The organism is Cryobacterium sp. Hz9 (genome assembly GCF_004402825.1).
Taxonomy (GTDB): Bacteria; Actinomycetota; Actinomycetes; order Actinomycetales; family Microbacteriaceae; genus Cryobacterium; species Cryobacterium gelidum.
Map to the genome: position 1 here is coordinate 1 of NZ_SOFC01000014.1, position 115343 is coordinate 115343.

Sequence of the window (115343 nt, forward strand, 5' to 3'; positions counted from 1 at the left end):
GCCGAGTGCGAGCAGCGCACGAATGAGCACGATCGGCACGCCGACCAGGCCGAATCCACCGACGGCGAGCGAGGCGCCATCGGGAATGTCGGCGACGGCAGCCGCGGCGGATGGGTAGGTCTTGTCCATGGTGCGGAGTCCTTTGGCTGGGCCGAACGGTGGTGTCGTCGGGTCCTGAGCGGCTGCATCGAGCCCGGCGCCAGTCGCGCGGCTGCGGAGAGCGCGGAGTTGACCGGACAACGCGAATGCCGACCGTGCAACCCTCCCACAGGTTCCCGGCACAGTCGTCCCCAGAGGGCGAGAACAACGCCCCATCGCGGGCCGGTTGTCGGCACGTGCGGCGGGTATAGCGCCGGCAAGTCCGTCGCGCCTTGGCGGGAACGGTCGACGCGTCTGCGTGCGACCGTCGTGACGACAATCGGCCCGCCGCCCGGCGCTTCTTGTGCCCTGCCTCCGTCGCAGCGGAGACTGCGCGTCCCGGCATCCGCCTGGCGGACGCCTAGGTACGGTCTGCGGCGGTCTCCACGCGCGGCGTCATTGCAGAAATGAGCTCGTAGGCAACGTGGGAGGCAGCGATTGCGGTAATCTGCGCGTGATCGTAAGCGGGCGACACCTCGACGACATCCGCTCCAACGAGGTTCATCCCGCTCAAGGCACGAATGATCGCGAGCAGTTCACGGCTGGTCAGGCCGCCGGCCTCGGGCGTGCCTGTTCCGGGGGCGTGCGCCGGGTCGAGCACGTCTATATCGACCGACACGTACACCGGACGGTCGCCGATGCGGTCGAGCATGCGTGCGATCACCGCGGCCACACCTTCGGTCTCCACCTCGTGCCCGGCGATAATCGCAAACCCGAGCCGAGCATCATCTTTCAGGTCTTGTCTGCTGTAGAGCGGGCCACGGATGCCGATGTGCAGGCTCGACTCGAGGTCGATCAGGCCTTCCTCGGAGGCGCGTCGAAACGGGGTCCCATGGGTGACCGGCGCCCCGAAGTAGGTGTCCCAGGTGTCGAGGTGCGCGTCGAAGTGCAGCACGGCAACCGGGCCGTGCTTGGCGGCGACCGCCCGCAGTAGCGGAAGCGCGATGGTGTGATCGCCGCCGATCGTTACCAGCCGTGTGCCGTTCTGCCCCAGATGCCGCGCCGCGGCCTCGATCTGCGTTACCGCTTCATCGATACTGAACGGGTTCGCCACGATGTCACCGGCGTCGACGACCTGCTGCGCATTGAACGGCTCCACGTCCTGTACCGGGTTGTAGGGACGCAGCAGACGACTTGCCTCGCGCACGTGGGCCGGGCCGAAACGGGCGCCCGGGCGGTAGCTCACGCCGCTGTCGAAGGGAACACCGACCACGACGATGTCGGCATGGTCGACCTCGTCCAGACGGGGCAGACGGGCGAAGGTGGCGATGCCGGCGAAGCGCGGCGATTGGCTCGCGTCAGAGGGACCAATTGGTGCGGCGGGGGTAGTGGGCGACATGATGATCCTTCTCAATGAGCGAGCGACAGGTGGGCTTGTGGCGTTTGGGCGAACCGAGGGACGTGCGGATGCTCGGGGCGGCGACTACGTGCGACGGATCGCTACGGGGCGGGAGTCATCACCCAGAGTGCCACGCACTCCGTGGTGAGCGAGGCGTTGCGCCAGGTGTGCGGGTCCCGACCGCGAAAGGTCATCGCGTCGCCGTTGTCGAGGGAGAACTCCTCGTTGCCAATGGTCAAGGTCAGGGAGCCACTCACCACGAAGACGAACTCCACGTCACAATCCAGCGAGTACAGGTCAGCCCCAGCCGATCCGGCCGGCTCGATCACCGACTGGATGACCTGGAGCTGGTTTTGCGTGCCCGGCGTCACTAGGTATTCGGCCGCACCGCGACCGCCGAAGTTGATCGGAGAGCCCGCACCCGCGCGCACGATCTGTGCGGCTGGCGGCTCGAATAGATCGCCGACTCGTAAACCCACGGCGTCACAGATCGACACGAGCGTGGCAACGGATGGCGAGACCTGGTCACGCTCCAGCTTGCTGACGAACCCCTGGCTGATTCCTGCCGCGGTCGCTACTGCGTCGAGGGTGAGGCCTCGGTTCAATCGGGCCGCGCGGAGGCTGGATCCGATCGGAACTTGTCGCGCCATCCCTGACCCTACGCCTCGAGCTGCAGGGCGACGGCTCGCACTGGCGCCCCGTCGGCTGCCTCAAAGGCTATCGGCAGAAGTGAGATGAGCGGGTCGGCGAAGTCGATGGCCGCCAGATTAGTCAGATTCTCCGCTATCACACCGGCCTGCGCGGCGATGAGGTGGTGCACCGGAAACCCCTCCCCCGGGTGCTCATCATCGGGTGTCTCGTCAATGTTGATGGCATCAATGCCAAAGGTGCGCACCCCGAGCGCAATCATGCGGCGACAGGCTTCCGCATCGAGGAACGGGTTCTCGAAGTAGACGTCGGTGCCGTAATGCGCGCTCCAGCCGGTGTGCAGTAGCACGATGACGCCCGGTTCGAGCTGCTCCAGCACCGGGGCCACATGCTCCCAGGTGATCCGGCCGCGCGGGCCGAGGTTGCGCGCGTCCACGATCACACCGCGACCGGCGAACCGATCCAGCGGCAGTTCGTCGAGTTTCGGGGCGGATTCATCGAAGTGGTAGGGGGCGTCGACGTGGGTTCCGGTCTGCGATCCCATACTCACGCTCAGCAGGTTGAATCCGTCGCGTTCAATCGTGCTGTGCACAGCAAAGCGCGGCTCGGGGTCTCCGGGATACGTCTGGGTGGCGGCGTTCACGACGAGTGACAGATCGACCACCTTGTTTATCCTCATAGTAAAAAACTATTGCACATTAGTCAAGTGCACCGCTAGTGTCGACTCCAGCTTGTTTCTATCCCCATCCATGAGTCATTCCGAAGGCAGTCCACATGATCGACAACAATGACGTTGCCCCCGGCACGGGAGCAGTCGGTCTGAACGCCCGTCCGAAGGTCACCGAGGTCGAACAGTATGGGATCGACACCATCCCCGACGCCGACCGCACTTCGACCTGGGTCGACCTGCTGCGCATCCAGTTTGGCGGGGCCAACACCTTCGCCACGGTTCTGCTCGGCACCTTTCCGATCGTTCTCGGCCTCTCGTTCTGGCACGCCGTGCTGGCCACCGTCGCCGGGGTGCTGGTTGGCGCTCTCTTCCTCATGCCCATGGGACTTTTCGGGCCGAAAACCGGCACCAACAATGCCGTCTCGTCGGGGGCTTTCTTCGGCGTACGCGGCCGAGTGGTCGGATCCTTCCTGTCGCTGCTGACAGCAATCGCGTTCTACTCGATCTCGGTCTGGGTCAGCGGGGACGCCCTCGTGGGTGCTCTCACCCGGCTGGCCGGCGTGAACGACTCGATCGGCCTGCGCACGATCGTGTACGGCGTGATCGGCATCATCGTAATCATCGTGGTCGTGTACGGATTTCAGTTCATGCTCCTGGTCAACAAGACCGCCGTCATCGCGAACACGACGCTCATTCTGTTGGCCATTGTCGCCTTCTCCGGAACGTTCGATGCCGGCTACAACCCCGGTCCCTCGGCTTTCGCGCTCGGCGGATTCTGGCCGACATTCGTCGCCTCCGCGCTCATCGTCATGAGCAACCCCATTTCGTTCGGAGCTTTCCTCGGGGACTGGGCGCGGTACATTCCAAAAAGCACCCCGCCGCGCAAGCTGTTTCTCGCCACATTCCTCGGGCAGTTACTGACCCTGATTCCGTTCCTGTTCGGCGTTGCAACGGCCACGATCGTTGCCGGTCAAGGCGACTACGTGTTCGCCTTGATCCAAGCCAGTCCGATCTGGTACGCGGTGCTGCTCATGGTCGTCGCTTTCATCGGCGGCCTGTCGACCGGCAGCACCTCGCTCTACGGCACCGGCCTCGACTTCTCGTCGGTGTTTCCCCGATTCAGTCGGGTGCAGGCAACCATCGCCATCGGCGCTGTCGCGTTCCTCTTCATTCTCACCGGGAGGCTGTTCTTCGACCTGCTCGGAGCCGTCAACGCTTTCGTCGGTGCCATCATCGTGACAACCACGCCGTGGATCGTCATCATGGCGATCGGCTATTTCGTGCGCCGCGGCCACTTCGATCCCCGAAACCTGCAGGTTTTCAATAAGGGCGAGACCGGCGGCGTGTATTGGTTTCACTCCGGGGTCAACTGGCGCGGAATGGTCGCCTGGATCGGCGCTGCTACGATCGGGCTTCTCTTTGCCAACTATCCGCCGGTAATTGTCGGCCCGTTCATCAACGTCGGTGGCGGTATCGACCTCAGCCTGCTCATTGCGGTAGTCGCTGCAGCAGCGCTCTATCTCGGAGCGTTATGGCTCTTTCCTGAACCCCGCTTCGTGTTCGGCGCCGACGGCTCACGTATCGTACCCAGCAAGCCCGGCGACCCCGAACCCATCGTGACCGACCACGCATCGACCGCTGCCAGGGTCGCGGTCGCACGGGCGCGCGCGTGAGCAAGGACGAGATCGACGCGCTGGCCGCCATTGACGCCATCATCGATGATTTCTCCCGACACCGGCGTGAGGCGTATTTTTCCGGCTTCGCGTCTGATGCGACTTTCCTCTTCCCTACTGCGCCACACCGCCTCGACAGCCGGGCAGCCTACGAATCGCTCTGGGCCGACTGGGAAAGGGATTTCGGCTTCCAGGTCCTGGGCTGCTCCTCCAGCAATCGACGGATACAGATCTTCGGCGGTACCGCGGTTTTCAGCCATGATGTCGAAACGACGCTCCGCGAGGGCGATACCGAGCGCACAGTACTCGAGCGTGAATCGATCATCATGGAGCGCCGGGATGGCACCTGGTTGTGTGTTCACGAACATTTGTCAGCGCGGCCCCTCGAAGGCGCGTCCTAGGTGGGCGGGGTAGCCATCGTGACCGGCGCGGCCAGCGGGCTCGGGGCATCCGTCTGTCAGGCATTGCATCGTGACGGCTGGACCGTCGCCGGCCTCGACCTGCGACCGTCGAACACCGACCTGAGCCTGCAAGCCGATGTGACGGACGCTGCAGCTGTGGCCGCCGCCGTGCAGCGAGCGACAGCCGATCTCGGCCCGATCGATGCCCTCGTGACCGTCGCGGGCATCTACGAAGAGCTACCGGTCGAGTCGATCACTGACGAACGTTGGAATCGCATGCTCGCCGTCAACATCGGCGGCACCGTCAACGCCTGCGCCGCCGTCGTGCCCATCATGCTCGCACAGAATGCCGGCACGATCGTCACCATTTCATCGGATCTTGGCGTGGGTGGCAGCCAGGGCGACGCTCATTACGCTGCGACGAAAGGGGCGATCGTCGGCTTCAGCCGCAGTCTCGGTGTCGAACTCCAAGGCAGCGGGGTGACCGTGAATTCTGTGGCGCCCGGTGCGGCCGATACGCCCATGCTCGCCGCCGACTCTCCCTGGCGCGCAGAGAGCTTTCTCGGCACGTTGCCGGTCGGTCGCCTCGTTCGTCCCGAGGAGATCGCCGCCGCCGTGTTGTTTTTACTGGAGGTCGGGCCAGCGCTCGTCGGCCAGATCATCTCACCGAATGCAGGCGCGACAATCTGATGACAAGAACGAGTAATCCAGTGAGGATCGCCCTGGTCGCACTCCAGGATCCGGCGCAACGGAGGGTCGTCGTCGCGCGGCTCACCGCCGACGGTGTGCGGGTCGCAGTACTGGGCGAGCCGGTCGACGGCGCCGTCTTGGCGGTCGATCCCGGTGAGGCTGTTGCGTCGGTGCAGCGGGTTGAAGCCGAACTGGGGGCGCTCAGTGTGCTGGTCTGCGATGCTGCGCCGCCGGCATCCGCTCGATTCGTTGACACCGACCCGGCCGAATGGTTTGCCGGTGTGCAGAGGTCGATGTTTGTTCCGTTCGCGCTGATCCGGGCGGCCGTTCCGGCGTTGCGACGCGCCGGTGACAGTCGAATACTGCTTATCGGTAACGGCTGGGGCGCCGCGCAGCTAGAGGATTCCACCGCCCGCGCCGCCGTGCAGGGAGGCCTGGTCGCCCTGATGAAGACACTGGCCCGCGACCTCGGCCCCGATGGGATCATCGTCAACGAGATCGCCCTCCCAGCCCGGTCACTGGATCAGCCCGCACTCGCATCCGCTCTCGCTGCGGCCATAAGCTACCTCGCCGGGCCCAATGGAGCCGCCATGGCGGGTCAGATACTCACCCTCGGGCGCGGCGGTGAACTGCGCCCGTAGCGTCGAACCGATCCAATACGTGTGGCCCAAACATCGCCGCGTTCCTGCGGACTGGATCACGATCGGTGCGCCCCAGCGCCGCATGTCGCGGCAGTGACGCGTTGAGCCAATTTGCCCGGAACAGTTGCGAGGATTGTTGAACAATCATAAGCTTTCTGACATTCAGTGACCGCCGGTGCTGACTCGTATCCCAGAGAAGTGAGCAGCACCATGGCCACGATCGTTTCACGCAGCATGGGCAAGCCCAAGAAGCTCAAGAACAAACACCGCAGCGCACTGCTCGGAGCCATGTTCCTCATGGCGACCAGCGCGGTCGGCCCCGGTTTCATCGTGCAGACGACCACCTTCACCGTGCAGCTTGGCGCAGCCTTCGCCTTCGCCATTCTCGTGTCCATCCTCGTGGACATCGCCGTGCAGCTGAACGTGTGGCGCGTGATCGGGGTAAGCGGCAAGCGCGCCCAGGAACTCGCCAACACCGTTCTGCCGGGCGCTGGCTGGTTTCTGGCCGCGCTCATCGGCATCGGCGGGCTGGTCTTCAACGTCGGCAACATCGCCGGCACCGGCCTCGGCATCAACGTTCTGTTCGGCATCGACCCGAAGATCGGCGGTCTCATCTCCGCCGCGGTGGCCATCGGCATCTTCCTGAGCAAGCGCGCCGGGGTGGCCCTCGACAAGATCGTGGTCGTGCTCGGCGCCGTCATGATCCTGCTCATCGGCTACGTGGCGGTCGTGTCGCAGCCGCCCCTCGGCGAAGCGCTCACGAACGCCGTCATTCCCGACAACATCGACTTTCTGATCATCACGACCCTCATCGGCGGCACCATCGGCGGATACATCACCTACGCCGGGGCGCACCGCATGATCGACGCGGGCGTCTCCGGGCGTGAAAACGTGGGCGAGATCACCAAGAGCTCCATTCTCGGCATCATCATCACCGGCATCATTCGGGTACTGCTGTTTCTCGCGGTTCTCGGCGTCGTCGCCGGCGGCGTCGCCCTCACGAGCGACAACCTCGCGGCCGAAGCGTTCCAATCCGCGGCCGGCACCATCGGTCTCAAGTTGTTCGGCGTGATCCTCTGGGCGGCCTCGATCACCTCGGTGATCGGCGCCGCCTACACCTCCATCTCGTTCGTCACCACAGCCAAGACCTCGCCGCGCAAACGCAGCATCGCGACCTGCGTGTTCATCGCGGTGTCGGCCACCGTCTTCACCCTGCTCGGCCAGGCGCCCGCCACCCTGCTGATCATGGCCGGTGCCGTGAACGGGCTGATCCTGCCGGTCGGCTTCGCGGTGATTCTCTGGGTGGCCTGGCGTCGCCGCGACTTGCTCGGCGGCTATATGTACCCCAAATGGCTGCTCGTGATCGGCGTCGTCGCCTGGCTGCTGACCCTGTATCTCGGCTACCGCTCGCTCGGCGGTCTCGCGCAGCTGTGGACGTAGCAACTATCCGCAGCGTTGACGGATGCTGCGCCCCGGCCACTACGAGCGGGCGTAGGCCTCGAGCAACTGCTCTTCGGCACGGCGCAGGTAGTCGACCATGAGCTCGGCCGCCGCAGATCGCTCCCCTGCCTCGAATCGTTCGAGAATACCGGCGTTGTCGTCGATGTAGGGCGAGTGGAAGAGCGGATTGGCGACCATGGAGTGGAACACCAGACGCATCTCCGCAAGCACCTGCGTCATCTGCAGGTCGAGGCGGTCGCTTCCGGTGAGGGCCACGACGCCCGCGTGAAAGTCCTGGTTGGCGCTGGCCATGCCCGGCACAGAACCGGCGCTGCGAGCGTCGCGGCCGCGAGCGATGGCGGCGTGGAGGGCATCCGTTTTCGCGCTGGTCGACCAGGTGAGCGCTGCCGGTTCGAGAAAGCGCCGCACCCGGTAGATCTCGCGAATGTCATCGGCGGTCGGCCGGGTCACGAAGACTCCGCGGTTGGGGATGCGCGTCACAACGTGCTCACCGGCCAACGTCGCGAAGGCCTCGCGCAGGGTGTTGCGTGAGACGCCGAGCACCTCGCAGAGCGGTTCCTCCGACAGTTTCGCGCCGGGCGCGAGCTGGCCGGCCGAAATACGCTCGCGCAACATCGATGCGGCCCACAGGCCGGTTTCGGCGTGGCGCACGTCGACGCTCTGGCGACGCAGGTCGGGGAGGATCTCGTACAGGGTCATAGCCCCAGCGTATCCATTCCGGCGGGGTCGATTCCCGGTGCCGGTCAGTCCTCGATATTGGCGACGACCGAGTGCACGGTCACGGTGTCGCCGGGAGTCACGAGCAGTCCGCCCACCGTCCCGGAGCGGTGCGCGACGACGGTCGACTCCATTTTCATGGCCTCGAGCACCAGCAACGCCTCGCCTTCAGCCACCGTGGCACCGATTTCGACCAGCCATTTCACGACGGTGCCGCCCATGGTGGAGCGCAGCTCGGTCGGATCCGGCTCGTCGGCGGGAGCCGGGGTGACCGGGGCAGAACCGCCGCCCTGAGCGAGGCCGGCCAGGAGGTTCTCTGGCAGGCCCAGCGCCATTCGTCGCCCGTCCAGTTCGATCGTGATGGTTCGCCGACCGCGCAAAGGGGCGACCGGGGTGAACGCGGGGTCAGCGGCAAGCTGCTCAGCGAACTCGGTTTCGATCCAGCCGGTGTGCACGCCGAGTCGGTCGGGCCCGGTGAACGCGGGCAGGTCCACGATCGCGCGATGGAACGACAGCACCGTCGGCAGGCCCTCGATCTCAAACTCGGCGAGCGCCCGGCGGGCGCGCCGCAACGCCTGTGGCCGGTCGGCGCCGGTGACGATGAGCTTGGCGAGCAGGGAATCAAATTGCGGGGCAACCTCATCGCCAGAGCGGATGCCCGCATCCACCCGAATCCCCGGTCCGGTCGGCACGGTGAACGTCGTCACGGTGCCGGGCGACGGCAGGAAGCCTCGGCCCGGGTCTTCCGCGTTGATACGGAATTCGAAGGAGTGGCCGCGCGACACCGGGTCTTCCGACACCGGCAGCGGCCCACCGGCGGCAATGGTGAGCTGGGCGAGCACGAGGTCGACTCCCGAGGTCTCCTCGGTAATGGGATGCTCCACCTGCAGGCGTGTGTTGACCTCGAGAAAGGAGATGCTGCCGTCGTCGGCGAGCAGGTATTCCACGGTGCCGGCGCCGGCATAGCCGGCCTCCCGGCAGATGGCTTTCGCCGAGGTGTAGATGAGCTCGCGCTGTTCGTCGGTGAGAAACGGGGCGGGTGCCTCCTCGACGAGCTTCTGGTTGCGGCGCTGCAGCGAGCAGTCACGGGTACCGACGACGATCACGGCGCCGTGTCCGTCGGCGAGGATCTGCGCCTCGACGTGCCGGGGCTTGTTCAGAAACCGTTCCACGTAGCATTCGCCGCGACCGAAGGCGGCTATGCTCTCCCGCACCGCCGAGTCGAACGATTCCTCGATCGCGTCGAGTTCCCAGACCACCTTCATGCCGCGGCCGCCGCCGCCGAACGCCGCCTTGATCGCGACCGGCAGTCCATGCTCAGCGGCGAACGAGCGCACCTCGGCGGCGGTCTCGACGGTGCCGCTCGAGCCGGCCACCAGCGGTGCGCCCACGCGCACGGCAATCTCGCGCGCTGACACCTTGTTACCGAGCACGCGAATGCTCTCCGGGCTCGGCCCGATCCAGATCAGGCCGGCGTCGCGCACGGCTTGGGCGAAGTCGGCGTTCTCGGAGAGAAACCCGTAGCCGGGGTGCACGGCGTCGGCGCCGGCCCGGCGGGCGATAGCCAACAGTTTCGGCACATTGAGGTAGGTGTCGGCGGGACTGTTGCCGTCCAGCGCGTAGGCCTCGGTGGCCAGGCCCACGTGCAGCGCGTCAGCATCGACGTCGGCGTAGACGGCGACCGAGTCGAGCCCGGCGTCGGAACAGCCACGAATGATGCGCACGGCAATTTCGCCGCGGTTGGCAATGAGTACTTTCTGCACGGGTCAGCTCTCGTTCGGGGTGTCGGAGGCGCTTACACGCCCGGTATCACGGGTCAGAGTATTTTCACGCGGCACAGCGTTCTCGAGTGGCACAGCGTGCTCAAGCGGCATAGCGTTCTCAAGCGGCACAGCGTGCTCAAGCGGCATAGCGTTCTCAAGCGGCACAGCGTGCTCGAACGGCACAGCGTTCTCGAAATGCACAGCGTTCTCAAGCGGCACAGCGGCAAAGCGGATGCGTGCCCCCGTGCCGAGCTGCGCGGCCCGGTCAAGGTCGGCGTGCAGCACCACGCCGAGCACCGGATAGCCGCCGGTGACCGGGTGGTCGGCGAGAAACAACACCGGAAGGCCCGAGGCGGGCATCTGAATGGCCCCGGAGACGGTGCCCTCGCTCGGCAGTTCGCCGTTTCGTGAGCGGACCAGGGCTGGTCCGTCGAGGCGCAGGCCAATGCGGTTCGACTGGGCACTGACGCGCCAGTCGGTGTGGTCGAAGTCGGCGAGCGTGTCGGCGCTGAACCAGTCGGCGCGGGGGCCGGGCAGGTAGCGCAAGACCGTCACGTCGTCGGGCGCCGCCGCGGGGATTTCAGCCGCCCCCACAACGCTCGACGGCGAGGCTGGCAGCACCTGCAGCGCGGTGCCGACGACGAGAGGAGCCGGACCGAGTCCCGACATCGAGTCGGTGGAGCGGCTGCCGAGCACGAGCGGCACGTCCAAGCCGCCGCGCACGGCGACATAGCTGCGCACGCCCCACAGCGGGGCATCGAGGCTCAGCTGTTCGCCGGCGTGCAGGGCGAACGGCGCATCGGTGGTTACGACGCGGGTGGCGGCATCCGTTCTGCTGATCGTGATGACAACGGATGCCCCGGTCACCGCGAGCACCTGCTCGGTGCGTGCCTTCAGCACGAGGCCGCCGAGGGCGTTTTCGAGGACGGCGGCCGAGGCTGGGTTACCGACCAGCCGGTTGGCGCGGCGTAGGGAACCACGGTCGAGGGCGCCGGCGCCGGCCACCCCGAGGTGGGCGAGGCCGGTGCGGCCGAGGTCCTGCACGGTGGTCTGCAGCCCGGGCTGCACGACGAGGAGGTCCGCGGCTGCCGCTTTGGTCGCGACGGTGTCAGCATCCGCTGCCTCGACCGGCGGCGCGGCCCGGACGAACTCGCGCACGGCACGGAACTGCACCCGATTTCCGGGTTGCACGAGGGCGGGCTGGTCGCGGTCGAGGCTCCACAGGGTGGCCTCGGTGCGACCGATCAGTTGCCAGCCGCCGGGCGTGACCCGTGGGTACACGGCCGAATAGCTGTCGGCGAGCGCCACAGAGCCGGCCGGAACGGCCCGGCGCGGGCTGTTGCGCCGGGCAACCGTGAGGCGGCCGTCGCCGACGAGGTATGCGAAGCCGGGGGCGAAGCCACCGAACGCTGCGGTCCACGGCTGCCCGGTATGTGCGGCGATGACGCCGTCGCGCCCGAGGCCGGTGAGGTCACCAACCTCGTCGAGGTCGTCTCCGTCGTAGATCACGTCGATCTCGACCAGGGTGTCGGCGCCGGTGGCGTCGGCATCACCGGGATCGAGGGCGTGCAGCCGGGCAGCGAAGCCGCGGGCGGCTCCGGCGGAGTCGGCCGTCACGAGTATGGTTTCGGCGGCGGCGACCAGGTCTACCTGACCGGGCAGCGGATGCTCGCGGAGCGCCTCATACAGGCCGAGCACCTCGTTGAGACCGCCGAGCTGCACGAGCACGGCCCGGTCGCCGACGGGACGAATAGACGTGATGGGGGTGGTCATCGGCTAGACGAAACTCGCCACGGAGACGCCGGCGGCGTGCAGGGCCGCGCGCACCGCAGCGGCGAGCCGCACCGCATCGGGAGTGTCGCCGTGCAGGCAGATGCTCACCGCCGGCACCGCGATGACCGATCCGTCGATCGCGACCACGGTGCCGTCGACGGCGAGGCGAACAACCTGCGCGGTCACCGCCTCGACCGAGTGCAATACTGCGCCCGGCAACGACCGCGACACGAGGCTGCCGTCGGGGTTGTAGGCACGGTCGGCGAAAGCTTCGGCCACGGTACGCAGCCCGGCGGCCTGGGCGAGGCGTTCGATGTCACTGTTCGGCAGCACCATCAGCGGCAGGCGATAGTCGACGGCGAGTACGGCATCGACCACGGCCTGCGCCTGCACCGGGTGGTGAGCGATGGTGTTGTAGAGGGCACCGTGCGGCTTCACGTAGCGCACTGCGGTTCCGGCTGCGCGGGCGAGGGCCTGCACGGCGCCGATCTGGTAGATCACATCGTTGCTGAGTTCGGCCGGATCCATCTCGATGAACCGACGTCCGAAGCCGGCCAGGTCCCGATAACCGGGGTGCGCGCCCACTGTCACGCCCGCAGCAGCCGCAGCCGCGCAGGTGGCGCGGATAGTCGTGGGGTCGCCGGCGTGAAACCCGCCGGCGACGTTGACGCTGGTCACCGAGGTGATGATGGCGGCGTCGTCGCCGAAGGTCCAGTTGCCGAAGGACTCTCCGACGTCGCTGTTTAAATCGATGGTTGGCATGGTTCCCGCCTGTCGTTCACCCTAGACTGCCGCATTTCAACAAGTTGTTCAACAATCGAGCCGAAATTAAATGCCTGGGGAAACGGATCCCGCCAGAAACGCTCGGACCTCTGCCCCATTATGGGTGCCGCCCATAATGGGTAGACAGCGAGTGCACTGCCGCATACTGTATTAGTACTTGCGGCAATACAGTCCGCTCGATGCGATCGATAACTGGAGTGAAGCAATGATGCGAAGCAAAGTTAGATCTGGCGCCCTCTCGGCGCTTCTGATTGGCACCTTAGTCGGGACCGGCGGTTTCCTGTCCGCCGGCGCAGCCTCCGCCGCCATCGCGCCGGAGTCGCGAGTTTCTTCTGCGTCCTCGGATGTCGAACGCTGGGTCGTTCCGCAGACCCAACAGGGCGGTGACTATTGGACGTCCGAGCGCATGCAGTCCGCCATCCCCGGCGAGGTCCTGGTGCAAGACAATGTGGCAGCCGGAGTAGTTGGCGCGGTCACGGCCGGAACCACGTCTCTCGTGTCCCCACAGGCACCCAGCCCCGACAAGTCGACTGCGGCCACCCGCGTCTCCCCCATCTCCCACATCGGTAAGATCTTCTTCACCCTCGGTGGCACTGACTACGTCTGTTCAGGCAACGCTATCTCCGCGGCCAACAAGAACACGGTCGTCACCGCCGGACACTGCGTCAACGAAGGCCCGGGCGCTTTCGCGTCACGCCTCATCTTCGTGCCGGCCTATGAGAACGGCTCGGCACCGTTCGGCCAGTGGAATGCCACCGAGCTGTACGCTCCCACCCAGTGGAGCAACAGTGGTGACATCAGCTATGACACCGGCTTCGCCATCGTGTCCTCACCCACCGGCACGTCACTGAGCGACAGCGTCGGCGCGTCGGGCGTCACGTTCAACCAGAGCCGCGGCCTCACGTACACCGCCTACGGCTATCCGGCAGCCGCACCGTTCAACGGTGAGACCCTGCAGTCCTGCTACGGCACCGCCACCCCTGACCCCTACGGCCAGAGCCAGTCGCAGGGCATCCCCTGCAACATGACCGGCGGATCGTCGGGCGGCCCGTGGATGATCGGCAGCGGTTCCAACGGCCTGCAGAACTCGGTCAACAGTTTCGGCTACAACAACATCGCGAACACCATGTTCGGACCCTACTGGGGGTCGGTCATCAAGAACACCTATGTCGCCGCATCCGCGTAACCCGAGCGACGCACACCCGGTTGCCCGGCAGCGCCTCGATTCCGATGCCGCTGACTGGACTGACGAACGGATGCGCGCGGCCCGGCCGCGCATAATCCGCCTGAACCCCGACGGGTCGCGCGAGCTCGACGACGCAACCGCCGTGCCGGAGGCCAAACGGACGGCCGACGCGGATACCCCGCCGACGGAATCCTGAATCAGTGAAAGCCCCGCCCGAGACTTGGACGGGGCTTTCCCTGATTGATCCGACGATTAGACCGGAGCAGTTTTCCCGACCGTGAACGCTGCCGCTGAGGCGCTGTCCAGAACCTGCCAAATTGTCGAACAATCCCACACGTGTTTAGACGCGACGTCTGTCACGGCGCAGGCGCGGCCGTCCCAAATCTAAGAGAATTCTCACTCAGATCTTGCTCCGCACTCACCCGCGGAGCCCACACTGAAAGGATGGACCGCAAGGCATCATGAACGTGCGCAGCAACTGGGGACGACCGCTGCTCGGGGTCGTCGGCGTCGGAGTCGCGGTAGTTCTGCTCGTCACCCTTTCGGCGGCGCTGGCCGATTCGCTCGCCATTGCCGAACAGCCGGGGACATCCATTGGCGTTCCGGCCGTGGCGGTGCAGCCGACCGGGACATCCACTGGCGCTCCAGCCGTGGCGGTGCAGCCGACCGGGACATCCACTGGCGCTCCAGCCGTGGCGGTGCAGCCGACCAGGACGTCCACTGGGGCGGCGACACCGGCACCAACGCCGAGCGCTGACCCGACAGGCACCGACCCGACCAGCCCCAGCGCGACCCCCGAAGTCGTTCCCCCTCAAGATCCCGTCGTCGTCGACGATCATGGCGGTGACAACCCCGGTCACGACGACGATATCGGCACGGACGATTCCGGCGAAAGCTCCGGTTCTGGCAGCGGGTCGGGCAGCGGGTCGGGCAGCAGCAGCGGCTAATTCCTCTGCATGAGAGCGCTCTCATGCACTTCTCGTGCCGGTCTTATCGGCGTGCGGTTGATTGGGGTTGTGGAGATCGACACCACGAAATCCATCCGCCGCTTACTCGGCGCAGACGAAAGGCCCTCCCATGTTTCAGATGACGAAGAAGCGCACCCTCACCCTCGCAACCTTGGGCCTCGCCGGGTTGATGTCGGTCGGCGTGATCGCCGCCCAGGCGAACACCGTGCCGAACGTCGTGGCTCCGACCAGCACGTCGAGCAGCAGCCCCGCCTCTACCGATACGCCCGACGCCCCCGACGACAGTGACGGACGCGTCGGCTCGGGCAACGGCATCGACGATGGAGCCGACGCCCCCGACGACAGCGACGCACGTATCGGCTCGGGCAACGGCATCGACGATGGAGCCGACGCCCCCGACGCCCCCGACGACAGCGACGGACGCATGGGCAGTGGCATCGACGATCACGTCGATGACTCGATCAGTAACGATGTGAACGACGCCCCGGACGACAGCGACGGACGCATCGGCTCCGGTCATGGTGCCGACTACGTGAACGAAGCCCCCGACGACAGTGACGGCCGAGTCGACGGCAACTCCGGCTCCGGCAACGCGGTCACGGTCACGGTCGACGACTCGGGACACGATGAAAGCAGCGATGACTCCGGCAGTGATGACTCCGGCAGTGATGATTCCGGTAGCGATGATTCCGGCAGTGATGACAGCGCCGACGACTCGGGCCACGGCAGCGATCACGAGTAACCCGCTCAGCCGATGAATGGGCTGTCGACTCAGGTGAGTCGGTAGCCCATTCCGCGTACCGTCTCAATGCGTTCCGCACCGAACTTCGCGCGCAGGTACCCCACATAGACGTCGACGATGTTCGACCCGGGGTCCCAGGAGTAGCCCCAGACCCGGCTGAGCAGCTGTTCCCGGCTCAATACCTGGTCGGGGTGACGCAGAAATTCTTCGGCGAGCGCGAATTCTCGGGCAGAGAGGTCGACCTGTCGGTTCCCCAGTGTCGCCCGCCGGGTACGCAGGTCGAGTTGCAGCCCGTCGACGCTGAGCACGGAACTCGTCGCCCGCGGGGCTTCCGCCATGCGTAGTCGCGCCCGCGCCAGCAGCTCGTCGAACCGAAACGGTTTCGACATGTAGTCGTTGGCGCCGCCCTCGAGGCTCGCCAGGGTGTCTTCAGCCGAGTCGCGGGCGGTCAGCACGATTACCGGCAGCTTGGACCCGTCGGCCCGCAGCTGCCGTAGCACCTCGTAGCCGTCGAGCCCGGGCAACCCGATGTCCAGAATGAGCAGGTCGAAGCCGCCGGTGATGGCGTAGTCGAGGGCATCCGTTCCGGTGCGCACCACGACGGTGGCGAACCCGGCGGCGACGAGTCCCTTCTCGACGAAACTGGCGATGCGGTCTTCGTCTTCGTCTTCGGCGATCAGAATGCGACTCACGAGCGGATGTCCTTCAGGTCGGGTGACGCAGGCGCCTGGTCGGTGGGGAGGTCGATGGTGAACGTAGCGCCGCCGCCGGGGGTCGGGGCGACCAGGGCCGTGCCGCCGTGGGCCTGCGCGATGGCCGCCACGATGGCCAGGCCGAGGCCGGAGCCGGCCGGCCCACGTCCGGGAGTTCCTCACTGAAACCGGTCGAAGACACGTGGCAGCAGCTCGTCGCTGATGCCGGGCCCGTGATCGCTCACCCAGAGGTGCAGGTGGGGCCGGCCGGCGGCATCCAGTGTGAGGGCGCTGCCGAGCTCGATCACTCCGGTCGGCGCTCCGTGCGTGACCGCGTTGGCGGCCAGCTGCAGCAGCGCCTGGGTCAGTTTGTCGGCGTCTACTCGCACGACAACATCGGCCGTCGCCGTCACGACCCAGCTGTGTGCCGACAGTGCCGCCGCTTTGAGGCGCACCCGCTCCACGAGCGCAGTGATATCGGTGGGGTGGACGTTTGCAAGTGCGGAGCGTTCGACCTGGGCGAGGGCCGAGATGTCACGTACGAGGCCGCCCATGCGGTCGAGTTCGTCGATCGCGAGATCGCGGGTGGCTACGACGTCTGACGCATTGTCGGTGTTCATCAACTCGAGGTGCCCTCGCACGATGGTGATCGGCGTCTTCAGCTCGTGTCCGACATCGTCGAGCAGCTGGCGCTGCCCGGTGAGCGCGCCCTGCAGGCGGTCGAGCATATCGTTCACGGTGGAGGTCAGAGCCGACACGTCGTCATGACCGACCACCGGGATGCGTTCGCTCACATCCGACGCGGTAATACGCGCGGCAGCCTCACGCAGGCCGCGAATCGGTCGCAGCAGGCGACCCGCCACGACCCAGCCGACCAGCCCGACGACGATCAGGGTCACCAGGCCCACGATCAGATAGGTGCGGGAGGCATCGGAAACCGGCTTCAGTTCGGCGTTGAGATCGAAAGCGGCAATGAACGTGCCCCGCGCCGGGTCGCCGTCGACGGAGACCGGTACGAAGACATAGCGCAGCAGGCGGCCCGACGCCGTGACGGTGCCGAGAACGACCTCGCCCGAGCCCGTTTCGGCCTCGCTGCGCTGAACGAGCGCGTCGTCGGCGAGTCGAAAGTCGACGGCACGGGGTTCGAGCGCCGCGACCCCATCGATGACGGCAAGGGTGCTCTCATTGGTCGCCGGGCGAACCCCGGCGATAACCGCCCGCAAGGTGCCGCGCAGGTCGCGAGCTGCGGAGTCGGCCGCGACGATACGCACGTCGTCGACGGTGTCGGTGAGCACCGCGTCAATCTCGCCCAGGGTGCGTTCACTCTGCACCACGTACGCGGTCGTTCCGGCGATCGCCAGGCCGGCCGCGGTCACGAGCAGGATTGCGGCCAGAATGCGCACGCGCACCGACAGCGTCGGGCTCCGCCGCGCACGCACACCGATCGGGTCCGTCATGCACTCAGTATGGCGGGTGCCAACGAGAGGCCCGAACGCGCACCAGAGCGGATGCTGCCGCCCACAGCACGGGCCGGCTCGCGTGGGCTGCGCCACGGCATCCTCTGCACCGGGTCGGAGCGAGCTCCTCGCACTACCGGGGCGGAGCAGTTTCCGCGACCGTGAACGCTGCCTCTGTGGTGTCCTCCACGTCTTGCAGGCTCACGCCGGGGGCCCGCTGGCGAAGCACGAGACCGGCCGGAGTCACGTCGAAGACGGCGATGTCGCTGATGATGCGATCGACGACCCGCACGCCGGTCAGCGGCAGGGTGCATTCGGTGACGATCTTCGGCGTGCCGTCTTTGGCGACGTGCTCGGTGAGCACGACAACACGCGGGCTGCCGGCGACGAGGTCCATAGCGCCGCCCATACCCTTGACCATTTTGCCGGGAATGGTCCAGTTGGCGAGATCGCCCCGCCGGGACACCTGCATGGCGCCAAGGATGGCGACCTTCACGTGACCGCCGCGGATCATGCCGAACGAGGTCGCCGAATCGAAGATCGACGCCCCAGGGAGCACCGTGACGGTCTGCTTGCCGGCGTTGATGAGGTCGGCATCTTCCTCGCCTTCGAACGGGAACGGTCCCATGCCGAGCAGCCCATTCTCGCTCTGCAGGGTCACGTGGACACCCTCCGGCAGGTTGTTGGCGACGAGCGTGGGAATGCCGATGCCGAGGTTCACGTAATCGCCATCACTGAGTTCCTGCGCCGCGATCGCGGCCATTTCATCTCTGGTCCAAGCCATGGTTCTTCTCCTCGACTACAAGCTGGCCAGCACGGGCCGGCTGCGCACCGTGCGCTGTTCAATGTCTTTGACCCGCGCCGAGGCCTGAATCAAGCGCTGCACATAGACACCGGGGGTGATCACGTGGTTCGGATCGATACCGCCGGGCTCCACGATCACCTCGGCCTCAGCAATCGTCACGAGGCCGGCGGTGGCGACCACCGGGTTGAAGTTGCGGGCCGTGAATCGATACTCGAGGTTGCCGAGGGTGTCGGCGCGCCAGGCCCTGACCAAGGCGACGTCCGCGACGATTCCGCGCTCCTGCAGAAAGGTTTCACCGTCGAAGTCGGCGAGCGGCTTACCCTCGGCGATCAACGTGCCGACGCCGGTCTTGGTATAGAACGCCGGAATGCCCGCGCCGCCGGCCCGCAGCCGCTCGGCCAGGGTGCCCTGAGGGCTGAATTCGACCTCGAGCACGCCGGCCAGAAACTGCTCGGCGAACAGCTTGTTCTCACCGACATAGGAGGCGATCACCCGCCGCACCTGCCCCGCTTCGAGCAGCACGCCGAGGCCCTTGCCGTCGATACCCATATTGTTCGACACGACGGTGAGATCCTTGACACCGGAGGCCCGCACCGCGTCGATGAGATCGGCCGGAATACCGCTCAGCCCGAATCCACCGACCGCGAGCACCATCCCATCGCGCAGAACGTCGTGCAACGCCTCGCTCGCGCTGGCCTGAACCTTGGACATACTGTCTCCTCATTGAGTGGTGTCGAACGTGCCGTCCACCTCGTGGACACTACCTCGTTACGTCATGGTATTCAGCGCCGACAGACCCTGTCAATCGTTATCCTGTTGCCACTCCACCCCGTGAACAGTAGGCTGCAAATTATCCACATTATGGACAGAGGTATCGACATGGTCACTCAGCCACCTACACACGAGACGCAGAGGGCACGCGACGGACAGCCGCTGCTCCCGGCACAGCCGGTGCAGGGGGCACAGGTCGTCGGCCGCATCGCCCTGCTGCTGCGCCTGGTCGGTCGCAATCCCTCCGGCACCCCCCTGACCGAGATCGTGCGGGACTCCGGCCTGACCCGGCCCACCGTGCACCGCCTGCTCACATCGCTCGCCGCCGAGGGCCTGCTCGACCACGATGCCGTTCGCCATACCTGGCACTATGGCCCCGAGATCTTCGTCATGGGAACCGTCGCCGCCGCCCGCTACCCGATCGAAGAACTCGCCCGGCCGAGCCTCGTCCGCCTGGCCGAAGAGACCGGCGAGAGCGCGTTCCTGTCCATCCGGCGCGGCGCCGAAACCGTGTGCCTCCTCCGCGAAGAGGGCAGCTTCCCGATCCGTTCCTTCGTGCTGCACGAAGGGGTGCGTTTTCCGTTGGGCGTCGCATCCGCTGGACTGGCCATTCTGGCCTACCTGCCCGAGCCCGAAGTGGATGCCCTTCTCGTCGATACCGAGGCGTTCGCGGCTCGCTGGGGCGGTCAGCACTCCCCCGCCAGCATCCGCGCCAATCTCGAGCGCACCCGGGTCACCGGCTATGCGGTGAACCCCGGACTCATCCTGGAGGGCAGCTGGGGCATGGGCGCCGCCATCTTCGACCGCAGCGGCCGCCCCGGCTGGGCGCTTTCGCTGACCGGCATCGAGCCGCGATTCAACTCCGAGCGCCAGAGGGTCCTCGGCCAACTGCTGCTCGAGGAGGCCAGCCGCATCAGCCAGACCCTGCAGCGCCCGCCGATCGCCTAGGCCGTCAACACGGCCGCCGTCCGCGGCCGCGTCGCCCGCCCTCGCCTGGCCTACTGGCCGGGATCCGCCGCGAACTCCCGTCCGACCGGCAGCAGCCTGTCGCTGTAGTCGAAGATCGCCTGGTACTCCCAGCCGTTCCCGGAGCCCGGGTTGGTCGGGTCCCAACCGGAGCCCGCCACCGCGGTCCAGGTGGGCTCCCAGTAGAAGACTCCAAGGCCGCGGTTCGCCGGCAGTCCCGCGACAATGTTCTGCACCGCACGCAGATGTGACGCCTGCCCGGCCGGGGTCGCCGGGTAACCGGGGATCACCCGGGCTGCCGCAAATATCTGGGGCTCCGCGTCATCCTGTGCCAGGGTGAAGCCGTAGGCCGTCTCGACGACGGCGAGCGTCTTAGTCGGGAACGCGGCGAGCAGGGTGTTTGCTCCACTCTGCAGCGAGGCAAGACTGCCATGCCAGTAACCATAGAACGACAGCCCGATGACGTCGAACGAGACTTCCTGCGCGACCGCGCTGTTATACCAGGACTGTAGCGTCGCCACGCCGTTATTGAGGTTGGTGAGGTGCAGGATGATCTTCGTGCTCGGAAACACGGCGCGGGCCGCATTCGAGCCGGCTTTGAGTAGCGTGCCGAGGTTGGTCCAGTTCGACACCGCTCCGGATGCCGCACCACCGGTGATGAGCATCCCCGGGTTGATCTCGTTACCGATCTGCACCATGTCAGCGGTAACTCCAACAGACTTGAGCCCGTTGAGCACGTCGTCCGTGTGCGCTGTCACCGCGGAGGCGAGAGCGCTGAGGTCGTAGCTCGACCACGCCGCCGGGATCTTCTGCGCTCCCGGGTCGGCCCAGGTATCCGAGTAGTGGAAGTCGACGAGGATCTTCATTCCAGCCGCCTGCGCCTGCTGGGCAAGCGCGATAACCTTCGCCTTGTTGTTGTAGCCGTCGGCGGCGTTCACCCACACCTTGATGCGGGCATAGTTGACGCCGCTCGATGCCAAGAGGGTGAGCGGTGCGATGGTCGCTCCCGCTGCGTCTTTATAGAGTGCGCCGAAGGCCTGGTTCTTGGGAAGCGTTGAGACATCGGCGCCGCGGATCGTGCAGGATGCGTTCATTGGTCATCGTGACGTTGTCAAACTGCGCCCAGGCCCCGCCCACGGTTGCGGACGTCTTGAGCGCGATGGTGCAGCTGCCGCCACTGACATACGCCGAAACGGCAACTTGCACCCAGCCGTTGTCCTGCTCGGTGCTCGGTGCGGTCACGGACTTTGCGCTCGCCCCGCAATTTCGCAGCCCGACCGTGGTCACGTCGAGCGCCTGGCCCGGCGTCGCCGAACCCGATTTCACCCAGACCCGTACCGTGTACCAGGCAGCGGCGAGGTTCGTGACGGTCTGGGCGATTTCGGTCGTGTAGGCGCTGGCCGACCAGAGGTTCGCCCTGCGCGCACCGCTCTGCGGGGCGTCCGTGCCGATGGTCGCAGCCGACGTTGTACCGGTCACGGTCCAGCCCGTAAGTACACTCGCGCTGGATTCGAAACTCGGATTGGCAATGACCGGTGCCGCTATCGCTGGCGCTGAGATGGTCGTGGCGAGAACGAGTCCGGCGAGTATCGCGGCTCCCGCCTTCATTGTCGTGCCTCGTGAAACAACCCGCATGTCGTCCTCCTTGACGATTCAAAGTACTCTGCGCCTCCAGCCGATCAAACCCGCGAGCGGTTACAGCCAATTAAGCTCTAACAGGAACCTAAAAGGTGCATTCGTCCGAGGTCAATGGCGATTTTACTGTGTGCGGTCACAGTATTGTTCGGGCCAGGTCGCGACCGGCAGCGGGTCGCCGCAGGGAGTCGCGACGGCGAACGTCGGAATGCTCTACGTGGATACCGTTTCCACACTGGGCGTGAGCGTATGGCGCAAGGCGACCGGGGGAATGCAGCGGCGTGGACCATCGTTGAAGGTGCCACAGGGCTGCGGGCCATCACAAGCTGGACGGCTGCGGGTGTCATGAGCACTGGCTGACTCGACGGGTTCGCTCCACAATCCGCAGTAGCGGCAGGCCTAGTTATCCGTCGGAAAACTTTGAACCTGGCACTTCCGAACATAGGCGCAGTAGCTACGGTTAGCGGGCAGACCATTGATCTTCCTATGGCTTTGCACCGGCTAAAATTCCGTACTCTTGTGCAGCCTTTTTATCGACGGCAGGAGGCGCCCAGTCCGTGCACTTTGCTTCAGTCGGCGCGTCAGGTCTATACGGCGGGTTTGCTACTAAGTCAACGATCCCAGGCCCAGGTGGGTCTGACGGATTCATAGATAGCCGGAATTCTCAGCAATCTTGGCCCACCTCACTACCCGGTAACGCGGCATAACGATCAACCTCGAAATCCTCATCTATAGCGAACGCGACGCCGATTGCATTAAAGTGATCAAAGAGCAAAAGCGACGCGCGAACCTCGCCGCAATTCCCGTGACGGTTACCATGCTCGGCGAACAATTCACCACGGCAGGGGGCGCTCAGGCCAAACTTGACGCAGCGATTGTGCCGATCGCGTCGACAGTGTCCTAACCCACCCCCATAGGTAGTACGAGCACGACAATGCCCCGCCGCTCAGTCTTTACGGATTGGGTGGCGAGGTTTTTCGTGCGACCTGTCCAACGATCGGGGAGCACTTCTATTCCGCCACGTTGTCGAGCGTCTCGATGAACGGGCACCGCAGCAGTGATGAGACTCGATGGGACCTGAACGGTCATGCTCGCCCTATTTCAGTGTCGACGTGAGCGATGGCCAGTCCCCTGTCGCGCCGTATCGCTGCACTCTCTCAACTATGACTCGGTCAAACTGCCCTGCTTGCGCGAATTCATGGTGATCAGCGATGGTCACATCCTCAAAGAAATTCTGAAGCTGAGTGGGCATCTGCGTCAGCATGAACGAGTCCCCCAGGATGAGCGTCTTTCCCGGGACCAAAGCTCTTGTCGTGGACGTCGACGTGTAGTGGAGCTGCATCTGCCCGGTCGGTCCGACGACCGTCTCGCCGACAGTTGTAACCCCCGGCCGCAGGAATGAGGCAGTGCCTCGATAGTTCACGTCCGTCACGCCCATCACCGAGTTCAGGTCAGTGACATATGGCGTTGGCTCGCTGAAGACAGGTTCCTCCATGTCATCTAGGACAGACTCAGACACCTGCTGGTCGACAACCAACCGACGCATCAATGCTGAAGACATGGCCATCGACCCTGCCGCATTCCAATGCGTGTCGTTGAACATGTAGGCGTTCAACGGCCCCTCATCAAGTTTCGCCACGTCGTCCCAGAGAGTAATCAACGGAAGATCGCCGTCGGTCTCCCATGACTCGAAGTGCGAGCGGACAAAATCGCTGCACCGCAGCAAGTCTGGGGAGATTGAAGCGACGACATCGCGACGAATAGACGACTTATCCGGCGCGACCATGAAAAGCACGTACTTGCCTGCGGCGTTTAGCGATGCTTGGTCCTCTCGAAGCCCCGCCCTGACTACGTCCAGTGTCGCTTCTGTTTCACGGCACGGCCGGACGAAATCTTCGGCGAAAAACGGTTGACCGTCATCGGCAATCACCACGGCTGGAGTCGGGCTTTTACCGAGAGCGCGTTTCGACATGTTGCCAACGGCTTCCGAAACCATGACCTGTGCACCGATTCGGTCGCGCAGGGCTGCGTCGATTCCCTTGTATGTCGCTTCATCAACCGCCGTGGATACGGAGTAGGAAGGGTAGGGAACTGGCTCTCGATTCTGTGCGCCGGCAGCGTTGCCTGGGATGAGCCATACGCCCAACAGCCCCGCGCTGAACACGGTAATGAGTGCAGTTGATGCCCAACGTGGCAGCTCCCGCGTCGCGATCGGTTGGTCCGTCGTGTCTTTTTCGTGCACGTGCGTCACCTCAGAATTGGAAGTATAGGAACGGACTGAAGTCTGCTTGAAGGACCATGGCCAATGTCCCGGCGAGAGTAATCGGGACGAGCGCCCAGGCGGTTTTCCATCGGAAGCCGTTCATCGTGACCGCCTCAGCTTTTCCGAAGATTGTCTCAAAGCCGGTTTGGCGCGAACCCATGAAGAAACTCAGTGATCCGACGAACATCGCTGTCAGAGTGAATGGAGTCAGCGAAACCAAAAGTTCTGGCGACGTAAAGTCCCACGGCCCAAGGACCATTGCCTGCCAGATGTCAATGCTTTTCTGCGCTTCCAAAGCCCTAAACGGCACCCATGCGACAAGAACAAAGATGAGGGTTAGGCAACGTCTTACGAGAACAAAGGATTTGACCTTACGCAGCCCGGTGATTCGCTCGAAGAGAAGGGCTGCCGAGTGCATGCCACCCCATATGAGGAAGCCCACCAGAGCCCCGTGCCAGAGCGATGTAAGCAAAAATACCAGTAGGAGGGCGCCGTACTCTACCCATACTCCTCGACGGTTCCCGCCCAGCGGAATGTAAATGTAGTCCTGGAACCATTTCGTGAGAGTGATGTGCCAGCGCCGCCAGAAGTCGGTAACGCTGGAGGCCGTGTACGGAGCACGGAAGTTCTCAGGAAACCGGAACCCAAACATCTGCGCTAGGCCGATGGCCATGTCGGAATAGCCACTGAAGTCGAAATAGATTTGCAGCCCATAGGCGAGGGCGCCCAGCCAAGCGCCGGCCCCGGACAGTGAGTCCGGGTTGGCGGCGTTATCGAACATAGCGTTCGCAATGACGCCGCAGTTATCCGCAATGAGTACTTTCTTCGCGAGCCCCCAAGTGAACCTGGTGATCCCGTAGCCCATTTGCCTCGACGAGATCCTCCGGACGCCCTCGATTTGTGAACCAATTTCAGAATACCTGACGATTGGTCCCGCAATCTGGTGCGGAAAAACGAACAGATAGAGAAGGTAGGAAGGAAAGGATTTTGTGAGCGGGCGTCCCTCCCTCGCTGAGTCGATGACAAACGACACGGCATGAAAGGTGAAGAACGAGACTCCGAGCGGAAGCACCCAACTCGCTGCTCCCATGGAGCTCAGAGCGGATGACAATACGGGCACCTGCAACGTTGCGAACTGTGGGATGTACTTGAACGAAATCAGCGGTACAAGCACAATCAGTATCGTGACCGCGGACGGGATAGTGAGTTTGTAGACGGAGCCAGCGGGGAGCAGCCGTGCATAGCGTCGAGCAATGAGCCATGCGATGTATGCGCCGCCGAAGCTCGTCAGTGCGACAAATACGATCGCAAGAATCGCGCTGCCAGCACCCCAAAAATAGAACAAAACGCTGGCAATCAATAGCCAACCGTTGCGTGCGCGAGATCGCACTGGAATCGCATGGTAGACGAGGAGAGTCAGCGGGAGAAACAGAAAAAGAAACGTTGGACTAGAGAAGACCACTAAAAATTACCCACTATCAGGACTGCGGCGAGGACATGACGCCCGCCCTTTGATTGCTCGAAATAACCAGATAGCAACCAGATAGGTGCCCCGAGATCATCCTACTGGGCCTCTAGTTTCGGGGACGTCCGGACCGACCGAACGCAGTCTCACTTATCGCGAGCATTGAATGTGGGATTTGCGTCTGCCTGCCACGCCCGGACCTTCGCCAAGGTCTCGGCCGTATCGGCCGTGGTCCGCCAGGACTCAATGTAAGCGAAGTTTGGAATGACTTTGAATGCAGGGTCTGAGACCTCGACGACTTGACCCGTCGGGAGCGTCAGCTTCACGGCGCCATTTTCGGGATCTAGGCTAACGGAGACGGCATGGGTGATGATCCCGTCGGCGATCAGCGGTGTCTGAAACGCGCCATCTGCAACTGTCCGCAACTGGTCACCCTTTGTATCGAAGACGTCAAGACTCCAATTAGTTGGGCTGACTGTCAGGTGCATGGGGGAACGCGGTACCTCTGGGAACGTCTTAGATAAGTCCTCCTCCATGAACGCGAGACAGAACAAACCGCCGCCTTGGCTCCATGGCGTAAACGTGAAGTCAACAGACGCATTTCGCACTTTGGGGACTTCAACGATGTAATAGCTGCCCAGGACCCCATAGCGCTCATCAAAGGCGAGCCAGCCGTCCTTCACCCGCGGAGTTCGGGGAGAGCCCGAAGGAAACAGGACGACCGGGTGACCACTGTCAGTTTCGGTCTTGTATCCGTCAGCATCATTCGAGAAGTCGTCACTGACCACAGTGTCTCTCAACGCAGCTTGTACGACAATTATCGAGCCGATCAATAAAAGTGCGCTCACGGCCGAGATAACGACCAGGGCGCGTCGCCCGATCTTGAATGACGCGGTGAGGGCTTGCACGCTCTGGTCATCTGGCTCGTGCCGTTCACGGACGCCGCCAACTCGCCTCGCGTCGTCAACCTCGGGCGCCTGCCGACCTTCACACTCCACAATTCCCCCTGTTATCGAGGCAAGCTTAGCTGCTGCTTGCGCCCGAGCGTATAGGAGCCGTGCTCGAGAGTCCTTGTCCTCCGTTCGCCATCCACCGACCAAATGCAGCAGCCGCTTCATGAACGGAGAAGGGCCAGCACCCTTACGGATGCTGGCCCTTCTAGAGTGGAGCTAAGGAGATTCGAACTCCTGACCTTCTCATTGCGAACGAGACGCGCTACCAACTGCGCCATAGCCCCAAACTGCCTTTGAAGAATATCACGGGCTGACCAACAGTTTCGCCGCTTGCCGAGTGCGAGGCGAATTAGACGGCGCGACGGCGACGCAGCACGGCGTCGAGGTCGGTCAGGCCCGGCCCGGTCTCGCCGACAATGCCCATCGATGCAAACCGGCTCGGCGCAGCCGTGACAGCGGGCCGGGCGATCGGCGTGACCGCCCGATGTGCTTCCTCGGCGAGTGCGGCCCCGCGGCGGGCGACCTCCGCCTGGGCGGCTGCCTTCCGCAGCTGGTTGGCCGCTTCAACGGATGCCATCGCCGACTGCGCGATAGATCCGCGCGAGAGGTGCAGTGCTCGCGGTACCGGGTGCGGCGTCCAGGTCGCTGCGGCGGCCGGAGTCGCCTCCCATTGCACGGGCTCAAAGGCCTGACCGATCAGCACGGGCAGATCGATCGGGGCTTCCACCCGCACAATGCGGACGGAGCGGGCGACGGTGGCCAGCCGGCCGAGAATGCCAAACGCGGCCACCGTGACGACGACGCCGCCGACCAGCGCGGTGAAAGAGCCCGCCAGAGCGGGAGCGATGCCGGCCACAGCCAGCACGAAGCCGGCCAGCAGCATCAGAGCGACCAGTCCGCGGAACCGACGGAGGCGCCGAAGTTTCTGCACCGGCGACCCCGCCAGGCGCGGTGTCGCCGCGGCGGTCACTGCGGCGGCGCGGCGCACGGCGCGCCCAGCATCCGCCACCGCCTGCGCTTCGGCACGCTCTGAATACTCGGCTCGTGCCAGAACACGCTGCTGCTCGGCCAGGGTGCGGGCGGTCGCTTCGAGCCGCACTTGCCGCGGAATTTCAGCGGTTTCAGCCAGGACGCGCAGTGCCTGCTGCAATCGCACCGCATTTCGTTCCGTCGCCTGGTACTGCTTGCGGCGCGACCAGGTGGGCATCAAATAGGCAACCCACAGCACAGCGGCTACCGCCACCATGACCCCGCCACCCAATGCCTCACTACTCATGTTGACAACGCTAGGAGTCACAGGGTGATCCCACGGTTATTACCCATGGTGTGTCATCGAGATTATTACTCCGAATTCGCCCCCGAACAGGGAAAATCACCTTCATCGAGTGATGACACGCACCGGCTGCGCGGCCGAGGCAAGGTCTGCCGCGGTGACGCGCGCGGCATCCGCTGGTACCAGGCCATCGTGCCAACGGCGCATGACACCCTGGCTGAGTTCTTCGGAGACCAGGCCGAAGCAGAAATGGTCGCGCCAGTCTCCATTGATGTGGATATAGCGGCGGCGCAGTCCCTCATACCGAAAGCCGAGCTTTTCGACGACACGCAGGCTCGCCTGATTGTCCGGGCGGATGCAGATTTCCATGCGGTGGAGGCCGAGCTGGTAGAAGCAGTAGTCTGTTGCGAGCGCCACGGCCGTAGGGGTGACGGACTGGCCGGCGAACTTTTCACTCACCCAGTAGCCGATCGTCGCCGACGACAGCGACCCCCACGCGATCGACGACACGTTCAGCTGGCCGGCCAATTCTCCGTTGTGTTCCACGATGAAGGGCAAGCCGTTGCCCGACCGCGAGTGGGTCAACAGGCTGCGGATGCTCGCGCGCGTGTCGAAAGACATCGGCGCGTACGGGTTCGTCGCCTCCCACTTGCGCAGCCACGATCGGTTCGCCAGCAGTTCGCCCTCGAGCGCGCGCGCATCGCGCAAACGGATGGGACGCAGTGTGACGGAGCCCTCATAGAGGCTGGGAATTGCGATCGGCACGGTTCACCTGTCTGTCGTGGGCCGGGAAGCCCGGTCTGGCTGGGTGATGCTGGGCGGAGCGTCAGTCGAGCGTGGCGACGAATTCGTGCAGCCACGGCTTGAGGTCGGCGCCGAGATCGTCACGTTCAACGGCGAGCTGCACGATGGCCTTGATGTAGTCGAGCCGGTCGCCGGTGTCGTAGCGACGCCCGCGAAAGATGAGGCCGTACACGCCGCCGGTGCTTTCCGGGTTGACGGCCATCTCCTGCAGGGCATCGGTGAGCTGAATCTCGTTACCCTTGCCGGGCTTGGTGTGTTCCAGGATATCGAAGACTTCGGGGCAGAGCACGTAACGGCCGATGATGGCCAGGTTGGACGGGGCGTCCTCGGCGCTCGGCTTTTCGACCAGGCCGGTGATGCGCACGACGTCGGGGTCGTCGGTGGCCTCGACCGCGGCCGCACCGTACATATGGATCTGCGCAGGGTCGACCTCGAGCAGCGCAACGATGCTGGCGCCGCGCTTGACCTGCTCCGCGAGCATGCGGGTCAGCAGCGGGTCGCGGGCATCGATGATGTCATCACCGAGCAGCACCGCGAAGGGCTCGTTGCCCACGTGCATGCGGGCGCGCAGCACGGCGTGGCCGAGGCCGCGCGGGTCGCCTTGGCGTACATAGTGGATGTCGGCGAGCTCGTTGGACTCGCGCACCTTGGCGAGCCGGGTCTGGTCGCCCTTGCGTTCGAGCATGGCTTCCAGCTCGGTCATACGGTCGAAATGGTTCTCCAGGGCGTTCTTATTGCGACCGGTCACCATCAATATGTCACTGAGGCCGGCCGCGACCGCCTCCTCGACGACGTACTGAATAGCTGGCTTGTCGACGACGGGCAACATCTCCTTCGGCATGGCCTTGGTGGCCGGGAGGAAGCGCGTTCCGAGTCCCGCTGCGGGAATGACGGCTTTAGTTATCGGGGTACCCATGGGCACTAGGTTAGCGGCAAGTAGGATGCCTTATATGGACTCCGACACAGGTCATCGAAAGCGTGCGCTGAGGGCGGAACTGCGCGAACGCCGTCAGAACCTGACCTCCCATGAACGCGAAGCAGCCACGGCGGGTTTCACCAAGAACCTTCAAAGCCTCGTGCTCGACCTGTCGGCACGGTCAATCTCCTGCTATCTGTCGGCCCGCAATGAGCCCGATACCCGACCTTTTCTTACCTGGGCCATGGCAGAGGGCATCCGTGTTCTGTTCCCGATTTCGCGCGAAGATGGTCTGCTCGACTGGACCGTCGGCACGGGAGACGAGGAATTCAACGGCATTTCCGGTATGCCTGAGGCGGTCGGAACCCTGCTCGGCCCGATCGCCATCAATGACGTCGACCTCATCATCGTTCCGGCGGCGGCTGTGGACGGGTCTGGCCTGCGCATGGGCTGGGGTCGCGGCTATTTCGACAAGACCCTGGGGTCGATGGAGAAGTGCCCACCGGTGTATGCCGTAGTGTTCGACAGCGAATTTGTCGACGCGGTACCCCGCGAGGTGCACGATCAGCCGGTCAACGGCCTCGTCACGCCGACCCGAATCATCGCTTTCTGATTATTTTTCACCGCTAGTCGTGCTCGTGCTGAACCTGCGGGGGCGCGAGCGCGCCTAACCTTAGTACTGGCAGGCGTTTGCCTGCCAGTTCAACCAGCTGGAGATGCAGTGCCTACCTACTCTTACCGTTGCACCGAGTGCGACACCGCCTTCGATATCCAGCAGGCCTTTACCGACCACTCGCTCACGGTGTGCCCGACCTGCCAGGGAAAGCTCCGTAAGGTCTTCTCCTCGATCGGCGTGACCTTCAGCGGTTCGGGTTTCTACAGCAATGATTCCAAGTCGGACTCGAAGCGTACTAACCCGAACCTCGACCGCAAGACGAACGAGAAGTCTGCCAGCACGAGCGATTCGTCGACGAGCAAGCCCGCTGAGGGTAAATCCGAGACAAAGTCCGACAAGAAGGCCGACCGCGCGCCGATCAAGAAGGACACCTCGGCGTCGTCCTCCTCCGTTTCAGCCGCGAAGGCGTCCTAACAGCATGGCGCTGACAAAGACGGTCTCCCAAGTCATCCGTTTGGAGCACCCCGTGATCAACGGTTTCAAAGAATTCATCATGCGCGGCAACGTCATCGACCTCGCCGTCGCCGTCGTCATCGGCACGGCGTTCACCGCGCTCGTCACGTCGATCGTCAAAAACGTCTTCAACCCGCTGATCGCCTCGGTCTTCCAGGCCGACTCGCTCGCGAAGGCCCTCCCCGTGATGCTTCCCGGTGGCGACAAGATTCTGTTCGGTGCTGTCATCGGCGCGCTCATCAATTTTCTGCTGATCGCCGCGGTCGTCTACTTCGTGATCGTGCTGCCGCTGAACAAGCTCAAAGAGGCTCAGGACCGTCGCCGGGCGACCGGCGTGCCCTCCGCCGTTGTGGCCGATCCCACGACCGAACTCGATCTGCTCACCGAGATCCGCGATCTGCTGGCCAAGAACAGCGCCACCGACCAGGGGCCCCGGCATACCGCCTAGACCGCACTACCAATGCGGCGGACGATCCTGCCGTAACCGCGCGTCGTTCGCGCTCGGCAGGCTGCCAGACGAGGCGACACCCCCCTCTTCGCGCAGCACCGGCGGGTGCGGGTTCGGGTCGGTGTCCGGCGCGGGCAGCAGCTGCGCGCGCCGAGCCCTGCCCGCGGCTTTGATGATCGGCTGACGCTCGGTGCCGAGGTGCACCGTGCCGGGGCGCGGCGTACCGTTAGCTGTGCCGTCGCTGCTCACGCGCCGGGCCGCTTCGGGGCGATGGCGTCATCGGTCGTACCGAGCCGGGCAGCGGCATCCTGTTGCGGAACACCGGCGATGGCGGCCACGCGCGCCGCGACGGCGTCAGGGTTGCTGAACAGCTCGAAGCTGTGCACGCGCAGGTAGTGCCAGCCGAGACGGCGCAGCACTTCGGGGCGCAGGCGCAACGACTCGCGCAGGCTCGCACGATTGACGACGGCATCCGTTTCGACCACGATCGCGCGGGTGCCGTAGGAGGCGGCGAGGGCGAGCTTGCCGCGGTGGCCGAGGCGCACGATGAAGCCGAGCTTTTCGAGGCGGCCGGCGAGGTCCACGAGCATGGCCTCGCTCGCGTCGGGAACCTGCACCTCGTCCCGACGGGCTTCGGTCTCGCTCAGCACCTGCGACAGCGCAAGGATGCCGTGACGCTGGCGGTCCTCGTCGATGTCGGCGGGGCGGAAGCACGAGACAATGTCGAGCGCGCGGCGGGCCCGCGTCATACCGATCGCCAGCAGGCGTTCGCCGCCGGGTTCGCCGAGCGAACCGAAGTTCGACAGCAGGCGTCCGTGCGGGGTGCGGCCGTATCCGATCGAGAAGATGACCCGGTCGCGGCTCTGCGCCACCGCCTGCTCGAGGGTGAGCACGGTGAACGGTTCGCTGCGGTCTTTCAGGATGAAATCCGACAGGTCGGTGCGCTTCGCGAACGCGGCGAGCACACCCTGCTGCACGCGCACGGCGTGCCGGGTGCTCGCGGTGATCACCATGAGCGATTCGCGCGGACGCTTCGACGCGTGGTCGAGCACGAGGTCGATGACCTTCACGACCTCGGCGTCAACGCTCTCGATGGCGCCACTGTCGGCATCGGGCATGCCGCGCCCGCCCGCCACATAGTTGATGGTGAGGCTGCCGTGACCGAGAAAACTGCCAGCCCAGGGCAGCGAGTCGATGCGTCCGCCATAAAAGCGGTGGTTGACGAGCTCCGCCAGGTCTTCACCGCCGGCCCGGTAGCTTCGGGTGAGGGTGAGGGTCGGCAGCAGTTCGCCGAGGCGGGCGAGGGCGGAGTCGGCGTGGAGGGCGTCGACCGACACCTCGGGCGCGGTTGCTTCCCCCGAGCCGGCAATGCCGGTCTCGAACGATGAGGGGGTCTGGGTGACCGGGTCGCCGAACGCCACGATCTGGCGGCCACGTCGAATAGCGCCGACGTTTTCGGCGAGGGTGGTGGCGCCGGCGTCGACGATCAGCACGGTGTCGAAGGTGATTTGGTCGCTGATGCCGGCTACTTCGTAGGGCGAGGCCAGCCAGACCGGGGCGAGCACGCGGCCGAGGTGCGGGGCGACGTCGTTGAGCCGGGCGGGGGTGGCACGGTCGGCGCGCAGCAGGCGGCGCAGCTGGTCGGCTTCCTCGGGAAAGTCGACGACGCCGATCTTCCAGGTTTCGGCGAGCAGCCACGCCAGCAGCTGGCCGGTCGCGGATGCGTGCGCCTCGTCGACGAGTTTGAAATCGGCCTCGAGTCGATCCAGAACCTGGGTGTTGGCGCCTAGCAGGGCCCGGTCGCTCGCGAGCATGGTCTCGAGCACGGACTGCCACCAAGCCAGTTCGAGCTCGGCGGCGACGTTCTTCTCCGAAACGTGGCGTTGGGAGAGGTCGGTCATGAGCGGGTCGAGGTTGTGCTCGCGCAGGGTCGCCAGAAGCGCGGTGCGCTCGTGCAGGTTGGCGAGCACCTCGCTCTCGGCGGCGAGGCCGGAGATCATCGAGACCAGCTCGTTGATCTGACGCCCCGCGAGGATGCGCGGCGTGCCAACGGTGCCGAGCGGAACGTCGAGCAGTCCAAGGTCTTCCCAGACGCGCTGAAAAGCGACGTGCACGTCGTTGATGCCGACCGGCACCTCCGGGGTCACGCCGGCGGCCGCGTAGCGCTGCCAGAGCGTGCGCTGACTCTGAATGCGGCGCAGGCTCTCGTTCATGTCGGTGACCCGCACGCCGGGGCGCAGGTATTCCTCGGCGAGCTTGCGCAACCGGCGACGGCTGGCCGAGCTCATCTCGGACGATTCCCGGCGCGACGACGTGGCCGCGATCAGCTCGGTGAGCGACCGGTCGTAGACGCCGGGCTGAAACTTGTCGAGAGTTTCGCGGATATCCAGCAACAACCGCAGGTAGACACCGAGCTCATTGACCGTCTCGAATGGGCGCAGCCGGGTTTGGCTGATGAGCCCGTTGGCCCGTTCGAGCAGCCGGGGAAGTTCACGCTCGTTGACGCGTTTGGCGAGCTGGTGCGAGTTGGAGGCATCCGCTGTGGAGGTGAACGAGGCGCCGTACCAGGGCGAGTCGCCGGGGCCGTACCGAAACTCGCCGAGAACGGCGGCCTTGATCAGGGTGTTGGCGGCGGCCGATCGGGAGTGTGCGAGCAGCTCGAGGGCGTGTCGGTCGAGACGGGCCGTCGTCGATGGCGGCTCGGGCAGCTGGGCGAGGCGGGCGAGCTCGCCGAGTGCGTCGAGCACCGAGACGCCCAGTGCGGAGTCTCGCCGAGTGAGGGCGGACCGGTAGTCGAGCAGCACCTTGCGCAGGCGTACGAGGGCGTCGTCGACGTCGCCGACACGCGGCTGGGTGGCCTTTTCGTTGCGGGTGATTGACTGGATCAGGTCGCGGCGCAGCGTGCGCGGGGTCACGGCCATGCCGGGCAGGCCCACCTGCACGAGGCGGCCGTGGATGCCGTCGAGACTCGAGCGGCGCGCGCTCACCACGAGTACCCGCTTGTGCTGGGCCACGAGCGAGCCGATCGCGTTGACAATGGTCTGGGTACCGCCGGTGCCGGGCAGTGTCTTCACGACGAGGGAGTTGCCGGCCGCGATCTGCGCGACGACGTTCTCCTGCTCGGAGTCGGCGTCGCCGAGCAGCGTGTCGGTGGCCGGTGGGCGGGCGTCCTGGCCGATCGGCACTACCGGGTTGTATGCGGTCGCGATATTGCCCCTGGCTGTCATGTTGCCGGCGACGGCGTCGAGCAGCGGATGCTCGAGCGAACCGGCGTCAGCGGCGAGCGCCCGGCCGACGTCGGCGAACGACGAGACGACGAGGCGGGGTACGACGTTGAACCAGGGCAGGTGCGAGGTCAGTCCGCGCAGCCGGTCAATGACGGGCTGCGGTTTGAACGCGCCGTTGGTCACGGCGAGCGCCACGAAGGCGTCGGCGTCGAGTACGATCTGAAACTGGTCTTTCAGGGCGCGGGCCAGTTCGGGGTTGAGAATAGGCTGGCCCTTGAGCTTGAGCTCGTAGTCGCGCCCGTACCGACGAATGGCCAGGGGGCGCAACAGCACCGGGGCGCTGTAATCGACGTCCTGGTAACGCCACTCGGCGAGGCCGATGGCCAGGTTGACCGATTCAATGCCGCGCATGGAGCGCAGTTCGATGCCCTTCTGGGTGATCTCGTTCGCGGCCAGGCGGGCGTTGCGCAAGGCCAGCTCGTCGCGAATGAGATTGGACAGCAGGGTGGTCTTGCCGATGATGAACTGCGGCAGACCGCCGGGATGCGTGGCGCTGAGTTCGATGCGGGTTCGGGCTTCGTCGGTGAAGTGCAGCAGCGGCGAGCGTCCGCCGAGGGCGGCGAGTTCGTCGCGCCACCGCTGCCAGATCGGTTCGGCGATGTTGCCGGCGGTGAAGGCCGGGTCGCCCAGACTGAGGTTGTGTGGACGGGTCACATTTTGCGGGTCGCCGGGGACCGCGCCAAGGTACTTGGAAAGCACGTCGTCGTCATCTTGTTTTTTATCGAGGTGCCACACAGGGCTACCCTAATTGGCAAACCACCGGTTTGCCCCGAGGCGGCCGGGGTTTCGCGGGTTTCTGCTTCAATCTGCAGGCTCACAGCCAGTCGCGACGTTTGAACACGGCGTACAAGCTGACACCCATCGCGAGCATCAGGCTGAGGGCGAAGGGATAGCCCAGGGCCCAGTGGAGCTCGGGCATGTGGTCGAAGTTCATGCCGTAGACCGTGCCGACCAGCGTCGGCGCGAACAGGATCGCCGCCCAGCTGGAGATCTTCTTGACCTCTTCGCTCTGGGCCAGGCTGGTCTCCGACAGGTGCCGCATCTCGTCGTTCTGGCGTTGGCCGACCAGGGTGCTGTGCACGGTGAGCGCGTTCTGCAGCAGCTGCCGGAACGCGTCGCCACGCTCCACGACTCGCAGGGTGTGGTCGAGCACGTCACGCAGGTGCCGGTGGAGTTCCAAATCGACGTTGTATTTATCGAAGCCACGCTGCATGGCCTCGAACATGGTCACGAGTGGTTGGGTTGCCCGCTGAAACTCGATCACCTCGCGCGACAGGGCATAGATGCGGCGGGAAACCTCCGGGTCGCCATCGAACAGCTGGTCTTCAATCTCGTCGATGTCGTTTTCGAGGCCGGCGACAACCGGCCCGTATTCGTCGACGACCTGGTCAAGAATGGCGTAGAGCACGGCTTCCGGACCGAGGGCGAGCAAATGTGGTGTCTGCTCCATGCGCTCCCGCACCTGCGCGAGGTCAGGCGATTCAGCGTGGCGGATGGTCACGACGAAATCCGGACCGACGAACACGTGCAGCTCGCCGAATTCGACGCGTTCCTCGTCGTCCATATATCGGGCCGGGCGCAACACCACGAACAGGATGTCCCCGTACCGCTCGATTTTCGACCGCTGGTGACCGGCGAGCGCATCATCCACGGCCAAATGGTGCAGGCTGAATTCGGTGGCGACGGCCCGCACCTCCTTCTCGCTTGGCCGATACAGCCCGATCCAAGCGAAACCTTCGTTCTCCTTCATGACTTCGAAGGTCTCATCGAGGGAGTGCGGGGTGGAGACTCGGTGCCCATCCACGTAGACCGCGTTATCAACCAGCGCCATCGGCTCTCCTTGTTCGATCTTCTAGTGTGTCACTCACCGACACCTCCCGGTAACGTGGAGGGGTGCCGCACACGGATGTCTCCCTGTTCCTCGCTCCGCGCGCGACGCTCCCCCAGGCCGACCGCGCACGGCTCACCGCCGCCGTGGCCCGGATCTGCCCGAAGCGGGGCCCCGTCACCATCGAGCAGCGCTGCGAGCTCTGCGGCGGAGCGCATGGCCGGCCGCGCGTCCTGGCGCCGCGCGGGGTGCACGTGAGCCTGAGCCGAGCCGGCGATATCGCGGTCGTGGCCGTGTCACTGGCCGGGCCGATCGGTGTCGACATCGAGAGCGTCAGCGCGGTCGGCCGCGCCGGGTTCGATGATGTCGCTTTCAACATTCTCGAGCGCACCGCGCTTGCGGCGGTGCCGTTCGCCGAACGCGACCGGGCGCGCGCGCAGCTCTGGACGACGAAGGAGGCGCTGCTCAAACTGTCGGGCGAGGGGCTGACGGTGAATCCTCGGGAGGTGACGGTGGGGTGGAGCAGCGGTGGAGCATCCGTTCTGCTGCACTGGCCGACCGCCACCCTCGATTTGACCCGGGTGCACCTGGCGAATTTCAGCGCGGGCGCCGGGCTGGTCGGCACGCTCGCTGTTCTCAGCGCACACGCCCCGCACGTCGCGGTGCGATAGGACACGCGGCTAGAGGCTCGGCAGCGCGCGTTCCAGCACCCACCGGTCGACGAACCCGCCGATCGCCCGGCTGCCGGTGTGTTCGGAGAAGAATTCCGCGAAGTCGTCGGTGGAGACCTGCCCGAACCGCCGGGCCGCGGTGTAGGCGCGCAAGGCGGCGAAGAAGGCCTCGTCGCCGAGAGATTTGCGAATGGCGTGCAGGGCGAGCGCTCCGCGTTTGTAGACACGGTCGTCGAACATGTCATGCGCGCCGGGGTCGCCGACGACGATGTCGCGGGGCAGCGCCGCGACCCTGCCGCGGTGCAGCGTGGCGAGCGCGTCGGCAGTGCGACCGCCGCGCTGCTCCTCCCAGAGCCATTCGGCGTAGCAGGCGAAGCCCTCCTGCAGCCAGATGTCCTGCCAGCGGGCCACGGTGAGGCTGTTGCCATACCACTGGTGCGCCAGTTCGTGAGCGATCAGCCGGTCGCTGCCGTGCTCGCCGTCGACGTGGTTGCTGCCGAACACGGCCAGGCCGTGCGCCTCGAGTGGAATCTCCAGTTCGTCGTCGGTCACGACCACCGAAAACGAGGCGAACGGGTAGGGTCCAAACCGGTCGGCGAAGAACGCGATCATCTCGGTGAGTCGGGCGAAGTCGGTACCGACACGGGTCGCCAGACGGGCCGGAAAATACAGGCTGTGGGCAACCGGGGCGGCGGCCAGGTCGCGGCGGCGGTAGCGGCCGATCAGCACCGTGGCGAGGTAGGTCGCCATCGGCTCGCGCACGTCGAAGGTCCATTTGGTGCGACCGGAGCGGCTCGACCGGGCCGATAACACCCCGTTCGACACCACGGTGTAGCTGGATTCGCAGGCGATCGTGATGCGATAACTGGCCTTGTCACCCGGGTGGTCGTTGCACGGAAACCAGGTCGCGGCCCCGCACGGCTGCCCGGAGACGAGCACGCCGTCGTCGAGCTCCTCCCAGCCGACATCGCCCCAGGCGCTGTGCACCGGATGCGGCGCCCCGCGATAGCGCACCACTACCTCGAACACGGCCCCCGCTTCAATGGTCGTAGCGAGGCTGATCACCAGCTTGCGGGCGCTGTGGGTGACTTTCGTCGGCCGCGCGCCGTTCACCGTGACCTTCTCCACACTCAGCCCGGCGAAGTCGAGGCTGAACCGGTCGAGCCGAATGAGGGCCCGCGCGGTGATGATCGCCGTCGCGTTCAACCGGTTAGTGATTACGCGGTAGTCCAGGGTCAAGTCGTAGTGCTCGGCGGTGTAGCCGCCGTTACCGCCGGTGGGAGTGTAGGGGTCACCGGCGCTGGCCGAGCCGTAAGTCGTCTGCACAGTCTGGGCCATCGCCTAACCATCCACGCTCAACGCGTCCACGGCGGCTGGTGCCACGGCGTGATCGGGTTACCCGACCAGAGCGAACCGGCCGGCACCCGTTCGCCGCGCATGACCAGCGAGCCGGGGCCAACGCTTGCTCCGGCGTCGATGGACGCCGCCGGCAGGATGACGCTGTTCGGCCCGAGCGTCGCGCCTTCGGCCAGCACGACCGCGCCGAGCTGCATGATGCGATCGTGAAACAGGTGGGTCTGCACGACGCTGCCACGGCTGACGGTGCTGCCGGCGCCGAGCCGCACCAGATCCGCTTCGGGCAGCCAGTAGGTCTCGCACCAGACACCGCGCCCGACGGAGGCACCGAGGGTGCGCAGCCACACGGCGAGCGCCGGTGTGCCCGAAGCTTTCTCGGCGAACCAGGGGCGGGCGACCATCTCCACGAAACTGTCCGAGACCTCGTTGCGCCAGATAAACGACGACCACAGCGGATGCTCCGACGCGTCGATGCGCCCGACCAGTGTCCATTTGACCACCGTCGTGACCGCGGCGGCCACCGCTCCAGCGGCGAGCATGACCACGCCCGACAGGCCGATCGCCGCGCCAAGGCCGAGGTGCAGCCAGAGCAGGTCGAGCAGCGCGAGCACGAGCAGGGCAATCCAGGCGCTGGTGAAGCCGGCCAGGATGCGCAGCAGTTCCCACAGGGATCGGGCTACTTTCAGGCGAACGGGCGGGTGGAATGTGCGGGACTCGTCGGCATCCGTTGGTCTCCGGCGCAGTCGGGCCGGCGGGTTGCCGAGCCAGCTCGACCCTCGCTTGGCCTTGCGCGGGGTCGAGGAGAGCACGGCGACGAGCCCGTTGCGCGGCACGGTGCGACCGGGACCGGCCATGCCGCTGTTGCCGAGAAAGGCCCGGCGGCCTACCTTGGCCGGGCCGATGTGCATCCAACCGCCGCCGAGTTCGTAGCAGGCGACCATCGTGTCGTCGGCGAGAAACGCGGCGGGCGCGATGGTCGTGAGCGAGGGCAGCAGGAGCACGGTCGACGCCTCGACCTCGGCGCCCACCTTGGCACCGAGCAATCGCAGCCAGGTCGGCGTGAGCAGGCTCGCGTAGAGCGGGAACAGCACGGTACGGGCGCCGTCGAGGATGCGTTCGGTCATCCACACCTGCCAGCCGATCCGGCTGCGCACCGGGTAGTAGCCCTCGCGCAGGCCGACGCCGAGCGCGCGTACGAATCCGATCACGAGCAGCGCGTAGGCGAGGCCGCCGGCCAGGACAGCGACCGGCATGATCAGGGCGGCACGAAGCACGGCCGCGCCGAGGTTGTCCGAGTCGCCGACGACGCCGCCGACGATGGTCGCGCCGAGAACGATGGCGATCGTGGGAATAGCGGTCATCGCGACCGAGCCGGCCGCGAAGGCGCCGAGCCAGCGGATGGCGCGCGGCGGGCGTTCGGCCGGCCAGGGGCGGCGGGACGAGCCGACCCGTCGAGCCGGGGAACCGGCCCACCGCTCCCCCGCCGGCACACGCGACGAGACGGCGGCGCCGGGTTCGATCTCCGCGCCGTGGCTCACGTGGGCGCCGCCGAGCAGGGTGCTGCGGGATCCGATGCGAGCGTCGGCACCGACATGGAGGTAGCCGATGCGCAAAATGTCGCCGTCGATCCAGTGGCCGGCCAGGTCGACCTCCGGTTCGATCGCGGCCCGGGCTCCGACGGCGAGCAGGCCGGTCACCGGCGGCAGCGAGTGCAGGTCGACGTCGGGGCCGATCTCCGCGCCGAGAGCCCGAGCGTAGTAACTGATCCAGGGAGCGCCGGCGAGGCTCGCAGCGTCGACGAGCAGCGCGATCTGCTCGGCCAGCCACAACCGCAGGTGCACCGACCCGCCCCGCGGATAGTTGCCCGGCATCACGTCGTGCAGCAGCAGCCGGGCGGCGACGACGGCGATGAGCATCTTGCCGGGCGGGGTCACGAACAGCACAAATCCGAGCGCCACCCACCACCACGACAGGGTCGGGGCGAAGGTCGCGCCGGCCAGGCTGAGCAGGTTGTTGGCGATGGCGAGGTAGACCAGCCAGCGGATACCGCTCAGCACGTGCAGGGGAATGCCGAGCAGGGTCTGGGCGAGCTGGCTGCGGGCCGGTGTCGGAAGCACCTGCCGCGCCACGGCCGGCGTGGCGGGGGTGCGTGCATCGAGCTCATCGGCGAGCGACCCGATGCGCGGGTGATCGTAAAGATCGGCCACGGTGGTTTCCGGGTAGCGGGCGCGCACGGCCGACACGAATTGGGCGGCCGAGAGCGAGCCACCGCCCTGAGCGAAGAAATCATCATCGGGCCCGGTCACGGGCATTCCCAAAATGGATGCCCACGCGTCAGCCAGCCACGCCGCCGTCGGCGACAGCACCTCTGTCTCGTCGGCCAGCAGCGAAGCGGGGAGCGGCCAGGGCAGCGCTGCCCGGTCGACCTTGCCCGAGGTGCGGGTCGGCAGCGCGTCGACGATGGCGAGCAAGGGAACGAGTGCTGCGGGGAGTTCCTCACGCAGCCGGGCAATGGCGGCCTTTCGGTCAAAGGGCGCGCTCACGTCGGTGGGGGCGACGTATCCGACCAGAACATGGTTGCCGGCCGGGGTGGTCTGCACCACGGCTGCGCCGCCGGCCACTCCGACGAGAGCGCCTAGGGCAGCATCCACTTCACCGAGCTCGATGCGTCGACCGCCGAGTTTGACCTGGTCGTCGGCGCGGCCGGCGAAGACCAGCCCGGCCCGGTCGAACCGTACGAGGTCGCCGCTGCGGTAGGCACGGTGCCAGCCGAGCTGCGGGTGCGGCGCATACTTCTCGGCGTCCTTGGCAGCGTCGAGGTAGCGGGCCAGGCCGACGCCGCCGATGATGAGCTCGCCGGTGTCGCCCTCGCCCACCCGTTGGCCCTGGGCGTCGACAACGGCCAGGTCCCAGCCGTCGAGCGGCAGGCCGATGCGCATCTCGCCGACGCCGTCGACGAGGGCGCCGCACGCGACGACGGTGGCTTCGGTCGGCCCATACGTGTTCCAGACCTCGCGGCCGCGAGTGGCGATGCGGGCGACCAGCTCGGGCGGGCAGGCCTCGCCGCCAAAGATCAGCAGGCGCACGCTTTCGAGCGATTCTTCCGGCCACAGGGCGGCGAGGGTCGGCACGGTTGAGACGACGGTGATGCCCTGGGCGATCAGCCACGGACCGAGGTCGGCACCGCTGCGCACGAGGGAGCGCGGGGCCGGCACCAGACAGGCGCCGTTGCGCCAGGCCAGCCACATCTCCTCGCAGCTCGCGTCGAATGCCACCGAGAGGCCGGCGAGTACCCGGTCGCCCGGAGCAATCGGTTCGGCGCGCAGAAACAATCCGGCCTCGGCGTCGACGAAGGCGGCCGCCGAGCGGTGGGTGACCGCAACGCCCTTGGGCACGCCGGTCGATCCGGAGGTGAAAATGACCCAGGCGTCGTCGTCGGGCGTCGGGATGTTGCCGCTCGGAAAGACCAGTGCCGGGTCGTCGTACGGCGGCACGGGTCGCCCCTGGAGCGCCTGCAGGTCGAGGGCCTCACGCGGTGCGAACACACTGTCCTCGCCGATGACGCCGACCACGTGTGCCTCGGCGAAGACCAGCCGGGCCCGTTCTTCTGGATCGTCGGCGTCGACCGGGACGTAGGCGGCCCCCGCGAATACCGTGGCCAGAATCGACACATACAGGTCGCGGGTGCCCGAGGGAATGCGAATACCCACGGTGTCGCCGCGACGCACTCCGGCCAGGCTCAGAGCGCTCGCCTGAGTCTGCACGCGCCGCAGCAGGCCGCGATAGCTGATCGTGCCTTCCGCGTCTTCCAGGGCCAGAGCATCCGGATGCTGCACCGCGGTGTGGACTAAAATATCGGCGAGAGTGCGGGTCGGCGTGGCCAGGTGACCCGCTGAGAGCACATCCTGGGCGTGCATGCTATCGCCCACTGGGATCTGCATTCGCTCGGTCACACGACTCCTCGTTCAGGTCGTGGCAGTACCGCAATGCCGCGAAAATACCAGTCTAGATCTCGCGGGTAACGCGCGGGTGAACTGCTTGCCCGAGTCGCGCGCCTCAGCCGCATCTGGAAGTAGCTGTCGTTCACCGTTTATCTGACGAATGAAGGTCGTCAGGGCTTCGAGCGGAGTATGCCGAGCAACCGGGCTGCCCTCTCGGGCTAACTTCCCGTTCGTGGTTGAGGATGATGCGCATCGGTCACACGACGTGCACGGGGCCAGGACGTCGTTTTTTGATGCTCAGACCCTCCAGTCACAGCACCTCCAACCACGTCCTGAACCCAGCACTGCCGGCGTGCCCGATGTGCGGTCACGCCCGCCTCGCAACGTCAGTATTGGTCAAACGGGCATTTTCGCCCTAGTCCTTTTTATTGGTGACGCCGGTTGTCGCCGGTTAGGGTGCGAGGCCGAGTTGTTCGAGCATGCCCTGTTGGTCGCTGCTACCCCACCGCTCGACAAGCTTCCCGTTCTCGAACCGGCTGATTTGCATGCCACGGACGGACATCGTTTTACCGCTAGCGGCGTGGCCCATCAGGGGGCCTTGGTGGGTGCCGGTGAGGGTGTAGGCGAATGCGACATCGGTGTCGTTGGCGACGAGACGCTCGACTTTGATGTGCAGGTCTGGAAAAGCTGCAATCATCTCGCCGAAGAACGCTTTGTATCCGGCGGGGCCTGCGCCTTGACCGGGGGCAGGGTCATTGTCCACTGCGTCTTCGGCCACGAGGTCGTCGAGCAGGTCGAGCTTTCCGCTGTTCACGGCGTCACCGAACTTCTGTTGTGCGGCGATATTCACTTCTTGACTCATGTGTTTGCTCTCTTCTTAGGATGGACAGTGGATCGATTTGTGGGGGTCATGTGGTGCCCGTATCGCCGGTGACGTTCAACATCTCGCCGACAACGAGGCTGGATGCGTCCGGGCGAGCTCGTGAATAAGTTCTTGATCGCGTTTCCTTGATCGCGTCCTTGGTGCCGGGCAGACACGTCGGTTCGGCATCCGACGCTGGCTACGACCACGAGACGAGGGAAGTCCGCGCCACTATTCGTGAGGCGGGCTCCCCTCGCTTGCGTACTTATTTGTGGAATCGTTTTTGCAGCCAGTCGTTGAGCGGCCTCAGCGCCGAAGGCTCATAGGCGTGCTCCAGAGTGACCGCGTGCGCAAAGTTGGGCAGGGTAACCTGGTCGACACTCGCAGCGCCGGTGAAAAGAGACGCTTGATCAGGACCAGCCGGCACCGGGAACAAGGCGTCGCTTCCTCCGGCGATAATCAGGACCGGAACCTCGATCGATGGAACATTCACCAAGTCGACGGCCACGGCCGGAGCGAACGATGCTGTGTCTCCACACGGATCAATGGTCAGCAACTGCAATGCTGCACTCTGCACGGCTGGATCGGCGCTATTGAATAGGGCGGCCGCAGCTCCTTCCGGTGCTCCGAAGGGAGCGTATCCGGCTGGGCCGGCGCCGCCGACACGCAGACCGCCGCTCGCGCATACCTTTGCGGCATACGCGGCATTGTCTTTGAGGACCTGTGACTGCACACGATCGGCATAGCCGATGACGATCAATCCGTCGATGTCGCCGAACGAGTACGCCGCGACCTGGGCGATCTGACCACCGTAGGAGTGACCGGCGAGGACAACTCGTGAAAACTCCGGAGCCTGCCCCGATGGCGTCACGTTATAGGATCCCGCGCGCAGGTCGAGCACGATCTGGTGGGCGATGTCGGCTTGGGATCCCACACAGACGCTGTTTCCCTCGGGTTTGTCGCTGCTGACGTATCCGAGTCGGTCTATGACAACTGACACCTGGCCGGCCTTGGCCTGATTGGTTGCGAAGTCGTAATTTTGTGCCTGGGCGAAGTCCCAGAAGAACTCCCCAAAACTCAAACCGTGTAAGTAGAGCGTCGCGCCCTTCACCCTTTCACGCCGGAGCTCCTTCGTGGGGCCGACGATGTGGCCGCGGACGGTGTACGTTGCCCCGTCACTGGCGCAGGCCACCTTGGAACGATTGACATTTTCAACCTCGAAGGAGACCGGCAGGCTGGTGACGGCATCAGCTTTCATCTCGGAGCCATTTTGATTTGCAGCCGCAGCGGACGTCGGTGATGATGCCGCGTTGAATACGCTGGTTGCGCCGAGGAGCAGCGCCACCACGGCGACGGCTGCCAGCCCGGATTTACTCGGACGAAGTCGTTTTTTTACGGATGAATCGGATCGTGACACGTTGTACTCCAAACGAAAGTGACATGGCTCCACGCGCTATCGCATTGTGCGTGGGGTGGGGCCGTCTTGCGGGAAAGGCACGCCTCGACAACGAGATCGTGTGCGGGGCACGGGGCCGGTATTTACGTGAATCGGCGAACTGGCCGTCAGCGTAACCCGGATGGGGGGTACCTGCAAGACCTCTGCGGAAGCAGAGGTCTTGCAGCAGGCGCCGATTTGACGGGCAAAACCCTACATCGCGGTGTTTGCACGGGATGTAGGGCCGTGACTGCGTGTGCCCCTGGAGGGATTCGAACTCCAATAATCGACCAGTCAGCGTCGTCGGTCGGGTCAAGAACCGCGTGAATTCAACGTTTCTGGATCACAATGAGGCGTCCAGATTCACCCAAAGTTTTTTCAAGTGTGGGCAAAGTGTGGGCACGCTTGCGGGGAACACCCGCGGCCTCAAGGTCGCAGCCGCTGCGCGGCATCGCTGCAGCCTCCGGCCGAAGCACCCCTGCCAGGAACATCTGTGGGGACCTCTTTCCTCGGCATAGGTATATCGACGCTGTGCCCTTCGCATACTGAAGCGTTTAAAGCTAAAACTCTTTGTATACATTTTCAACGCACTGAGATGGGGCCTGCGGTGCACTCGATTGGCACCCTGCCTGCCACCACCTTTAGCGCGCCATGGCCGACAAAGCAGGTGTCGGGACACGAGAGCTGCGTCGGCTCAGCGAGAACAGCACCATCGACTGAATCGGGCGGGGGTTATATCGCCGAGCCTTTATTGTGGTCCAGTCAGATATTCGAGTCAGGCTTGGTAATGAAGTGAAAAAGGTAAACATGCTCTCAGGTAGATCTGCCGAGCAAGGTCCCTAGCACGTAAACGCTTCTCAAGTCCAGCTGCCGATGGCGGCCAAATCAGCCGTGAACTGGTGTTCTTAACCGCTTCTTCGCTGCTCTTTCCGTGAGGATAGTGAGGAAGTCCCGCACCGGCCGATCGGAGAAAGCAGCGAACTCGGCTCGAGCAACGTCCTCAATCTCAGCCCTAGGAACGTCCGGGAATTTCTCGTCAAGTCGCTCCACGACCCGGCGAATGATTTCCTCATCATCTATGTCGGTGGGCACAACGCAAGTGTCCCCACAATGTCGACCAGGGTCAACATCAATCACTCCGCATTTTTCCGTTACTTGGTCAGAATCTTCGCCGGCACTACGAACACACTTCGTTTTTCACGGATCAAATTCTCGTTATCTTCCCCGGCATCGGAGCGGTCCTGGTGACCGAGCACGCCAACAGACATCTCTTCGATATCGTTAGAGACGATCAAGCAATCGCCGATCACCGCGTCATGAAGCTTACCGACGGGTGGCCTTGACCCCAGAGAGTGGACACGGGTTAATCGTTGAGTTGGATATCTGCGGCCTGTGACGAGTGTTGCAGCTCGAAGTCCACGGGCGTGGCATGCCCGATCGAGGAGTGGCGACGGCGACGGTTGTAGCGGTCCTCGATCCACATCGCGACGTCTCGGATTGCCCGGGCCCGGGTGGGCCAGATTCGGCGGTAGTAAAACTCTGTTTTCAGCGTCGCGAAAAAGCTCTCAGCCATAGCGTTGTCCCAACAAATACCGGTCGAGCCCATCGAGCGGGTGATGCCGTGTGTCGCAGCGAATTCGGTGATCTGCGCTGAGGCGTATTGGGTGCCGCGGTCGCTGTGAGAAATCACCGTCGCTGGGCGGTCCCCGCAGAGCACTATGGCCATCGTGAGGGCGTCCTGGATGAGGTCGGTGCTCATGTCGTCAGCGATAGCCCAGCCGATGACGCGGCGGCTGTGGGCGTCGATGACGGTCGCCAAATATACCCAGCCCTCCCACGTCCTCAAATACGTAATGTCGCCGACCCGGACCTGATTCAGTGCCCCGAGGTCCCACTGCCGTTTCACCGCATCCACTGGGTAGGCATCAGCGTGGTCGATTATGGTTGCCGTCTTCCATTTCTTCGAGCAGATCCCCGCCAAACCCAGGCGTTTCATGGTCCTGCCAACCGTTTTGCGGGAGATGATCTCCCTGTTCGGGCGCAGGTCGGCGAGGATCCGTAGACCCCGTCGGAATCGCCGTGGAAGAAGGCGACCTTCAGAGTGGACGAAGACGTGCGCTAAATCGCCCGCCCGCTGTGGCCCGGCATACGTCGGTTAGTTTGCCGTCTTGCGTCTGCCGGGCCATGATCATCGTTGAACTTGCTGTTGAATGATTCCAGCGGCAGTAATAGTAAAAGTTCGTCCATCTCAGACTCAGTTGGAGGATTCCTGCATGAATTTCAGTAGACGCCATTTCCTGATCGGATCCGGTGCTGTGACGTTACCTGTGTTGTTATCAGGATGTGGTTTCGCGCCGCAGCAGTCAACTTCTTCGGCCACAGGGTCAAAAACGTTGACATTCACTACTTGGGGTACAGACGCGGAGCTTGCAAGTTTCGCTCGCGTCATCGCGGCGTTTGAGGAGGCTAACGCGGGAGCGAAGGTCGAGTTGAACTCGGTCCCCTACGGCCAGATGTTCACTAACATCGATGCCCAGCTGCAGGCGGGGAATCCGCCGGACATTTTTCGTGTTCCGTATTACACGTTTGGCAGCTACGCCGGTCGCGACCAGCTCCTGGACTTGAGCCCGTACCTAGAGTCCGGGTTTTCCGATCGATTCACCGACGCGGCTTGGGCGGCTGTGCAGGGTAACGACAAGCCGTTCGGGGTGCCTCACCACACCGATACCTCAGCGATCCTGTACAACAAAGCAGCCTTGGAATCGGCCGGGATTACGTCGGTTCCTACCTCGCTCGAGAGTGCCTGGACGTGGGATGAGCTGTCCGAGGTCGCGGCGACTCTGCGTGCCGCCCAACCCGCAGATGTATTCCCTATGGCCTATAACTGGCAGGGTAATGGCGTTACCCGCTGGCTCAGCCTGCTTTTTCAGGCGGACGGTCGGTTCCTGGACACGAACCTCACCGACCCGGCGATCGACTCGGACGCGGGAGCGGCTGCCCTCGAGTTCTCGTCCAGTTTCTTCACGAAGAATTTCGTGCCGCCGAATAACACCATCAAGTCGGCCACCTTCGCTAGCGATACGTGGTACTCGCAGACTTCGGCGATGGTGTGGTCTGGTGCGTTCGCTATTCCGGATGCCACAAACACACTGGACTTTGAGTGGGGCGCGACCTTCGCCCCGCGCGGTGAGCGCGGCGGGGGCGACTTCGGAGGGAATGCGCTCGTTGCCACTTCGGGCACTGCCAACCCGGAGCTCGCCGCAGCCTTCCTTGATTTCGTCACGGGCGATATGCAAATGCGCGACTTCTGCGAGACCGCCTCACTCTTGCCGACTCGCAAGGATCTGAGCGAGTCGGGCATCGATTTTGACGTACGCCCCGAACTCGCCCCCATCTTCCTCGGCCAGGCTTCTACGGTGCGCGCCGAGGACTCAAGCCAGGTAGCCTCCCCCGACATGTCGAGAATCATCACTGTCCTCCAAGACAACCTGGAATCGGCCTTCGCTGGTTCGACAAGCACCGCAGACACCCTGAAATCAATCGCAGACGGGATCGCCCAACCCACGGGCGGTTCGTGACACGAGTCGTTGCCGAGCAGGACCGCGTCGCACCACCACCTCAACTCCCGAAACGCCTTGGGCGTCGCGATACGAAAACCGTGCGCGAGGCGCTTGCGGGGTGGCTGTTTCTGACGCCGAACATGCTGCTGCTTGGCCTATTCGTACTCGTCCCGCTCGTGTGGGCCGTGGTGATCAGCTTTCAGAAGACCAACGGGTTCGGGGTCGGTGAATTCGTGGGTGTTGCCAATTACGAGCGCCTTATCAGCGACCCGCTTTTCTGGAGAGCCACGGCGAACACCTTGCTGTTCACAATCATCGTGACGCCCCTGTCGATGGGTCTTGGCCTCGGCGCAGCCGTGCTGTTCAACTCGATCCTTCCCGCCCGCGGCGTGTTCCGTTCCATTCTCATCGTCCCGATGGCTATTTCGGGCGTAGCCACCGCACTGATCGGTGTACTCGTCTTCAACGAGAACAACGGCATCCTCAACAATCTGATCCGGTTCATCGGGCTCCCGAGCGTCAACTGGCAGTCCGGTGGATCCGCCGCTTTCGTATCCGTTGTTCTCGTTACGTTGTGGTGGCGGGTGGGATTCAACATGCTCATCTACCTGGCGGGCCTTCAAGGTATCGGCCTCGAACTTTACGAAGCGGCCGAACTGGATGGGGCGGGCTCTTGGGCCCGATTCCGGAATGTGACCGTGCCCCTGCTCGGCCCGTCGTCATTCTTCCTGCTCATCCTGAACGTCATCTACTCCTTCCAAGTCTTCGACATCGTGTTCGTAATGACCGGCGGCGGCCCGCAGAATGCCACATCCGTGCTCGTCACCTACGCCTATGACACGGGTTTCGTGACTCGCGACCAGGGCTACGCAGCCGCAATCGGTGTCGTGCTACTTCTCATAACCTTTGTCTTCACAGCGGTCCGGTGGCGCACCAGCCGCGGCCGGGACCTGGCCGAATAAGGACACCATCGTGACAACATCCATCCTCTCGCCAGCGCCAGCAACCCGCAGGCAGAAGACGACAAGACGAGGTGCGCCTCGGTCGCGAAGAGGCTCACGACGGGGGCTCGTAGCGCGCGTCGCCGGGGCGATCCTCATCAGTATCGTTGTGCTGTTCCCGCTGTATTGGATGCTTGTAGTCGCGTTCTCATCGCGTTCCGAGCTGCTGGGTGGCACACTGCGTCTCTGGCCGCGTGCCGTGACAGTTGGAAACTTCGAGCGCGTCCTCGCCGGGTTCCCAATCGCCACATGGTTTAGTAACTCCCTAGCAATCTCGGCCACGGTCGCAGTTCTCACGGTACTCGTCAACCTGTTAGGCGGGTACGCCCTGTCGCAGCTTAAGTTCCGCGGTTCAAACGTCGTCTTCCTCATCGCCCTGACGACGCTGATGATCCCCGTGCAGGTGATTATGGTGCCGCTGTTTCGGCTCGTAACAAACCTCGGGCTTTACGGCAGCTACTGGGCGGTCATCCTGCCCACGGCCGCGAGTGCTTTCGGGCTGTTCCTCGCACGCCAGTTCTTTCTGTCCATCCCGCGCGACCTGATCGAGGCAGCCCGCATCGACGGGGCCAGCCACCTGAGAGTATTCGGAAGTATAGTTTTGCCGCTCTCAAAACCGCTGATCGCCGTACTATTCTTTATGACGCTGTTGCAGTCGTGGAATGATTTCGCCTGGCCACTCATTGCCCTCAAGCAGAACGAGCTATTCACTCTGCCGATCGGCCTGCTCTACCTGCAGGGCCAGTTCGGGTCAGATTTTGGTGCGACAATGGCGTTCGCCCTCATCAACGTGGTGCCCATGGTGGTGCTATTCCTGGTGTTCCAGCGCTTCTTCGTGCAGGGTTTCGCGCGCAGCGGCATCAAATAAGGTTGGCTTGAAAATTCGTCGAATATTTCCGACGCTAAGTGCTCATGGACAGGCATCGAGCACGTCATAATCACCGACAAAAGCATCAGCTAATTCAACAAAAGCGCCGCTCACCAAGGCAGCCCGGGACATGCTCGTCATACGTGTAAGTGTCGACCTCAACTCCCTCGCGTGAACGGGTCGGACCCAAAAACACAGCGTTTTGGTGGAGCGCATGGTCACGCTGCCGCGGAGCACGTACAGTACTCGCGCATTTCGGCCCAGAACCGGCCCTCACACCCCCTACAACAACGATCACCGAACTCAGCCGTGCCTGACAAATACGAAAATGTGCTCCGTAGAAGCCATACGACCGGACCAATGCGCGTGCATCACGGGGCGGGGCGAGACGAGACGACCGTCCCGTCGCTGATGCGGACGCAACCTGCCCCCGGCGACGAGCGAACTCAAGGTGTAAGCAGGGCATGCCGAATGACCGAATTACTCATGGCCACCGCGAGGTCAGGACAGCGTAGTCGGCTCAGATATTGGGCAAGGTTCCATGGCTGTTGTTATAGATCTTGCCGTCCTTCGGGTGCGTGAACTTCAACCCTGCCCACGTGTCGTCGACCTTCGCAACTCTGCTTGACTTCGACCGGCCTGGATTGCTGCCTGAGCCGGAGGCGAAACTTCACATTGTTATTCAGAAGGTGAAATCAGAGCAACCGCTTCAGCTTCTCTGATTCATCATGGATTCTCCTCGAGGCTGTCAAGGGGCGGCAGAGCTGCGACGATGCGCACCGTCTCGAGGCTCACGGTGACGATGCGCGCGAGCAGGTCGATGATATAACCGGGGTCGTCGACCTCACGGCTGTAGTCGTTGGGGTCATTGGTGATCTGAGACTCTTTGTGGGTGGTCACCTGGTAACGGTCAAGAATCCACTCGATCGCAGATTTGCCGTTCACCTGGTAGTCGTAGGCCGTCTCGGGAATGCTGGTGAGGGTGATCTGAGAGTTGTAGAAGACGCCAGATCGGTCTTTGCGGCCGAGGAAACTCATCTTGTTCACTCGGTAGAAGTCGAACTGAGAGTCGCGGTCGCGGGGGGCCTCGCTTTTGCGCGTCTCGACCAGTGGATGAGGTGCAATCGTCTCGTAATTGAGGTGAAGTTTGGCCAATGCGCGGCCAGCTGAGCTGAACCCCCCAGAAATCGGTGACCTTCGGGATGCGCGGCAGCATCTTTATGAGGTCGGCCTGATAGGTCTCCCGATATGTGGAGCTGTGCAGTAGGCCATAAACGAAGTAAAAGATGTCTTCCTTGTTGATGGCAGGATCCCCATAGAAGCCGCAATACCTGATCAGCGTTGCGTCGGTTACGTTGTCGCGGCGGCGGCAGCCGTCGACAAGCGTCTCGCCCTCGGCAAGCATGGGAAACTCACCCTCAGGGAGCGGATCGTAAATGGTCAAAAAGACATCACAAGACAGTGCCGCCCAGCGGCTCCGCCCTGGCAGAACTGCAGGGCGGCCGCGCCGCCGTTCCGTGTCGTTGCTTGGCTGTTGCGGGGTGTCTTGGTGGGGAGCGCGAGGGGACGCCCTTCGCCGGCCAGCCCGAAGGCTGGCCGGCCCACGCGGCTACAGTGCGGCGGCGTCAGTCGCGTCGGTGATGATGCGTGCTTTGAATTCTTTGATCAGGCGGTAGCATCCGTCACTGCTCGGGAAAATGACCGGCCCGGGGACGGCGCGGAGCGGGCGACCCAGCGCAGCCGCGTGGCCGGCGACGTTCAGCGAACCGGACCGCCACCCCGCCTCAACGACGAGCATCGCAGTACTGCCGGCGGCAATTAGGGGTGGCTTGTGAATTTGTCGAATATCCGACGCTAAGGTTTGTGGACTACAGCGTTCGATAACGATCGTTCGCAAGACATTTCCAACGCGCTGCTTCTGACCCCTAATCCACGCGGAAGAGCGTGTATCGCTTACCGTGTACGCACCAAGGTAACGAATGCGACTTTGAGCGATACGTCATCCCGATTTGTCCCTACTGTCAGGATTTCTTTGGCGCTCTACGAACACGGTTAGCCGCCTGCATTCAGTGCGCAGCCGCCGCAGGATGCATCACCAAGATCGTTGACACCATCCTGTCCGTTCCGCTACATTCGGGCCACGGACCTTGCTGCCGTGAATGACACTGAAGTTGGAGGCCGCCGATTATGAGCAATGTTGGTTTGCTGTACGTGGGGGTCATCCTATTTATCAACGGGCTCATGCTGATCGGCGTGATCCCTGGCAAGTCGGCCGCCATTCTCAACTTCTTTGTGGGTGGAATGCAGGTGGTGCTGCCAACGATCATTCTGATCCAAGCGAACAACGATCCGGCGATCATCCTCGGGGCTGCGGGTCTCTATCTCTTTGGGTTCACGTATCTTTACGTCGGCATTCTGCAGGTGACCGGCGTGAGCGGAGAAGGCCTCGGTTGGTTCTCCTTGTTCGTGTCGGCGTGCGCGCTGGTGATCGGCATCATTCAGTTCACGCTCGGCGACGCGGTTTTCGGCGTGATCTGGTGGATCTGGGCCGTGTTGTGGTTCTTCTTTTTCCTGCTGCTCGGTCTGGGAAAAGAGTCCTTGGCCCGCACGACTGGGTGGTTCGCGATTCTGATCAGCCACCTCACGGCCACCATTCCGGCCTTTTTTCTGCTGCTGGGCCGCTACGAGTCGAACGCTGCCCTGGCCCTCGGCATGGCAGCCCTTGGCGGGACCGCACTCGTGATGGCGATGGTCATCGGACGGCGGGCGAGAGTCGCGGCGGCGCCTGCGGCATCTGCTACCGCATTGATCGTGACCTGAAAGGGAACCATGCCCACCTACGAGTACCGGTGCCCCAACTGCGCGGACTTCGACCTCGTCTTTGAGATGCGTTCTGTACCCGACTTGGTGAGCTGCCCGACGTGCGCCTGCACCGCCCGGCGCCGCATGAGCGCGCCCCGGCTCTCCACGGCCAGTTCGGCTGCATTTCGACTAATAGACGACACCAAGCGCAGCGCGCACGAGCCCGCGGTCGTGAACTCTCCCGACCCCGGGCAGCGTTCTGGTCCCGCGCAGAAATACACGTTCAACCCGCTGCATAAAAAGCTTCCCCGACCGTAATCGCACGTTCGCACGCACCCGAAGAAGGAGAATAAGATGCCCGAGCTGCTGTTTCCGCTAGATTCTTCGAAAAAATTTGAGGACCAAGAGAAGGTAGGGCACAACCGCTGGCACCCCGAAATCCCGCCGGTCGCCACAGTGAAGCCCGGCACGTCGTTTCGGGTGGATTGCCGCGAATGGTTCGACGGTGCCATCGTGAACGATGACTCGGCCGACGACATTCTCAACGCACCCCTGCTGACCGTGCACAAGCTCAGCGGCCCGTTCGCCGTGGAAGGCGCCCAACCGGGAGACCTGCTTGTGGTAGATATTCTCGATGTGGGACCCATCCCCATGGAAGACACCGGACCGCTCGCAGGGCAGGGCTGGGGATATACCGGAATCTTCGCGCGGAACAACGGCGGCGGTTTTCTCACCGACCAGTTTCCCGACGCGTACAAGGCCATTTGGGATTTCACCGGCCAAACCGCAACCTCACGACACATCCCAAATGTGTCGTTCACCGGACTCATTCATCCCGGGCTGATGGGTACGGCACCGTCAGCGAAGCTGCTGGCCACCTGGAACAAGCGAGAAGGTGACCTGATCGCCACCAACCCGCACCGCGTGCCGCCCCTTGCGCTTCCGCCGGAGGCCGAGCACGCCGTTCTGGGGTCCCTCGCTCCCTCGGAATTCGCACGGGTAGCCGGAGAGGCCGCCCGCACCGCACCACCACGCGAAAACGGGGGCAACCAGGACATCAAGAACCTGTCAAAGGGCAGCCGGATCTTCTACCCGGTGTTCATAGACGGCGCCAACCTCTCGCTCGGCGACCTGCACTTCTCCCAAGGCGACGGTGAGATCACATTCTGCGGGGCCATCGAGATGGGCGGTTTCATCGAGCTGCGCGTGGACATCATCAAGGGCGGCATGGAGACCTACGGGGTGAGCGAGAACGCCATCTTCATGCCCGGCAACGTGGAACCCCAGTTCAGCCAGTGGCTGGCCTTCTCCGGAACCTCGGTGACGCTTGACGGCGAACAGCGCTATCTGGACTCGCACCTGTCCTACCAGCGGGCCTGCCTGCACGCCATCGACTACCTCACCAAGTTCGGGTACTCGCCAGAACAGGTTTACCTGCTGCTCGGTGCCGCACCCATTGAGGGCCGGTTGTCGGGCGTGGTCGACATTCCGAACTCCTGCTCGACGGTATACATCCCCACATCAATCTTCGATTTTGATGTGCAGCCGTCAGCCGCCGGGCCGTTCCAGATCAATCCCGGTATCGGTGCACCGCGAGCGGCCAACCGGTGAGGTGAGCCGGGTGTCCCGGCGAGCAACAGGAGGAAGATGCTGATGGCGGCTCCGCTCCTCTTCCTAAAGTCGGACGGCTGGCTCATCGTGCAGGTCATCCGAGCCCAGCACGACGCTGCCCACGTGGTCGCCGAAACTTTCGGCAACACTCCGCGGAGGGTGCTGGCAGCGAGCTTGCGGAAGATGTCAACCTTTATGAGTCAGCTGTTTTAGGCGGTCATTGAGTTCGTTCTTTCTTTCTCCGGTTTGTTAATCCAGGACGCCGTGGGCAACGTGAGCGACTGCGGCTCCTGCACGACGAAGTGTTGGGTGGGCGGTGTATGCGGTTGTCAGAACGCGGCCACGGGCGTGCTGAATGGCGGGTGCGCGACCGTGGTGAACGTTGAACGGGGTGTACATTCCGATGCCCGCAGGGAGTCGCCGTTATACCAGCCGCCGTCGGGCCCGATTCGTGATCTCGAGGAGCGGCCTTAAAAACCTCTGGCGTGGTGTCGCCGTTGCGCGTTGAAATGCCAGTTTTGAGCCGTTTCACCGACCTCGGATTGCATCGAACTTTTTTGAAGTGTGGGCAAAATGTGGGCAAACGGCCATTCCTGAGAATGGCGAGAACCCTACATCCCAGTGTTTATCGGGGGTGTAGGGCCCCATAGCGTGGTGCCCCTGGAGGGATTCGAACCCCCGGCCATTTCCTTAGGACGGAATTGCTCTTCCACTGAGCTACAGAGGCTAGCCGGACAAGTTTAGCCTGCGCGAAGCCGCTGATGCGAAAGCTCGCGCTGCAGAACCTGTCAGGCGGCCGGCGCCAGGTAGGCGTCCCATTCCTGTTCCGGCCGCTCGACGCCGCGTACGATCCAGGTCGTACCCTGCGGCATCCGTGGGGTGAAACGCAACTTCCAGCCCATTTCAGCCGGGGTGTGGTCGCTCTTGAGGTTGTTGCAGCGCAAACAGCAGGCGGCGAGGTTGTCCCAGGTGTCGCGGCCACCGCGAGAGCGCGGCAGCACGTGGTCGATCGTGGCCGCCGACTTGCCGCAGTAGCAGCAGCGGTGGTCGTCACGGCGCAACACGCCCCGCCTGCTCACCGGGACGAGGCGTGACATGGGAATGCGCACGTACCGCGTGAGCAGGATGACGCTCGGGCGATCCCACGAGCCCGAGGCCGCATAAACGGGGTGATTCTGATCGGACTGCACGATCGTCGCCTTCTGATTCATCACCAGGATGAGCGCTCGTTTGAACGAGACGACGGCGAGGGGCTCATAGCCCGCGTTGAGTACCAGTGTGCGCATGCGCTCCCTTTCGAAGGAGGCTGGACGGCTTCCAGCCATTCGAACTACGTCCGATGCGTAAAGAACAGGAGCGTGACCGGGCGCAAAAGAGCACAAAAAAGGCGCTGTCATCATGACAACGCCTTCTGGCTGCTCAGGCAGCTCTTCTCACTCTGACAACTATGCCGAAAGCACTCGCGACCGCGCACATCCATGGTGTGGATAGTGCGTCGCTCATGCATGGGCTCTCCTCAGGACCTACAACTACATCAGGGCACTAGGTTAACCCACAAATGGCGCAACAGGTGAACCTGTATGCGCCATATGCGTAAGCTGTTACCTCGTGGTCACCGCCCCGATGATTCAGATGCCGATTCGTACGATGTAGTAGTCGCTGGTCCAGATCGGCTGAATCCGCACGGACTGGCCGGTGTACGGCGCGTGCAGAATGTTACCGTTGCCAGCGTAGAAGCCGTCGTGGCCGTCCATGATCACGAGGTCCCCTGGTACGGCATCCTCGATCGCAATCCTGGTTCCGGCCGCTCCCTGGCCCACCGAGGAGTGCGGGAGGCTGATGCCGAATTGCGCATACACGTACATGATGAAACCAGAGCAGTCGAAGCCCGCCGGAGTGGCACCGCCATAGACATACGGTGTGCCCTGATACTTCGAAGCCACGCTGAAAACGGAGGCGAGATCAAAATTCGGGTACGCCGGGCTCGCCAGGTAGTCGGCAGCGCTCGGCCCGGAGTAGCTCGCGGCATAGGAAGTCATCTGCGCGGCAACCTCAACGCGGCGGGTTTCCGCGGCCACGGCTGCAGCCGCGACCGCGGCAGCGGCGGCAGTGGCGGCCAGTTCTTCGGGGGTGGTAGCGGTGAATCCTTCGCGGGCGACGCTCACGGTTGCCGCCTGCGCATCAACTTCAACGGCTTGCGCCTGCGCCTTGGACAGCTTCGTGGACTCGCTCGCCGTGAACGATGCATCTCTCGAACCGGGGGCGAATGCATAGGCCGGGAGGGCCATGGTAGCGACCAGTCCGGTGGCGAGGGTCATGACGACGATGTTGGCGATGCCGCTACGGCGCTTCTTTGGAGCGGGGCGCGGCCGGTGGGAGGGAATCGACGATTCCAGCGAATCGCCTGCGTCCTTCAGCCCGCGACGCGCCGTTCTCAGTCCTAATGCAGCCAAAGCTTTAACCTCCGGCGCCTCGACAACACTAGGTTGTTGTCCCGTCCACTTCGCTAATCGCGGGTGTGTGCCTAAACCAAGAGACGGGGCAAGCAGGCGTCTTGATCAGGGTCCTTCGACCGTTTCTGGTCTGTGGGACATCCCCGAGGTTACAAGAACCATGCCCATTTGTCACCCTAAGACGGCACATTTCTAACGGATTGGTAACGGAGCTGTTGGAAGATCGTGACGACTGAACCTATCCACCGAGCAGCACTGCCGGCCTCTGGTCAGTGAGCGACCGGGATGTCCTCGGTGGGCGTGGCCACGAAGATGTGGCTTGCGACCTCATTGGGCAGCTCCAAACCGGCACCAAAACCCTCGACCTGTACTAGAACGTACGATCCGGTGGCCGAGAACACCCCCGTCGCACCCGGCATCACGCCGCTCTGCTTGAGCTGCAGCAACAACTCGGGGTCGAACTGCACGGGTTCCCCGAGACGACGAATGACCGCGGTCACCGGCACGGTCGAGCTCGTGACCACAGACAGCACGTTGGTCACGCCCGCCATGAACGCGACCGCTGGAGAATCGCCGAGTTCGTCCAAGCCCGGAATCGGGTTGCCGTAGGGAGATTCGGTCGGGTGCCCGAGCATCTCCAGAATCTTGCGCTCAACCTGTTCGCTCATCACGTGTTCCCAGCGGCAGGCTTCGACGTGCACGAACTCCCATTCGAGTCCAATCACGTCGCTCAGCAGGCGTTCGGCCAGGCGATGCTTGCGCATCACGTGCACGGCTTTGCTGCGGCCGGCCGGGGTCAGTTCCAGGTGCCGATCGCCCGACACGACGACGAGGCCGTCTCGTTCCATGCGCGCGACGGTCTGCGAGACTGTCGGGCCGGAGTGACCGAGTCGTTCGGAGATACGCGCCCGCAGGGGCACGATCTGTTCTTCCTCGAGGTCGAGGATAGTGCGGAGATACATTTCGGTGGTGTCGATCAGATCGCTCATCCGCAACCCTTCATTCGGCTCGTGCGCGCACCGTTCATCGCGTGACTGAATGGTACTTCGTCGGCGGCCTCGGCAATGGCCCGCACAGCGTCACAAGCCTACCCGCCCGGGGCGAGGCAACTAGAATCGCCGTATGGCCGACCTACTGATACCCACCGATCTGCTCCCCCTCGACGGACGATTCGGCTGCGGCCCCTCGAAAATCCGGCGCGAGCAACTCGACCACCTGCTCGGATTCGGAACCGGAGTGCTCGGGACCTCGCACCGCCAGGCGCCGGTGAAAGACCTCGTCGCTCGCGTGCGCGCTGGGCTGGGCGAGCTTTTCCGCATTCCCGACGGCTATGAAGTTGTGCTCGGCAACGGTGGTTCGACCGCCTTTTGGGACGCCGCCGCTTTCTCCCTCATCGAGAAGCGCGCCCAGAACCTGGTCTTCGGCGAGTTCGGCGGCAAGTTCGCCAAGGCAGCGGCGGCCCCCTGGCTCGAGGCCCCCGACGTGATCAAGGCCGATACCGGTTCACGCAGCGACTTCGTCGTGCGCGACGGTATCGACGTCTACGCGTGGCCCCAGAACGAGACCTCGACCGGCGTCATGGCTCCGGTTTCCCGGGTCGCCGGCGACACGGGCGCCCTCACCGTCATCGACGCCACGAGTGCGGCCGCCGGCATCGACTTCGATGCGAGCCAAGCGGATGTCTACTATTTCGCCCCGCAGAAAAATCTCGCCTCCGACGGTGGCCTGTGGATCGCATTGTTCTCCCCCGCTGCCCTCGAGCGGGTCGAACGCATCAATGCGAGCGGCCGGTACATTCCGGAATTCCTCAGCCTCAAAAACGCCGTCGACAACTCGCGACTGAACCAGACACTGAACACGCCTGCCCTCAGCACGCTGCTGCTGATGGAGAACCAGATCGACTGGATCAACCAGAGCGGCGGTCTGGCGTGGGCGTCCGCGCGAACGCAGGCGTCGTCATCCGTTCTGTATGACTGGGCGGCCAGCGTCGACTATGCGACCCCGTTTGTGGCCGACCCGGCGCACCGCTCACAGGTCGTCGTCACGATCGACTTCGATGACGCCATCGATGCCTCCGCCATCAGCAAGACGCTGCGCGCCAACGGCATCGTCGACACCGAGCCGTATCGCAAGCTCGGACGCAACCAGCTGCGTGTCGCGACCTTCACCGCGATCGACCCCGAAGACGTCAAAAAGCTCGTGGCATCAATCGAGCACGTCGTCGAAAACCTCGGCAACTAGCACCGAAGGCGAAGCACGGATCATGCGTCTCTGGTTGAAAGACAGCGAACGTCGGCCCGATCCGCTGCCCGCGAGAACGGATGCCCGCAAGGCACTGTTCGTGGGCACCCTGCTGTGGCTGGTCGCCCTCGGCGCCGCCCTCATCGCGCATTGGACGGCGCCGCCAGCGTCAGGGGCGGCGAGCGCGCCGGGAGCGGGTTGGGGGCTGTGGTGCACTCTGATCGGCGTCGGCCTCGGCCTCGGCGGCCTCACCTGGGTTCAGCTCCGCCGCCGCTAGCGCCTCGTCGAAGTCGATGCCGTCCAGGGCGTCGAGCGAGTCATCCGCGTCGTCGTCCGCCGCCTCAGGGTCGTCGGCGGAGTCCTCGTCTGGTTCATCGTCGTCGTCGGACAATTCGGACTCGTCATCATCATCGTCATCGTCGTCGTCGTCGTCGTCATCGTCATCGTCGTCGTCCGCTGCTATATCGTCGTCAACGAGACGGTCCGACCACGGCACCCACTCGGGTGCGAGGAGGGAATCGTCGCCGGGCGTGAGTTCGGTTTCGAGAACCGACGGATCGGAGCTGTCATCGACCCGCGCAAGGCTGACAGTCCAGCGCCAGCCCGGGTACCCCGTCAACAGGCAGTCAAAGAGCAGCGACACCACGAGGTCTCCCTCGTCCAGGTGCCCGATGACCTCGCCGATGGTGTCGGCGGTCGTGATCTCCAGCAGCGCCGTCCTGGCCAGATCCACGGCCGCAAGCAGGGTGGTGTCGGTCGGTGTGCCGGGCTGTGTGTCGGTGGCCTGCGCGGCCGGCACCTCAGGCATCCAGCTCCTCGGCAACCTTGCGCAGCATCGCCGCGATCTTCTTGCTGTGGCTGCTCTCGGGGTAACGCCCACGCTTGAGGTTGGTGCCGATACCGTCGAGCAACTTGACCAGATCCTCGACGATGATGGACATATCGTCGGCCGGCTTGCGGTTGAACTTACTCAGGCTCGGTGGTGCCTCGATCACGCGCACCGAGAGCGCCTGGGCGCCGCGCTTGCCGTCGGCGATACCGAATTCGAGCTTCGCACCGGCCTTGACGGTGACGCCGGAGGGCAGGGCGGAAGCGTGGAGGAAGACCTCTTGGCCGTCATCGGATGTGATGAAGCCAAAGCCTTTCTCCTCGTCGTAGAACTTGACCTTGCCGGTGGGCATCTGAACCTCACTGAGTTTTGGTCGCACAAAAGTGCGCGCGGTGTGAATCAAGCATATTCGGTTGCGGCGCCGGCGTGCCCGTATCCTTAGCGTGTGACCAATCAATCTCCACCGCCCGTCAGTCGGCTTGAACGCGTTCTCGCCTACATGGTGGCGAGCGTGGTGGGGCTGTCGATTCTTGCGTTCGTCGCGGTGATCATCGCGACGGCACTGGGCGTGGGTGAGAACGACGGGTTCAGCCGCGGCATCTGGCCGCCGATCTTCATTCTGCCGCTCTACGGCCTGCCCGCCGGGTTCGTGCTCATCATCGCTCTCATGGTCTCCGTGGGAGCTCGCCGCAGTCGCGAAGCTCGACGAGACCGCGAGTAATGCTCGGCCTCGCATCGCGACTTCGGGCCCTGTCCGACGCCGAGCTGCGGCATGTCATCACGGTGCGCGGCGTGAGCGCGAACGGCATCCAGGATTTTTTCGACCTTGCCGAAGCGCTGCTCGATCCGAACAATATCCAACTGGCCCTCAGCCACCTCGACCGCTCCACGCTCGCCGTCCTGGCCGTCGCCGGTCAACTCACAAGCAGAAATTCCGTGCCCTCCGTGACGGCACTAACCAGTCGACTGTCCGAACTGGGCTCGGCCGAGGTCGTGCTCACCGATGTGGTGCGCCGGGTCGACACCCTGCACGCCCTCCTGCTTGTCGACGGCAACAACGGATGCTGCCTGCCCTACGACCCTGTCGCCGCCCACCTGGCGACATGGCCAGCCCAGAGTCTGCCCGGTGCGGCAGATCTGGCCACCACACTCCCACCGGCCACCCTGGCTGGCATACCCGACACCGAGATTGCCTTCATTGACCAGCTGGCCGCCGAACGCGCCTTCGCGGTCGTGTCGTCGATCGCCGAGCTGGTCAATGAACTGAGCCGCGAGCCCGCCCGACAGCTCAGCCGAGGTGGACTCGGCTTGCCCGACAGCAAACGTCTGGCCGCTATCATGACGGTCGAGCTCGACCTGGTGGCTCCGATTGTGGATCTGGCGGCACGGGCCAACCTGCTCGCCCGCTCCGACGGCTACTGGATGGAAACCGAAGCCGGTGAGGCCTGGCTACTTGAGCGCACGACCGACCGCTGGGCGGCCCTGGTCTCGGCCTGGCGGGCGGCGCTGCCGCCGATCGTGGCCGACATTCTGCCGCTGCAGGCCGGCTTGCTCTGGGGCGAAGGCCTCACCGCGTACATCGCCTGGCTCTACCCGGCCGGCGGCGAGTGGATGCTGGCCCAGCTGATCGAGTTCGCCCGCGACGCCGAGCTGCTCGGTGTCATGGCCCACGACACCACCGGCACCGCCGGCGCCAGCGTGCTTCGCGGCGACCCCGAGGCGGCTATCGCCACCATGGCGACCGCGTTACCGGCGGAAGTCGGCGCCGTGTACCTTCAGCACGATCTGTCAATCGTCGCGCCCGGCCCGCTCGCACCCTCGATAGACGCCCGCCTGCGCGGCATGGCCGACGTGGAGAGTCGCGAGCTGGCATCGAGTTATCGCATCACCGCGGCATCCGTCAATCGCGCCCTGGCCGCGGGCGAGAATGCCGCGTCACTGCTCGCTTTTCTCGCTTCAATCTCGCTCACCGGCATTCCGCAGCCGGTCGACTACCTCATCAATGAATCCGCGTCACGGTACGGCCGCGTGCGAGTGGGTAGTCTGACGGGGCGGCCGAGCGCCCCAGCCGGCCCGATCGGCGACGACACCGTTTTTCTCAGCTACGTTTCCTCGGCTGATGCGGCGATGCTCGGCACCATCGCCGTCGACCAGACCCTGGCCTCGATCGGGCTCGTGCGCACCGGCGACGGCGAGCATCTGCTCAGCCGCTTCAGCGGCGACACCGTGTTCTGGGCGCTCAGCGACGCGCGGTACCCGGTCGCCGCCGAAGACGACCACGGCGAGATCGTGCACCTGCGCCGACACCAGATCGCCCGTGTCATGCCCGCCCAAACGGTCGACACCGCTCTGAACCTGGTCACAAAGCTACGGCGCGCCGCGGACAGCGGCGTCTCGGTAGCGGATGCCTGGCTCGCCCGCCAGCTCGACACCGCCATCAAAGCCAAGCAGACCATCCTGGTCAGCATCGCGATGCCCGGCGGTGCGGTCGTGGACTATCTCCTCGAACCGGCCAGCGTCAGCAACGGACGCTTTCGAGCCCGCGACCGGCGCGCCGATATTGAGCGCACCCTGCCGCTCAAGAGCATCCTGAGCATCACCCCGACTCCCTGACCGGTTCGGTTGCAGGCGGCAGGTGCAGGTCGTCCCTCCCAACGGGCGTAGGATTAACTGCTATGTCTGATGGCCCCCTGATCGTCCAAAGTGACCGCACGGTGTTGCTCGAAGTCGCCCACCCTCTTGCCGAGGATGCACGTCACGACCTCGCCGTTTTCGCCGAACTCGAACGAGCGCCCGAGCACATCCACACCTATCGCATCACGCGGCTCGGCCTGTGGAATGCCCGTGCGGCCGGACACGACGCGTCCGACATGCTCGCGACGCTCGAGAAATATTCTAAATTCTCCATTCCGCAGACTGTCAGCGTGGACATCACCGAGACGGTCGGTCGCTACGGCCGCCTCGTCATCGAACGTGACTCTGAGGGCACTCTGGTGTTGCACAGCAGCGACCAGGCCGTTCTCACCGAAATCGCCGGAGCCAAGCGCATCGCGCCACTGTTGATCGGGCATCCGTCACCGGAATCGTATCTGGTTGAACCATGGGCGCGTGGTCAGCTCAAGCAGGAGCTGGTCAAGCTTGGCTGGCCGGCCGAAGACCTCGCCGGGTACACGCCCGGCACCCCCCACGAGATCGCCCTGAAAGAAGACGGCTGGGCACTGCGTGACTATCAGAACAAGGCCGTCGCAAGCTTCTTCGACGGCGGCAGCGGCGTTGTGGTGCTGCCCTGCGGCGCCGGCAAGACCCTCGTCGGTGCCGGCGCCATGGCCACCGCGAAGACCAACACGCTCATTCTGGTGACCAACACCGTGTCAGCGCGGCAATGGCGCGACGAGCTGCTCAAGCGCACCACGCTGACACCGGAGGAGATCGGCGAGTACTCCGGCCAGGTGAAAGAGGTCAGGCCGGTCACGATTGCTACGTACCAGATTCTCACCGCGAAGCGCAAGGGCGAGTATGCGCACCTCGAATTGCTCGACGCCATGGACTGGGGACTGGTGATCTACGACGAGGTGCACCTGTTGCCCGCGCCCGTGTTCAAGCTCACTGCTGAGCTGCAGGCCCGCCGCCGCCTCGGTCTCACCGCTACCCTCGTGCGCGAGGACGGCCGTGAGGGCGACGTGTTCAGCCTGATCGGCCCGAAACGGTTCGACGCCCCGTGGAAGGAGATCGAAGCCCAGGGCTTCATCTCCCCGGCTAACTGCTACGAGGTGCGCATCGACCTGCCGCAGTCGGAGCGTCTCAGCTACGCCGCGGCGGCCGACGACGAGCGCTACCGCCTCGCCGCGACCGCACCGGCCAAGCTCGGGGTGGTGCAGGCTCTGATCAAGAAGCACGAGGGCGAACGCATCCTCGTGATCGGCCAGTACCTCGACCAGATCGACGAGCTCGCCGAGGTCTTGAACGCACCGCAGCTCACCGGCGCCACGCCGATCGACGAACGCGAACGGCTGTACCAGGCGTTCCGCGTGGGCGACGTGAAGGTGCTCGTCGTGTCGAAGGTCGCGAACTTCTCGGTCGACCTGCCCGAGGCGACCGTGGCCATCCAAGTGTCTGGCTCGTTCGGCTCGCGCCAGGAGGAGGCCCAACGTCTCGGCCGGCTGCTGCGCCCGAAGGAGTCGGGTCTGTCGGCGAACTTCTACACGCTCGTCGCCCGCGACACCGTCGACCAGGACTTCGCACTGAACCGCCAACGCTTTCTTGCCGAACAGGGCTACAGCTACACGATTCTCGACACGCACAGCCTGAACGCCCCCCTGGCCGTTTGACTCGATGATCGAGGTCGGGCGGCCTAACGGCGGGCATAGCGCAGGAACAGCATGTCGCCGGCGCGCAGCACGTGCAGCAGTTCCATGGTGCGCGTCGCCGCCGTTGCTCCCACACTGATACGCCCGGCGGAGCCGCCCTCCAGCACCGGGCTCAGGCTCAGGCAGAGTTCGTGCACACAGTCGGCCTCGATCAGGTCGCCGAACAGGTGCGGCCCGCCCTCACAGAGGATTTGGGGCAGGCCGCGTGCGGCGAGCGCCGCCACCATGAGGCGCGGGTCGATGGCGTCCTTGCCGCAGTCGATCAGGTCGGCCACCTCGGCGAGCGCGGCCCGCCGGTCGGCCGGCGCCGCAGCGTGGGTCAGCACGATCGGCCGGGTCGCGGCATTGGTGAAAACCGGATGCCCAGGGTCAAGATCCAGCCGCCCCGACACAATCGCCAGCGAGGGCTGAGCAGCGAGCCCCTGTGCCACCCGCCAGGCGTCGTCCTCCGCGGACAAACGAATCCCCCCATAGCCCTCGGCTCGCACCGTGCCGGCCCCGACCAGAATCACATCGGTGAGCAACCGCAGGGTGTCGAAGACGATCTTGTCGTCGGCATTGTTCAGGCCGCCACTGAGCCCCTCGTGCGTCGCCGCACCGTCCAGGCTCGCGATGAAGTTGACGCGCACCCGAGGCGTCAACCGATCGGACACCCGGTAACGTTCGATCAGTTGGGCCCGTGGGGGCAGCTGGGCACGCATCAGGTGAGGTTGTGTCGCTCGTACGCGGGCTCACGAAACCCGAGGATGGCCTCGGTCATGCGCACGGCATCAACGGCCGCCCGCACGTTGTGCATGCGCACGATGCGGGCGCCCTGCAGGATGCACACCACCGCGGCGGCCAGGGACCCCTCGACGCGTTCGCCGCGCGGCCGGTCGAGGCTCTCCCCGATGAAGTCCTTATTGGAGACGGCGGCCAGGGTCGGCAGGCCGAGCCCGGTAATCTCGCCGAGCCGCCTGGTCAGTTCGAGCGAGTGCCGGGTGGTTTTGTTGAGGTCGTGACCCGGGTCGATGAGGATCCTCTCCCGGGGCACCCCACGCGCAACAGCGCGGTCGACCCTGGCCAGCAGAAAGGCGCTCACCTCGGCAACGACGTCGTCGTAGTGTGGAGCCGGGTAGGGCATCCGCGGCGCGGCCAGGCTGTGCGTGATCACGAGGGTGGCATCGCTGTCGGCGACGACGTCGGCCATCGCCGGATCGTGCACCCCCGTCGTGTCGTTGATGACGTGCGCGCCGGCAGCGAGGCTTGCGGCCGCCACAGCGGGGTGGAAGGTGTCGACCGAGATGACGACGCCCGAGCCGCGCAGCGCTTCGACCACCGGCACCACCCGATCAATCTCCTGCTCGATCGGCACCGCCGGGCCGGGCGCGAACTTAGCCCCGCCAATATCGATCCAGTCGGCTCCATCGGCAATGGCCTGATGAGCTGCCGCGACGGATGCGTCAAGCGCGAACGTTGCGCCCCGGTCATAGAACGAGTCCGGGGTGCGATTGATGATGGCCATCACGGCCACCTCGCGATCGAAGTCGAACGTGCGGCCGCCGATCAGCCTGCGCGGGGCATCCATTTCGGGCAGCGTCAGTATCGGGCCGAAGCTGATTCTCGTGCGGGTCATAGCGGTCCTCACCATCGAAACACGTCGACTGTTCCCTTCTATCATGGCGCTAATTCGGATCGGGCACGGGATCGGGCGCCGCCGATCGGAGCACGCGGGTTTACTCTCAGCAAAGCTCCAGCTAACGCGCAGATACTGGGGGCATGACCGATGGCCCCCGCATCCTTATCGTCGATGACGAACCCAATATCCGCGACCTCCTCACCACCAGTCTCCGTTTCGCCGGCTTCGCCGTGCGCGCCGTAGGCAATGGTGCACAGGCTATCTCTGCCGTACTCGAGGAGGAACCCGATCTCATCATCCTCGACGTCATGCTGCCCGACATGAACGGCTTCGGGGTGACCAAGCGCCTGCGTTCGGCCGGCTACACCGCACCGATTCTCTTCCTCACCGCAAAAGACGACACGGAAGACAAGATCACCGGCCTCACGGTCGGCGGCGACGACTATGTGACCAAGCCGTTCAGCCTCGACGAGATCGTCGCGCGGATCAAGGCCATCCTGCGTCGCACCATGCACGCCGACGAAGACGCCGTGATCCGTGCCGGCGAACTCACCATGGACCAGGACACCCACGAGGTTTTGGTGGGCACCGAGGCCATCGAACTGAGCCCCACCGAGTTTAAACTGCTGCGTTACCTCATGCTCAATCCCAACCGGGTGCTGTCAAAGGCACAGATTCTCGACCACGTCTGGGAGTACGACTTCAACGGTGACGCCGGCATCGTGGAGAGCTACATCTCCTACCTGCGCCGCAAGGTCGATGTGCACTCGAGCGAACCACTCATCCAGACCAAGCGTGGCTTCGGCTACATGCTCAAGGCCGCCAAGGCGTAGTCACAGAGAGCTTTCGTAGACTAAAGCCCTCATGCATGAAACCCTGTCCAAGCGGTGGAGCAGCATCTCCCTCCGTTCAAAGATCACCGGTGTCACGGTGCTGATGCTTACGCTCGGTCTGCTCGTTTCCGGCATCGGCACCATGGCAATGCTCAAGCAGTACGTGGTGACCCAGGTCGATACACAGCTGCAGGTGGACACGCAGACGGCGCTCAGCGGTTACTCGTCGACCGTGTTTTCGCAGGGAGACACCGAGGGCGTCGCCTCGGACTACTTTGTGGCGTTGTACGACCAGGATGGTGACCTGATCACCCGCACCTGGCAGGAACGCGGCCACGCGGAGCTGCCGGTGGTGGGCATGCCGCTCGATCTGAGCCGGGTGACGCAACTCGACGGGCAGATCCAGACCCTGTGGAACGCCGCCCACGACACCGAGTTTCACTCCATCATGGTTCCCGTGGTGATCAGCCCGACCGGCACCTACGGAACCCTGGTCATGGCGGTGTCGTTGCGACCGACCGAGAACACCATGGCCACGTACCTCACGATTTTTCTGGGTTTCGGCGCCGGGGTCGTGCTGATCGGAGCCTTGCTCACCCGCGTGCTCGTCACGACAACCTTCGTACCATTGCGCGAGGCGGAGCAGACTGCCGCAGCGATCGCCGACGGCGACTTCAGCCAGCGCCTGGGCGGCGCTACTCCGAACACCGAGGTCGGTCGCCTCAATCGTTCCCTCAACATCATGCTCAGCCGCATCGACCGGGCCTTCAAAGATCGGGCACGCACCATCGACCAGATGCGTCGCTTCGTGGGCGATGCGAGCCACGAGTTGCGCACGCCCCTCGTCTCGGTGCGCGGCTACGCCGAGCTCTACCGCATGGGCGCTCTCCAGACTCCCGACGATGTCGCTCAGGCCATGGAACGCATCGAAAAGGAGGCCATTCGCATGGGTGGGCTGGTTGAAGACCTGCTCGAACTGGCCCGTCTCGACGAGACCAAGCCGCTGGCCCTGACCCCGGTCGACCTGGTTCCGCTGGCCCGCGACGCCGCGCTCGACGCTATGGCGAGCTCGCCCGGCCGCCAGGTCTCGGTATTGGCCCCGTCTACGGTGCTGGATCCGCTGGATAGCGATCCCGATCATGACGTAAACCTCGACGGCGACTCCGGTGAGGTTGCAGCATATGACGCGTCGGAGAGCGTCACCACGGGGACGATCACCAGGCCGTCGGGAACCGGTCCGCCGACCGGGGCCATCGCCTTCGCCGGGGCCACCCTGGCCCGGCTGCGCACCCGCAGGCCGCGTCGGGGCGCCGTGGTACTGCCCGAGGTCAACAGCACGACCGAGCTGCGGGGCGAGTCGCACCCGCCGCCCATCGTCATGGCCGAAGAGAACAAGATCCGCCAGGTCATCACCAACCTGATGGGCAATGCGATGCGATTCACTGCCCCGGACAGCCCGATCGAACTCGAAGTCACTGTCGACTCACACACCCAGCGGGCGTCCATCGCCGTGATCGACCACGGTGAGGGCATCCCGCCGCAAATCAGAGAGAACATCTTTCAGCGCTTCTGGCGTGCCGACTCCTCCCGCGCTCGCGAAACTGGGGGCAGCGGCCTGGGACTGGCCATCGTCGCCGCGATCGTCGCGAGCCATAACGGTACCGTCGACGTCGTCGACACCCCGGGCGGCGGAGCCACTTTCCGCGTCTCGCTCCCCCTGGCCGGCACTCCGAGCGCGCCGCAGCACGTCGCGCCCGTCATCCCGTAGCGGCTTCACGGCGGGTCCTCCCCCGGCCGGAGACGCCGGCATCCGCTCACAGATCGTGCTCGGCGAATGACTGCCGCCCGCCCGTCTTCTACGCTCACAGTCACTAACCACACTGTTATGTAGGAGAAGGGCACACCATGACGAGCTTCCAGGTCGACAGCGATGCGGTGCAAAGCACTGCAAGTACCGCACGCGGCACCATTGCGCGGGTCCAGGCAGATGTCGGCGATCTCAATGCCCAGCTCACGAGTCTGGAAGGCTTCTGGACCGGCCAAGCCTCCACGGCTTTTCAGGGGGCGTTCGCCGAGTGGCGGGCCATGCACCAGCAGCTGGAGGAGAGCCTGACCCTGCTCAACCAAGCCTTGAGCATGGCCGGGCAGCAGTATGCGGAGACCGAGCAGGCCAACACGCGCCTGTTCGCGCGCTAGGGCGGGCGAGTCAATTACCGCGCCGTGAGCACGAGGGCGGGAGCACCGAGGTCGGGAGCACTGAGCCGTTTTTGCCGTGAGAAGTGCCTCACGGCTTACCGATCAGCGGTGGGAAACGCATAAAAGTGGGCGCCTCCCAAAGGGAGACGCCCACTTTTATGGTGTTGCTAGCGGCGGGACTTAGAAGTCCATGCCACCCGAGGGGTCGCCGGCCGGAGCCGAGTTCTTCTCGGGCTTGTCGGCAACGACGGCCTCGGTGGTGAGGAACAGTCCGGCAATCGACGCGGCGTTGAGCAGCGCGGAGCGGGTGACCTTCACCGGGTCATTGATTCCGGCAGCGATCATGTCGACGTACTCGCCGGTGGCGGCGTTGAGGCCCCATCCGACGGGCAGGTTGCGCACCTTGTCGGCGACAACGCCGGGCTCCATGCCCGCGTTGAGCGCGATCTGCTTGAGCGGAGCATCGATGGCGACGCGCACGATGTTCGCGCCCGTTGCCTCGTCGCCGACGAGGTCAAGGACTGCCTTGCTCTCGAATGCGGTCTTGCCGGCCTGGATGAGCGCAACGCCACCACCGGCGACGATGCCCTCTTCGACGGCAGCCTTAGCGTTACGCACGGCGTCTTCGATGCGGTGCTTGCGCTCCTTGAGCTCAACCTCCGTAGCGGCTCCGGCCTTGATGACAGCGACGCCGCCAGCAAGCTTGGCGAGGCGCTCCTGGAGCTTCTCGCGGTCGTAGTCGCTGTCGGTGTTCTCGATCTCGGCACGGATCTGCGAGACGCGACCCGCGATGGCTTCGACGTCGCCGGCACCCTCAACGATCGTGGTCTCGTCCTTGGTGATGACGACCTTGCGGGCGTTACCAAGCAGGTCGAGCGTGACGTTTTCGAGCTTGAGGCCGACCTCTTCCGAGATGACCTGTCCACCGGTGAGGATGGCGATGTCCTGCAGCTGAGCCTTGCGACGGTCTCCGAAGCCCGGGGCCTTGACGGCGACGGACTTGAAGATGCCACGGATCTTGTTCACGACGAGCGTGGCCAGGGCCTCACCGTCGACGTCTTCCGCAATGATGAGGAGCTGCTTGCCGGTCTGGATGACCTTGTCCACGATGGGGAGCAGGTCCTTGATGTTGGAGACCTTGGAGTTGACGATCAGGATGTAGGGGTCTTCGAAGACCGCTTCCTGACGGTCGGGGTCCGTGACGAAGTACGCCGACAGGAAGCCCTTGTCGAAGCGCATACCTTCGGTGAGCTCGAGCTCGGTTCCGAAGGTGTTCGACTCCTCAACGGTGACGACACCTTCCTTGCCGACCTTGTCGATGGCCTCGGCGATGATCGCGCCGATTTCGGTGTCTCCGGCGGAGATGGACGCGGTAGCGGCGATCTCTTCCTTGGTTTCGATCTCCTTGGCGCTGGCGATGAGCTCGGCGATGACAGCTGCCGTGGCCTTCTCGATGCCGCGCTTGAGGCTGATCGGGTCGGCGCCGGCTGCGACGTTGCGCAGGCCTTCGCGAACCAGAGCCTGGGCGAGGACGGTTGCGGTGGTCGTGCCGTCGCCGGCTACGTCATCCGTCTTCTTGGCGACCTCTTTGACGAGTTCCGCACCGATCTTCTCGTACGGGTCGTCGAGCTCGATCTCCTTGGCGATGGACACACCGTCATTGGTGATCGTGGGGGCGCCCCACTTCTTCTCCAGAACGACGTTGCGGCCGCGCGGGCCGAGGGTGACCTTGACGGTGTCGGCGAGAATGTTCAGGCCGCGTTCAAGCCCACGACGGGCCTCTTCATTGAATGCAATGATTTTTGCCATATGTGTAACTCGTCCCTCCCGGACGTTCTAAACGATGATGGGATTAGCACTCAGATGACGAGAGTGCTAAATCGATTCTGGCACTCTGGGGTCGAGAGTGCAAGCGAGCATCCGGGGTGGCGCGCGGCTGGCTTCAGCCGGTCAGGGAACGAGGTCGGCCGAGCCGGTGCCGTTGGGCACGAGCTGAAACCAGGTATTGCCCGGTGCCAGCCGAATTGTCACTCCGTGGCCGTCGACGAGGCGGATCGGTGCGGTCTGGAGGTTTTTGCTCCAGGTAGCCGCGAGCGTTTTTCCGCCGGTCGATATCGACGCCTCACCCGAGGCGATGAGCTCCGTTTTGGGGATGCCCTGATCGACCGTGACGTTCACGCGCAGCACAACCACGTTGGTGGCTTTGAGCTGGGCGCCGTCGACGCTGAGGTCGGGTGCGCCGTCCTGGGCGCGCAGGTAGGCGCCGGTGGCGGCACTCCAGGTCCAGCTGCGGGCACTCGAGTGCGAAAACCGGGTGTTGATCACCGAAATCGGGGTGCCGTCTACGACAGCGGATGCACCGTCGAGTGTGGCCGCGTAGGCGTACTGCTGCACGGGCGGGGCGACGGTCGCGTTGCGGTTGGCGAATTCTGCGGCGGCAAGGATGACGTTGTGCGGGGCCGCGGTGGCCGTCGAACGGGAGAACAGGCCGGTCGTGTCGTAGTCGAAGATGGCGCTGATCTGACCGGTTGCGTCCATGGCGTCGACGAACCGTTGCTGCCCGCCCGAAAAGGCCACGAGGCCCCCGAACGGCGCGATGATGTCGGGGTCCATCGGGCGGATCGATCGTACCGGGCCGACCTCGTCGGGGATGCTGGACTGCCAGAGCGCGACGTACCGGGTGATGCCGCCCTCGACTAATTCTTCGAACACGAGGTCGGTGCGATCGATCCCAACCTGTGGCCGAGCGGCGCTGTGGTTGTCGATTTTGACGGCGAGCGCGGAGCGCGCTGAGGTCCCGGCCGGAACACTGAGTCCGGTCAAGGGCGCCATCTCTGCGGTGGCCGGAGCTGAGTTGCTCGATGTCCACACGCCGGCCGTTGGCGTGGTGGACGGCGTCGCGCTACTTCCCGTGCATCCGCTCAACAGCATTGCCGGCACGAGGAATACGAGAAGACCAACGGGACGGCCCAGCCGGGCGAAGCATGCCGTATTTTTTGAAATCACCGTTACACACTAATGCCGCCCGTTGCAGCGGGCGGCGTCAGCGCGGGGGACAGACCCCGAACGTAGGGTTTGTCAGGCCGGTCGAACCGATTCGGCCTGCGGGCCCTTTGCTCCGGCACCAACCTCAAAGACGACCTGCTGGCCTTCTTCGAGAACCTTGTATCCGCTCATGTCGATGGCGGAGTAGTGAACGAAAACGTCTTGGCCTCCCCCGTCGACAGTGATGAAGCCGAAACCCTTTTCAGCGTTAAACCATTTAACGGTTCCGTTCGCCATGTGTTACTCCTTGCTCAATTTCGACGGCAACCGCCCATTGGCTGTTCCGGGCCCTGCCGCAGAGACTGCGTTCATTCTGTGCGAGCAGCAAATCCCCGAGAGCAAGTCTTCTGTTGCAAGTTACCTACTGGTGCAAGTTATCTTGGGCGAGCGTCCTTGATCCGGGCGGGTATTGCCCGAACAAAATGTGTGACCAAAACCAGACATTACTGAAATCGCGGTGAAAAGACAGGGGCTTGACGGATCAGATTTTGACCACTACGTCTGCAGATTCGAGTCAGGGTCAGCTCGCGGGGAACACGTAGTCGTTGCCAACGACGACGGTCAGGGCCGCGCCCGAATCGACGAAGCTGGTTGAGACGACGATCTTCGCGCCCGGCAGCGAGGCGGCGATGCCGCGGGCAGCGCCTTCCTGGCTCGCGTCGGTGTAGTAGATCACGCTGGTCGGTTCGGTGTCGGTATCGGCATTGCCGGTGGCGCTGACGGCCCAGCCGGCGGCAGTGAGGGTGTCACTGACGGATGCTGCGACACCATTGATCGCGGATCCGTTCAGCACGTTCACGGTCAGCGCCGGATCGACGGTCGCTTCGGCGGTGGGAATGACGGTCTCGGTGGGGGGCGGGGTCGAACCAGATGACGCCAGCCCGGGAATGTCGGAAAAGTTAAGGCGATTATTGATGGCGAAAATGCCGGCGACGCCCACCGCGATCAGCAGAACGGTGGCGCCGAGCGCCCACCAGAACGCGATCCAGCCGCGGCCCTTCCTGCCGGGGGCACGGTGGGCCCCCACGCGGTCGAGGGCATGCGTGTGTGTGTCGAAACGGTCTTTCGCAAATTTTCGCGCCATGGTGGTTGAATCCTTGTTGGGGCTGCCGGACCGGAATCGAGCTAAGCCGGTTTGCGGGCTGAAAGCGGTAAGTGCCTAGTCCTGTGCGGGCATGGACCGTCTGGCGCGTGCTTCGGATCGCACGGAACGCATGCGCTGCAGCCGGTTGACCAGCATCGGGTCAAAGGCAAGGGCCAGCGGTGAATCGACCAGTGCCCCCAACAGTTGATAGTACCGGGCAGCCGAGAGGCCGAAGGTGGCGCGGATCGCCTCTTCCTTCGCACCGACGTGCCGCCACCATTGCCGTTCAAAGGCGAGCACGGCTTGATCACGCTCGCTCAATTGCGCCGGGGCGGTGGCGCTGGGGGCAGCGGCGGGTGTTCGCTCACTCATTGGTGTATCACTCCCCAGACAGGTTTTACGGCTTATCCGCCAGGTTCATCCTATTTGGGAGCGGCTGCATGTTGCCCCGGCACGCCCGGCACGCCGCAGCCGAGGACTGCGTGGCGGTCGCACGGTGTGGAGTGAGCGCCGTGCAAACGCTACGAAACGGCCGCTGTCGAAATGCACGCGGGGCCGCACGAGTTTAGGCTGGGTAGATATCATCCGTATCCGCGCGGCTGGAATGAAAGGACGTCCACCATGGACTACGCAATCAAGAAGTCGAACAGCGAGTGGCGCTCCGAACTGGGCGACGAAAAATTTGCTGTGCTGCGCGAGGCCGGCACTGAGCGCCCCGGAACGGGCAAGCTGCTCGACGAGAGAAGGGCTGGCGTGTACACCTGCGGCGCCTGCAACGCGGAGCTGTTCCAGAGTGGCACCAAGTTTGATTCCGACTGTGGCTGGCCGAGCTTCTACGAGTCCGTGCGGCCCGAAGCGGTCGAACTTCTCGAAGATCGCTCGCTCGGCAGCGTGCGCACCGAGGTGCGTTGCGCGAACTGCGGCTCGCACCTGGGCCACGTTTTTCCCGACGGATTCGGCACCCCGACCGGCGATCGCTACTGCATGAACTCGATCTCGCTCAATTTCACGCCCGCCGAGTAAAGCGGTGAGCCAGCCTCCCCCAACAACGGATGTTGCCACCTCTTTGGTCTTCCAGGCCGTCAATTGCCGGCGCAGCTACTCCAAAGTGACGGCGCTGGCACCTACTCGGGCCGAGCTGCTACCCCTGGTGGCGGCCGCGGCGCGGGTGGCCGATCATGGCGCACTACGGCCATGGCGCCTGATCGAATTGCGCGGCTACGCGCGGGAGCGGCTGGGAGCAGCGTTTGTGGCGGCATCCGCTTGTGACGGTACTGAGGCCATCAAACTGGCCGGCAAGCCGCTGCGAGCGCCGCTGCTGATTGCCGTCGTCGCGTCGCGGCGGGTGAGCGACAAAGTTGCCCACTGGGAACAGGATGCCGCCGCTGCGGGCGTCGCGCACCTGCTCACGCTGCTCCTCGACGACGCCGGCTGGGGTGCGATGTGGCGCACCGGGTCCCTCGTGCGCACCAAAGCCGTGCGCACGCTGCACGCCCTCGCCGACGATGAAGAGCTGCTCGGGTGGCTGTATGTCGGCGGCATTCCGGCGGACTGCAAGCCTGGTGTGCGGCTGTCGATCGATCCCGGGGAGTTTCTCGGGGTTCTGTAGGCTGGCGCGGGTCTTACGGGCGGGCGTGGCCGGGGTGGCGCCAGCGCACCGCGGCGATGACGACGGCCACAAGGGCGAGCGCGGTGCCGCCAATGGTCGTCAAGCCGAGTGGATGCCCCGGCGTTGGGGCGAGCAGATCCAGCGCGAGGGCGCAGACCAGCTGGCCCGCCACGATGCACAAGCCGAGCATGAGCACCCCCGTGGTGCGCACGACGAGCGCGGCCCCGGCGATGAAGATACAGCCAATGAGACCGCCGGTATAGAGCCACGGGTTGCCGGGCAGGTCGAGCGCGAAACCGACCAGCAGGCCCTGCACGAGCGCGGCGAGCACGAGGGCGATGGTCCCGGTGAGAAAGTTCAGAAAGGTCGCCGTCAGCGCGCTCTGCGCGGTGACCCGCACCTGGCCGTTGACGGCCTGCTGCCAGCCCTGGCCGATGCCGGCGATCAGCGGCAGCCCGAGCAACCAGAGCGCATCGCTGCCGCGCAGTTCGCCGCTCACGGTGACGGCGACGGCAATCAGGGCGAGCAGCGCACCGACGATTTTGGATGCGTGCAGCGGCCGGCGCCCGCCCGGGCCGATACCGAAGCGGTCCATCAGCACGCCGCTCACGGTCTGGCCGGCCACAACCGCGACGGTGAACAGGGCGATGCCCAGCGGCGCGGCGACGAGGCCCTGCGACAGCACGAACAGTGCGCCGGCCAGTCCGCCGGACAGGTGCCACCAGGACAGGTGTTTCGCCGAGACAGCGCGCGCGACGAGCTGAAGGCCGCGGCGTCCACGGCGGAACACGATCAGGCCGAGGCTGAGAATGATCAGGCCGGAGCCGAAGGAGATGACGGCGGCGGTGAATCCGTTGCCGATTTGATGCCCGAGTTCGCCGTTCACCCGTGATTGCACGGCGTACAGCGCGCCGATCAACACCGAGACGATGAGGGCCAGCCAGACCGGGGCCGCGGATGCCGCGAGCGCGGCCGACGCATCCGTGCGGGTGCGTGCTCGGGGCTGGGTCACGTGGTAATACTACGAGACAGCCGTGCTCGGCGCGTCGACAGGGGTTGCTGGCGGGCTCCCCGGGCTACGGTATGTACAGCCCGGGCTTGTGCTGGGCTGCTGGGGCTTTGGCGAGGGCGCAGTTCTCTCGTGCGCCGGGCAGGCCAGCCTGCGCCCAGCCCACTCGGGGTAGTCGCCAGGGCGCGGCCGCTACGCGGCGCGCATTTCGATTTCGCCGGGGGCGGCTCCCTCTCTGCCGAAGACGAGGCGACGATTGGCGATCTTGTCGGTGAAGAAACGGTCGTGGCTGACGACCACGACGGCGCCCGGGAAGTGCACGAGTGCGCGTTCCATCACCTGGGTGCTCGACATGTCGAGGTGATTGGTCGGTTCGTCGAGCAACAGCACCGAGGCGCCGGAGAGCAGGCACTGGGCCATGGCGACGCGGGCGCGCTGGCCGCCTGACAGGTTGCCGATCTTCTGTTTCAGGTCGGCCTCGCTGAACTGGAACATGGTCAAAAAGCGGTTGACCGATTTCTTGGTCGCGGTGAGGGCGAGGCTGCCGGGCATGGCGTTGACGGCGTGACTCACGGTGTCGCTCTCGTCGAGTTCGGCGAGGATCTGGTTGTACGAGACGACGCCGGCGCCACTGGCCCAGGCTACGTCGCCGTGGTCGGCCGTCTCCTCGCCCGTGAGCACGCGCAGCAGGGTGGTTTTGCCGCTGCCGTTACTGCCGAGCACGACGATGCGGTTGCCACGCCGAACCTCAAAGCTGAGGTTCGCGAACAACACCTTGTCGCCGTAGCTCTTGGCGAGGCCGTCGACCCGGCAGAGCACATCCTTCACGTGCAGGTTTCCGTAGATCTCGGTGATGATCTGGTCGACCGGGCGCGGCGTCCGCGACTTCTTGATGTGCGCGAGCTGGTTGCCGAGCTGGCGGCTCTCGGCTTTGGCGGCCTCGCGGCGGTCGGCGATGCCCTCGGCTTCGAAGGCGAGCAGCTCGGATTCGTGCACAAACTGCGCCTCGAGGGTCTTGAGCCGAAACTGCTTCTGCACGATGTATTCACCGAAGTTGCCGGGATATTCGTGCAGGTGAAAGTTCTCAACCTCGATGATGCGGGTGACGACGGCGTCGAGAAACTTGCGGTCGTGCGAGACGACGATGGCAGCGCCCTTGAAGCTCTTGAACCAGGCTTCGAGCCACTCGACGCCGGCCACGTCGAGATAGTTGGTGGGCTCGTCGAGCAGCAGCACGTCGGGGGCCTCGAGCACGATCTTGGCCAGGGCTGCACGGTTGCGCCAACCGCCGGAAAGCTCATCGATGGCACAGACTCGGTGTGCCTCGTTGAATCCGAGGGTGGTCAGGGCGGTGTCGATGTGGCGTTTGTAATCCCAACCGTCGAGCCGGTCCATCTCTTCGAATAGCTCGCCCTGGCGACTGATCAGCCGGTCCAGCTCGACGCTGGCCGAGGAATCGAGGGCAATCGCCGCGTCGATTGCGGCGAGTTCGGCCTCGACTGCCTTCACGGCCACGAACAGCGCGTCGAGTACCTCGGTAATGGTCAGCTCGCCATTGAGCTCGGAGAACTGGGAGAAGTAGCCGACGGTGATTCCCTCGTCGAGGGTGACCTCACCGGTGTCGGGCGAGACCTGATCGAGGATGAGTTTGAGAATGGTGGACTTGCCGGAGCCGTTCTTGCCGATCAGACCGACGCGGTCGCCGGGTTCGAGACGAAAGAACGCTTCGCGCAGAATCTGTGTGTTCTCCAAGCGAATACTGACGTCGTTCAGCCGGATCAGGCTCATGCGTGTGCGTCCTCTCATTGCGCGCCCCCGCGCGTGAGCGGGCAGCCGCTCGTACAATCCCAGCCTTCAGTCTACGTCTCGGACCCGCTGGGCAGCCCGCGCCCGTTTTCGATGGTGGTTAGACGGCACGTGTTCGGAACCGGCCCACGTGTGCAGCGAACACCCGCGCATCAAGCGGATGCCAGGACGCGGGCAGAGAGAAACCCCCTGGATTCCGTTCGGGAGCAGGGGGTCGTGGGGCCGGCCACGGGACTTGAACCCGTAACCCCCACTTTACAAGAGTGGTGCGCTACCAATTGCGCCAGGCCGGCATGAGGCACGCGGGCCTCAGGAGACCATCCTAAATCATTTCCAAGCCCTCGCCGCCACCGGCGCCGGCGGCGCGGATGCGCGCGGCACGAGGCGGCGCATCCGCTTCAGCGAGCTACCGGTGCCAGCTACGGGGCCGGCGTCGCGGGGGTGGGCCTCGGCGTCGACGTCGACGTGGAGTAGGTCTCGCCGAGGGCCTGCTGCACGAAGGACGCGAACTCCTTCGGGTCGTCGAACGAGCCGGTGTACGGTTTGCCATTGACCAGGATGGTGGGCGTTCCGATGATGGACTCAATCGAGGAGTTGGGGATCGGGCCGGCAGTCGAGCGGTCGGTGGCTGCCTCGACCCACGACTCGTACGTGCCGTCGTCGATGCAGGAGTTGATGCTGGACAGCGCTTCGCTCACGCCGGAATCCGTAACGACATTCTTGAGCTCGTCGTTGCTGCGGCCGGGCGAGGTCTCCTTCGGCTGATCAACGAACAGGGCGGAGCTGAAGGCAAAGAAATCGTCGGGCGAATAGTTGGCAACGCAGGCCGACGCGTTCGCAGCCCGCAGGGAGTACTTGGTGCCGGCGGACTTGTTCGCAAGAATGGCGATCGGGTGGATTTCAACAGTCGCCGCACCGGAGTCAACCCACTGGGCGATCTGCTCGGTGTTGGCGTCTTCGAAGTCGGCGCAGAGCGGACACAGGTAGTCGACGTACAGGCGGATGTTCGCGACGGCACCGGTGGGATCAGCTTCGGACGGCCGCGGATTGGCGTCGGGCTGCAGCGCGGGCGTTCGGGCGGTGACCAAACCCTCGCCGATGAGCGCACCGTCACTGGCCATATTTTTGGGGCCGGGACCGGCCGGTTTGATCGAGTTCACAATAACAAGGGCGACCAGAACGACAATGGCGACGGCAGCGATTGCCATGCCGCCCTGCAGAAAGACCTTGTTGCGGCGGTCCTTCTTCTTTTGGCTGACTCGAAGCTCCTTGGCCTTCACCCGGGCGGCGTCGCGCCGGCGGCTCCTGGAAGGGCTACTGTCGCTGGGTCCGCCAATAGGCATAAAAAATCGCTTTCGAGAAGTGGAGGCGCGCATGAACGCGCCCATGAAATAGTAGATGCCCTGACTGTGAAACGACCAAACGGGGGGCACGCTGACGACCAAGCCGGGCACCCGTCGTGTAATAATAGGGCGGTCGGGTACTGACTCCGGTCGGCAAACGACGCATAAATCCTATTCACAACGGATCGTCCGGCACGTTCCTGCCGGTGAAGGAGTAATCATGGCTTCAGTGACCTTTGACAAGGCAACCCGGCTCTACCCGGGTTCCACCCGACCGGCTGTTGACCAGCTCGACCTTCAGGTCGCCGATGGCGAATTCCTGGTTTTGGTCGGCCCGTCCGGCTGCGGAAAGTCCACCTCCCTGCGGATGCTTGCCGGCCTCGAAGAGGTCAACGACGGCAATATTCTCATCGGTGAGCGCAATGTGACCGACGTGCCGCCGAAGGACCGCGACATCGCCATGGTCTTTCAGAACTACGCGCTGTACCCGCACATGACCGTCGCCGAGAACATGGGCTTCGCGCTCAAGATCGCCGGCATCAACAAGGACGAGCGTGCCGCCCGCGTGCTCGAAGCAGCCAAGCTGCTCGACCTGGAGCCGTACCTCAGCCGCAAGCCGAAGGCGCTCTCCGGTGGTCAGCGTCAGCGCGTTGCCATGGGCCGCGCGATCGTGCGCCAGCCGCAGGTGTTCTTGATGGATGAGCCGCTCTCGAACCTCGACGCCAAGCTGCGCGTGCAGACGCGTACGCAGATCGCTTCGCTGCAGCGCCGCCTCGGCGTCACGACCGTCTACGTGACCCACGACCAGACCGAGGCGCTCACCATGGGTGACCGGATTGCGGTGCTGAAGGATGGCATCCTGCAGCAGGTCGGTTCGCCCCGGGACCTGTACGCGAAGCCGCAGAACGTGTTCGTGGCCGGCTTCATCGGCAGCCCCGCGATGAACCTGTTCCTCGCGGACACCGTTGACGGCGGCATCAAGTTCGGCACCGCGACCGTGCCCGTGCAGCGCGAGACACTCGCCAGCTCAACCGGCAAGAAGGTCACCGTGGGAATCCGTCCGGAGGACATCCAGATGTCGTCCACCGCCGGCGACGGCCTGCAGATCGAGGTCGACCTGGTCGAAGAACTCGGCGCCGACGGCTACCTCTACGGTCACTCCACGATCGAGGGCAAGCGCACCGACATCGTCGCTCGCGTCGACGGCCGCTCACACCCGAACGCCGGCGAGACCGTCTACCTCACGGCCACGCCGAATCACCTGCACGTGTTCGACGCCGAAACCGGCCTGCGCCTCGGCGGCGCCGTCACCGACTAATCGGTTTTCTGAACGGCTGGAGGGATTCGCTTCCTCCAGCCGTTTTCTCGTCAGTTAGGGTCAAATTATGAGCGGTTCCCTCAACATCATCGCGGCCACGGCCGACCCGGCCCTACTCGACCTGCCGTGGCAGTTGCCCCTCGATGCCTGGCCGAACGAGAACATCGCCTCGCTGCCCAAGGGCATCTCCCGCCACCTCGTGCGGTTCGCGCACCTGAGCGGGCGGGTGGTCGCCATCAAGGAGACCACGAGCGAGATGGCCTCGCGCGAATACGACATGCTCCGCACCCTGGCCAACCTCGAAATTCCCTGCGTCGAGCCGGTCGCCGTGATCACGAACAGAACGGATGCCGAGCTCGATCCGCTCAATTCGGTTCTGGTCACCCGTCACCTGAAGTTCTCCCTCCCCTACCGCGCCCTGTATTCGCATGCCCTGCGCCCGGACACGGCCACCCGGCTGGTCGACGCTCTCGCTGTGCTCCTGGTGCGGCTGCATATGATTGGGTTCTTCTGGGGCGACGTCTCACTCTCGAACACGCTGTTCCGGCGCGACGCCGGCGCGTTCGCCGCCTATCTCGTCGATGCCGAAACCGGGCAGTTGTACTCCGGCGGGCTCTCGAACGGGCAGCGCGAGAACGACCTCGAGATTGCCCGGGTCAACATCGCCGGCGAACTCATGGACCTTGAAGCCGGCGGCCGCGTTGCCGACGAGCTCGACCCGATTCGGGTCAGTAACGGTATCGTCGCCGCCTACCGCCTGCTCTGGAAGGAACTCACCGGCTCGGAATCGTTCTCGAACTCGGAGCGTTGGCGCATCACGCAACGGGTGGAACGTCTCAACGACCTCGGCTTCGATATCGAGGAACTCGCGATCAAGACCGACAGCGCTGGCAGCAAGGTGCACATTCAGCCGAAGGTCGTCGATGCCGGGCATCATCAGCGTCGGCTGCTGCGCATGACCGGGCTCGACGCCGAAGAGAACCAGGCACGCCGGCTGCTGAACGACCTCGACTCCTACCGCGCGGCCTACGGCGACCCCGGTGCCGACGAGGAGATGGTGGCGCACGAGTGGCTCGTGCGGGTGTTCGAGCCGGTGGTGCGGGCAATTCCCGAAGATCTACGAGGCAAGCTCGAGCGGGCACAGGTGTTTCACCAGCTGCTCGATCACCGCTGGTTTATGGCGCAGAACCAGTCGCGGGACATTCCGCTCGCCGAAGCCGTGACGAGCTATGTGCAGGACGTGCTGCGGCACCGCCGCGACGAGGCGACCGTGATCGATCCGCTTACCGGCGCCATCACGCTGCCAATTCGCACGCAGCTAAACGACGACACCGGCGCGGACCCCGACGATGCCGACGACTGGATGCTCAAGGTTTAGCCCCCGTCGGGCACGGCGGTGCTTCGCGGCCCAAACCCGGCCGCTACCGGCACCGGGCCGATACCGGCACCGGGCGGCCGCTGAGCGAAACGTTAGAGCTTCGCGGCCTGCTTCGCAAGCTTGATTTGGGCACGGAGACGGGCTACCTCGTAGAGCGTGACACCGGCGGCGATTCCGGCATTGAGCGACTCGGTGGCGGCGCTGATTGGAATCGAGACGATCGCGTCGCAGGTCTCGGTCACGAGGCGGGACAGGCCCTTGCCCTCGCTGCCGACGACGATCACGATCGGGCGCTCGGCGAAGCCGGTGCCGAGGTCGGGCAGCGACACGTCGCCGTCGCCGTCTAGACCGAGCACGAACACACCCTGCGCCTTGAGCGCCTTGAGCGTCTGGGTGAGGTTGCTCGCCATGGCGACGGGCGTGCGGGCCGCGGCGCCGGCGCTGGTCTTCCAGGCCGAGGCGGTCACGCCGACGGAACGACGCTGCGGCACGATGATTCCGTGGCCGCCGAATGCAGCGGTCGAACGGATGATCGCGCCCAGGTTGCGGGGGTCGGTGATGCCGTCGAGGGCCACGAACAACGGCTTGTGGCCACGGCTGATGGTGAGCTCGAGCAGCTCCATCGGGTGCGCGTACTCGTAGGAGGGCACCTTGAGCGCGAGTCCCTGGTGCACGGCGTCGCGGCCGGCGAGGCGGTCCAGTTCGGGGCGCATGACCTCGAGAATCGGGATGTTGCGGCTCGTCGCCATCAACAGCACCTCTTTGACCCGCTCATCCATTTCGATGCGTGCCGCGATATAGAGGGTCAGCGCGGGGATCTTCGCGCGCAGCGCCTCCAGCACCGAGTTACGGCCGGTGACAATTTCGTGCTCGTCGATCTGCTTGGCCCGACGCGTCGAGGATCCGCCGCCCCCGGTGTTGCCGGTGCCGCGCTGGGGCGCACCCTGCGAGGCGCCGCGGGCGCCACCACGAGCTGCTCCGGCGGGGCCGCCGCGGGCGCCACCACGGTTGCTGGTCGCATCCGCTGCCGGGCGAGAGTTGAAGCCGCCGGCCGCGGTGAAACGATCGGCGGCCGCCTTGCGCTTGCCGGCGGGGTGGTACGGACGGTCTTCGGCCTTGGGCGTGGGCTTCTTGCCCTCGAGTGCCTGACGGCCCTGGCCGCCAGAGCCGACCTGGGCTCCACGGCTGCCCTTACGCACCGATCCGGTGCGCGATTTGCGGTCTAAGTTCTTCATCAGTCAAAGCTCCAATGGGCACCCGACGGGGTGTCTTCGATGGTAATTCCGGCGGCGACGAGTTCGTCCCGGATTCGGTCTGCGGCCGCATAGTCGCGGTTTTCCCTGGCAAGGTTGCGGTCGCCGAGCAGCCGCTCGACCAACGCACTCAGGGCCACCATGGCCGGTTCGTCCGTCGCCACGGCCCAGCCGGGCGACAAAGGATTGATTCCCAGCACTTCGCTCATCGCCAGTACTGCACTGCGAGCGGATGCTGCCGCGTGCAGGTCTTCGGCATCCAGCGCGGCGTTACCGGCGCGCACGGTGTCGTGAAGCACGCCGAGGGCCTGCGGAACGGCCAGGTCGTCGTCCATGGCCGCGGCGAAATCATCCGGCACGATCTCGACCCCGCTCCCGGCGAACCGGGTGCCAGCGAGCCGGCGGTCGGCACGGTCGAGAAAACTTTCGACGCGTTCCAAGGCCGCTTCGGCCTCGGCCAACGACCCGTCGTTGTAGTCGATGGTCGATCGATAGTGGGCGGCACCGAGAAAATAGCGCACGACGATGGCGCGGGCCTGGTCGAGCAGTTCGACCGCGAAGACCGAGTTGCCGAGCGACTTGGACATCTTCTGCCCGTTCACGTTGACCAGGCCGTTGTGCACCCAGTAGTTCGCGAAATCATTGCCGGCCGCGTTCGACTGGGCGAGCTCGTTCTCGTGGTGCGGAAAGCGCAGGTCGAGGCCGCCGCCGTGAATGTCGAAGTGGTCGCCGAGGTAGCGCGCGGCCATGGCCGAGCACTCGATGTGCCAGCCGGGGCGGCCCTGGCCCCACGGCGAGGCCCAGGCGGCCGAGGTCGGTTCTCCGGCCTTGTAGCCCTTCCACAGGGCGAAGTCGCGCACGTCACGCTTGGCGCGCGGGGAGGCATCCGTTGCCGCCTCCATATTGCCGCGCGCCTGATGGGTGAGGGCACCGTAGGCCCCCCAGCTCGCGCTGTCGAAGTAGACGTCCCCGGACTGGTCGGGGGCGGCGTAGGCGTGGCCACGCTCGATCAGCGTGCCGATGAGGGTCTGCATCTCGGTGATACTCGCGGTCGCGCGCGGCTCGTAGGTGGGGGCGAGAATGCCGAGGCGCTGATAGCCCGCGGTGAACTCGAGCTCGAAGCGGTAGGCGAGGGCCCACCACTGCTCATTCGAGCCCTGCGCGTTGATCAAAATTTTGTCGTCGATGTCGGTGACGTTGCGCACGAAGGTGACGTTCATGCCGCGGTAGCTGAGCCAGCGGCGCAGCTGGTCGTAGACCAGAGCGCTGCGCAGGTGGCCGATGTGCGGGCTGGACTGCACGGTGGGTCCGCACACGTACATCGAAACCTGACCCGCTTCGAGGGGGACAAAGTCACGCAAGGCCTGCGCCTTCGAATCGTACAATTGCATGGTCACGCCTCCCAGTTTAGGTCAGGGGTCAGACCCGGCTCGGGCGTGCGTGCAGGCGCGGGCGGCTGAACCGCGGGAGGGGCGGGGTAGAGCAGTGCTGTCGCCGTCGCTGCCACCCCCTCGCCGCGGCCGGTGAAGCCGAGCGCGTCCGTCGTGGTTGCGGAAATATTGACCGGAGCCGAGAGGATGCCGGCGAGTCGCGTTTCGGCTTCGCCCCGACGCGGGGTGAAGCGGGGGCGGTTGCCGATGATCTGCACCGAGACATTGCCAACGAGGTAGCCGGCGGCGGCCACGAGGCGCACGGTTTCGGTGAGGAAGACGTCACCGTGTGCACCGCTGAACCGGGGGTCGGCCGTGCCGAAGATGCTACCGATATCGCCGAGGCCGGCAGCGCCGAGCAACGCGTCGCAGATGGCGTGGGCTGCGACATCGCCATCGCTGTGTCCGCTGAGGCCTCGCTCCCCCGGCCAGTACAGGCCAGCCAGCCACAGTTCGGTCCTACTGTCTGAGGCGAAGGCGTGCACGTCGAGGCCCGTGCCGATGCGCGGAAGGAGCGCGGCTGGCGCGGCAGCTGGCCCATCACTGGCAGGCGCGTCGGTGCCGGGGCCGACCGAGGCGTCCGCGGAATGAGTGGTGGTCGCAGCTGCGTGCAGGATGACCTCAGCACGTTCGAGATCTTCGGGGGTCGTGATCTTGAAGGCGAGCGGGTGGCCGGGAATAACGTTCACCGGAAGTCCGGCGTCGGCGACGAGGGCGGCATCGTCGGTAAGGGCTTCGAACCGGCCGTTCTGCAGGGTCCAGGCGCGGGCGTCCGCGAGCATTGCGCGGGGAAAGCCCTGCGGAGTCTGCCCGGCGGACAGCTCGGAACGGTCGACTGTGCCGAGAATGGCGCCGGAGTCTGCGACCCGCTTGATGGTGTCGACCACCGGCAGCCCCGGGATGATGCCGTGCCCGGTGGAGCGCACCGCGTCGACGACGTCGTCACAGAGCGCGGCGGGCGTGAGGGCGCGCGCGGCGTCGTGAACGAGCACGATGTCGACGCTCGGCAGCAGTGCGTCCATGCCCAGCTCTACCGAGTCCTGGCGGGTGCGCCCGCCAGCGACGATGGTGACCGTGCGCGAAGGCACCGGGCTGCTGGTGGGAGCGGCACCGGTCGACTCGGTGCTGGACGCGGCAGCGGCCAGCACGTCGTGCCGACGAGCAGCCTGGGCGGCGATGACACGGGCGTCCGATACCCGGTCACCGGGGGCGACCACAATGATCTGTACGAGTTCACGCATACCGAAAATGGTGTCCAGGGCGTGGCTGAGCAGCGGGCGCATCTGCAGCAGAACGAATGCTTTGGGTTCAGCGTTGCCGAGGCGAGTTCCACTGCCAGCGGCGACGATAATGACGGCAGCGCTGGGCGGTGCGACGTCGACCGGGAGAGTGCTGAAAACGGGTTCGACTCCATCGCTCGGGAGGGGCGCGGCCGGCGGCACGAGGGGATCAGTCATATCTGGAGGGTATCTATCTGGGGATCGAGCTGGACTGCACGCTGGGTACGAACATGCGAGAGGCGGCGCCTCTCGGCGCCGCCTCTAACGAAGCAATGAGATGAGCTGGGTAGCTCGGCAGTTTAGGAAGCGAGGACTTCGTCGAGCACGGTGGATGCCTGCTCTTCATCAGTCTTTTCGGCCAAGGCCAGCTCGCTGATGAGAATCTGGCGAGCTTTGGCGAGCATGCGCTTTTCACCGGCTGACAGGCCGCGGTCCTGGTCGCGACGCCACAGATCGCGCACGACCTCTGACACCTTGATGACATCACCACTGGCCAGTTTTTCCAGGTTGGCCTTATAGCGACGGGACCAGTTGGTCGGCTCCTCTGTGAACGGTGCGCGTAGAACCTCGAAGACCTCGTTGAGGCCTTCCGGACCGATCACATCACGAACGCCAACGAGGTCGACGTTCTCGGCGGGAACCTCGATGGTGAGGTCGCCCTGGGTGACATTCAGCTTGAGGTACAGCTTCTCTTCACCCTTGATGATGCGGGTTTTCACCTCGGTGATCATCGCAGCGCCGTGGTGGGGATAAACGACGGTTTCGCCAACCTCAAACAGCATGGATAATCCCTTCGCCGATTGCTAGGGTACCACAGCGACGAGGTGCTACAGTACGCGCGCCCCCGCGAGGCGCGGCAGAAACAATCGTGCGCCCGGACTCGCCGCTAAGCTAGAGGCAAAGTGAATTCTGCAGCGTCGACCCACCGTCGAACGCTGCTTCAGTAAGTGGAGGTCTTGTGAGAGCGCGCATCGCTGCATCCGTTGTATTGGCGGCTGGCATTCTGTTGGGCACGAGCGCGTGCGGATTCTTCGCAGCGCCAGCCACCTCGATTGCCTACAACGCGAGTGACGGTGTGAGCGGGGATGTGGGTCAGATCCACATCCGCAACGCTCTGCTGCTCTCGACCGACGGCGAACTAGCCAGTTTGATCGTCTCCGTCGTCAACACCACGGACACGCTGCAGAGCCTGCTCGTGCAGTACGAGTCGAGCACCGGCACGGTTTCGCAGGACGTTCCCGTTGAGGCCAACACGACAGTTACGCTCGGCACCGATGGCGCCGCCTCGGTGGTGCTGGAAAACATGAACAGTCAGCCAGGCTCGCTGTTCCCGGTGTTCTTCCAGTACGGCGAAGAGACCGGCACCGAACTCCTGGTGCCCGTTCTCTCCGGTTTGCAGAGTGAGTACTCGACTTTGCTGCCGACGCTCGCACCGACCCTGACCCCGTCAGAGACGCCGTCAGAGACGCCGTCAGAGACGCCGACTGAGACGCCGACCCCGTCGGCAACACCCTCCGCGTAACCCACAGCAGACAGCTCAGGCCGCCGCCCCTTCGGGATCGGCGGCCTGTCTCGTTCCTGCCGTCAGGCTTCGAAGCGGTAGCCGAGGCCCCGTACCGTAACGAGCATGACCGGCTCAGAAGGTGCAGCCTCGATGCGCGAGCGGATGCGTTTGATATGCACGTCGAGCGTCTTCGTGTCACCGAAGTAGTCGGTGCCCCAGACCCGGTCGATGAGCTGGCCGCGCGTGAGCACCCGCCCGGCGTTCCGCAGCAGGAATTCGAGCAGCTCGAACTCCTTCAACGGCATGTTCACGAGCTCGCCGGAGACCGTCACGGCGTGCCGTTCCACATCCATACGCACCGTGCCGGCCGTGAGCATGCTGTCCACGTCGGTCGCGCTCTGATCCTCATGCCGACGCAGCACCGCGCGAATGCGGGCGACCAGTTCGCGGGTGGAATACGGCTTGGTGACATAGTCGTCGGCGCCGAGTTCGAGACCAACGACGATGTCGACCTCGGAATCTTTTGCGGTGAGCATGATGATGGGCACGGTCGACCGGGTGCGAATCTCCCGGCACACCTCCGTGCCCGGAATGCCGGGCAGCATGAGATCGAGCAGGATCAGGTCGGTGCCGTTCTGGTCGAACTCATTGATCGCGCCCGGTCCATCTTCGGTGACGACGACCTCATAGCCCTCACGTTCGAGCAAAAAGCTCAACGGTTCGCTCAAGGCGCTCTCGTCTTCAACCAAGAGGATGCGTGTCATAGTTTGTCTCCTGCGGCCGCACGAGCAGCCGGTCGCGTTTTGTTCGGGGGTGGTTCGGTGTTGGGGTGCGCCGCCTCGGGGAGGCGGATGGTGAAGGTGGAGCCGCTGCCGGGCTGCGACCAGACGCGGATGTCGCCGCCGTGGTTCTGCACGACATGCTTGACGATGGACAGGCCGAGGCCCGTGCCACCGGTGTGCCGGGACCGGGCCTGGTCGACGCGGAAGAAACGTTCAAACACGCGGTCGAGGTCGGCTTCCTGAATGCCGACGCCCTGGTCGGTTACCGTGATCTCGACAATGCCCTTCTGCAGGCGCACGCCGACGCCGACCCGCGACCCCTCTAAGGAGTAGTTCACCGCGTTCGCGACGAGGTTGTGCACCGCGACGGTGAGCAGGGCTTCGTCACCGAAGACCCGGGCGCCGGACTTCTTACCGATCACGATCGTGATGCACTCGGCCTCGGCGACGACCCGGCTCTGGTCGACCGCGGCAGCGACGATGTCGTCGACACTGAGATTTTCCGGTTCGGCGAGGGCATCCTGCGCCTGCAGCCGAGACAGTTCGATGATCTCCTGGGTGAGGCGGCCCAGTCGGGCCGACTCCGTCGTCAACCGGTTGGCGAAACGGCGAACCTGCTCCGGCTCATCTGCTGCCTTATCGAGCGCCTCGGCGAGCAGGCCGACGGACGCGATTGGGGTTTTGAGCTCGTGGCTGATGTTGGCCACGAAGTCGCGGCGCACCTCATCGAGGCGAAACGCCTCGGTGCGGTCCTCCGCCAGCAGCAGCACGTAGCGGGTGCCGAGCCGGGCCAGGCGCACCCGAAAGCGCATGCTCGCGTCACCGAACGGGCCGCGGGACAGCACGAGGTCTTCGGAGATGGGCTCGCCGGTCAGGCGCACTCGGCGAGCGAGTTCGAGCAGTTCGGGGTGCACAACCTGCTGGTTCCAGACCAGGCCGAGAGTCAGGGCGCCCGGGCTGGTTTTGATGACGTTGTTCGACGGGTCGAGCACGACGCCGGCGGTCTCGAGGGCGTCGAGTACCTGGTCGATACCGTCAGGCACAGCGGGATTGACCACCTCGGAGGCGCGACGCCCGTGACGCTCTGCGACGTGCAGCAGCGACACGAACCCGGCACCGACACCGAGCCCGAGTGCCAGCGACAGCAACACCAGCCACGTCGATTCCATCTCTACAGATTACTGAAAGTCTGCGGCCGTCGTTCACAGCGCACCTGCGCCGCGCCCTGTACTTTAGAAAGTGTTCAAGTGGGCGGCACCTGCCGTTAACCTGATTTCGACAACATAAACCGGTGGCCAAGGTTGGCTGCATAGATCGTGCGTGTTCGCGCGGCCGGAAGGATCACCCCCATGCGCGACGTATTCCAACAAGAACTCGCCGAAGTGCAACAGCGACTCGTCGATATTTCGCGTCTCGTCGCGATCTCGATGGACAAGGCCACCCGCGCCTTCAACGAGAGTGACGTGAGCCTCGCCGAAGAGGCCATCACCGAAGACGAGAAGATCGACGAACTCTCGGTCGAGCTCGACGAACTCGCCATCACCATCCTCGCCCGCCAGCAGCCGGTCGCTCGCGACCTGCGCATCGTCGTCAGCGCCCTGCGTATCAGCGCCTCCCTCGAGCGGATGGGCGACCTCGCCACACACATCGCCCAGCTGGCCCGCTACCGTTTTCCCGACAAGGTCATTCCCAAGGGGCTACGCAGCACGTTTGCCCAAATGGGTGCACTCGATGTGGTCATCGCGAACATGCTCACGGAGCTACTCACCCACCAGGACCTGCAGCTCGCCGACAGGATCCGCAACGAAGACGACAAGGTCGACGCCCTGCACCTCAGCGTGTTCGACGCCGTTCTCGGCGAAACCTGGAAGGGTCTCGCCGCCGACACCGTCGACGCAACCCTGGCCAGTCGGTACCACGAACGTTTCGCCGACCACGCGGTCTCCATTGCGAAGAAGGTTCAGTACCTCGCCACCGGCGCCTGGCACCAGGACGACAACGTCTGACTTCTGCGCGAAAAAGGCTCCGTAGCGTGTGTTCTCGGGGCCTTTTTCGTTGGCGGGCTGACTACTTCTTGTTGCCCTGAGCGGCGACGGCGGCCGCGCCGGCCGCCGCGGCCGCCGGGTCCAAGTACTGGCCGGGGCGCAGCGGCATGAGGTCTTCGCCGAGGTGGTAGACCAGCGGGATTCCCGTGGGAATGTTCAGCTCAGCGATGTCGGCGTCGCTGATCCCGTCGAGGTGCTTCACCAGGGCACGCAGGGAGTTGCCGTGCGCGGTGACCAGTACGGTTTTGCCCGCGCGGAGGTCTGGCGCGATATCGGACTGCCAGTAGGGCAGCATCCGCTCGACAACATCTTTGAGGCATTCGGTGCGGGGCAGGTCCGGGCCCAGGTCGGCGTAGCGGGCGTCGTGCGCCTGCGAGAACTCGGAGTCGTCGGCGAGCACTGGCGGCGGGGTGTCGTAGGACCGGCGCCACAGCATGAACTGTTCCTGGCCGAACTTGGCCTGGGTGGCCGCTTTGTCGAGTCCCTGCAACCCGCCGTAGTGGCGTTCGTTGAGGCGCCAGGAGCGCTTCACCGGGATCCACAAGCGGTCCGCTTCCTCGAGTGCGAGGTTCGCGGTCTGGATGGCGCGGGAGAGCAGGCTGGTGTGCAGCACGTCGGGCAGCAGGCCGGCATCCTTCAGCAGCACCCCGGCGCGCGCGGCTTCGGTGGCGCCCTGCTCGCTCAGGCGAACATCTACCCAGCCGGTGAACAGGTTCTGCTGGTTCCAGGTGCTTTGGCCGTGGCGGAGGAGGACGAGTGTGTAGGGGGCAGACATGTGCCCACTCTATCGAGCAGGGGGTGAATTCAATGACCGGGGGTGCGGATGCCGAGGCGGGGCAGCCGGGGGATGTCGGCGACGGATCCGGCCGATTGCGGCACGATAACCTCCTGGCTGGCCGAGATGAGGATTCCCGCGGACTCGACATAGAGCGTCGACGTGGCCGGGATAGTGCGCTTGATCACGGCGAGCGCTATCGGTCCGAGTTCATAGTGGATGGCACTCGAGGTGATGGCGCCGACGGTGACCCGCTCAGCGTCACCTTCCGGCCTGACGCGGTCGGCCTGCACCGGGTCGCCGGGGGCAGGCAGCACGCCCTCGGATCCGTCGAGGTGCAGCATGACCAGGCGGCGCGGCGGGTGGCCGAGGTTGTGAACCTTCGCCACTGTTTCCTGCCCGCGGTAGCACCCCTTACTGAGGTGCACGGCGGTGCGGAGCCAGTCCAGCTCGTGCGGGATGCTCTTCTCATCGACCTCGCGGGCCCGCCGCGGACGCCAGGCCGCGATGCGCAGCGCCTCCAGCGCGAGAAGACCGGCAGGGGTGACAGAGCGGGGTGACGCGGATGTGGCCGCTCCAACGGTGAGGGCCCCGGCGGCGAGGGCGTCGCGCAGGGCGGCAAGGCTGGCGCGGGGAACGAGGGTCTCGGTGTAGGTCCAGTGGGTTGCGGGATGCTCGGGCGTTTCGGCGTACTGGTACCCACCGCGGGCCACCACGGCCCACGGGTCGCGCCAGGTCAGCGGTACCTCGTTGGGAGCGGCGGCGCTGATTCCAACGGAGGCGGGGGCATTCGTCATGGCGCCGATCGTGGCGTAGGTGAGGGTGTGGTCGACGACCTGCACGCGCAGCATGAACTTCATTCGGTCGAGAAACTTCTGCAGGCCGGGCAGTTCGGCGGCCTCGACGAGGAGCCAGGTTTCAACGCCGTCGTCGAGCACGCGGATGGCGTATTCGAGGCGTCCGGTGGGGTCGAGCAGCAGCATCTCCGTGGATTCCCCGGCCGCGAGGGTGCGCAGTTCCTGGCTGGCGATCGAATTGAGCCAGGTGAGCCGGTCGGGCCCGGAAACTCCCAGCACGCCGCGGTGCGAGAGGTCGACGATGGAGCGGCCGCCCGCGAGCGAACGCTGCTCGATCATGGGGTTGCCATAGTGCGCGGCGACGCCAGCGTCGATTCCTTCGGCCTGAACCGCGCCGGGCAGGGCCAGCAGCACGGAGGCCGGTGGCGACACGGGAGCTTCGGAGTCAGTCATGTCGCTCAATTCTGCCAACTCGGGTTGAGGGTCGGCGATCGTGCACAAAATCGGGAGTGTGTGTGGGCACGGCTCATTGGTGTCAACAGTACGGTGACCCGATTTATTCGGGCCGGGCACGGGCCGGCCGAGTGACCCGCCTTATTCGACGCGGGCGAGGCGACCGGATGAATGGGTGCGGAGGTCCTGACCGAGGGCGGCGATGTCCCACGCCCAGAGCAGATGGTTGTCGACGAGGCCGTAGAGGCGGGTGGCGGCCGCATATGGTTTGGCACCCACGGTGCGCAGCACGGCATCCGTGGCGAGGTCGATGCGCGGGCCCTTGACCTGACCGAGGTAGAGTTCGGCGACGCCACCGGGATGCACAAGGGTGACCTCGATGTCGAAGCCACCATCACGGTTGCGCAGGGTTTCCACGGCCGCGGCCGAGGTGAACGGGCGCTCCCCTGTGCCGGGCAGCATGCCTGGTCCGGGGTCGCCATCGCCCTGGTGGCGGCTGAGCCGCCAGTAACCGGTTTCGGTGACCAAGGGGAGCTTGTCGCCAGACAGCATTTCGTCGGACAGGCTCGACGCAGAAAGCGCGGGGGCCGCTGCGTCGGCATCCGCTGCTTCAGAAGAAGCAGCGGGCGCGTCGGGCTCGAGCCAGGTGTATGAACTGTAGTTCAGGTGCGGCAGGCCGTCGTGGCTGAAGCTGATTCGATGGCCGAAGGTGCGGCTGACCGACTCGTCGCCGATCTTGTATTCGAGCACACCGGACCCCTCCCAGACTCCGATCAACCAGGAGAGTGGGACGAGTTCGGACGGCAAGCCGACCGGGAGGTCAATCATGCGTGATTACCGCTGCCCCCGGAACAGCTTGAACACGACCATGCCGGATACCCAGGCGATCGACAAGCTGGCCAGCCCGAGCAGGCCCAGGAAGAAAAGTTCAAGTGCTAACAGATCCATGCTACGAGTCTAGTGCGAGAGGTCGAGCAGGGCGACGATGACGGTCGCCATCACGAGAATGACGAGGGCTCCGGTGATGCTGACGGTGACCCGTTTGACGTAGCCCTCTTTACTGCCGGTGGCGATCTGCAGGCCCAGTGTGACGAGGGTGCAGACGGCCAGGGTGAGACCGATCCAGCTGATCGCCGAGGCCTCGGTGGCCAGAAAAGCGGTCAGACTAGCGCCCACAATCGCCAGCAGCCAGACGGTCGCGATCGTTTTCCAGTGCCAGTTCACGTCTCTATTGTGCCTGACCGCCCGCAGTGCATGGCACGCTAGTATGAAACTCGAGATACCTGGAGGGCGCGAGTGGCGCAGTTGTTGATCCTGACCTCGGCGGCCAACAATGACGTACTCCCCGCCCTGGCTTTGCTGTCGCACAGCGCACGGCTGATTCCGGCCCAGGCTGACCAGCTCATCAATGCGCCCGACTCGGACCTTCTTCTCGTTGATGCGCGCAGCAACCTGGCCGCAGCGAAGTCGCTCTGCCAGATTTTGCGCACCATGGACAGCTTTATTCCCCTGCTGCTCGTGATCACCGAAGGAGGACTGGCCGCTGTCAGTCCCGAGTGGGGTGTCGACGACGTCATTCTCGATTCGGCGGGCCCGGCCGAAGTGGATGCCCGCATTCGCCTGACCGCCGGCCGCCTCGCCCGCACGGAGCCGTCGAACACGATTCGCGCGGCCGGGGTCGTCATCGATGAGGCGAGCTATTCCGCGAAGGTGCACGGCAAGCCGCTCGACCTCACCTATAAGGAATTCGAGCTGCTGCGGTTTCTGGCAGCGCACCCGAGCCGGGTGTTCACTCGAGAACAGCTGCTGAGCGAAGTCTGGGGCTACGACTACTTCGGCGGCACCCGCACGGTCGACGTGCACGTGCGGCGCCTTCGGGCCAAGCTCGGCGACCAGGAGTCGCTCATCGGCACGGTGCGCAACGTCGGGTATCGATTCAATGTGCACGAGGAGAACGATGAACGAGTTCCCAATTCTACTCGCGCTTAGTACAGCAGATGCTGCGGCGCTGGCTGCCTTTCACCGGGTCGCCACGGCCGCACAGGCCTTCGACGGGTACGCGCCGTTCAATGAGCAGGCACTGTTCGACCTGCACAGCGGCCGGCGGACTGCCTATTTGGTGCGAACGGAGGAACTCGTCGTGGGGGCGGCGCTCGCCGGGCGCGGGGAAATCGACCTGGTGATCAGCCCGGCGTATCGGCGGCGCGGGTATGGGCGCGCCGCGGCACGCGAACTGGCCGCGACCGAGCCGAACGGCGTGACCGCGTGGTCGCACGGCGATCATCCGGCAGCCCGAGCGCTCGCGCGCGAGCTTCAGTTCGTCGCCGTCCGCACGTTGCTGGAGCTGCGCAAGCCGCTACTCGACACGGAAGCGGGCGCATCCGCTCTGGTCGGGAACGAGCGCATTTCGGCGTTTCGGCCGGGAGTCGACGACGCGGAATGGGTGGCGCTCAACGCCCTCGTGTTTGCGACGCACCCGGAACAGGGCGCGATCACCGAGGCCGACCTCGAGGCGCGGCAGGCCGAGTCGTGGTTCAACGCCGACGACTTTCTCATTCTGCGTGATGAAGGAGGTCGCATGATCGGCTACAACTGGCTCAAGGTCGACGGGGTGATCGGTGAGATCTATGTGGTCGGGGTGCTGGCGGAATCCGCCGGGCGCGGCCTCGGTCGCGTGCTCATGCGAGCCGGACTCGAACGCCTGGCCGACGCCGGCTGCACCACCGCCGCGCTCTACGTGGAGGCCGACAGTGTCGGGCCCGTGCACCTGTATCGGACTCTCGGTTTCGTCGACCACACGGTCGACGTCCAGTACCGCCGCCTGATCGACTGAGTACGTGCGACGCGCAGCCCACAGTTTGCGCCCACGGCCGCGCGGGCCGAAAGGTCGACGGTGTCAAGATAATTTCGCTCGACGTTCACTTCGTTCGTCGCGGCGGCGTGACCAACGGTGTCAGGATGGATAGATGGACGGCGAAATCACCCAGGCAGACTCGGGACTGGGCACAGACTTTGATGACGATTTTGACCCACTTTTCGGAAAACTCGACCCGGCGCTGCCCGACGACCGCTACCTCGACCGTGAGCTGAGCTGGCTCGCCTTCAACCAGCGGGTGCTCGAACTCGCCGAAGACGAAACGCTGCCGGTACTGGAGCGCACGAACTTCCTTGCCATTTTCGCCAGCAACCTCGACGAGTTCTTCATGGTGCGCGTCGCCGGCCTGAAGCGCCGCATCCTCACCGGGCTGGCCGTACCGACCAACGTCGGCCGTGCCCCGCACGACGTGCTCAGCGATATTTCGTCGGCCGCCCACGCTCTGCAGGACCGCCACGCCCTCGCCTTCCAGAACCTCGTGCGGCCAGCCCTCGCCGAGTCTGGGATTGACGTCGTCCACTGGCAGAGCCTCGATGACTCCGATCGTCGTTCGCTCCGTACCTATTTTTCCAACCAGATTTTTCCGGTTTTGATGCCCCTCGCCGTCGACCCGGCGCATCCGTTTCCCTATATTTCGGGCCTGTCGCTCAACCTGGCCGTGCGGGTGCGCAATACCAAAACCGGCAAGCAGGAGTTCGCCCGGCTCAAGGTGCCCCCCATGCTGCCGCGCTTCGTGCGAGTCGACCGCCGGGAGTCGGTTGAGCGCATTCGTTACATCGCGCTCGAAGATCTCATCGCCAACCAGCTCGGCGACCTGTTTCCGGGCATGGAAATTCTGGAACACCACGTATTTCGCGTCACCCGCAACGAAGACGTTGAAATTGACGAAGACGAGACCGAAAACCTGATCAAAGCGCTCGAGAAGGAGCTGCTGCGGCGCCGGTTCGGCCCCCCGATTCGGCTGGAGATCACCGAGGACATGGACGAGGTCACCCTCGGCCTGCTCGTGCGCGAGCTCGACGTGACCGAGCAGGAGGTCTATCACCTGCCAGCACCGCTCGACCTGGGCGGGTTGTTCGACCTGCGCATCGACCGGCCTGACCTGCACTTCGTCAAGCATGTGCCCACCACGGCGGCCCAGCTGCTGCCGAGCGAGCCGAACGCCGAGCAAGACATCTTCGCGGCCGTGGCAAACCATGACGTACTGCTGCACCACCCTTATGAGTCGTTTGCGACGAGCGTGCAGGCGTTTCTGGAGCAGGCCGCGGCCGACCCGAATGTGCTCGCCATCAAGCAGACGCTGTACCGCACGTCGGGCGACAGCCCCATCGTCGAGGCGCTCATCGCCGCCGCTGACAGCGGCAAGCAGGTGCTCGCCCTGGTCGAGATCAAGGCCCGCTTCGACGAGCAGGCGAATATCACCTGGGCGCGCAAGCTCGAAAAAGCCGGCGTGCACGTGGTCTACGGGCTGGTCGGCCTGAAAACGCACTGCAAACTCGCCCTCGTCGTGCGCTACGAGAAGGGCGTGCTGCGGCACTACAGCCACATCGGTACCGGCAACTACAACCCGAAGACCAGCCGTATCTACGAAGACCTCGGCTTGCTGACAGCGGATGCCCAGGTCGGCAAAGACCTCACCCGCCTGTTCAACGAGTTGTCGGGTTATGCCATTGAGAAGAAGTTCAAGCGCCTGCTCGTGGCTCCGCTGCACCTGCGCAAGGCACTGCTCAAGCAGATTCAGGCCGAAACCGATAACGCCCTGCAGGGTAAGACGAGCGGCATCCGTATCAAGGTCAACTCGATGGTCGACGAGGACATCATCGATGCGCTGTACCGGGCCAGCCAGGCCGGCGTGCATGTCGATGTCTGGGTGCGCGGCATCTGCAGCCTCAAGCCGGGGGTTGCTGGCATGAGCGAAAACATCCGGGTGCGGTCTCTTCTGGGCCGGTACCTCGAGCATTCGCGCATCTTCAGCTTTCACAACCTCGGCGAATCGCAGGTGTACATCGGCAGCGCCGACATGATGCACCGCAACCTCGACCGCCGAGTCGAGGCGCTGGTGCGACTGATCGACCCGGAACACCTGGTCGAGATCGAGGCGCTGTTCGAACGCGCCATGGACTCGCGCACCTCCAGCTGGTGGCTCGATGACACCGGCCAGTGGACCCGCCACGACGTTGACGAGCACGGTGTTCACCTCGATGACATGCAGAATCGGCTGATGGCGCAGATCAGCGCGCGCAAGCGGCCGACGGGGCGTCGCTGATGGCGGACAGGACCACGGACGTATACGCCGCCGGAGCTGTCTGTTGGCGCCTGATCGACGGCCGCATGCACGTGCTCCTCATCCACCGCACGATGCACGGCGACGTCACCATTCCCAAGGGCAAGGTCGACCCGGGCGAGACGTTGCCGCGCACCGCGGTGCGCGAGGTCGAGGAAGAGACCGGGCTGGCCGTGGCGCTGGGGGTTCCGCTCGGTATCTCGCATTACAACATGCCGGATGAGCGCACCAAGATCGTGCACTACTGGGCCGCCGAGATCACCCCCGAGGCCATTGCCCGCTCGACGTTCGTACCGAACGGTGAGGTCGCCGCGATCGAATGGGTCACCATTAAAAAGGCGCGCACCTATTTGAGTTACCCGGCCGACGTGCGGATTCTCGAGACGTTCTCGGCCCTCGTCGATGCCGGCGTGACCCGCACGTTCGCCGTCATCGCGCTCCGGCACGGCAAGGCGGCGGCGCGCACCAGCGCCGGGCCAGACGCGCGTCGCCCGCTGACCGCCCGCGGAGTGAAGCAGGCGGCAAGCCTGGTCGACACGATTACTGCGTGGCGGCCGCTGCGCATTATTTCCAGCACGGCAACGCGGTGTGTCACGACGGTGGCGCCGCTGGCTGCCGCAACGGGCATCCCGATCAAGCAGACCGAGTTGATCAGCCAGGACGCTCTTGAGAGCGGTGAAGCTGATGTTCGCGCCGTCGTCGGCAAGCGGGTGCGTGCCCGCAAGACGGCCGTTCTGTGCAGCCACGGACCAGTGCTGCCGGAGATTCTGCGCGAGATCGCCCTGGCCACGGGAAGTCAGACCTCGTCGGCGCTGTTTGACGCCGCGGACCTGGACACCGGCGGGTTTGCGATCGTGCACCTGTCGTCGGAGAACCCGTCCGCGGGCATCCTCGCCATAGAAACATACCCCGCCTCGGCCTGAAGCTCCCGGTCCACCGTTATCGCACGTTTACCTTCTGTTTACCGGAAGGTCGGTCGGCGGTTACTTGACCGGATTAACCTCAAACCGGGCCAGCACCGGCCCCGCACCCGAAATCACAGTCTTCTCAAACCCTCGAAAGGGAATCACGTGAACTTCAAGCGTTTCGGCCGCCCCGCGGTCATCGCCATTGCCGCAGGCCTTGCCCTGTCTTCCTGTGCAGCAAACGAAGGCGATGTTGCCATAACCGGCAACGATGCATCAGCCAGCACGCTCTCCGGAACGATCAACGGCGCCGGCGCCTCCTCGATGGGCGCAGCGCAGGAAGCCTGGCGCGCTGGATTCCAGACCGCCAACCCCGAGGTCACGGTCAACTATGACCCGACCGGTTCCGGAGCGGGTCGCGAAGCCTTCATCGCCGGCGGCACCGACTTCGCTGGCAGCGACTCCTTCATGAGCGACGAGGAACTGGCCGGCACGTTCGCCTCCTGCGCCCCGGGCAGCAAGGCTGTCGACCTGCCCGTCTACATCTCCCCGATCGCCGTGATCTTCAACGTCGAAGGTGTTGACGAGCTCAACATCGATGCCGACACGCTCGCCAAGATCTTCGCCGGCACCATCACCAGCTGGGACGACGCCGCGATCGCAGCCCTGAACCCCGACGCAACCCTGCCGGCCACCGCGATCACCGCCGTGCACCGCTCGGACGACTCGGGTACCACCAAGAACTTCTCCGACTACCTCGGCCAGACCGCACCCGACGTGTGGACCGAAAAAGCTTCGGACACCTTCCCGTTCTCCACGGGTGATGGCGCCCAGGGCACCTCGGGAGTCGTCTCGGCCGTCACCAACGGCGTGGGCACCATCGGCTACGCCGATGCTTCGCAGGCTGGATCGCTCAGCACCGCCAAGCTCATGGTCGGCTCCGACTTCGTGGCGTACACCCCCGAAGCCGCGGCCGAGGTTGTCGCCGGATCACCCCTCGTGGCCGACCGGGCTGCCGATGATCTCGCGCTCGAGCTGAACCGCAAAACCACCAACCCGGCGGAATACCCGCTCGTTCTGGTGAGCTATGCGATCGTCTGCAACGAGTACGCCGATGCCGCCCAGGGCGCGCTCGTCAAGGCCTACATCGAGTACATCGCCAGCGCAGCCGGCCAGACGGTTGCTGAGGAAGCCGCCGGAGTCGCGCCGCTGACCGGCGAGCTCGAAGCCAACGTCGCCGCGGTACTCGCGACCGTCAAGTAACAATTTCACACACCTGCCCGGTCCCTTCCCGCACATGTGCGGGAGCGGATCGGGCAGACTGGGGTTTAACGGCCAGTTGCGTCCAGCCGTCACCACACCCTCGATTTCACACAATTTCACCAGCACGACGCTACTTAGGAGACCGGCATGACCACAGTTGCCGCCACGACTATCAAGGCCAGGCAGCGACCCGGCGACCGCATCTTCTCGTCGGCCACTGTCATCGCTGGCAGCCTGATTCTCGCCGTGCTCGCCGCCGTGGCCATCTTTCTGCTGGTCGAAAGTCTCCCGGCCTTTGTCGCCGACCCCTCCGCTTTCGACGGCGATATCACCAATTTCTGGTCGTACGTGGGCCCGCTCGTCTTCGGCACGGTCTACTCGGCCATTCTGGCGCTGATCATGGCGGTACCGGTCGCCATCGGTATCGCCCTCTTCATCTCGCACTTTGCACCGCGCAAGCTTGCGCAGGGTCTCGGTTACCTCATCGACCTGCTGGCCGCTGTTCCCTCGGTCGTGTTCGGCCTGTGGGGCATCACCGTGCTGGCCCCTCTCCTGCAGCCGTTCTACACCACCCTCGTCGATTGGTTCGGCTGGTTCCTCCCCTTCGCCGGCCCTGTCTCGGGCACCGGACGAACGATCCTGACCGTCTCCGTTGTGCTCGCCGTAATGATCCTGCCGATCATCACCGCCATCTGCCGCGAGATCTTTTTGCAGACCCCGCTGCTGCACGAAGAGGCTGCGCTGGCCCTGGGCGCCACCAGATGGGAAATGATTCGCATGGCCGTGCTGCCGTTCGGTCTGCCGGGCATCATCTCGGCCTCGATGCTCGGCCTCGGCCGTGCGCTCGGCGAGACCATGGCCGTGGCCATGGTGCTCTCCCCCAGCCCTGACGTCTTCTTCCAACTCCTCACGTCCCAGAATTCCAACACGATCGCCGCGAATATCGCGCTCAACTTTCCTGAGGCGCACGGTGTGGGCGTGAATATTCTGCTCGCGACCGGCCTCATGCTCTTCGTGGTCACGCTGCTCGTGAATATGCTGGCCCGAGTCGTAATCAACAGCCGTAAGGCATTTTCGGGAGCCAACTGATGTCCTCCGTCATCGACGCCGCACCGCTCACCAATTCGCTCACCGCAGGCAAACTGCCGCGGCGTTCGTCGCTCTGGGTGCTTCTGGCGAGCTGGGCTGTTTCGGCCGCCGTCTTCGCGATGCTCTACCTGTCGGGAACGGTCGACGGCTTCAACCTGGTGGGCACGGTCGTGTTCGGCACTGTGCTCTACTGCGTGGCCCTCTACGTGCTCTCTCGCCTGGTGGAAGGCTCGCGCAAAGCCATGGACCGGCTGGTGACGGCACTCGTGACGGCCGCATTCATCATTGCCCTGCTGCCGCTCGTGTCGATCATCTACACCACCGTCGTGAACGGGCTGCCCGCCTTTCTGACGCCGACATTCTTCACCGAGTCACAACGCAACGTGGTCGGCGGCGGCGGCGGCGTGCTGCACGCGGTGATTGGCACCCTGCTGGTTACCGGCGTTGCCACGCTCATCTCGGTGCCGATCGGGCTGCTCACCGCGATTTACCTCGTTGAATACGGCCGTGGCCGGCTCGCCAGGGCCATCACCTTCTTCGTCGACGTGATGACTGGAATCCCCTCGATCGTCGCCGGGCTCTTCGCCTTCGCGCTGTTCGCGCTTTTGTTCAACGACCCGGGTATCCGCTTTGGTTTTGGTGGGTCCATCGCACTGACCGTGCTGATGATTCCCGTGGTGGTCCGCTCGAGCGAAGAGATGCTCAAGCTCGTGCCGAACGAACTGCGCGAGGCGGCTTTTGCACTGGGGGTGCCGAAGTGGCTGACCATTCTCAAGGTCGTGCTGCCGACATCCATTGCGGGAATCGTCACCGGTGTGATGCTGTCGATTGCCCGTGTGATCGGTGAAACGGCTCCGCTGTTGATCATTGCCGGGTTTACGTCGAGCATGAACTACGACCTGTTCAGCGAACGTATGATGACGCTGCCGGTATTCGTTTACACGCAGTACGCCAACCAGGGCGCCGACGCGCAGTCCTACGTCGACCGCGCCTGGGCCGGAGCGCTCACCCTGATCCTGATCGTGATGCTGCTCAACGGGCTCGCCCGACTGATCGCCTACTGGTTCTCGCCCAAACTGGGCCGCTAATTCTTCTCACTCGCTTTTAGAAAGCTCCTAGAAAGGGACATATGTCCAAGCGCATCGAAGTCAACGATCTCAACGTGTATTACACCAATTTCCTGGCCGTCGAGGGCGTCTCGATCGTGATCGAGCCGCGTACGGTGACCGCGTTCATCGGGCCCAGTGGTTGCGGCAAGAGCACGTTCATTCGCACGCTCAACCGCATGCACGAGGTCATCCCCGGCGCACGTGTCGAGGGTGAGGTACTCATCGACGGCAACAACCTCTACGGCCCCGGCGTGGACCCGGTGCTCGTGCGCCGCCAGGTCGGCATGGTCTTTCAGCGGCCGAACCCGTTTCCGACCATGTCGATCCAAGACAACGTGCTGGCCGGCGTGAAACTCAACAACCGACGCATGTCGAAAACGGATGCCGACGACCTCACCGAAAAAGCCCTCCGCGGTGCGAACCTGTGGAACGAGGTCAAGGACCGCCTCGCTCGGCCCGGATCGGGCCTCTCCGGCGGGCAGCAGCAGCGCCTGTGCATCGCCCGCGCCATTGCGGTCGAACCCGACGTGATTCTGATGGACGAGCCGTGCTCGGCGCTCGACCCGATCTCGACGCTCGCCATTGAGGACCTCATCGAAGAGATGAAGAGCGAGTACACGATCGTGATCGTGACCCACAACATGCAGCAGGCCTCACGGGTGTCGGACCGCACCGCGTTCTTCAACATTGCAGGTACCGGCAAGCCGGGCAAGCTCATCGAGTATGACGACACGACGACGATCTTCTCGAACCCGAGTGTGCAGGCGACCGAGGATTACGTGTCGGGGCGGTTCGGCTAGGTCACTCCGCGCTGGCGAACAGTGCGGCCCCGTGGGTGACCCGACCGGCCAGGAGGGTCGCGGCCACCGGCATCCGCTCGAAGGTGGCGTCGGAAACCTGTAGCGGGTCGCCGTCGAGGATGGCGAGGTCGGCCACGTCGCCGACGTGCAGCCGGGTGCGTCCGCGCGCTGAGGCGGCGAGGGCTTGCCGGCGGGTGATGACCTGGTCGGGGCGCCAGGGTTCACGCCCATCACTGCGGGCCCGCGACGACGCGGCGCTCATGGCGGTAAAGGGGTCGAGGGGCGCGACGGGCGCGTCGGATCCGAACGCGAGCGTGGCGCCGGCGTCGAGCAGCGAGCGCAACGCGAAGACGCGGTCGGCACCCGCAGCCCAGTTCTGTTCCACCGTATCGCGGTCGTCGAGCGCATGCTCGGGCTGCACGCTCGCCGTCACGCCGAGACGGGCGAAGCGAGCGAAGTCCGCGGGCCGGAGAAACTGGGCGTGCTCGATGCGGCCGGTCACGTGCGCGCGTTCAAAGGCGTTGAGGGCAACCGTATTGGCGGCATCGCCGATGGCGTGCACCGCCGGCAGCAGCTCGGCCCGTGCGGCGTGGCGGAGAACCTCCGTCAGCTCGTCCTCACTGACGGTGAGCACGCCGTGCCCGCCGCCCGGGTATGCGTCGATGCAGAACGCGGTTCGGGTGTTCAACGAACCGTCGATGAGCACCTTGAGCGGACCGACCGTGAGCAGGCCGCGGGTGCCAGCGACCCTCTGGCCGGTGTGCATTCGCTCGGTGATGGCACGATCGAGATCGGCGGAGTAGATGCCGGCCTCAATTCGTAGTGCGTCGAATCCCGAGACGATGCGACGCTGCCAGTTGTCCCGATTCCAGGTCATTTCAAAGTCGACGATACCCACGACTCCGCGGGCGGCGGCCCGGGTCGCGGCGCAAGCGGCCAAAGCGTCAACCTCGGTGTCGGGCAGCTGGCCGAGCGCGATCGTGAGTTCGAATGCGGCCTGTTCGCGCAGCAGACCCGACTCGTCGACACGCACGCCAAAGCGCTCGGCGGCTGCAGCGTTGAGCCAGACACAGTGCAGGTCGTGACTGATCAGGGCGGTGGGATGCCCCTCCGTCACCTCATCGAGGGCGCGCAGGCTGGGGGCGTCGGCCCAGATGGCATCGCGAAATCTGACTCCGATCAGCGGGGTCGGCCTTACGGCTTCGGTGATCTGCGTGCGCACGAGTTCGAGGGCCTCGCGCGCTGCTGCGGCCGCGGAAAGGTCGAACCGGTTGCCGGCGAGCGCCCACTGGGTGGCATGCACGTGTTCGTCCCAGAGCCCGGGGATGAGGGTGCGACCGTCGAGGTCGACGCTGGGGGCATCCGTTGGGGTGTCGGCTGGCACGATCTGCGTGATGACGCCGCCCGTGATCTGCACGTCACAGGGGCTGGTGTCGCCGAGCTGCGTGACAGAGCGCAAAACGAGATCGGGCATGGTTCGTCCGTTCGATCGAGGGGCTGGCGCGGCGGCGGCCACCACAGCCACCCTACATTCCGATGCAACCCGCAGGGGCGAGGGTTACTGGCCGGAGATGGTGCGGGTAGCTCGGCGGCGGGTGGCGTCGATCAAGAGGGCGTTCTCGCCGTCGACGGACTCGGCCCAGGCCAGGGCAGCCTCGGGGCTGCGGCCGTGGCGCTCCTGCCGGTCGACCAGGCGGCGGAGACGCTCGGCCGCGCTGGTTTCGCAGAACCAGGATTCGGCGAGGAGGGCGTCGATCTGCATCCACGGCTCGGAGTCGGCGAGCAGGTAGTTGCCCTCCACCATGACCACACGCGCGCTTGGCGGCACGGCGATCTCGGCCGCGATGCCCTCGTCGACGGCACGGTCGAAGCTCGGCGCGTAGACGGTGTGGTCATCTTCGGTGAGGAGGCGGCGGAGCAGGGCGACGAATCCCCAGCCATCGAAGGTGTCGATGGCTCCCTTGCGATCGTGTCGGCCGAGGCGATCGAGGGTGGCGTTGGCGAGGTGGAAGCCGTCCATGGGCAGGTACACGGCGGAGTCGTCGCTGCCGAGCAAACCGTTGACCTTTGCCACCACCTGCATGGCGAGGGTCGTTTTGCCGGCACCCGGGCTACCGGCGATGCCCACCAGAATGCGTCCGCGGGCCGGCAGGAGCGCGACGACCCGCTCGGCGAGATCGGTCAATTGGGAGCATGCCGGGGGGCCGGCAATGGCGGCGGCGGTTTCTGTCTTCGACATGATTCGACTCTAGGGCGACGGGGTCGAGTTGGTGGGGACGTGCGGGCGGCTTGCTGGATCAGGGGCCGGTGGGGGGCCAGATGCCGTCGCATCCATTCTGCTGACAGGCGAATTGCCAGGACTGGCCGACGGGCACCACTTCCATGGGCATGAGGCAGCGTGGGCAATTCGGCGGACCGAGCACGAGTGCGCTGTCATTGGCCAGCTCGGCCTCGGTGTAGGGCGGGCCGAAGTACAGAAGCGAGCAGGCGTAGTTGGCGCAGCCGTAGTCGTAGGTGTCACCGTGCCAGGACACCAGCATGGGGTCGCCGCACTGCGGGCAGAGACGTGGCTGAGACACGTCTCTCTTCTGAAAGACCCACGAGACGTTCTCGTTGATGTCATCCATGGGGTGAGACTAGTCCCGCAGGCCCGAGCGCGCCCGGTTTTGGACGATCTGTGGAGAATTTTCGGTCGGCCTGGCGGTCCGGGCGCACCCGTGGTGGCTGGGCGCACGATCGAACATGCGCCCAGCCACTCAACGTGTGCTCGGCCCATGAGGCGCCGGTCATTGTGTCGGCGCTGCTGGCATGCCGACCAAATCCGGGCAGGCACAAGCCGTGGCGCATCGAGACGGGTCGGGCTGTGCCCAGCATTGGGGGCTGGGCGCTGGCCACTTGAGCGAGATGCTCCGTCGTTGCGTTCACTAGGATCAAAATCGCAAAGCACTTATCGCTCCCACACGGGGAGCGTGGTTGTATGCGACTCGGCCCGCCCGTTCGCGTTCGCCGACGAACCAACGCGAGGCACACTAATGGGCAAATTAACATACGACTCGAGCATCACCGTCGATTTCGACGATCGTGTGCTCGCGCACATTCAACTCGTGATCGGAGCCAAACTGCGTCGCGGGGAATCCTTCTATTTCTCCTGGCGTGATGACCCCCTCGTCGGCGGAGGCCGCAGCACCGTCTGGATGCATCCCGGCATCTCCCTGGCCTATAAATACTTCGGCAGCAAGACGCCGACCCTCAACCGCGACTGGGTCGAGGCGCTGTCCCTATCGGCCAACTCGGCCACCGGCCTGCAGATCGTGGCCGAGCCACCGCCGCGCACCCCATAGCGGATACGCGCGGCGCGCGGCCGGGTCTCGCGCCCGGCGCCCCGTGAGCGTCTCGCTCACGATATTGGCTGCCAGCACGACGGTGGCCGGTCAACGCTGATCCGCTGACGGCGAGTTGCGGCTATTCAGTCGGCGCGGGCCGGCTGCGGTTGTTCAGCACGCCGTGGCTCTCGTCGAGGTAGCAGCTACCGCAGAGCGACTCGTAGGTGATTTCTTCGCCGTCGATAGCCACCTGATCGCCGTCGAAAACAAAGTCGCCGTCTATTTTGCGCGCGTTGAAAACGGCTTTGCGCCCGCAGCGGCAGATGGTTTTGAGCTCTTCGAGGCTGTGGGCGACCTCGAGCAGACGGCGACTTCCGGGAAAAGCGACGGTCTGAAAATCCGTGCGAATGCCATACGCCAACACCGGCACGTTTTCGAGAATGGCGATCCGCAGCAGGTCGTCGACCTGGGTTTCGGTCAGAAACTGGGCTTCGTCGAGCAGCAGGGCGCTCACGTCGCGGCCGGACCGGTGGAGCACCTGGGCGCGGTGCTGCTGGAACAGTGCGTAAGCATCCGCTTCGGGGGTGAGCAGAAAATCGACGGCTCGGGTGACGCCGAGACGGGACAGTATGCCGCGGTCGCCTTTGGTGTCGACCGAGGGTTTGGCGAGTAGCACCTGGTGCCCGCGCTCCTCATAGTTATAGGCCGCCTGCAGCATCGACGTACTTTTGCCGCTGTTCATGGCGCCGTATCGGAAGTACAGTTTCGCCATTATGAGCCTTTGATTCTGGGGGCCGGGGTCTGGCCACGTTCAGCGTCAAATTCTAGCGTGAGCAGCGGATGCCGGCTGGTGACCCGCACCCGGGTGAACACGGCGCGCAGCACGCTGAGGTATGGGCGCAGGGCACGGCGCCGCTGAATCGACGGCAGGGAGATACCGGCCTGAATGGTGATGGTGTCGACGGCGCCGAGGACCGCGCTGCTGTGCCGGTCGATGATCATGCGTGGGGGCGTGGTGGCGGCGTGCACCTGAGCCTGCGCGCGGGCCTGGGCTCTGGCCTGGGCGGCGGCCTGCGCCTGGGCCGCGGTGACGATCGCCATGGTCATGGTGTCGGTGGCCGGTGTCGAGCGGGCTCCGCGGTGACCGAAGGCCTGAGTAATGTGGTCCGTGTCGGTGGGGGCAGCGCCGGATCCGTCGATCTGCACAACGAGGCTGGTGGGGTCGAAGCCCTTGAGCGTGCAGAGGGCCACGATCAGGGCGCCGACGGCAGCGCGCTGGTCGGAGTCGAAGCCGGTCGCGCGGCGTTCGGGGTCGGCGATGATGCAGAGCGGGGTGAGGCCGCGCCTGCTGAGTGCCCCGCGTTCACGGTCGATGAGGTCGTCGAGCCAGGTGTGGTCGACTTCGGCCACGAGCACCCGGCGCACCTGGAAGGCGAGGGAGCGCGCGCGCTTGACGTCGGCGGCGGTGAGGGATCCTCGATCGAGAACGTCGGCGAGAAAGGGCAGCACGTCGGCACCGAGATTGGTCAGTCGATGGTCGACCACGGATTGCGCGAGGAGGCCGCGACTGGCTTCGGTGCGCGCTCGGATAGCGCGGCGGGCATCCGTCTGCCAGCGGTGAATGGAGTTGACGACCTGACGCGAGTACGCGGCACCGGCAAGGGTGGGCGCGAGAACCTGGGTCATGGCAATGATCGCGAACAGTAGGGGCAGGGTCTGCACGTCGAGGAAGGGCGACTGCGCGAGGGCCGTGAGTCCGACGACCAGGGCGACTGACCCGCCGAGCACGAGGATCTCTTTCCACGGCCGGAAGGGCGCGAGGGCGAGCAGTAGCAGGCCGAGGCCGATCGGGGCGAAATCATCTTGAATCATGCCGTTCAGGTGCCAGGTGCTCGCCGCGGCGAGCAGATGCGCGGTGACGCCGAGGGCGACGATCACGATGGCGCGCACGCGAGTGAAGGGGGCCAGATCGGGGCGAGCCGACCACACGAGTGCGGCCGCCGCAATTATGAGCACGGCAACGGCGGCCGCGGCGACCTCAACGATCTGAATTTCGTGCAGGCGTGAGGCCGTGGTGACGACGGCGTAGGTCACAACGATGACGGCGACAACCGGGGCGAGGGGCCACACGGCGAGGCCTCCGATCGGGTCGAGGCGCTGCTGCGAAGCGGATGCCGGTGCGCGCGGCCGCCGCGGCGTGGGGGTGGCGCGGGTCATGGGGTGGGCCGCCCAGACACTGGGACGTTCTGCTCTTGTGCCGCGGGCACGGTCAGGCGCACGCTCGTGCCGGCACCGGGGCGGCTCCAGATGAGCACTGATCCGCCGAGCTGTTCGATGCGGCGCCGCACGGACTGCCGGAGACCCAGTCGGTCGGAAGCGGATTCCGATTCGGTGAAACCGCGGCCGGCATCCGTTATCAGGAGTGAGATCGTGGTCAGGTCGGATTCGATAGCGACCTCGGCCGAGGCGATCCCGGCGTGGAGGATGACGTTGACGAGGCACTGTTGCACGGCGAGGCCGACGTCGCGGTCGCTGCCGGCGTCGAGGCGGGCGAGGGCGTCGCGATCGCCGGTGACCTCGATGGTGAGTCCGCGGTCACGACACCGTCGGATGGCGGTGTACACGGCACTCGCGTGCCAGTCGTCGCTGGCGGTCGGCTGCGCGGTGACCGTGGGTTGCGGGGCGGTGCTACTGCGGGCGTCGATGTCCGTGAGCCAGTTCGTGTCGTGCAGGGTGGTCAGTGTGTAGTTGAGGCTCGCGCGCAGCCCCGGGGAGAGCGCGCCCGGTTCGGCCAGGGACAGGTCGACCAGCTGGGCCACGGTCGTATCGTTGAGCAGGGCGATGGCGCGAGTGTCGAGGGCGTCGCGCAGCTGCCGGTTGGCGCCCTCTTGCACCGCGCGGTGAACCGCGGGCTGGGCGGCGTTGCTGACGCGGCGGTCGATACCGGCGAGCACCATGGCACCGACCAAAACGAGGTAGGTCGAGAGAGTGAACAGGTCGGTCCGATACGGCACCGTAGTGCCAAGAATCGCGAGGAACGCGGCGGCCTCAGCCAGGAGAAAGGCTGCGGTGCTCCAGAGCACACCGCCGAGGGCGGTGGATCCGGCGCCGCCGACCATGACCAGTGCCATCTTGGGCAGGGCGGCGAGGTACATATTCGACGTGGGGAACACGTCGGGAACGCCGAGCACGGTCAGTGTGAAAACGTAAACGCCGAGGGTACCCACGATCAAATAGGCAACGGCCAACGCGATGCGCCGATGCCGGGTGAAGAGCACGAGCAGGGCGCCCATAGCGACCACGACCACAATGGTGATCCAGAGCTCTGGGCTGCGATTGAGGCTGAGGATGGAGCCCGACACCGCCGCCGCCATCAGACAGGTCAACGCAAACCAGTGCGCGGCCCGCGCGAGAGCGCGCGCGAGCGTCTGCTGGACCAGATGACCGGGTAACCCTAGAGACATAATTTCCCCCTCGCTAAGTATGCCACCGGGCTGCGACCGAGCCGTGTGGGCGCGGGTGGCGGACGCCGGGGGGGCGTGCGGGCGGGGTTGGGGGCGTGTGGGTGCGGGGGCGGACGCCGGGGGCGCGTGCGGTCGCGGTTACCGGGGTCAGAACAATGTGGGCGCCCATTCGGGCGGTAGTTCGGCGGCGATCAGGGATGGGCGAGCCGTGTTCACCGGGCTCCCGACCGCGCTACCTACCACTAGCTGGGCAAGGTCACTAGCGGCTGCCGGGGTGGGCGCGAAGTGGGGCGGCTTGCGGGTGGCTGGTGGGGGCATCCGTTCTGGGGACGCCGGGAGCGCGCTCGACCGCACGCCACCGGTGGAGGGGTCGACGACTCCGCGTTCGAGCCCGTGCGCGCGGATGAGCGGTCTGATGCGGGCGGCGAGCCAGGTGCGATACTCCTTGGGCGCGTATTGACCGCCGGCGTAGAGCTCCCGGTATCGGCCGACAAGCTCGGGGTGGTCGCGGGCCAGCCACTGCAGGTACCAGTCTTTGACGGCGGGCTTGAGGTTCAGCCCGGAGTAGAGCACGCTCGTGGCTCCGGCCGCTTTGGCCTGCCGCAGGGCCTCGTCGAGGTGGGCGCGAGTGTCGGTGAGGAACGGCAGAATGGGCATGAGAAAGATGCCACAGTCGAGTCCGCGTTCGCGCACCGCGGTGACCGTGGCCAGGCGTGCCTTCGTGGTGGGGGTGCCGGGCTCAACCGACTGCTGCAGCCCGGCACGCGGTCCATCGTCGGGAAGTCCTGCCTTGGGCAGTCCATCGTCGGGCAGTCCTTCGTCATAGATGGCGATCGACATGGCGAGGTCGACCGGAACACGCGCGCTCGCCTCGACGAGCAGGTCGAGGTCGCGGCGCAGCAGCGTTCCCTTGGTGAGGATGGAGATGGGGGTTTTACTGTCGGCGAGGGCCGCGATGATGCCGGGCATGAGCCGGTAGCGTCCCTCGGCACGCTGGTACGGGTCGGTGTTGGTACCGAGGGCCACCGGATGCCGCCCCCAGGTAGGTTTCGCGAGTTCTTTTCGTAAGACCTCGGCCACGTTGACCTTCACGATGATCTCGCTGTCGAAATCTTTGCCGGCGTCGAGGTCGAGGTACTGGTGGGTGGGCCGCGCGAAGCAATAGGTGCAGGCGTGTGAACAGCCGCGGTAGGGGTTGATCGTATAGCCGAACGGCAGCGCGCTCTGCCCGGGTACGTGGTTCAGCGCCGACTTGGCGAGGATCTCGTGGAACGTGATGCCGGCGAACTCGGGCGTCTGCACGCTGCGGACGAGGTTGTTCAGGCGGGCGAGGCCAGGCAGCGCTCCAACGTGCTCGGTCTGTAGTTTCTGTTCGTTCCACCGCATGCTTCAAGTCGAACACAGCTACGAGTGAAATGCAAGCTGTCCCCCAAAAAACCGGATGTTCGACATCCGCTCTGGACCAAGTCGCAGTATTGTTCCGTCATGCACCCCCTCTCGATGGCACCCGCATGACCCGGCTGCGACGCAGCGACCCGACCCGGCCGGGGTATGCTCGGCGGCGCTCGGGTACCGGCTTCAGCTACCGCGACCCGGCCGGGGGGCCCGTCACCGAGAAAGAATTACGGGAGCGGTTCGCGGCCCTCGCGATACCGCCGGCCTGGACCGACGTGTGGATCTCACCGCACCCCAACGGTCATATTCAAGCGATCGGCGTCGATGCTGCCGGGCGCCGCCAATACATCTACCATCCGGTCTGGCGCGAACAGAAGGACCGCCTGAAGTTCGAGCGTGCACTGCAGCTGGCCGAATCGCTTCCACGGGTGCGCGGCCAGGTCACCCGGGAGTTGCGCGGCGACGGCCCGCCGCGCACCCGGGCGCTCGCCGCTGCGTTCCGCATCCTCGACCGGGCCTCGCTGCGCATCGGTAGCGAGCGTTACGCCGACACCTATGGCAGCCACGGACTTTCGACACTGCTCTGTTCGCACGTCATGGTGCGAGGCGACGTGGTGCGGCTGAATTTTCCGGCCAAGAGTGGGCAGCAATTTCAGGGCGTGATAGCGGATGCCGACCTCGCGACCTACCTGCGCCCCCGACTGCGCGACCGCCCGGAAGCGCCCCTGCTGTCGTGGGTATCGGATGATGTCGAGAGCGCCGTGTCGGCGGCCGACATCAACGATTTCATCAAGGAACGCACCGGGGGCGAATTCACCGCGAAAGACTTTCGCACCCTGCGGGGCACAGCCGCTGCTGCGCAGAGCCTGGCCCAGAGCTTCGCACAGAGCTTGTCGGCAGGAACCGTGCCGTTGTCATCCCTGGCACGGCCGCCGAGCGCAGCAACCCGGAGCCGTCGCGCCGACGACCGCGCCATTGCCGAAGCGATGCGGCAGGCCGCCGATGCGCTCGGCAACACACCGGCGATCGCGCGCACGAGTTACGTCGATCCGCGCGTTGTCGACCTGTTTCGGGCGGGTGAAACCATCAACCCCGCGGGGCGAGTCTCGGTCGAAACGGCGCTGCGCGCTTTGCTCCTCGGCGACGGTGCATGATTCTCGGTGCGGGCTCCCGGTGCGGTGCGGGATATTTTCCCTGAATAGCACCTGTTCGGGGTATAACTTGATTGCCGCCCGTTGACCCCCGGAAAGGTATTGCAGTGACCCACGATTCTGACCCCATAGACCAACCACCACTCGACGCTCCCGATACCGGGCCTGATGCCGGGCCAGATGCGCCGAGCTCCCCCAGTAATCCCGACCAGCTCGTGGGACCGGACGGCCCCAACGGCCCCGCAGAGGAACACGCGGAGGAACGCGCCCAGGAACCCGCCGATTCCGCCGTTCCAGTCCCCAGCGCGAGCACCGGTCCCGACGGGCCAGCCCCGGGCGAGGCCGGGTCGACCGCCGGTGAAGCCTCTGCGGCGTCCCCGGCCGATCCGGACAGCGACGCCGAGGACGACCAGGACAACCTCGACAACGAAGCGAACCGGGATGCCGATTACACGGACGCCCCCGACCCCGGCCCCGACGACACGGCATCGAACCCGGATCTAATCGGTCACGGGGCGGACGAGGAAGACCCCGCACTGGCGGAACCAACCGCCTAGACCCATCACCCCAAAGGAGTACCCATGAAAGGCAAACTACTGTTTCTCGCTGGCACCGCGACGGGTTTCGTGCTCGGATCCCGGTCCGGACGCCAGGCCTACGACCGCCTCAGTGCGAAAGCCCACGCGTTGTGGGGCGAACCCGGCACACAGAAGGTCGTTTCGCAGGCTGAGTCCATCGCCCGCGACGCCGCATCCGTGGCCCAAACCAGGGTGAGCGGCCTGCTCGACCGCACCGAGGCGTCCGACAAAAAAGAGAAGCACGCAACCAAGCCCACAACGGATGCCACCAGTTACGAAATATAGGTCACGACGCGGCGCCGCCTCCCCGGGTGGTGTGCGTGGCGCGGGGTCCCGGCCGTGGGTTCGTTTGTGACGTGGCCAAACTACTGGGTCACGTGCGACGCGACCGGCGTGCGTGGACGCGGCATCGTGCGCGGTGCCGCGTTGTCCCGCACCAGAAAGCTGGCTTGGGCCCGATCGAACGAGGAGTAGAACCACCTTGTGGTGAGCACTCCGAGCTTTGTCACCTCGTAAGCATCCCCACTCTGCTGGATGACTCCCAGCAGAGCGGCCGGGTCGCCGTCGAGAATTTGCGAGTCCCGCACCAACCATTCCGTCGGTGTGAGCTGGAGGATACCGAGCTGCGATGCGCGCAAATTCTCAGCATCCGAAACGCCATTGTTCGGGTTCAATTACTGCCTCCGGACCACTTTGGGATCTAAGTAGACATCCGATGGTTCCCGCAATCAAGGGGTTGACAGCGCCCTCCTACCAAACTCCCATGACGCACCAAGCGGTACCGGGCAGCAAGTGTCGTGCGCCGTGCCGGTCTAGTTGCTGAGGTGCAGAACCTCGGCGGTGGCGGCGAGTGAGGCGGCGGCAGCGGCCGGGTCGTCGGAGAGCATGGTGCCGTAGCTCGGGATCATCTGACGGATGCGCGGCTTCCAGCCCTCGATGCGGTCGGGGAAGCAGCGGGCCAGCAGGTCGACCATGATCGGCGCGGCCGTCGAGGCTCCCGGCGAGGCGCCGAGCAGGCCAGCGATCGACCCGTCAGCAGATGTGATGACCTCGGTACCGAACTGCAGCACGCCCCCGAGCTTGGCGTCTTTCTTCATGACCTGCACACGTTGGCCGGCCGTGATGAGCTCCCAGTCGTCCGAGACCGCAGCGGGAATGAACTCGCGCAGGGCCTTGAGCTTGGCGCCCCGCGACGCGAACACCTCACCGATCAAATATTTCATGAGGTCGAAGTTGCGGCGGGCGACGGCGAGCATCGGGCCGAGGTTGTGCGTGCGAATGGAGAACGGCAGGTCGAACCAGGTGCTCGACTTGAGAAACTTGGGGCTGAAACCGGCGTACGGGCCGAACAGCAACGACATTTCGCCGTCGACGACGCGGGTATCGAGGTGCGGCACCGACATGGGCGGCGCGCCCTTGGCGGCCTTGCCATAGACCTTGGCCTGGTGCTGGGCAACGAGCTTCGGGTTCGTGGTGCGCAGAAACTGGCCGCTGATCGGAAAACCACCGAACCCCTTGATTTCGGGGATTCCGCTCTGCTGCAGCAGCGCGAGGGCGCCTCCGCCGGCGCCGACGAAGACGAAGCGGGCGTTGATGGTGCTGCGGGTCTGCCCGACCTGACGCAGCAGATTGAGGTTCCAGGTGCCATCCGCTTTGTGCTTGAGGCCGACTACCTGCTCGTTCATGTGCATCGTGACCCCTTGCCGTCCGAGGTTTTCGAACAGAAGGCGGGTGAGAGCGCCGAAGTCGACGTCGGTGCCGCTCACGATACGGGTGGCGGCGATCTTCTGGCCGGCCGGACGCTTGCGGGTGAGCAGCGGGGTCCAGGTGCCGATCTTTTCGGCGTCGTCGCTGAATTCCATGCCGGCGAACAGCGGCTGGGTGACGAGCACGGCGTGCCGCTTGCGCAGGTACGCCACGTTGGCCTTGCCGTGCACAAAGGTCATGTGCGGGGTGGAGTTGATGAACTTGTTCGGCTCCGGCAGGGCGCCGATCGTGACGAGGTGCGCCCACAACTGACGGCTGATCTGAAACTGCTCGTTGATCACGACGGCCTTGTCGGCCGTGACCGAACCATCGGGGGCCTGCGGCATGTAGTTGAGTTCGCACAGTCCGGCGTGGCCGGTGCCAGCATTGTTCCACGGGTTCGAGCTCTCCTGGGCCAGCTCGCCGAGGCGCTCGTATACCTCGATGCGCCAGTCGGGCTGCAGCTCCTTCAGAAGCGTGCCGAGGGTGGCACTCATGATGCCGCCACCAATGAGGACTACGTCAACGCTTCCCTGAGAATTCACACTTTCGAGTGTATCCCTGCGAGCGGATGCGCCCGACCGTGCCCGGTTTCCACTCCGGTCAACGGTAGCCGAGCGACTTCAGCTGCGGCGTTGGATCAGGAGGGTGGCACCGTGGCGGCCGCCCTGTGGACTGGCAGCACGGCCTTCGCCCCGAATTCACCGAGCCGGTCGACGGTCGCGGTGAAGCCCTGCGGCACACCGAAGTGAAAACCCTGGGCGCTGCGAATGCCGAGCTGGGCCAGCCGCCGGGCCATGTCTTCGTTCTCCACACCCTCGACGATCATCGAGTACTCGAGCGTGTCGCCAAAACTCTGCAGGGCGGTGAGAACCTCGCGTTGGCGGATGTCGTCGAGGTCGTCGACCAAGCTGCGGTCGATTTTGAGGATGTCCATGGGCACGCGCACGAGCGAATCGACCGAGGAATCTTCGGATCCGTAGTCGTCGAGGGCGACCAGAATGCCGCCGGAGCGCAGCCGGTTGACCTGTTCGCGAATCTGCATCGACAACCGCACAGCCGAGCGCTCATTGAGCTCCAGGCAGAGCGAAATCTCGGGGTAGCGATTGTTCAGGTCTTCCACGAACCTGCCGAGCCGCTCCGGCGCGAGCTGTCCGGCTTCAACGTTGATCGTCATACAGACGATCTCGGGTTCGATCAGACGAAACTTCGCCGCCGCATTCATTGCCTTCTCGGCAATCTGCCGGGTCAGCTTGTCGAACCGGCCCAGATTCTTCGCCTTCTCCACCAACGACGGCGGTGAAATAGCACCCAGTTCGGGGTCGACGTAACGCAGCAGCGCCTCAAAAGCCCAGATGCGGCCGGTCACGAGACTGACGATGGGCTGATAAGCCAGTTGCAGCTGGTCTTCGTCGATCGCGAGGGCGATCGTGTCGTTGAATTGCGACGAGCGGTGACCCGATACGTTGATGCTCACGTCACCATCGAGGCCGCCGCGGCGGCGACTTTTCTTCACCATGA

General features: G+C 64.9%; 111 protein-coding genes, 3 tRNA genes and 2 pseudogenes (1 of these 116 running past the window's edge). 46 read left to right on the forward strand and 70 right to left on the reverse strand.

Translation table 11 applies throughout. From position 1 onward, the window contains the following. From E3N85_RS06795 to E3N85_RS06810, 4 genes are all read right to left on the reverse strand, one after another. A partial coding sequence (locus E3N85_RS06795) for a CoA-transferase (protein ID WP_304991082.1) occupies positions 1–129 on the reverse strand: 129 nt, incomplete at its 3' end. A 370-nt stretch (positions 130–499) separates the two neighbouring features. After that, positions 500–1477 (reverse strand): agmatinase, encoded by a 978-nt coding sequence (speB, locus tag E3N85_RS06800; protein ID WP_134461200.1) that lies wholly within the window; start codon positions 1475–1477, stop codon positions 500–502. A gap of 101 nt (positions 1478–1578) precedes the next feature. Further along, positions 1579–2127 (reverse strand): helix-turn-helix domain-containing protein, encoded by a 549-nt coding sequence (locus tag E3N85_RS06805; protein ID WP_134461203.1) that lies wholly within the window; start codon positions 2125–2127, stop codon positions 1579–1581. Between the two features lie 8 nt (positions 2128–2135). After that, positions 2136–2804, reverse strand: coding sequence for a cyclase family protein (locus E3N85_RS06810; protein WP_134461206.1), 669 nt, complete (start codon positions 2802–2804; stop codon positions 2136–2138). Between the two features lie 95 nt (positions 2805–2899). Between E3N85_RS06810 and E3N85_RS06815 the strand changes: the two genes are divergently transcribed. From E3N85_RS06815 to E3N85_RS06835, 5 genes are all read left to right on the forward strand, one after another. Then, entirely contained in the window at positions 2900–4468 is a 1569-nt protein-coding gene (locus E3N85_RS06815; protein WP_134461209.1) for a cytosine permease, read from the forward strand. Then, on the forward strand, positions 4465–4869 hold the full coding sequence (locus E3N85_RS06820; protein WP_134461212.1) for a nuclear transport factor 2 family protein: 405 nt from the start codon (positions 4465–4467) through the stop codon (positions 4867–4869). The genes E3N85_RS06815 and E3N85_RS06820 overlap by 4 nt, the downstream gene beginning before the upstream one ends. After that, entirely contained in the window at positions 4870–5559 is a 690-nt protein-coding gene (locus E3N85_RS06825; RefSeq protein ID WP_134461215.1) for an SDR family NAD(P)-dependent oxidoreductase, read from the forward strand. A gap of 20 nt (positions 5560–5579) precedes the next feature. Beyond that, positions 5580–6200 carry an SDR family oxidoreductase gene (locus E3N85_RS06830; RefSeq protein ID WP_166783888.1) on the forward strand — a complete coding sequence of 207 codons (621 nt, stop codon included), beginning with the start codon at positions 5580–5582 and terminating at the stop codon, positions 6198–6200. Between the two features lie 234 nt (positions 6201–6434). Then, on the forward strand, positions 6435–7640 hold the full coding sequence (locus E3N85_RS06835; RefSeq protein ID WP_241978389.1) for an NRAMP family divalent metal transporter: 1206 nt from the start codon (positions 6435–6437) through the stop codon (positions 7638–7640). Positions 7641–7679: 39 nt separating this feature from the next. Here E3N85_RS06835 and E3N85_RS06840 read toward each other — a convergent pair whose 3' ends face one another. From E3N85_RS06840 to E3N85_RS06855, 4 genes are read right to left on the reverse strand one after another with little or no spacing between them, the layout of a single operon-like run. Continuing rightward, positions 7680–8360 (reverse strand): GntR family transcriptional regulator, encoded by a 681-nt coding sequence (locus E3N85_RS06840; protein WP_134461221.1) that lies wholly within the window; start codon positions 8358–8360, stop codon positions 7680–7682. Between the two features lie 44 nt (positions 8361–8404). Next, a complete protein-coding gene (locus E3N85_RS06845; RefSeq protein WP_134461223.1) occupies positions 8405–10141 on the reverse strand; it encodes a biotin carboxylase N-terminal domain-containing protein in 1737 nt (578 codons plus the stop codon). Positions 10142–10144: 3 nt separating this feature from the next. After that, on the reverse strand, positions 10145–11914 hold the full coding sequence (locus tag E3N85_RS06850) for a 5-oxoprolinase/urea amidolyase family protein (protein WP_134461226.1): 1770 nt from the start codon (positions 11912–11914) through the stop codon (positions 10145–10147). A 3-nt stretch (positions 11915–11917) separates the two neighbouring features. After that, positions 11918–12676, reverse strand: a complete 759-nt coding sequence (locus E3N85_RS06855; protein ID WP_134461229.1) for a LamB/YcsF family protein — start codon at positions 12674–12676, stop codon at positions 11918–11920. A 226-nt stretch (positions 12677–12902) separates the two neighbouring features. Here E3N85_RS06855 and E3N85_RS06860 point away from each other — a divergent pair, with 226 nt between their 5' ends. From E3N85_RS06860 to E3N85_RS06875, 4 genes are all read left to right on the forward strand, one after another. After that, a complete protein-coding gene (locus E3N85_RS06860) occupies positions 12903–13883 on the forward strand; it encodes a serine protease (RefSeq protein ID WP_134461232.1) in 981 nt (326 codons plus the stop codon). Beyond that, on the forward strand, positions 13864–14079 hold the full coding sequence (locus E3N85_RS06865) for a hypothetical protein (RefSeq protein ID WP_134461235.1): 216 nt from the start codon (positions 13864–13866) through the stop codon (positions 14077–14079). Before E3N85_RS06860 ends, E3N85_RS06865 begins: the two co-directional genes overlap by 20 nt. A gap of 265 nt (positions 14080–14344) precedes the next feature. Then, positions 14345–14830, forward strand: a complete 486-nt coding sequence (locus E3N85_RS06870; RefSeq protein ID WP_134461238.1) for a hypothetical protein — start codon at positions 14345–14347, stop codon at positions 14828–14830. A gap of 130 nt (positions 14831–14960) precedes the next feature. Next, positions 14961–15593, forward strand: coding sequence for a hypothetical protein (locus E3N85_RS06875; RefSeq protein ID WP_134461240.1), 633 nt, complete (start codon positions 14961–14963; stop codon positions 15591–15593). Between the two features lie 29 nt (positions 15594–15622). Here E3N85_RS06875 and E3N85_RS06880 read toward each other — a convergent pair whose 3' ends face one another. From E3N85_RS06880 to E3N85_RS06900, 4 genes and pseudogenes are all read right to left on the reverse strand, one after another. After that, positions 15623–16285 carry a response regulator transcription factor gene (locus E3N85_RS06880; RefSeq protein WP_134461243.1) on the reverse strand — a complete coding sequence of 221 codons (663 nt, stop codon included), beginning with the start codon at positions 16283–16285 and terminating at the stop codon, positions 15623–15625. After that, positions 16282–17742 (reverse strand): annotated as a pseudogene (locus E3N85_RS06890) (ATP-binding protein). The gene E3N85_RS06880 and the pseudogene E3N85_RS06890 overlap by 4 nt, the downstream one beginning before the upstream one ends. Positions 17743–17875: 133 nt before the next feature. Next, the gene (locus E3N85_RS06895) at positions 17876–18526 is read right to left on the reverse strand and encodes a CoA transferase subunit B (RefSeq protein WP_134461249.1); all 651 of its coding nucleotides are present in this window, start codon (positions 18524–18526) and stop codon (positions 17876–17878) included. A gap of 15 nt (positions 18527–18541) precedes the next feature. Beyond that, positions 18542–19258 (reverse strand): CoA transferase subunit A, encoded by a 717-nt coding sequence (locus E3N85_RS06900; protein WP_134461252.1) that lies wholly within the window; start codon positions 19256–19258, stop codon positions 18542–18544. Between the two features lie 168 nt (positions 19259–19426). Between E3N85_RS06900 and E3N85_RS06905 the strand changes: the two genes are divergently transcribed. Continuing rightward, positions 19427–20266: an IclR family transcriptional regulator gene (locus E3N85_RS06905; protein WP_134461255.1), complete on the forward strand. Its 840-nt coding sequence runs from the start codon at positions 19427–19429 to the stop codon at positions 20264–20266. A 50-nt stretch (positions 20267–20316) separates the two neighbouring features. Here E3N85_RS06905 and E3N85_RS06910 read toward each other — a convergent pair whose 3' ends face one another. The 9 genes from E3N85_RS06910 to galU all read right to left on the reverse strand — a co-directional run bounded on the left by E3N85_RS06910 (position 20317) and on the right by galU (position 29593). Then, a complete protein-coding gene (locus E3N85_RS06910; RefSeq protein ID WP_198412070.1) occupies positions 20317–21378 on the reverse strand; it encodes a glycosyl hydrolase 53 family protein in 1062 nt (353 codons plus the stop codon). Then, positions 21302–21919, reverse strand: a complete 618-nt coding sequence (locus tag E3N85_RS16535) for a hypothetical protein (RefSeq protein WP_198412071.1) — start codon at positions 21917–21919, stop codon at positions 21302–21304. Before E3N85_RS16535 ends, E3N85_RS06910 begins: the two co-directional genes overlap by 77 nt. Before the next feature lie 1096 nt (positions 21920–23015). Continuing rightward, entirely contained in the window at positions 23016–24170 is a 1155-nt protein-coding gene (locus E3N85_RS06915) for a hypothetical protein (RefSeq protein ID WP_134461258.1), read from the reverse strand. A 1-nt stretch (position 24171) separates the two neighbouring features. Continuing rightward, positions 24172–25572 carry an MBOAT family protein gene (locus E3N85_RS06920; RefSeq protein ID WP_134461261.1) on the reverse strand — a complete coding sequence of 467 codons (1401 nt, stop codon included), beginning with the start codon at positions 25570–25572 and terminating at the stop codon, positions 24172–24174. Between the two features lie 221 nt (positions 25573–25793). Next, positions 25794–26555, reverse strand: a complete 762-nt coding sequence (locus tag E3N85_RS06925; RefSeq protein ID WP_134461264.1) for a hypothetical protein — start codon at positions 26553–26555, stop codon at positions 25794–25796. Between the two features lie 256 nt (positions 26556–26811). Beyond that, positions 26812–26884 (reverse strand) — tRNA-Ala (locus E3N85_RS06930). Between the two features lie 65 nt (positions 26885–26949). Beyond that, positions 26950–27876 carry a hypothetical protein gene (locus tag E3N85_RS06935; protein WP_134461267.1) on the reverse strand — a complete coding sequence of 309 codons (927 nt, stop codon included), beginning with the start codon at positions 27874–27876 and terminating at the stop codon, positions 26950–26952. Between the two features lie 102 nt (positions 27877–27978). Continuing rightward, positions 27979–28638, reverse strand: coding sequence for a GNAT family N-acetyltransferase (locus E3N85_RS06940; protein WP_134461270.1), 660 nt, complete (start codon positions 28636–28638; stop codon positions 27979–27981). 61 nt (positions 28639–28699) lie between these two features. After that, positions 28700–29593: a UTP--glucose-1-phosphate uridylyltransferase GalU gene (galU, locus tag E3N85_RS06945; RefSeq protein WP_134461273.1), complete on the reverse strand. Its 894-nt coding sequence runs from the start codon at positions 29591–29593 to the stop codon at positions 28700–28702. Between the two features lie 34 nt (positions 29594–29627). On the opposite strand from galU, the gene E3N85_RS06950 reads away from it, so the two are divergent. The 3 genes from E3N85_RS06950 to mscL all read left to right on the forward strand — a co-directional run bounded on the left by E3N85_RS06950 (position 29628) and on the right by mscL (position 31170). Beyond that, positions 29628–30206 (forward strand): 5-formyltetrahydrofolate cyclo-ligase, encoded by a 579-nt coding sequence (locus tag E3N85_RS06950; RefSeq protein ID WP_134461276.1) that lies wholly within the window; start codon positions 29628–29630, stop codon positions 30204–30206. Positions 30207–30314: 108 nt separating this feature from the next. After that, positions 30315–30683 (forward strand): FmdB family zinc ribbon protein, encoded by a 369-nt coding sequence (locus tag E3N85_RS06955; protein ID WP_134461279.1) that lies wholly within the window; start codon positions 30315–30317, stop codon positions 30681–30683. A gap of 4 nt (positions 30684–30687) precedes the next feature. Next, on the forward strand, positions 30688–31170 hold the full coding sequence (mscL, locus tag E3N85_RS06960; protein ID WP_370289131.1) for a large conductance mechanosensitive channel protein MscL: 483 nt from the start codon (positions 30688–30690) through the stop codon (positions 31168–31170). A gap of 6 nt (positions 31171–31176) precedes the next feature. Here mscL and E3N85_RS06965 read toward each other — a convergent pair whose 3' ends face one another. The 3 genes from E3N85_RS06965 to E3N85_RS06975 form a co-directional block, all read right to left on the reverse strand. Next, positions 31177–31419 (reverse strand): hypothetical protein, encoded by a 243-nt coding sequence (locus E3N85_RS06965; protein WP_134461282.1) that lies wholly within the window; start codon positions 31417–31419, stop codon positions 31177–31179. Further along, entirely contained in the window at positions 31416–35192 is a 3777-nt protein-coding gene (locus tag E3N85_RS06970) for an AAA family ATPase (RefSeq protein ID WP_241978356.1), read from the reverse strand. The genes E3N85_RS06965 and E3N85_RS06970 overlap by 4 nt, the downstream gene beginning before the upstream one ends. Before the next feature lie 79 nt (positions 35193–35271). Further along, positions 35272–36288, reverse strand: a complete 1017-nt coding sequence (locus E3N85_RS06975; protein WP_134461285.1) for a magnesium and cobalt transport protein CorA — start codon at positions 36286–36288, stop codon at positions 35272–35274. 62 nt (positions 36289–36350) lie between these two features. Here E3N85_RS06975 and E3N85_RS06980 point away from each other — a divergent pair, with 62 nt between their 5' ends. Next, complete coding sequence (locus E3N85_RS06980) at positions 36351–36956, forward strand: 4'-phosphopantetheinyl transferase superfamily protein (RefSeq protein ID WP_134461288.1); 606 nt, start codon at positions 36351–36353, stop codon at positions 36954–36956. 9 nt (positions 36957–36965) lie between these two features. Here the strand turns inward: E3N85_RS06980 and E3N85_RS06985 are convergent, their stop codons facing one another. From E3N85_RS06985 to E3N85_RS07010, 6 genes are all read right to left on the reverse strand, one after another. After that, positions 36966–38294, reverse strand: coding sequence for a M1 family metallopeptidase (locus E3N85_RS06985; RefSeq protein ID WP_134461291.1), 1329 nt, complete (start codon positions 38292–38294; stop codon positions 36966–36968). Positions 38295–38311: 17 nt separating this feature from the next. Continuing rightward, complete coding sequence (locus E3N85_RS06990) at positions 38312–42229, reverse strand: Pls/PosA family non-ribosomal peptide synthetase (RefSeq protein WP_241978357.1); 3918 nt, start codon at positions 42227–42229, stop codon at positions 38312–38314. Between the two features lie 475 nt (positions 42230–42704). Next, positions 42705–43115, reverse strand: a complete 411-nt coding sequence (locus E3N85_RS06995) for an ester cyclase (protein WP_134461294.1) — start codon at positions 43113–43115, stop codon at positions 42705–42707. 265 nt (positions 43116–43380) lie between these two features. Beyond that, positions 43381–44532 (reverse strand): alpha/beta fold hydrolase, encoded by a 1152-nt coding sequence (locus tag E3N85_RS07000; RefSeq protein WP_134461297.1) that lies wholly within the window; start codon positions 44530–44532, stop codon positions 43381–43383. A 903-nt stretch (positions 44533–45435) separates the two neighbouring features. Next, entirely contained in the window at positions 45436–45642 is a 207-nt protein-coding gene (locus tag E3N85_RS07005; RefSeq protein WP_134461300.1) for a three-helix bundle dimerization domain-containing protein, read from the reverse strand. A 271-nt stretch (positions 45643–45913) separates the two neighbouring features. Next, a complete protein-coding gene (locus E3N85_RS07010; RefSeq protein ID WP_134461303.1) occupies positions 45914–46606 on the reverse strand; it encodes an IS3 family transposase in 693 nt (230 codons plus the stop codon). Positions 46607–46943: 337 nt separating this feature from the next. On the opposite strand from E3N85_RS07010, the gene E3N85_RS07015 reads away from it, so the two are divergent. From E3N85_RS07015 to E3N85_RS07025, 3 genes are read left to right on the forward strand one after another with little or no spacing between them, the layout of a single operon-like run. Beyond that, positions 46944–48128 carry a sugar ABC transporter substrate-binding protein gene (locus E3N85_RS07015; RefSeq protein ID WP_241978358.1) on the forward strand — a complete coding sequence of 395 codons (1185 nt, stop codon included), beginning with the start codon at positions 46944–46946 and terminating at the stop codon, positions 48126–48128. Then, positions 48125–49072: a carbohydrate ABC transporter permease gene (locus tag E3N85_RS07020; RefSeq protein ID WP_241978359.1), complete on the forward strand. Its 948-nt coding sequence runs from the start codon at positions 48125–48127 to the stop codon at positions 49070–49072. The genes E3N85_RS07015 and E3N85_RS07020 overlap by 4 nt, the downstream gene beginning before the upstream one ends. Positions 49073–49082: 10 nt before the next feature. Then, complete coding sequence (locus tag E3N85_RS07025) at positions 49083–49979, forward strand: carbohydrate ABC transporter permease (RefSeq protein ID WP_241978360.1); 897 nt, start codon at positions 49083–49085, stop codon at positions 49977–49979. Positions 49980–50705: 726 nt separating this feature from the next. Here E3N85_RS07025 and E3N85_RS16960 read toward each other — a convergent pair. From E3N85_RS16960 to E3N85_RS07035, 3 genes and pseudogenes are all read right to left on the reverse strand, one after another. Then, on the reverse strand, positions 50706–51134 hold the full coding sequence (locus tag E3N85_RS16960; protein WP_134461306.1) for a type ISP restriction/modification enzyme: 429 nt from the start codon (positions 51132–51134) through the stop codon (positions 50706–50708). An 85-nt stretch (positions 51135–51219) separates the two neighbouring features. Further along, positions 51220–51384 (reverse strand): annotated as a pseudogene (locus E3N85_RS16965) (type ISP restriction/modification enzyme); the annotation flags it as partial. A gap of 204 nt (positions 51385–51588) precedes the next feature. Beyond that, positions 51589–51876, reverse strand: coding sequence for a DNA-processing protein DprA (locus E3N85_RS07035; RefSeq protein WP_370289133.1), 288 nt, complete (start codon positions 51874–51876; stop codon positions 51589–51591). Between the two features lie 290 nt (positions 51877–52166). On the opposite strand from E3N85_RS07035, the gene E3N85_RS07040 reads away from it, so the two are divergent. Genes E3N85_RS07040 through E3N85_RS16285 form a run of 4 tightly spaced genes read left to right on the forward strand, consistent with a single transcriptional unit; the run spans position 52167 to position 54605 of the window. Continuing rightward, positions 52167–52799: an AmiS/UreI family transporter gene (locus E3N85_RS07040; protein WP_134461312.1), complete on the forward strand. Its 633-nt coding sequence runs from the start codon at positions 52167–52169 to the stop codon at positions 52797–52799. A gap of 9 nt (positions 52800–52808) precedes the next feature. Beyond that, positions 52809–53099, forward strand: coding sequence for an FmdB family zinc ribbon protein (locus tag E3N85_RS07045; protein WP_134461315.1), 291 nt, complete (start codon positions 52809–52811; stop codon positions 53097–53099). A gap of 36 nt (positions 53100–53135) precedes the next feature. Beyond that, positions 53136–54392 (forward strand): formamidase, encoded by a 1257-nt coding sequence (gene fmdA, locus E3N85_RS07050; protein ID WP_134461318.1) that lies wholly within the window; start codon positions 53136–53138, stop codon positions 54390–54392. A gap of 42 nt (positions 54393–54434) precedes the next feature. After that, positions 54435–54605 carry a SecY-interacting protein Syd gene (locus E3N85_RS16285; protein ID WP_166783891.1) on the forward strand — a complete coding sequence of 57 codons (171 nt, stop codon included), beginning with the start codon at positions 54435–54437 and terminating at the stop codon, positions 54603–54605. A gap of 439 nt (positions 54606–55044) precedes the next feature. Here the strand turns inward: E3N85_RS16285 and E3N85_RS07055 are convergent. The 4 genes from E3N85_RS07055 to E3N85_RS07070 form a co-directional block, all read right to left on the reverse strand. Continuing rightward, a tRNA-Arg gene (locus E3N85_RS07055) sits at positions 55045–55119 on the reverse strand. A gap of 61 nt (positions 55120–55180) precedes the next feature. Continuing rightward, positions 55181–55678 carry an HNH endonuclease gene (locus E3N85_RS07060; protein ID WP_134461321.1) on the reverse strand — a complete coding sequence of 166 codons (498 nt, stop codon included), beginning with the start codon at positions 55676–55678 and terminating at the stop codon, positions 55181–55183. 342 nt (positions 55679–56020) lie between these two features. After that, positions 56021–56845, reverse strand: a complete 825-nt coding sequence (locus E3N85_RS07065) for a C40 family peptidase (protein ID WP_134461324.1) — start codon at positions 56843–56845, stop codon at positions 56021–56023. 269 nt (positions 56846–57114) lie between these two features. Further along, positions 57115–57834 (reverse strand): metal-dependent transcriptional regulator, encoded by a 720-nt coding sequence (locus E3N85_RS07070; RefSeq protein WP_134461327.1) that lies wholly within the window; start codon positions 57832–57834, stop codon positions 57115–57117. A gap of 133 nt (positions 57835–57967) precedes the next feature. Between E3N85_RS07070 and serC the strand changes: the two genes are divergently transcribed. Next, a complete protein-coding gene (serC, locus tag E3N85_RS07075) occupies positions 57968–59086 on the forward strand; it encodes a phosphoserine transaminase (protein WP_134461330.1) in 1119 nt (372 codons plus the stop codon). 169 nt (positions 59087–59255) lie between these two features. Here serC and E3N85_RS07085 read toward each other — a convergent pair whose 3' ends face one another. Both E3N85_RS07085 and E3N85_RS07090 read right to left on the reverse strand, forming a co-directional pair. Then, the gene (locus tag E3N85_RS07085) at positions 59256–59894 is read right to left on the reverse strand and encodes a DUF3027 domain-containing protein (protein ID WP_134461336.1); all 639 of its coding nucleotides are present in this window, start codon (positions 59892–59894) and stop codon (positions 59256–59258) included. Further along, positions 59887–60267 carry a cold-shock protein gene (locus E3N85_RS07090; protein ID WP_134461339.1) on the reverse strand — a complete coding sequence of 127 codons (381 nt, stop codon included), beginning with the start codon at positions 60265–60267 and terminating at the stop codon, positions 59887–59889. The genes E3N85_RS07085 and E3N85_RS07090 overlap by 8 nt, the downstream gene beginning before the upstream one ends. Before the next feature lie 93 nt (positions 60268–60360). On the opposite strand from E3N85_RS07090, the gene E3N85_RS07095 reads away from it, so the two are divergent. The 3 genes from E3N85_RS07095 (at position 60361) to E3N85_RS07105 (ending at position 64243) form a co-directional block, all read left to right on the forward strand. After that, a complete protein-coding gene (locus tag E3N85_RS07095) occupies positions 60361–60636 on the forward strand; it encodes a hypothetical protein (RefSeq protein WP_241978361.1) in 276 nt (91 codons plus the stop codon). Continuing rightward, positions 60636–62528 carry a helicase-associated domain-containing protein gene (locus E3N85_RS07100; RefSeq protein ID WP_134461342.1) on the forward strand — a complete coding sequence of 631 codons (1893 nt, stop codon included), beginning with the start codon at positions 60636–60638 and terminating at the stop codon, positions 62526–62528. Before E3N85_RS07095 ends, E3N85_RS07100 begins: the two co-directional genes overlap by 1 nt. A 62-nt stretch (positions 62529–62590) precedes the next feature. Next, positions 62591–64243: a DNA repair helicase XPB gene (locus tag E3N85_RS07105; protein ID WP_134461345.1), complete on the forward strand. Its 1653-nt coding sequence runs from the start codon at positions 62591–62593 to the stop codon at positions 64241–64243. Between the two features lie 23 nt (positions 64244–64266). Here E3N85_RS07105 and E3N85_RS07110 read toward each other — a convergent pair whose 3' ends face one another. Both E3N85_RS07110 and folP read right to left on the reverse strand, forming a co-directional pair. Further along, a complete protein-coding gene (locus tag E3N85_RS07110; protein ID WP_134461348.1) occupies positions 64267–64983 on the reverse strand; it encodes a pyrimidine reductase family protein in 717 nt (238 codons plus the stop codon). Further along, the gene (gene folP / locus E3N85_RS07115; RefSeq protein WP_174722469.1) at positions 64983–65897 is read right to left on the reverse strand and encodes a dihydropteroate synthase; all 915 of its coding nucleotides are present in this window, start codon (positions 65895–65897) and stop codon (positions 64983–64985) included. Before folP ends, E3N85_RS07110 begins: the two co-directional genes overlap by 1 nt. Before the next feature lie 143 nt (positions 65898–66040). Here folP and E3N85_RS07120 point away from each other — a divergent pair, with 143 nt between their 5' ends. The 3 genes from E3N85_RS07120 to E3N85_RS07130 all read left to right on the forward strand — a co-directional run bounded on the left by E3N85_RS07120 (position 66041) and on the right by E3N85_RS07130 (position 68929). Then, a complete protein-coding gene (locus tag E3N85_RS07120; RefSeq protein ID WP_092112483.1) occupies positions 66041–66733 on the forward strand; it encodes a response regulator transcription factor in 693 nt (230 codons plus the stop codon). A gap of 31 nt (positions 66734–66764) precedes the next feature. After that, positions 66765–68501: a HAMP domain-containing sensor histidine kinase gene (locus E3N85_RS07125; protein ID WP_134461354.1), complete on the forward strand. Its 1737-nt coding sequence runs from the start codon at positions 66765–66767 to the stop codon at positions 68499–68501. 137 nt (positions 68502–68638) lie between these two features. After that, entirely contained in the window at positions 68639–68929 is a 291-nt protein-coding gene (locus E3N85_RS07130) for a WXG100 family type VII secretion target (protein ID WP_134461357.1), read from the forward strand. Positions 68930–69109: 180 nt separating this feature from the next. Here E3N85_RS07130 and groL read toward each other — a convergent pair whose 3' ends face one another. The 5 genes from groL to E3N85_RS07155 form a co-directional block, all read right to left on the reverse strand. Continuing rightward, complete coding sequence (gene groL, locus E3N85_RS07135) at positions 69110–70738, reverse strand: chaperonin GroEL (RefSeq protein ID WP_092112469.1); 1629 nt, start codon at positions 70736–70738, stop codon at positions 69110–69112. Between the two features lie 141 nt (positions 70739–70879). Next, the gene (locus E3N85_RS07140) at positions 70880–71935 is read right to left on the reverse strand and encodes a DUF3048 domain-containing protein (protein WP_134461360.1); all 1056 of its coding nucleotides are present in this window, start codon (positions 71933–71935) and stop codon (positions 70880–70882) included. Positions 71936–72007: 72 nt separating this feature from the next. Continuing rightward, complete coding sequence (locus E3N85_RS07145) at positions 72008–72211, reverse strand: cold-shock protein (protein WP_035834941.1); 204 nt, start codon at positions 72209–72211, stop codon at positions 72008–72010. A 283-nt stretch (positions 72212–72494) separates the two neighbouring features. Beyond that, positions 72495–73058 (reverse strand): LytR C-terminal domain-containing protein, encoded by a 564-nt coding sequence (locus E3N85_RS07150; protein ID WP_134461363.1) that lies wholly within the window; start codon positions 73056–73058, stop codon positions 72495–72497. A 75-nt stretch (positions 73059–73133) separates the two neighbouring features. Further along, on the reverse strand, positions 73134–73430 hold the full coding sequence (locus tag E3N85_RS07155) for a DUF3263 domain-containing protein (RefSeq protein WP_134461366.1): 297 nt from the start codon (positions 73428–73430) through the stop codon (positions 73134–73136). Between the two features lie 249 nt (positions 73431–73679). Here E3N85_RS07155 and msrB point away from each other — a divergent pair, with 249 nt between their 5' ends. Beyond that, positions 73680–74081, forward strand: a complete 402-nt coding sequence (gene msrB / locus E3N85_RS07160; RefSeq protein WP_134461369.1) for a peptide-methionine (R)-S-oxide reductase MsrB — start codon at positions 73680–73682, stop codon at positions 74079–74081. A 4-nt stretch (positions 74082–74085) separates the two neighbouring features. Further along, the gene (locus tag E3N85_RS07165; protein ID WP_241978362.1) at positions 74086–74667 is read left to right on the forward strand and encodes a nitroreductase family protein; all 582 of its coding nucleotides are present in this window, start codon (positions 74086–74088) and stop codon (positions 74665–74667) included. A 13-nt stretch (positions 74668–74680) separates the two neighbouring features. On the opposite strand, the gene E3N85_RS07170 is transcribed toward E3N85_RS07165, so the two are convergent. The 4 genes from E3N85_RS07170 to E3N85_RS07185 all read right to left on the reverse strand — a co-directional run bounded on the left by E3N85_RS07170 (position 74681) and on the right by E3N85_RS07185 (position 78825). Then, complete coding sequence (locus tag E3N85_RS07170) at positions 74681–75679, reverse strand: DMT family transporter (RefSeq protein WP_134461372.1); 999 nt, start codon at positions 75677–75679, stop codon at positions 74681–74683. A gap of 189 nt (positions 75680–75868) precedes the next feature. Then, a complete protein-coding gene (locus E3N85_RS07175) occupies positions 75869–77464 on the reverse strand; it encodes an ABC-F family ATP-binding cassette domain-containing protein (protein WP_134461375.1) in 1596 nt (531 codons plus the stop codon). 235 nt (positions 77465–77699) lie between these two features. Next, positions 77700–77775: transfer RNA gene (locus E3N85_RS07180), tRNA-Thr, on the reverse strand. Between the two features lie 126 nt (positions 77776–77901). After that, a complete protein-coding gene (locus E3N85_RS07185) occupies positions 77902–78825 on the reverse strand; it encodes a thioredoxin domain-containing protein (protein ID WP_134461378.1) in 924 nt (307 codons plus the stop codon). Between the two features lie 220 nt (positions 78826–79045). Between E3N85_RS07185 and E3N85_RS07190 the strand changes: the two genes are divergently transcribed. Both E3N85_RS07190 and E3N85_RS07195 read left to right on the forward strand, forming a co-directional pair. Beyond that, a complete protein-coding gene (locus E3N85_RS07190; protein WP_134461381.1) occupies positions 79046–80143 on the forward strand; it encodes an ABC transporter ATP-binding protein in 1098 nt (365 codons plus the stop codon). A gap of 67 nt (positions 80144–80210) precedes the next feature. Next, on the forward strand, positions 80211–81521 hold the full coding sequence (locus tag E3N85_RS07195) for a DUF4032 domain-containing protein (protein ID WP_134461384.1): 1311 nt from the start codon (positions 80211–80213) through the stop codon (positions 81519–81521). A 92-nt stretch (positions 81522–81613) separates the two neighbouring features. Here the strand turns inward: E3N85_RS07195 and rlmB are convergent, their stop codons facing one another. From rlmB to E3N85_RS07215, 4 genes are all read right to left on the reverse strand, one after another. Then, positions 81614–82756: a 23S rRNA (guanosine(2251)-2'-O)-methyltransferase RlmB gene (rlmB, locus tag E3N85_RS07200; protein WP_134461387.1), complete on the reverse strand. Its 1143-nt coding sequence runs from the start codon at positions 82754–82756 to the stop codon at positions 81614–81616. Next, positions 82756–84171, reverse strand: a complete 1416-nt coding sequence (cysS, locus tag E3N85_RS07205; RefSeq protein WP_134461390.1) for a cysteine--tRNA ligase — start codon at positions 84169–84171, stop codon at positions 82756–82758. The genes rlmB and cysS overlap by 1 nt, the downstream gene beginning before the upstream one ends. Then, the gene (ispD, locus tag E3N85_RS07210) at positions 84168–85661 is read right to left on the reverse strand and encodes a 2-C-methyl-D-erythritol 4-phosphate cytidylyltransferase (RefSeq protein WP_134461393.1); all 1494 of its coding nucleotides are present in this window, start codon (positions 85659–85661) and stop codon (positions 84168–84170) included. The genes cysS and ispD overlap by 4 nt, the downstream gene beginning before the upstream one ends. Before the next feature lie 122 nt (positions 85662–85783). Then, entirely contained in the window at positions 85784–86266 is a 483-nt protein-coding gene (locus E3N85_RS07215) for a CarD family transcriptional regulator (RefSeq protein ID WP_134461396.1), read from the reverse strand. Positions 86267–86442: 176 nt separating this feature from the next. Here E3N85_RS07215 and E3N85_RS07220 point away from each other — a divergent pair, with 176 nt between their 5' ends. After that, positions 86443–87006 carry a hypothetical protein gene (locus E3N85_RS07220; protein WP_134461399.1) on the forward strand — a complete coding sequence of 188 codons (564 nt, stop codon included), beginning with the start codon at positions 86443–86445 and terminating at the stop codon, positions 87004–87006. Between the two features lie 62 nt (positions 87007–87068). Here the strand turns inward: E3N85_RS07220 and E3N85_RS07225 are convergent, their stop codons facing one another. Together E3N85_RS07225 and E3N85_RS07230 are read right to left on the reverse strand one after the other, a co-directional pair. Continuing rightward, complete coding sequence (locus E3N85_RS07225) at positions 87069–87752, reverse strand: response regulator transcription factor (RefSeq protein WP_134461401.1); 684 nt, start codon at positions 87750–87752, stop codon at positions 87069–87071. After that, the gene (locus E3N85_RS07230) at positions 87749–88939 is read right to left on the reverse strand and encodes a cell wall metabolism sensor histidine kinase WalK (protein ID WP_134461404.1); all 1191 of its coding nucleotides are present in this window, start codon (positions 88937–88939) and stop codon (positions 87749–87751) included. The genes E3N85_RS07225 and E3N85_RS07230 overlap by 4 nt, the downstream gene beginning before the upstream one ends. 180 nt (positions 88940–89119) lie before the next feature. Between E3N85_RS07230 and phoU the strand changes: the two genes are divergently transcribed. Beyond that, positions 89120–89776: a phosphate signaling complex protein PhoU gene (gene phoU, locus E3N85_RS07235; RefSeq protein ID WP_134461407.1), complete on the forward strand. Its 657-nt coding sequence runs from the start codon at positions 89120–89122 to the stop codon at positions 89774–89776. 61 nt (positions 89777–89837) lie between these two features. Here phoU and E3N85_RS07240 read toward each other — a convergent pair whose 3' ends face one another. The 4 genes from E3N85_RS07240 to E3N85_RS07255 all read right to left on the reverse strand — a co-directional run bounded on the left by E3N85_RS07240 (position 89838) and on the right by E3N85_RS07255 (position 93064). Further along, complete coding sequence (locus E3N85_RS07240) at positions 89838–90590, reverse strand: phosphoglyceromutase (RefSeq protein WP_134461410.1); 753 nt, start codon at positions 90588–90590, stop codon at positions 89838–89840. 29 nt (positions 90591–90619) lie between these two features. After that, the gene (locus E3N85_RS07245) at positions 90620–91840 is read right to left on the reverse strand and encodes a folate-binding protein YgfZ (RefSeq protein ID WP_134461413.1); all 1221 of its coding nucleotides are present in this window, start codon (positions 91838–91840) and stop codon (positions 90620–90622) included. A 141-nt stretch (positions 91841–91981) separates the two neighbouring features. After that, entirely contained in the window at positions 91982–92668 is a 687-nt protein-coding gene (locus E3N85_RS07250; RefSeq protein ID WP_134461415.1) for an FABP family protein, read from the reverse strand. Positions 92669–92797: 129 nt separating this feature from the next. After that, positions 92798–93064: a hypothetical protein gene (locus E3N85_RS07255; protein ID WP_134461418.1), complete on the reverse strand. Its 267-nt coding sequence runs from the start codon at positions 93062–93064 to the stop codon at positions 92798–92800. Between the two features lie 72 nt (positions 93065–93136). On the opposite strand from E3N85_RS07255, the gene E3N85_RS07260 reads away from it, so the two are divergent. The 8 genes from E3N85_RS07260 (at position 93137) to pstB (ending at position 102165) form a co-directional block, all read left to right on the forward strand. Further along, positions 93137–93829: a response regulator transcription factor gene (locus E3N85_RS07260; protein ID WP_134461421.1), complete on the forward strand. Its 693-nt coding sequence runs from the start codon at positions 93137–93139 to the stop codon at positions 93827–93829. Further along, positions 93798–94673 (forward strand): mycothiol synthase, encoded by an 876-nt coding sequence (mshD, locus tag E3N85_RS07265; protein WP_166783892.1) that lies wholly within the window; start codon positions 93798–93800, stop codon positions 94671–94673. The genes E3N85_RS07260 and mshD overlap by 32 nt, the downstream gene beginning before the upstream one ends. A gap of 133 nt (positions 94674–94806) precedes the next feature. After that, positions 94807–96981 (forward strand): RNA degradosome polyphosphate kinase, encoded by a 2175-nt coding sequence (locus tag E3N85_RS07270; RefSeq protein WP_134461427.1) that lies wholly within the window; start codon positions 94807–94809, stop codon positions 96979–96981. Next, positions 96981–97922 carry an NUDIX hydrolase gene (locus tag E3N85_RS07275; RefSeq protein ID WP_134461430.1) on the forward strand — a complete coding sequence of 314 codons (942 nt, stop codon included), beginning with the start codon at positions 96981–96983 and terminating at the stop codon, positions 97920–97922. Before E3N85_RS07270 ends, E3N85_RS07275 begins: the two co-directional genes overlap by 1 nt. Before the next feature lie 147 nt (positions 97923–98069). Next, a complete protein-coding gene (pstS, locus tag E3N85_RS07280; RefSeq protein WP_134461433.1) occupies positions 98070–99167 on the forward strand; it encodes a phosphate ABC transporter substrate-binding protein PstS in 1098 nt (365 codons plus the stop codon). 147 nt (positions 99168–99314) lie between these two features. After that, on the forward strand, positions 99315–100256 hold the full coding sequence (gene pstC, locus E3N85_RS07285) for a phosphate ABC transporter permease subunit PstC (protein ID WP_134461436.1): 942 nt from the start codon (positions 99315–99317) through the stop codon (positions 100254–100256). Further along, complete coding sequence (gene pstA / locus E3N85_RS07290) at positions 100256–101344, forward strand: phosphate ABC transporter permease PstA (protein WP_134461439.1); 1089 nt, start codon at positions 100256–100258, stop codon at positions 101342–101344. The genes pstC and pstA overlap by 1 nt, the downstream gene beginning before the upstream one ends. Before the next feature lie 41 nt (positions 101345–101385). Then, on the forward strand, positions 101386–102165 hold the full coding sequence (gene pstB / locus E3N85_RS07295; protein WP_134461442.1) for a phosphate ABC transporter ATP-binding protein PstB: 780 nt from the start codon (positions 101386–101388) through the stop codon (positions 102163–102165). 1 nt (position 102166) lies between these two features. Here the strand turns inward: pstB and E3N85_RS07300 are convergent, their stop codons facing one another. The 3 genes from E3N85_RS07300 to E3N85_RS07310 form a co-directional block, all read right to left on the reverse strand. Beyond that, positions 102167–103639, reverse strand: coding sequence for an amidohydrolase (locus E3N85_RS07300; RefSeq protein WP_134461445.1), 1473 nt, complete (start codon positions 103637–103639; stop codon positions 102167–102169). A gap of 84 nt (positions 103640–103723) precedes the next feature. Continuing rightward, the gene (locus tag E3N85_RS07305; protein WP_134461448.1) at positions 103724–104404 is read right to left on the reverse strand and encodes a nucleoside/nucleotide kinase family protein; all 681 of its coding nucleotides are present in this window, start codon (positions 104402–104404) and stop codon (positions 103724–103726) included. A gap of 58 nt (positions 104405–104462) precedes the next feature. Continuing rightward, positions 104463–104792, reverse strand: a complete 330-nt coding sequence (locus E3N85_RS07310; protein ID WP_134461451.1) for a hypothetical protein — start codon at positions 104790–104792, stop codon at positions 104463–104465. A 405-nt stretch (positions 104793–105197) separates the two neighbouring features. On the opposite strand from E3N85_RS07310, the gene E3N85_RS07315 reads away from it, so the two are divergent. Continuing rightward, positions 105198–105506: an ATP-dependent DNA ligase gene (locus E3N85_RS07315; protein ID WP_134461454.1), complete on the forward strand. Its 309-nt coding sequence runs from the start codon at positions 105198–105200 to the stop codon at positions 105504–105506. Positions 105507–105627: 121 nt separating this feature from the next. Here E3N85_RS07315 and E3N85_RS07320 read toward each other — a convergent pair whose 3' ends face one another. The 4 genes from E3N85_RS07320 to E3N85_RS07335 form a co-directional block, all read right to left on the reverse strand. Further along, positions 105628–106260: a thymidine kinase gene (locus tag E3N85_RS07320; protein WP_134461457.1), complete on the reverse strand. Its 633-nt coding sequence runs from the start codon at positions 106258–106260 to the stop codon at positions 105628–105630. Beyond that, a complete protein-coding gene (locus E3N85_RS07325) occupies positions 106260–107705 on the reverse strand; it encodes a hypothetical protein (RefSeq protein WP_134461459.1) in 1446 nt (481 codons plus the stop codon). The genes E3N85_RS07320 and E3N85_RS07325 overlap by 1 nt, the downstream gene beginning before the upstream one ends. Then, positions 107702–108952, reverse strand: a complete 1251-nt coding sequence (locus E3N85_RS07330) for a sensor histidine kinase (protein ID WP_134461462.1) — start codon at positions 108950–108952, stop codon at positions 107702–107704. Before E3N85_RS07330 ends, E3N85_RS07325 begins: the two co-directional genes overlap by 4 nt. Before the next feature lie 147 nt (positions 108953–109099). Continuing rightward, positions 109100–110338, reverse strand: a complete 1239-nt coding sequence (locus E3N85_RS07335) for an Rv2578c family radical SAM protein (RefSeq protein ID WP_134461464.1) — start codon at positions 110336–110338, stop codon at positions 109100–109102. 125 nt (positions 110339–110463) lie between these two features. Here E3N85_RS07335 and E3N85_RS07340 point away from each other — a divergent pair, with 125 nt between their 5' ends. The 3 genes from E3N85_RS07340 (at position 110464) to E3N85_RS07350 (ending at position 112361) form a co-directional block, all read left to right on the forward strand. Continuing rightward, positions 110464–111501, forward strand: coding sequence for a DNA topoisomerase IB (locus tag E3N85_RS07340; protein WP_134461467.1), 1038 nt, complete (start codon positions 110464–110466; stop codon positions 111499–111501). A 104-nt stretch (positions 111502–111605) separates the two neighbouring features. Then, positions 111606–112055: a hypothetical protein gene (locus E3N85_RS07345; protein ID WP_134461470.1), complete on the forward strand. Its 450-nt coding sequence runs from the start codon at positions 111606–111608 to the stop codon at positions 112053–112055. Between the two features lie 24 nt (positions 112056–112079). Next, positions 112080–112361: a hypothetical protein gene (locus E3N85_RS07350; protein WP_134461473.1), complete on the forward strand. Its 282-nt coding sequence runs from the start codon at positions 112080–112082 to the stop codon at positions 112359–112361. Positions 112362–112441: 80 nt separating this feature from the next. On the opposite strand, the gene E3N85_RS07355 is transcribed toward E3N85_RS07350, so the two are convergent. The 3 genes from E3N85_RS07355 to E3N85_RS07365 form a co-directional block, all read right to left on the reverse strand. Beyond that, the gene (locus tag E3N85_RS07355; RefSeq protein ID WP_134461476.1) at positions 112442–112714 is read right to left on the reverse strand and encodes a hypothetical protein; all 273 of its coding nucleotides are present in this window, start codon (positions 112712–112714) and stop codon (positions 112442–112444) included. 174 nt (positions 112715–112888) lie between these two features. Then, on the reverse strand, positions 112889–114367 hold the full coding sequence (locus tag E3N85_RS07360; protein ID WP_134461479.1) for a malate:quinone oxidoreductase: 1479 nt from the start codon (positions 114365–114367) through the stop codon (positions 112889–112891). Between the two features lie 95 nt (positions 114368–114462). Then, on the reverse strand, positions 114463–115343 hold the 3' end of the coding sequence (locus E3N85_RS07365; RefSeq protein ID WP_134461482.1) for a bifunctional diguanylate cyclase/phosphodiesterase. The gene runs 1498 nt beyond the window's last position; the window shows 881 of its 2379 coding nt (coding positions 1499–2379); the start codon falls outside the window, past its right edge — the gene reads right to left on this strand; its stop codon occupies positions 114463–114465.

Coding starts and splice junctions, on each gene's coding strand:
- E3N85_RS06855 (WP_134461229.1), bottom strand. CDS start 12,676: ATGCCAACCATCGATTTAAACAGCGACGTCGGAGAGTCCTTCGGCAAC.
- E3N85_RS07310 (WP_134461451.1), bottom strand. CDS start 104,792: ATGGATGACATCAACGAGAACGTCTCGTGGGTCTTTCAGAAGAGAGAC.
- E3N85_RS07130 (WP_134461357.1), top strand. CDS start 68,639: ATGACGAGCTTCCAGGTCGACAGCGATGCGGTGCAAAGCACTGCAAGT.
- galU (WP_134461273.1), bottom strand. CDS start 29,593: ATGGGTACCCCGATAACTAAAGCCGTCATTCCCGCAGCGGGACTCGGA.
- E3N85_RS07305 (WP_134461448.1), bottom strand. CDS start 104,404: ATGTCGAAGACAGAAACCGCCGCCGCCATTGCCGGCCCCCCGGCATGC.
- mscL (WP_370289131.1), top strand. CDS start 30,688: ATGGCGCTGACAAAGACGGTCTCCCAAGTCATCCGTTTGGAGCACCCC.
- E3N85_RS07060 (WP_134461321.1), bottom strand. CDS start 55,678: ATGCGCACACTGGTACTCAACGCGGGCTATGAGCCCCTCGCCGTCGTC.
- E3N85_RS07340 (WP_134461467.1), top strand. CDS start 110,464: ATGACCCGGCTGCGACGCAGCGACCCGACCCGGCCGGGGTATGCTCGG.
- E3N85_RS06810 (WP_134461206.1), bottom strand. CDS start 2,804: ATGAGGATAAACAAGGTGGTCGATCTGTCACTCGTCGTGAACGCCGCC.
- E3N85_RS07250 (WP_134461415.1), bottom strand. CDS start 92,668: ATGATTGACCTCCCGGTCGGCTTGCCGTCCGAACTCGTCCCACTCTCC.
- E3N85_RS06935 (WP_134461267.1), bottom strand. CDS start 27,876: ATGAGTAGTGAGGCATTGGGTGGCGGGGTCATGGTGGCGGTAGCCGCT.
- E3N85_RS07150 (WP_134461363.1), bottom strand. CDS start 73,058: ATGGCGCGAAAATTTGCGAAAGACCGTTTCGACACACACACGCATGCC.
- E3N85_RS06840 (WP_134461221.1), bottom strand. CDS start 8,360: ATGACCCTGTACGAGATCCTCCCCGACCTGCGTCGCCAGAGCGTCGAC.
- E3N85_RS07045 (WP_134461315.1), top strand. CDS start 52,809: ATGCCCACCTACGAGTACCGGTGCCCCAACTGCGCGGACTTCGACCTC.
- ispD (WP_134461393.1), bottom strand. CDS start 85,661: ATGACTGATCCCCTCGTGCCGCCGGCCGCGCCCCTCCCGAGCGATGGA.
- E3N85_RS07070 (WP_134461327.1), bottom strand. CDS start 57,834: ATGAGCGATCTGATCGACACCACCGAAATGTATCTCCGCACTATCCTC.
- E3N85_RS06895 (WP_134461249.1), bottom strand. CDS start 18,526: ATGGCTTGGACCAGAGATGAAATGGCCGCGATCGCGGCGCAGGAACTC.
- pstB (WP_134461442.1), top strand. CDS start 101,386: ATGTCCAAGCGCATCGAAGTCAACGATCTCAACGTGTATTACACCAAT.
- groL (WP_092112469.1), bottom strand. CDS start 70,738: ATGGCAAAAATCATTGCATTCAATGAAGAGGCCCGTCGTGGGCTTGAA.
- E3N85_RS07350 (WP_134461473.1), top strand. CDS start 112,080: ATGAAAGGCAAACTACTGTTTCTCGCTGGCACCGCGACGGGTTTCGTG.
- speB (WP_134461200.1), bottom strand. CDS start 1,477: ATGTCGCCCACTACCCCCGCCGCACCAATTGGTCCCTCTGACGCGAGC.
- E3N85_RS07215 (WP_134461396.1), bottom strand. CDS start 86,266: ATGCTGTTTGAGGTTGGCGAAACCGTCGTTTATCCCCACCACGGCGCT.
- E3N85_RS16285 (WP_166783891.1), top strand. CDS start 54,435: ATGGCGGCTCCGCTCCTCTTCCTAAAGTCGGACGGCTGGCTCATCGTG.
- E3N85_RS07125 (WP_134461354.1), top strand. CDS start 66,765: ATGCATGAAACCCTGTCCAAGCGGTGGAGCAGCATCTCCCTCCGTTCA.
- E3N85_RS06875 (WP_134461240.1), top strand. CDS start 14,961: ATGTTTCAGATGACGAAGAAGCGCACCCTCACCCTCGCAACCTTGGGC.
- E3N85_RS07245 (WP_134461413.1), bottom strand. CDS start 91,840: ATGACTGACTCCGAAGCTCCCGTGTCGCCACCGGCCTCCGTGCTGCTG.
- E3N85_RS07275 (WP_134461430.1), top strand. CDS start 96,981: ATGGCGGACAGGACCACGGACGTATACGCCGCCGGAGCTGTCTGTTGG.
- E3N85_RS06815 (WP_134461209.1), top strand. CDS start 2,900: ATGATCGACAACAATGACGTTGCCCCCGGCACGGGAGCAGTCGGTCTG.
- E3N85_RS07185 (WP_134461378.1), bottom strand. CDS start 78,825: ATGCCTATTGGCGGACCCAGCGACAGTAGCCCTTCCAGGAGCCGCCGG.
- pstC (WP_134461436.1), top strand. CDS start 99,315: ATGACCACAGTTGCCGCCACGACTATCAAGGCCAGGCAGCGACCCGGC.
- E3N85_RS07175 (WP_134461375.1), bottom strand. CDS start 77,464: ATGAGCCTGATCCGGCTGAACGACGTCAGTATTCGCTTGGAGAACACA.
- E3N85_RS16535 (WP_198412071.1), bottom strand. CDS start 21,919: ATGCGGGTTGTTTCACGAGGCACGACAATGAAGGCGGGAGCCGCGATA.
- fmdA (WP_134461318.1), top strand. CDS start 53,136: ATGCCCGAGCTGCTGTTTCCGCTAGATTCTTCGAAAAAATTTGAGGAC.
- E3N85_RS07330 (WP_134461462.1), bottom strand. CDS start 108,952: ATGTCTCTAGGGTTACCCGGTCATCTGGTCCAGCAGACGCTCGCGCGC.
- E3N85_RS07300 (WP_134461445.1), bottom strand. CDS start 103,639: ATGCCCGATCTCGTTTTGCGCTCTGTCACGCAGCTCGGCGACACCAGC.
- E3N85_RS07270 (WP_134461427.1), top strand. CDS start 94,807: ATGGACGGCGAAATCACCCAGGCAGACTCGGGACTGGGCACAGACTTT.
- E3N85_RS07100 (WP_134461342.1), top strand. CDS start 60,636: ATGCTCGGCCTCGCATCGCGACTTCGGGCCCTGTCCGACGCCGAGCTG.
- phoU (WP_134461407.1), top strand. CDS start 89,120: ATGCGCGACGTATTCCAACAAGAACTCGCCGAAGTGCAACAGCGACTC.
- E3N85_RS07190 (WP_134461381.1), top strand. CDS start 79,046: ATGGCTTCAGTGACCTTTGACAAGGCAACCCGGCTCTACCCGGGTTCC.
- mshD (WP_166783892.1), top strand. CDS start 93,798: ATGAACGAGTTCCCAATTCTACTCGCGCTTAGTACAGCAGATGCTGCG.
- E3N85_RS07110 (WP_134461348.1), bottom strand. CDS start 64,983: ATGCGTGCCCAGCTGCCCCCACGGGCCCAACTGATCGAACGTTACCGG.
- E3N85_RS07240 (WP_134461410.1), bottom strand. CDS start 90,590: ATGTCTGCCCCCTACACACTCGTCCTCCTCCGCCACGGCCAAAGCACC.
- E3N85_RS06865 (WP_134461235.1), top strand. CDS start 13,864: ATGTCGCCGCATCCGCGTAACCCGAGCGACGCACACCCGGTTGCCCGG.
- E3N85_RS07230 (WP_134461404.1), bottom strand. CDS start 88,939: ATGGAATCGACGTGGCTGGTGTTGCTGTCGCTGGCACTCGGGCTCGGT.
- pstA (WP_134461439.1), top strand. CDS start 100,256: ATGTCCTCCGTCATCGACGCCGCACCGCTCACCAATTCGCTCACCGCA.
- E3N85_RS06950 (WP_134461276.1), top strand. CDS start 29,628: ATGGACTCCGACACAGGTCATCGAAAGCGTGCGCTGAGGGCGGAACTG.
- E3N85_RS06905 (WP_134461255.1), top strand. CDS start 19,427: ATGGTCACTCAGCCACCTACACACGAGACGCAGAGGGCACGCGACGGA.
- E3N85_RS06860 (WP_134461232.1), top strand. CDS start 12,903: ATGATGCGAAGCAAAGTTAGATCTGGCGCCCTCTCGGCGCTTCTGATT.
- E3N85_RS07085 (WP_134461336.1), bottom strand. CDS start 59,894: ATGCCTGAGGTGCCGGCCGCGCAGGCCACCGACACACAGCCCGGCACA.
- E3N85_RS07225 (WP_134461401.1), bottom strand. CDS start 87,752: ATGACACGCATCCTCTTGGTTGAAGACGAGAGCGCCTTGAGCGAACCG.
- E3N85_RS07315 (WP_134461454.1), top strand. CDS start 105,198: ATGGGCAAATTAACATACGACTCGAGCATCACCGTCGATTTCGACGAT.
- serC (WP_134461330.1), top strand. CDS start 57,968: ATGGCCGACCTACTGATACCCACCGATCTGCTCCCCCTCGACGGACGA.
- E3N85_RS07325 (WP_134461459.1), bottom strand. CDS start 107,705: ATGACCCGCGCCACCCCCACGCCGCGGCGGCCGCGCGCACCGGCATCC.
- E3N85_RS06870 (WP_134461238.1), top strand. CDS start 14,345: ATGAACGTGCGCAGCAACTGGGGACGACCGCTGCTCGGGGTCGTCGGC.
- E3N85_RS06835 (WP_241978389.1), top strand. CDS start 6,435: ATGGGCAAGCCCAAGAAGCTCAAGAACAAACACCGCAGCGCACTGCTC.
- E3N85_RS06900 (WP_134461252.1), bottom strand. CDS start 19,258: ATGTCCAAGGTTCAGGCCAGCGCGAGCGAGGCGTTGCACGACGTTCTG.
- E3N85_RS06985 (WP_134461291.1), bottom strand. CDS start 38,294: ATGGCCCAGACTGTGCAGACGACTTACGGCTCGGCCAGCGCCGGTGAC.
- E3N85_RS07120 (WP_092112483.1), top strand. CDS start 66,041: ATGACCGATGGCCCCCGCATCCTTATCGTCGATGACGAACCCAATATC.
- E3N85_RS06805 (WP_134461203.1), bottom strand. CDS start 2,127: ATGGCGCGACAAGTTCCGATCGGATCCAGCCTCCGCGCGGCCCGATTG.
- rlmB (WP_134461387.1), bottom strand. CDS start 82,756: ATGAAGAACTTAGACCGCAAATCGCGCACCGGATCGGTGCGTAAGGGC.
- E3N85_RS06850 (WP_134461226.1), bottom strand. CDS start 11,914: ATGACCACCCCCATCACGTCTATTCGTCCCGTCGGCGACCGGGCCGTG.
- E3N85_RS07040 (WP_134461312.1), top strand. CDS start 52,167: ATGAGCAATGTTGGTTTGCTGTACGTGGGGGTCATCCTATTTATCAAC.
- E3N85_RS07195 (WP_134461384.1), top strand. CDS start 80,211: ATGAGCGGTTCCCTCAACATCATCGCGGCCACGGCCGACCCGGCCCTA.
- E3N85_RS07090 (WP_134461339.1), bottom strand. CDS start 60,267: ATGCCCACCGGCAAGGTCAAGTTCTACGACGAGGAGAAAGGCTTTGGC.
- msrB (WP_134461369.1), top strand. CDS start 73,680: ATGGACTACGCAATCAAGAAGTCGAACAGCGAGTGGCGCTCCGAACTG.
- E3N85_RS06975 (WP_134461285.1), bottom strand. CDS start 36,288: ATGGCGCTGGTTGATAACGCGGTCTACGTGGATGGGCACCGAGTCTCC.
- E3N85_RS07155 (WP_134461366.1), bottom strand. CDS start 73,430: ATGAGTGAGCGAACACCCGCCGCTGCCCCCAGCGCCACCGCCCCGGCG.
- E3N85_RS07105 (WP_134461345.1), top strand. CDS start 62,591: ATGTCTGATGGCCCCCTGATCGTCCAAAGTGACCGCACGGTGTTGCTC.
- folP (WP_174722469.1), bottom strand. CDS start 65,897: ATGACCCGCACGAGAATCAGCTTCGGCCCGATACTGACGCTGCCCGAA.
- E3N85_RS07320 (WP_134461457.1), bottom strand. CDS start 106,260: ATGGCGAAACTGTACTTCCGATACGGCGCCATGAACAGCGGCAAAAGT.
- E3N85_RS07145 (WP_035834941.1), bottom strand. CDS start 72,211: ATGGCGAACGGAACCGTTAAATGGTTTAACGCTGAAAAGGGTTTCGGC.
- E3N85_RS06910 (WP_198412070.1), bottom strand. CDS start 21,378: ATGAACGCATCCTGCACGATCCGCGGCGCCGATGTCTCAACGCTTCCC.
- E3N85_RS06990 (WP_241978357.1), bottom strand. CDS start 42,229: ATGCACGCCCAGGATGTGCTCTCAGCGGGTCACCTGGCCACGCCGACC.
- E3N85_RS06995 (WP_134461294.1), bottom strand. CDS start 43,115: ATGAGTCAAGAAGTGAATATCGCCGCACAACAGAAGTTCGGTGACGCC.
- E3N85_RS07335 (WP_134461464.1), bottom strand. CDS start 110,338: ATGCGGTGGAACGAACAGAAACTACAGACCGAGCACGTTGGAGCGCTG.